Source organism: Enterobacter asburiae, assembly GCA_011754535.1.
In the GTDB taxonomy this organism is placed as follows: Bacteria; Pseudomonadota; Gammaproteobacteria; order Enterobacterales; family Enterobacteriaceae; genus Enterobacter; species Enterobacter cloacae_N.
Window position 1 is genome coordinate 1,208,312 of sequence record JAAQVN010000001.1, and the last position, 115,343, is coordinate 1,323,654.

Below are 115,343 nucleotides of genomic sequence, written 5' to 3' on the forward strand. Positions count from 1 at the left end.
TCAGGATCTGCGACTGTTTTTCCCCTTCCGCTTTGAGGATCTCCGCCTGACGGACCCCTTCGGCTTCCAGAATATAGGCGCGCTTGGTGCGCTCGGCCTTCATCTGGGCGTTCATGGAGGCGATAAGCTCAGCCGGCGGGCGCACGTCGCGGATCTCAATACGGGTAACTTTGATCCCCCACGGGTTCGTGGCCTCGTCGACAATGTGCAGCAGGCGGGTATTGATGCTGTCGCGCTGGGAGAGCATCTCGTCCAGCTCCATCGAGCCGAGCACGGTACGGATGTTGGTCATGGTCAGGTTGACGATCGCCAGCTCCAGGTTGCTCACCTCATAGGCCGCTTTCGGGGCATCAATCACCTGAATAAAGCAGACGGCATCAATGGTGACGTTGGCGTTATCTTTGGAGATCACTTCCTGAGAGGGGATATCCAGCACCTGTTCCATCATGTTGATCTTGCGACCAATTCTGTCCATGAACGGGATAATCAGGCTTAAGCCGGGCTGCAGCGTGTTGGTATAGCGGCCGAAGCGCTCTACGGTCCACTGATAACCCTGCGGGACAATTTTGACGCCTGCGCCCACAATAACCAGCGCAACGAATATTAGGACGGGAACAACGATGAGCATAAAAACCTCCTGTTTTGCATGCTTTGGTGAGAAAAAGAGCGTGTTTGCTTTTCGTAAGTATATCGGCTAATGGGCTAAAATCCGCCCCGTCCGACGGGCGGGGCGGTGTGTCAGTGGTAGCTGTAGGTAAAGTCAGCGATCAGCGCATCGTCACCCGCATCAGCGATGGCTTTCGACAGGCCGTGATAGAAGGTTTCCAGCCCAATCTCTTCTACCTGGTGCAGCTGCTCACGGATCGGTGCGCAGAACAGTTCCGCATTGCCCGCGCCAACGCGCTTGTTGTTCGGCGGAAGTTGACCGGTGATCCCTTTGAACCAGGTGCGTACCGCGCCTTTCAGAGAGTTGGGCGCGTCGTTGACGGCGTCGTGTCCCGTCAGAATTTGCAGCGTCGGGAACTGGTCTGCACACACTGCCGTTTTCATGCGCGCATAAAACTGGCTGAAGAGTTCGAAAGACTGCAGATCGGTGACTTTGGGTTTGGTCGTTTTGCCCTGAACGTTGCCTGTCTTTTTCGCTGCGGGCTGCGCGGGCGCCAGCTTATTAAGCTGCAGATCGAACAGCAGGTTCGCGTGTTCGCGTCGTTTGCTTACGTCCGGGAAGCGTTCGATAAACGCGCGGATAAATTCCGGCGTCATCAGGTCAGCAAAATCATGGTTGACCAGCCACTGGCCGCGGGCAAACTCACCGGGAGACTGGAACCAGGCCGGAACCTTGCCCGGCTCGAACTCTTTGACATTTCCTTTGCCGTCGATTTCAACGAAGCGAGTGCCGTTGTCAAACGCAAAGCGGCAATTCTTCAGCTGAATGACCGGCTTCATCTTCAGCAGGCCCTTAACAAACCGGACAAGCTCTCCCCCGAACACATAAGCCGTAACGGATTCTGAAGCAATAGCGGCAAGAAGCTGATCGATGGTTTTCACGCCAGGTTCAAGTTCAGAAAACTCATAAAAAGTGTGAATATTAGACATTCTGGTACTTCCTTATTGTGTTGCGGGCAGAGCTTAACACCACTTTAACGAATGTTCTAAACCAGGGATGCGGAAGTGTCGCTAAGGTCACGGCGTAAACTGTAAAGCGAAAGTGTAAAGCATGTCTAATGAATGCACGTTAAACACAATGGGAAGTCTTGGTGGCGAAAGGGGGCGCTAAAACGCGTTGTGACGAACGTGCGGCACGGATTATGCTAATAACGCTCGGTGGTTACTGGAAAAAATATGAACAACGAAAATGCAGTTTTGCAGATAAAGGACGTCGGCTTTCGTGTCGCGAATAACACGATCCTTCAGCACGTCGGCTTTAACCTTTCTCCCGGTGAGTTCAAGCTAATAACGGGGCCGTCAGGCTGCGGTAAAAGTACCTTACTGAAGATTGTGGCCTCACTTCTGAGCCCAACGGAGGGGACCATTCTGTTTGAAGGGCAAGATATTGCGTCCCTTTCTCCGGAAAGCTATCGCCAGCAGGTCTCTTATTGCGTACAAACGCCAACGCTTTTTGGCGACACGGTTTTTGACAACCTGATTTTTCCGTGGCAAATCCGCAATAAAACGCCGGAGCCGGAAAAATTCATCAACGATCTGGCCCGTTTTGGCCTGGCGAAGGAGACGCTGACCAAATCCGTCAGTGAGCTCTCGGGCGGAGAGAAGCAGCGCGTCTCGCTGATCCGTAATCTGCAGTTCTTACCGAAAGTATTGCTGCTGGATGAAATCACCAGCGCGCTCGATGACGCCAACAAACGCAACGTCAACGAGATTATTCATCGTTACGCCCGCGAGCAGAATATTGCCGTGCTGTGGGTGACGCATGACTCAAACGAAATTACCCATGCGGATGACGTGATTACGCTCCAGCCGCACGGCGGGAAAATGCAGGAGGCCAACCGTGGGTGAGCATAACATTACCAATGAATCTCTGGCGTTTTCGATGGTGCTGGTGCTGATTGCGATTGTGGTCAGCTACCGGGAAAAGCTGGGGCTGGAAAAAGATATTGTCTGGAGCATCTGCCGCGCGGTGATTCAGCTCATCATCGTCGGCTATGTGCTTAAGTATATTTTCAACGTCAACCACGCGGTGCTGACGCTGCTGATGGTGCTCTTTATCTGCTTTAACGCGGCGTGGAACGCGCAGAAACGCAGTAAATATATTGATAAGGCGTTTATCTCGTCGTTTATCGCGATTACCACCGGGACGGCGCTCACCCTGGCGGTGCTGGTGCTCTCCGGCTCGATTGAGTTTACGCCGATGCAGGTAATCCCTATCTCCGGGATGATTGCCGGGAACGCGATGGTGGCCGTTGGGCTTTGCTACAACAACCTCGGCCAGCGTGTCAGCAGCGAACAGCAGCAGCTACAGGAGAAGCTAAGCCTGGGGGCGACGCCAAAAGTGGCCTCGGCGCGGCTGATCCGTGAGAGCATTCGCTCATCGCTGATCCCTACCGTGGATTCAGCCAAAACGGTGGGGCTGGTGAGCCTGCCGGGCATGATGTCGGGGCTAATCTTTGCCGGTATCGATCCGGTAAAAGCGATTAAGTATCAGATCATGGTGACGTTTATGCTGCTTTCCACGGCGAGCCTGTCAACCATCATTGCCTGCTACCTGACGTATCGGAAGTTCTACAACGTGCGTCACCAACTGGTGGTGACGCAGTTGAAAAAGTCGGCGTAAACCGTCTTTTGTAGGCCCGGTAAGGCGGAGCCGCCACCGGGCTTTTTTATCAGTACAGCAGCGCATACAGCTGACGACGATACTTCGACGCCAGCGCGTCTCCGGTGCCCAGCGCGGCCAGGATCTCCTGGAACATCTTGCGCGCCTGGCCGTCTGCGGCAGCCAGATCTTTCTGCAGGTGGCTGAACAGCAGCTCCAGCGCCTCTTCGTTACGTCCTACCTGATGCAGCTGCAGCGCCAGCTGGCTTGCCAGCGCGGCATCCGCCGGGTTGTCGGCGACCTGCAGCTGCAGCTGCTGAATTTCCGGGGTGTCCGCTGCCTGCTTCAGCAGCTCAATCTGCGCTACCAGTCCCTGATAGCGGGTGTCCTGATCCTGCATTGGAACCGTCTTGAGCACGGCTTCTGCGTCTTCTGAACGGTGCAGGGCAATCTGCGTTTCCGCCAGCAGCAGACCAATCTGGCTGTTCTGGTTCGACAACTGCCACGCCTCTTTCAGCAAAGGCAGTGCTTCGTCGTATTTGCCTTCCTGCATCAGCGCCATGCCTTCCTGCGCTTTAAGCTCTTCTTCGCGCGGCAGCACCTTATCCAGCAGGGCGCGGATAGCCTCTTCCGGCTGCGGTCCCTGGAAGCCATCAACAGGCTGACCGTTCTGGAACAGGTAGACGGTTGGAATGGCGCGCAGACCAAACTGCGACGCGACCATCGGCTCGGCGTCACAGTCCAGCTTAGCGAGAATAAACTGCCCGTTGTACTGGGCGGCAAGGCTTTCCAGCACCGGCGTCAGCTGTAGACAGTGCTGGCTGCGCTCAGACCAGAAGTAGAACAGCACCGGTTTGGTCATTGACTGTTCGAGGACCTGTTGCAGGTTTGCTTCAGTAATATTGACGATATTCTGTACGGACATGCGGCTTTCTCTTTTGTCGGTTTGTTCTTTACATGGGGGATAAGCGTCGTCGCTTCAACTCAACCCTGTAAAATTTTGTCCATTATCCTGCCCGGCAGCAGGCGCTTTAACCAGCCTACGGCATGGGTGACCAGCGTCACCGGGTAGCGCATCTTCGGATGTTCACTCTCAAAAGCATGGCGCACTTTGGCAACCACCGCCTCTGGCCCGAGGGTAAAGCGTGCGGCAATGCCGGGGTTTTCGACCGGCTTATCCGCCTGCGTCTGGTTAACGTTCTCGGTAAAGCGGGTGCGGATCGGGCCGGGCTCAATCAGGCTGACCTTGATGCCGCTGTGGCGTAACTCCATGCGCAGGGCATCGGACCAGGCTTCCAGCGCATATTTACTGGCGGCGTAGGCGCCGCGCCCCGGGGTAGAAATCAGCCCCATCACTGACGATGTCATTACGATGCGCCCTTCGCCGTGCGGTAGCATGGCCGGGAGCAGACGCATGGTGAGCTGATGCACGCCAAAGAAATTGGTTGAAAACTGTTTCTCCAGCGTTTCACGCGAGAGCGTATCCAGCGGGCCATATACGCCGTAGCCGGCATTGTTAAAGAGCCCGTACAGACGATTGTTGGTCAGGGCTATCACCTCGTCGGCGGCGCGTTCAACGCTCTCCGGCGAGTCCATATCCAGCTGTACGCCGGTGAAGCCCATTGCGTTCATGCGCTCGACATCGTCAGGCTTGCGGCAGGCTGCCAGCACCCGAAATCCCTGGCGCTTTAATTCGAGCGCGCTTTCAAGACCGATTCCGCTGGAACATCCTGTAATTAAGACCGATTTTTGCATAACTTTACCTGTCAGGATCTCCGCTTAATCAGGAGTCATGTTTAACTAAAGGAGCCAGCCGCGTTGCCATCCAGTCGGCAATAAACGGCTGCGCATCGCGATTGGGGTGGATACCGTCGTCCTGCATCCACTGGGGTTTGAGATAGACCTCTTCCATGAAAAATGGCAGGAGCGGAATATCAAACTCTTTGGCAAGCTTAGGGTAGATCGCGCTAAAGGCCTCATTATACCGACGACCGTAGTTGGCGGGCAGGCGAATTTGCATCAGCAGCGGCTGGGCGTTTGCCGCCTTGATGTCCTGCAAAATGGTGCGCAGCGTTTGCTCGGTTTGCTGAGGCTGGAAGCCGCGCAGGCCGTCATTACCGCCCAGCTCAACCAGCACCCAGCGCGGCTGATGCTGCTTGAGCAGCGCAGGCAGGCGCGACAGCCCTTGCTGAGAGGTATCGCCGCTAATGCTGCCGTTGACAACGGTCGTCTTGCTTTGCCATTTGTCATTGAGCAGAGCTGGCCAGGCCGCGCTGGCCGCCATGCGGTAGCCCGCGCTCAGGCTGTCGCCAAGAATCAGTAACGTGTCCGCTGCCGCCGCGCGGAAGGTCATCAGCATCAAAAACAGGAAGGGCAAATGCCAGCGGAAAACAGTGTTGAAGTTCATCGTCTTAAGAAGTCCGTCGGTCAGGGGGAGCAGGAGCTTTCAATCCTTACCGGAGTTGAACTCGTTGTCAAACGCGCCGAAACCATCGCGCTGATTGGCGAATCCGGTTCCGGCAAGTCCACGCTGCTGGCGATTCTGGCCGGTCTGGATGACGGCAGTAGCGGCGAAGTCCACCTCGTCGGGCAGCCGCTGCACCAGCTTGATGAAGAGGCGCGAGCCGCGCTGCGCGCGCGTCATATCGGTTTTGTCTTTCAGTCCTTTATGCTGATCCCGACGCTGAACGCGCTGGAAAACGTCGAGCTCCCGGCGCTGCTGCGCGGCGAAAAGAGTCGCGAAAGCCGCACGCATGCGAAGACGCTGCTGGAACAGCTCGGTCTGGGCAAGCGCCTCGACCATCTTCCCGCCCAGCTTTCCGGCGGCGAGCAGCAGCGCGTGGCGCTGGCGCGCGCCTTTAACGGACGCCCCGAGGTGCTGTTTGCCGATGAGCCCACCGGCAACCTTGACCGTAAAACCGGCGACAAAATTGCTGACCTGCTGTTTTCGCTGAACCGTGAACATGGCACCACGCTTATTCTGGTGACGCACGATCCGCAGCTGGCCGCCCGCTGCGACCGTCGCCTGCGGCTGGTGAACGGTATCCTTCAGGAGGAAGCATGATTGCCCGCTGGTTCTGGCGCGAGTGGCGCTCGCCCTCGCTGCTGATTGTCTGGCTGGCGTTAAGCCTGGCGGTGGCCTGCGTGCTGGCGCTTGGCAGCGTCAGCGACCGCATGGAAAAAGGGCTTAGCCAGCAGAGCCGCGAATTTATGGCCGGGGACCGGGCGCTGCAAAGTTCGCGTCCTGTTCCGCCTGGCTGGATTGAGGAAGCGCGTAAAGAAGGGCTGAAGGTGGGGGAGCAAATCACCTTCCAGACCATGACCTTCGCGGGAGACACCCCGCAGCTCGCCAGCGTGAAAGCCGTGGACGACGTCTACCCGATGTACGGTGAATTACAAACCAGCCCGCCGGGGTTAAAGCCGATGCCCGGTACGGTGCTGCTGGCATCGCGCTTGATGGCGCTTCTGAACCTGAAACCCGGCGACAGTATCGACGTGGGCGACGCGACGCTGAAAATCGCCGGGGAAGTGGTCCAGGAGCCTGACTCCGGCTTTAACCCGTTCCAGCTTGCGCCGCGCCTGTTGATGAACACCGCGGATGTTCCGGCAACCCATGCCGTCCAGCCGGGAAGCCGCGTGACCTGGCGCTACAAGTTTGGCGGCACGCCTGCCCAACTTGAGGCGTATGAAAAATGGCTTCTGCCGCAGCTCAAGCCGGAGCACCGCTGGTACGGGCTGGAGCAGGACGAGGGGGCGCTCGGTAAATCCCTGGAGCGTTCTCAGCAGTTCCTGCTGCTGTCGGCATTGTTGACCCTGCTGCTGGCGGTGGCGGCGGTTGCCGTGGCGATGGGGCATTACTGCCGCAGCCGCTACGACCTGGTGGCGATCCTTAAAACCCTCGGCGCGGGGCGCAAGCAGCTGCGCAAGCTGATCGTTGGCCAGTGGCTGATGCTGCTGGTGCTGTCAGCATTCAGCGGCGGGATAATGGGGCTGCTGTTTGAAAAGCTGCTGATGGTGATGCTGAAACCGGTACTCCCGACCGCATTGCCCCCGGCCAGCCTCTGGCCGTGGCTGTGGGCGATTGGCGCGATGACGGTGATTTCGGTGCTGGTGGGGCTGCGTCCGTACAGGCTGCTGCTCGCGACGCAGCCTCTGCGCGTGCTGCGCAATGATGTGGTGGCGAACGTCTGGCCGCTGAAGTTCTATCTTCCGGTGATTATTGCCGTCGCTGTCGGGCTGCTGGCCTGGCTGATGGGCGGCAGCACGCTGCTGTGGGCGGTGCTGGCCGGGGCGGTTGTGCTGGCGCTGCTGTGCGGCGTGCTGGGCTGGATACTGCTCAACGTCCTGAAAAGGCTGACGGTAAAATCCCTGCCCGTGCGGCTTGCGGTCAACCGCCTGCTGCATCAGCCCTGGTCAACGCTAAGCCAGCTGTCGGCTTTTTCTCTGTCGTTTATGCTGCTGGCGCTGCTTTTAGTGTTGCGCGGGGATCTGCTGGATCGCTGGCAGCAGCAGCTTCCCCCGGAAAGCCCGAACTATTTCCTGATCAACATCGCGCCGGAACAGGTCGCGCCGCTGAAGGGCTTCCTGTCGGAGCATCACATTATCCCCGAGTCGTTCTACCCCATCGTTCGCGCGCGTCTGACGCAGATCAACGGCCAGTCAACCGAGGGGAACAAGGACGAGTCGCTGAACCGCGAACTGAACCTGACGTGGCAGGAGAAACGTCCAGACCATAACCCGATTACGGCCGGTAGCTGGCCGCCGAAAGCGGGGGAGGTGTCGATGGAAGAGGGGCTGGCGACGCGCCTGAAGGTGAAGCTCGGGGACAGCGTGACCTTCACCGGTGATACCCAGGATTTTACCGCGAAAGTTACCAGCCTGCGTAAAGTGGACTGGGAAAGCCTGCGACCAAACTTCTTCTTTATCTTCCCGCCGGGCGCGCTGGACGGACAGCCGCAGAGCTGGCTGACCAGCTTCCGCTGGGAAAACGGCAACGGCATGCTGACGCAGCTTAACCGGGAATTCCCGACGGTCAGCCTGCTGGATATTGGCGCGATCCTGAAACAGGTGGGGCAGGTGCTGGAGCAGGTCAGCCGCGCGCTTGAGGTCATGGTCGTGCTGGTGATGATCTGCGGCGTGCTGCTGCTGCTGGCTCAGGTGCAGGTGGGCATGCGGCAGCGTCATCAGGAGCTGATAGTTTACCGCACGCTCGGGGCGGGTAAGCGCCTGCTGCGCATGACCCTCTGGAGCGAGTTTGCGCTGCTGGGGCTGGTGGCGGGTCTGGTCGCGGCGATTGGCGCTGAGACGGCGCTGGCGGTGCTGCAGACAAAGGTCTTCGACTTCCCGTGGGAGCCTGACTGGCGCCTCTGGTTGATCCTGCCGCTCTGCGGTGCGGTGCTGCTTTCTCTTTGCGGAGGCTGGCTCGGCACGCGACTGTTAAAGGGTAAAGCGCTGTTCCGTCAGTTTGTGAGTTGATTTAGCACGGTGATAGTTGCGCGCCGGGTTTTAATGCCGGCGCGTAATGTTTAAATAGCACAAAGTGATAATACCCACTCATTTAGTAGCACAAAACATTAAAAACCCGTCCCCACAGCCCGATTATTTCCAGTTAATATTCACCAGCTAAATATTTAGCAGCGTGTCTATTAAGGAAAAATAATGACTATAAAAAAATCAGCGCTGGCGGTAACGATTGGCGCGGCAGTGGCATTAACGACGTTCGCCTCTCAGGCGGAAATCACCGTTCTTAAGCAGGATCCTCAGGCGGGTAACCCGCTAAGCCGTCTGAACTTCACCGTTGGCGGCAGTATCCGTCCTCAGTTCCAGAACATGACCGGCGACGACGGTAAAAACAGCTACAAGCGTAACGGCTTTGACGGCGGCACCCGTTTCCGTTTCGCGGCTGATTACTACCTGTTTGATGACATCAGCTGGATCAGCTACTACGAGCTGGGAGTGAACATTCCTGCCCAGTTTAACTGGGATCATCACTATGCAGACGGTGCCCACGACACCACTCGCCGTATGCTCTACACCGGCCTGAAGAGCGATACCTGGGGTACGCTGACCTTCGGTCAACAGAACAGCGTTTACTATGATGTGGTTGGCGTGAAAACCGATATCTGGGACTACGACATGATCGGTCAGGCACCGGGTAACGGGATCAACGGCGACTACGACGGATCTTACCGTTCACGCCAGATGCTGAAATACAAGAAAACCGTGGGCGATGCGGACATTTACGCATCCTACCTGTTTGAAGACAGCGAATACCTGCCGGGCAACGGCCTGCGCTACAAGCGCAAAGGCGGCGGCTCGCTGGGTATCGATTACCACCTGACTACCGATCTGACCTGGGGCGCAGCGTGGAACTACACCCGCGCCGACATGCGTAACCCGGACAACGGCGACAGCAAAACCTACGATCAGAATATCGTTGGTACCGCACTGAGCTGGACGCCGGACAACTGGACCTTCTCCGCGGGCGGCGGCTGGTACCAGAACTTCCTGACCACCAAAAAAGTGTCTGTTAACGACTACTTTGCGGGCGACGCGTGGGGTATTGAATACTTCGCAGGGTATAAATTCCCAATCGGTCAGTACGCGGTGAAATCCATCCAGCCTTACTTCATGGGTGACCGTATTGAGTACGTGAACGGCCGCAACTACCAGCGTATCGACAACGGCGTGGGTATCAGCTTCCAGCTGGATTACGGTTTCCGCGTGGATTACGAACACGTGTTCACCTCCAGCACCGACAACCTGGGCGACATGAACCTGGTGCGTCTGCGTTACGACTTCTAAGTGGTCTGTTCCCCGGTGGCGCTGCGCTTACCGGGGCTACAAAAGCACGCGTAGGCCGGGTAAGGCGCAGCCGCCACCCGGCTTTTTTTCAGCGATCAAGCCACTCAGCAATCTCTTCGTACGTCCCGCGATACACAATCTTCTCCGCCTTTTTCTCCAGCTGATAGCCGTACATCGGGTCGTAATAGTCCTTCAGCAGCGGTGCAAGCCAGCTGAAGTGCGCCTCGGTGCTGCCGGAGCGTTGCTGTTCCAGCAGCGCGGAATCTAACAGCGCGGTGAATTCTGCATACCGCTGCAGCCCCAGGCGGCGGCGGATGGCGAACAGGCCGTGGTGCAGGTACTCGCTGTACTCTTTCCAGCCCGCTTCCTCGCCGTATGCGGCAGAAAAATCCGCCCACATATGGTCGAAATACTCTTCGCGCAGGCGTTCAAGACGAATTTCAAACGGGTCTTCGACGACAACGATAGGGGCTTCAACCATGCGGTCGCGCAGGCACTCCGGCAGGTGGTTGGAGCCAATCATCCGGCCTTCATCTTCCAGCACCCAGCGCGCAGCGTCTTTTTTCAATAGCTCAACCGCAAGGTGGTTTTCAAAGCTGGCCTGGGAAAGCTGCGGCGTGAGCGTGCGGCCAAACGACGAACCGCGATGGTGTGCCAGCCCTTCCAGATCGATGCCCTGCGGGTGCTGCTTCACCAGCAGCGTTTTACCGTTTCCGGTACAGCCGCCGATTAGCACCGTCGGCTTTTGCGACTGCTCGATCGTCACCTGAATCGCCGTCTGACGCAGGGCCTTATAGCCGCCGCGGATCAGCGGGTAGTCGACGCCAGCCTCTTTAAGCCAGGCCTGCGAAATATGCGAGCGCTGGCCGCCGCGCGCACAGCAGAGAAAGCCCTCAGGATGGGCAAGACTGGCTTCCCGCCAGGCGCGGATACGCGCGTCGCGCGTTTCACCGTTCACCAGGCGATGGCCGAGCGCGAGCGCGGCTTCGGGGCCCTGGCGTTTGTAGCACGTGCCAACGGCGGCACGCTCGTCGTCGTTCATTAAGGGCAGGTTGACTGCCGCAGGCATCGCGCCCTGGGCAAATTCGATCGGCGCGCGAACGTCGATTAAAGGGGTATCAGACGCGAGGATCGCGCGATAGTCCGTTCCATCGTTCATGGTTATTCCAGAAGAAAACTCAGCAGCAATGGGCGGGGATTGTACGCCGGGGAAGGGGAAGGTCAACTCCCCGGCGTGGATGTCTTACTTAAGCTTTGACTGTGCCCAGACAATGCCGCTTGCATATTCCGGCGGCAGGAGAGGAACGATCGCTTCCAGGGTGGCGCTCAGGCGGTCCGTATCGGTATCGTTCAGGTTCAGGTGACCGACCTTACGACCCTCGCGGACCTCTTTGTCATACCAGTGCAGGTGCACCAGCGGCAGCTTTAGCCAGTCGTAGTTCAGATCGGTCCCGATCAGGTTGATCATCACCGACGGGCTGTTAACGACGGGCTTCGGCAGCGGCAGGTCGGTGATGGCGCGCAGATGCAGTTCGAACTGGCTGATGGAGGCGCCGTTTTGCGTCCAGTGGCCGCTGTTGTGCACGCGCGGAGCCAGCTCGTTGATCAGCAGACCCGATGGCGTGACGAAACACTCCATCGCCATGACGCCCACGTAGTCCAGCTCGTGCATGATGGCGGAAAGCATCTCTTCCGCTTGCGCCTGCTGGTCGGCATTGGCCTGCGGGAAGGCGACGCTGGTGCGCAGAATGCCGTCCTGATGCAGGTTATGCGTCAGCGGGTAAAACACCGTGCGGCCATCGTGCCCGCGCGCTCCAACCAGCGACACTTCGCCGCTAAAGTTGATGCCCTGCTCAACGATGCACTCGCCGTAGCAGTCGTCCGGCAACTCGGCGGTTTCATGCGCGCGCAGGCGCCACTGGCCGCGGCCGTCGTAGCCGCCCACGCGACGCTTTACAATCGCCAGTTCGCCCAGCATCGCGAACACGTCATTCCACTCGCTTTTGTCGGACAACAGCTGCCACGGTGCGGTCGGCAGACCGAGCTTGTCGAACAGCTGCTTTTGCGTCAGACGGTCGGCAATAATCGGGAACACGTCGCGGTTCACAAAGGCGTTATGGCGCGCCAGTTCGCGGGTCAGCGCGGTTTCCGGCCAGCGTTCGATTTCTGCCGTGATCACGCTCTGGTGGAACGGGACGGCCTCAGGTTCATCGTCCAGCCCGACGGGCCAGACGGCAATACCCAGCGGCTCACCGGCCTGACGCAGCATACGGCCCAGCTGGCCGTTACCGAGGACGCAAACCTGCTTCATGCTGCACCCCGCGGGTCCGGGTTATCCAGCACCTCGTCGGTCTGGGCTTTACGCCACGCCGCCAGACGCTGGCGTAAATCTTTGTCGTGCGTTGCAAGAATTTGCGCGGCCAGCAGAGCGGCATTAGCCGCGCCCGCTTTGCCAATCGCCAGCGTGCCGACAGGAATACCGCGCGGCATCTGGACGATGGAATAAAGGCTATCGACACCGCTTAATGCGGCGCTTTGAACAGGGACGCCCAGAACCGGCACCAGGGTTTTGGCGGCAATCATGCCTGGCAGATGTGCTGCGCCGCCCGCACCGGCAACGATCACCTCATAACCGTTCTCTTCAGCGCTTTCGGCGAAGCTGAACAGTTTGTCCGGCGTACGGTGCGCGGAGACCACTTCAACGTGGTGCGGTACATTCAGGATTTCAAAGATTTCGGCGGCGAACTGCATGGTAGCCCAGTCGCTTTTGGACCCCATCACGATGGCGACACGCGCCGGATTATTGCGGGAAGACATGCGTCTTAAAACTCCTGTGGTGCGAAACACACTGCTTTCGAGGGCACAGAGAATAGCATGTTATACGGGCAAGGAAAACGGTTGCGCGGTTAAATCTTGAGCCGTTGTTGCCATCAATTCATAACAAAACAGACCGCGTTCAGGCGGTCTGTTTTCGTCGAGCGGCAATCATTATTTCGTCAGTTCTGCGGTCATGTACACGCGGTTGTTGAACTGCGCGCTGGTGATTTTGTATGACGCACCTTGTTCAGCCGCCTGGGCAGCAATTTTCGCTTCTGCGCGGTCAAGTGTTGAGCCGGTTGCACTCACGCTCTGAGCGAAAGAACCGAAAGAAACCAGGGAGAGAGCAGCAACTGCAACGAAAGTTTTGATGGATTTCATGGTCGTATTCCTTAAGTATTTTGTCTGGGATAGGGCGTGTTGCCCTGATGTGATAAATAATAGGCCGACCACGGGCTGATTAAAATCGAAACAATTTGCCGATATTGTTCAAAAAAATAGAACGACTTGTGAGGGGTTAAAACGGAAACGCGATAAGCTCCACGCCCTCTGGCGTGACTTTGACCATAGAGCCTTCGCTGTGCCACGCGCCCAGTACCACGCGATGGGCCGGTTCACCGTTGGCGATAAGAGAATGCACGTCAGGACGATGGGTATGACCGTGGATCAACCACTGAACGCCATGCTTTTCCATCACGTTCACCACCGCCAGTGGATTAACGTCCATGATGGTCAGGGATTTGCTGCTGTTGGCGGCTTTACTGCCCGCGCGCATTCTGGCGGCGATGCGGTTGCGGATAAACAGCGGCAGGGCAAGGAACAGCTTTTGGATCCACGGGGTGTGGACTTTGGCGCGAAACGCCAGGTAGCCGGTATCGTCGGTGCAGAGCGTATCGCCGTGCATGATCAGCACCCTGCGGCCATAGAGGTCGAGCACCTGCTCTTCCGGCAGCAGCGTCATACCGCTTTCACGGGCGTAGCGCTTGCCGAGCAGGAAATCACGGTTGCCGTGAATGAAGTAGCAGGGGACGCCGGAATCCACCAGCGTTTTAATGGCGGCAGCCATTTCACGGTGCAGCGGGTTTGGGTCGTCGTCGCCAATCCAGGCTTCAAACAGGTCGCCCAGGATGTACAGCGCATCGGCGCTTTTCGCTTCCCCGCGTAAAAAACGCAGAAAACCGGCGGTTATCGCCGGTTCTTCTGTTTGCAGATGCAGATCCGCAATAAAGAGTGTCGCCACGAATTACTCGCTGACGGTCACGCTTGTAATCACAACGTCTTCTTTAGGAACGTCCTGGTGCATACCGCTGCGGCCGGTAGAGACGGCTTTGATCTTGTCAACCACGTCCATCCCTTCAACCACTTCTGCGAAGACGCAGTAGCCCCAACCCTGCAGGCTTTCGCCGGAGAAGTTCAGGAAGTCGTTATCCGCCACGTTGATGAAGAACTGCGCGGTGGCAGAGTGTGGTGCCTGAGTACGGGCCATTGCCAGCGTACCGCGGGTGTTTTTCAGGCCGTTGTTCGCTTCGTTTTTGATCGCTTCTTTGGTCTCTTTCTGGCGCATGCCAGGCTCGAAACCGCCGCCCTGAATCATAAAGCCGTTGATCACGCGGTGGAAAATGGTGTTGTTGTAGAAACCTTCGCGGCAGTAGTCCAGGAAGTTTTTAACTGTTTCAGGCGCTTTGTCATCAAAGGTTTTGATTACGATATCGCCATGATTAGTGTGGAAAGTAACCATTTTTGCATCCTGTTCCGTTATTGTGGTACGTCGACCCGCCTTCGGGTCATATATAGGGGCTTGTTATAGCATAACCACAGGACGCGATCACCTTGCATTGTGTGCTGATTCTATTCCGAATTATGGGTATTATAGGGAACAAACAACCCACACACGTGTTTACATGGAATCTTCGATGTTAAAAATCTTTAATACAATGACGCGCCAGAAAGAGGAATTTAAACCTATCCATGCCGGGGAAGTCGGCATGTACGTGTGTGGTATTACGGTTTACGATCTCTGTCATATCGGCCATGGCCGTACCTTTGTCGCGTTCGACGTCGTCTCTCGCTACCTGCGCTTCCTGGGCTATAACCTGAAGTACGTGCGTAACATTACCGACATCGACGATAAAATCATCAAGCGCGCTAATGAAAACGGCGAAAGCTTTGTTGCGCTGGTGGATCGCATGATCGTTGAGATGCACAAAGACTTCGACGCCTTAAATATTCTGCGTCCGGACAGCGAGCCGCGCGCGACCCACCATATTCACGAAATTATCGATATCACCGAGAAGCTGATTGAGCGCGGTCACGCGTACGTTGCTGACAACGGTGACGTGATGTTCTCGGTGCCGACGGACCCAACCTACGGTTCGCTTTCCCGTCAGGATCTGGATCAGCTCCAGGCCGGCGCGCGCGTGGACGTGGTGGACGTGAAGCGTAACCCGATGGACTTCGTGCTGTGGAAAATGTCCAAAGCGGGCGAACCAAGCTGGCCATCCCCGTGGGGCGAAGGCCGCCCGGGCTGGCACATTGAATGTTCCGCGATGAACTGCAAACAGCTGGGCAAGCACTTCGACATTCACGGCGGCGGTTCGGACCTGATGTTCCCGCACCACGAAAACGAAATCGCGCAGTCCACCTGCGCCCACGGCGGCGAGTACGTGAACTACTGGATGCACTCCGGGATGGTGATGGTTGACCGCGAGAAGATGTCGAAATCGCTGGGCAACTTCTTTACCGTGCGCGACGTGCTGAAGTATTACGACGCGGAAACCGTGCGCTACTTCCTGATGTCCGGCCACTATCGCAGCCAGCTGAACTACAGCGAAGAGAACCTGAAGCAGGCGCGCTCGGCGCTGGAGCGTTTGTACACCGCCCTGCGCGGCACCGACAAATCAGTGCCTGCGGCTGGCGGCGAAGCATTCGAAGCGCGCTTTGTTGAGGTGATGAACGACGACTTCAACACCCCGGAAGCCTACTCCGTGCTGTTCGACATGGCGCGTGAAGTGAACCGCCTGAAGTCAGAGGACATGGCCGCGGCTAATGCGCTGGCGTCCCATCTGCGCAAGCTCTCTTCCGTGCTCGGCCTGCTGGAGCAGGAGCCGGACGTGTTCCTGCAGAGCGGCGCGCAGGCGGACGACGGCGAAGTGGCGGAAATTGAGCGGCTTATCAAAGCGCGTCTGGAAGCGCGTCAGGCGAAAGACTGGGCGGCGGCAGATGCGGCGCGTAACCGTCTGACCGAGATGGGCATCATTCTGGAAGACGGCCCGCAGGGAACGACCTGGCGTCGTAAGTAATTTTCCCTTCATCCTAACCCTCTCCCACCGGGAGAGGGAATTGTTAGGTTTTCTCCCTCTCCCTGTGGGAGAGGGCCGGGGTGAGGGCATCAGCGCGCACGCTTTCTCCACCACAGCAACCCCATCAGCACTACCCCCGGCAGCCACACCCACAGCAATTCTGAAACGATCACCTGATGCCCGTACGGCGTGGTATAGCGCGACAGCGCAAACGGCGCGACCTTAATCACCTGCCACGGCGCAAAGAAGCGTTCATCCGAACACGGCCATAACCAGCCGACGCCTTTCCCGCCCGTGGTAATCGAATCCAGCAGGCTGTGCGACAGCAATGACACCGTTAAAAATAGCCAGCACCGCGTCAGGCTGGCCCGGAACCATCGTCGGCCAATCAGCACGCAAAGTATCGGCACCGCAAAGGCGAACAACAGGGAGTGGGTAAAGCCGCGATGACCGAAAACATTTCCGTAGGCAACGCCGAATTTAAACGCCAGCACGTCGGCGTCCGGCAGCATGGCGAGAACGATACCGGCAAACAGCAGGCGGGGAGGGATGACTTTGGTTCCCAGACCTAAGCCCAGGCAAAGAGGGACAGCAGCGTGAGTAATAACGGTAGGCATTACATTTATCCATGGCAAATCATGGCAATATAGCAGCGAATTCGCTGCGGCAAACCGGTGCTAAATTCTGATTTTACGCCGACTCGCGTGCGATAAGCTGCCCGGAAAGCGTAATGCGCTGGGTTTGCAGATCCGGCTCCTTAAGCTTGCGGATAATCAGCCCCGCCGCCTGTCGCCCGGTTTCATCGCTGGCCGAGGAGACGTAGGTGAAGGAAGGGGAGGTGAGGTTAACGTGCAGCATATCTTCAAAACCGATCAGCGCGACCTGCTGGGTTAAGAAGACGTCTTTCCCCACGGTGCGGCCCACCTGATGAATGCCGGAAATGGAGCCGATCATCGCATCCGGGGAGTGGCAAAGCAGGGCGGTGATGGCGTTGTTTTTTTCCAGCAACTGACGCGTCGCCATCGCGGCGGCCTGGGTGTCGTCGCTGCAGGCCGGTGAATATTCATCGCGCCAGACCAGCCCGTTTTGCGTCATCGCGCTGCGAAAGCCGAGCAGGCGCTGCTCGCGGATAAGACAACCCTCGCGCCCGCCAATGTAGGCGATCGTGCGGTGTCCGCGCTCGATAAGATAGCGCGCGGCCAGGTTCGCCGCCTGGCGGTTGTCGCGCATTACCAGATTGCATTTTTCATCGAGCAGGGACTGCGAGACCACCACCAGCGGCAGTGGGCACTGGCGGATTTGCTCCGGTAAAGCGGCGTTACAGGTGTCAGACGCCAGATAAATAACGCCCGCGACGCCCTGCTGCTTAAATGACAGCAGGGTGCGTTCCAGATGTTCACGGTCGTTCAGCGGCTGGCCGAGAAAAACCATATAACCCTGCTTCTCCAGCTCCTGAACGATGCTCGCCATCACCTTGATGGAAAAACTGTCGCTGAAGTCACGCAGGATCAGGCCGATCAGATTGGAGGTGTTGGCGCGAAGGTTGGCAGCGGCAACGTTATGAACATAGCCCAGCGTCGTGATGGCGGCATTGACCTTCTCGATCGTCGCCTCTGAGATTTTCCCTTTCTGGCGTAGCACCAGCGAGACGGTAGAGACCGACACGCCCGCGTGCTTTGCGACATCAATGATGCTGACTTTCTTCAAAACCGCTCCCTGAAATTTACCGATTATCAGCCGGATAAGACACGGCTCCCAGCGTACAGGAGACGTGTCGTTCAGGCATCTTATTATTTGCCGATCATGGTGGACATGGTCTGGGCGATAAACTGTGCTCTCGCACCGAAAATCACCTGAATCCCGTTATCGCCGACGAAGACCACGCCGCGCGCGCCGAGACCGTTCAGTCCGTCCCTGTCCACCGCATCGCTCTTCGCCACTTCCAGACGCAGGCGGGTGATGCAGGAGCCGACGGAGTCAATGTTCTGCGCGCCGCCCAGCAGGCCGATGATTTCAGTGGCAAGTTCGGAATCGGACTTGTCATTCGCGCTGGCGGTCACTTCCGTACGGCCCGGCGTTTTCACGTCGAAGCGGCGGATCACGAAGCGGAACGTAAAGTAGTAAATCAGCGCCATTGGAATGCCGATGATAATGGCGCTCAGGAAGTTGGTCTGATAGCCGTTAAACGACGGCAGGATCCCGAACGACAGGTAGTCGATAAAGCCCGCCGAGAACGATTTGGCGATATGCGCGTGCAGCAGGTACATGGTCATGTACGCCAGGCCCGCCATGATGGCGTTAAAGACGTACAGAATTGGCGCCACGAAGATAAAGGTGAACTCTACCGGCTCGGTGATCCCCGTCAGGAAGCAGGTGAGCGCCGCAGAGAACAGAATACCGGCCGCGATTTTCTTATTTTTGGTGTGCGCTTCGTGGTACATCGCCAGGCACGCCGCAGGCAGCGCGAACAGCATCAGCGGGAACTCGCCCTGCATGAACTTACCGGCGTTCTGGTAGGTATCGCTGCTGAAGGATTTCACCCCCTCTTCGAGCATCTTGAACCAGATGGTCTGGTCGCCGTGGATCACCTGGCCCGCCTGGGTGGTGTAATCCCCGAACGAATACCAGAAGGACGGGTACCAGATATGGTGCAGGCCGAGCGGGATCAGCGCGCGCTCCACCAGGCCGAAGATAAAGGTCGATGCCGCCTGGTTGTCGCCGTTCACGATCACGGAGAGCGCGTCGATACCGGCCTGAATATGCTGCCAGACGTACGGCAGCAGCAGCCCCATCAGGAAAGAGAGGAACGCCGTGGCGATTGCCACAAAGCGCTTCCCGGAGAAGAAGCCGAGGAACTCCGGCAGCTGCATGGTGTGGAAGCGGTTATAGCACCAGGCTGCGAGGATCCCGCAGATAAGACCGCCAAAGACGCCCATCTGCAGCGTCGGGATACCGACCACCATGGCGTATTTCCCGCCCTGTGAGGCCATTTCCGGCGTAATGCTCAGCACGGTGCTGATGGTGATGTTGGTGACAAACACCGAGACTGCCGCGGAGAGCGCCGCGATGCCGGACTCGGACGCCAGACCCACGGCGGAGCCTATGGCAAACAGCATCGGCAGGTTATCAAAGATAACCCCGCCGGCGTTCATCATTAGCGGCAGGTGGAACTTATCGCCGAAGGCCAGCAGCAGGCCCGCAGCGGGAAGCAGTGAAATTGGCAGCATTAAGGCGCGACCAATCATTGATAACTTAGACAGCGATTTAACAAACCCTGATATCAGACTCATGCTGATTTCCCCCGAGTAGCGCTTTTTTTGGCGCTGTTATTGTAAGTAGAACGTTTTAGTAGAACGTTCTACTTATCGTGGAGAAAGTCTGAAAAACGCGCAACATAATTTTCACGTTTCATCCAGAGGGAATCGTGATTATTTGAAGTTGATCGATAAATAACCGCGATGGGTATGGGGGGATTTTTGATCCCCTCTCCCCGTTGGGGAGAGGGTAAGGGTGAGGGGAAACTCAGGCCGTCACGGTCACGCTCTGACCTTCAAAGCTCACGGTCTGTCCCGCGACAATCTTGCAGCGCTTGCGGGTTTCCACCACGCCGTCGACTAAAACCCGCCCGTCGGCGATAACGATTTTCGCCTGAGCGCCGCTTTCGCTCCAGCCTTCGAGCTTGAGCAGATCGCACAGCTCAACGTGCGGGTGTTTGCCTAATGAAAATGTGGCCATCTTATGCTTCCTCTACATCGTGGTACTCTTCGCATGCCTGCAAAGTATTCTGAATCAGCGTTGCGACGGTCATCGGGCCAACGCCGCCCGGTACTGGCGTGATGTAAGAGGCGCGAGCCGCCGCATCTTCGTAGACCACGTCGCCGACCACCTTGCCGTTTTCCAGACGGTTAATTCCTACATCCACGACAATCGCGCCCTCTTTAATCCACTCGCCCGGAATAAAGCCCGGCTTGCCCACTGCGACGATCAGCAGGTCGGCATTCTCGACGTGGTGACGCAGGTTTTTGGTAAAGCGGTGGGTCACGGTGGTGGTGCAGCCGGCCAACAGCAGCTCCATGCTCATCGGGCGGCCCACGATGTTGGACGCACCGATGACGACGGCGTTCAGGCCGTAGGTGTCGATGTTATAACGCTCAAGCAGCGTCACGATGCCGCGCGGGGTGCACGGGCGCAGACGCGGCGCGCGCTGGCACAGGCGACCCACGTTATACGGATGGAAACCGTCAACGTCTTTATCCGGCGCGATACGCTCCAGCACCTTCACGTTATCGATACCTGCCGGCAGTGGCAGCTGAACCAGAATGCCGTCGATCTCTTTATCGGCATTCAGAGTGTCAATAAGTTCCAGTAGTTCCGCTTCGCTGGTGGTTTCCGGCAAATCGTAAGAGCGGGAGACGAACCCCACCTCTTCACACGCTTTGCGTTTGCTGCCGACATAAATCTGCGATGCCGGGTTGCTGCCAACCAGCACAACGGCCAGCCCGGGGGCGCGAAATCCTGCCGCTTTACGCGCCTTCACTTTTTCCGCGACCTCAGAGCGCACCTGCTGCGCAATCGTTTTACCGTCAATAATCTTTGCTGCCATCAGAGAGAAGATTCCGTCTGTAACGTTTGAAAGGGGGGATGGCGTGTATTTTGTCAGAAGCGAGCGCCGCTGTCAGTCACCCTTTACGAGTTTTCATCCGCGAGGCGCAAAAACCCTTCTTAAGGGATGGTCAATTTCTTAGGCGGTATTAGGATGTGACCTGGCGAAATGGCAGTGTTTTGACATATTTAAAAATCACGTCCTGAGCTACTTTGTCTTCTCCGAAATAAGCTTTCAATTAATCAATTGAACGTATTTCTTATTCCCGATTTTCGCGGGAAGGGTTATTTACATTTTAAAGGAATAGACATGAAACTCAGCAACATTGCTTCTTCTGTTATTGCAACACTGGCCCTGGTCGCGGGTGCCGCTAATGCAGCCGACCCGGTTACGCCGGTTACCGTAAATGGCGGTACCGTGCATTTTAAAGGTGAACTGGTTAATGCTGCTTGTTCAGTAAATACCGATTCTTCCGAGCAGACGGTTAATCTCGGTCAGTATCGTACCGCGAAATTCACCAAAGTGGGCGACACCACCTCTAATATTCCGTTCAACATCGAACTGAATGACTGCGATCCGCTGGTTGCTAAAACCGCTGCCGTTGCCTTCACCGGCCAGATCGACGCGACCGACAAAACTCTGCTGGCCGTGACGTCCGGTAACAACGACAACACCGCGAAAGGCGTGGGTATTGAAATCCTCGACAGCAAATCCAGCGTGCTGACCCCGGACGGTGCGACCTTCTCTGCCGCGAAAGACCTGATTAAAGGGACTAACACCCTGCAATTCACCGCGCGCTACAAATCAACGGCTGCGACCACCGAGCCAGGCCAGGCGAACGCTGACGCCACCTTCGTAATGAAATACGAATAATACCCTCGCACAGGGATGTTCAGGCCTCAGGGACGAGGCCCGTCATACGCTACTGCCAGGAACGAAGGATGACAAGGACTGGAACACTACTGCTGTTAACCCTCGCGATGGCTTGCCCGGCATCGGCACATACCGTGGTGATCGAAGGCGGCAAGGTGCATCTTCGGGGGGAGCTGGTAAACGGCGGCTGCGCCGTGGCGCCCGACAGCCAGAATATGCGCATCGACATGGGGCAGTACCGAACCAATTCATTTTCCGGTGTGGGCAGCTTTTCAACGGTTAATGTGCCTTTCACCGTGCGGCTGCTGGACTGCAGCGTGGATGTCTCGCGCACCGTGGGGATCCAGTTTCAGGGCGTGACGCCCGCGGAAGATCCGCAGGTTTTTCTGGCGACATCGCGGCCAGGTGAAACGCCTGTCAGCAGCGGCGTGGGGCTGGCGCTTTTTGATGAGCAGCAGCGTCAGATTATCCCGAATGCGACGGCCATTAGCTGGCTGCCGGTCAATACCAGCGCGCTCGCATTTCATTTTAGCGCCCGCTATCGCGCTATTTCCGAACACCTCGTGCCAGGCAATATACAGTCGGATGTCTGGTTTACGTTGATTTATCCATAACACCTGCGAACACATTATTAAAGGTACGGTTTTGATGAATATGCTAATTAAACCAGGACTGCTTTTATCGTTTATTTTAATGATGGTTTCTGCTTGCGCGAATGCTTCCGGCGGTATTGCGCTGGGGGCCACGCGCGTTATTTATCCGGCGGATGCGAAGCAAACGTCGCTGGCGATCACCAACAGCAATAAACAAGAACGCTATTTAATTAACGCGTGGATCGAAAATGCCAGCGGTCAAAAGGAAAAAACCTTTGCCGTCACGCCGCCGCTGTTCGTTAGCGAGCCGGACAGCGAAAACACGCTGCGTATTATTTACGCTGGTCCGGCGCTGCCTGCCGATCGCGAATCGCTCTTTTACATGAACGTGAAGGCGATCCCGTCAGTGAATAAAGCGAAAACAGAAAACAATAACGTGTTGCAGCTGGCGATCCTCTCACGCATCAAGCTGTTTGTGCGCCCGACTAACCTGGCGATGCAGCCGGATGAGGCGCTGTCCCAGCTGCGTTTTGAGCGCGTGGGGAACCATCTTAAAGTCAGCAACGCCTCTCCGTACTACATCACCCTGGTCAACCTGAAGCTGGGCGGCCAGACGCTGGAAAACCTGATGGTGGCGCCGAAAAACTCGGCTCAGCAGGTGCTGCCCGCCGGGGCCGGCGGTACGCTCTCCTGGCAGAGCGTGAATGACTACGGCGCCATTACACCAGCGCGCAGCGTCAACCTGTGAGCAGAGTCAGGGCGATGAAAAATCACCAGGGACGTTACTGCCCGGTTGCACTGGCGCTGATGGCCGCGCTCTGGCCGCAGGCCGGCTGGAGCGAAAGCTACTTCAACCCGGCCTTCTTGTCCGACGACACCGCCAGCGTGGCGGATTTGTCGCGTTTTGAACAGGGGCACCAGCAGGCGCCCGGCATTTATCGCGTTGATATCTGGCGTAACGATGAGTTTATCGGCACCCAGGACGTGCGTTTTGAGCAGGCCGAGAACGTGCCGCCGATGGCGGGCGGTTTGTCGCCGTGCATTACGCGCGCGATGCTCGATCGCTTTGGCGTCAACGTTGCCGCATTTCCCGAACTGGCTAACGTGCAGGGTGAAACGTGCGTTCCGTTGACCACGGCCATTCCCGGCAGCGAAACGGTATTTAACTTTGCCTCGCAGCGCCTTAACGTCAGCCTCCCGCAGGTGGCGATGCAGAACAGCGCGCGCGGCTATATTCCGCCTGAACAGTGGGATGAAGGCATTCCCGCCGCGCTGGTGAACTACAGCTTCACGGGCAACCGGGGAAGCGAAGACGACAGCTATTACCTGAACCTGCAGAGCGGGCTGAACTATGGTGCCTGGCGTTTACGTAACAACGGCGCATGGCGCTACACGCAAAATAACGGCAAGCGGCGCAGCGAGTGGCAGAATATTGGCACCTGGGCGCAGCGCACCGTTATCCCGCTGAAAAGTGAGCTGGTGCTGGGCGACAGCAACACCGGGAATGACGTTTTCGACAGCGTCGGTTTTCGCGGCGGGCGGCTTTTCTCGTCCGACAGCATGTATCCCGACAGCCTGCAGGGCTACGCGCCGACCGTGCGCGGTATTGCCCGTACGCCTGCCAAAGTGGTGGTTCGCCAGAACGGCTACGTTATCTATCAGAGCTACGTCCAGCCCGGCGCGTTCGCCATCACCGATCTTAACCCGACCTCCTCCAGCGGTGACCTGGACGTTACGGTGGAAGAGAAAGACGGCAGCCAGCAGCGCTACACCGTGCCGTACTCCACCGTGCCGCTCCTGCAGCGTGAAGGTCGCTGGAAATATGACCTCGTGGCGGGGGATTACCGCAGCGGTAACAGCGACCAGGATACACCATTCTTCGCCCAGGGCACCCTGATTACCGGCCTGGCCAACGGCATTACGCTCTATGGCGGCACCCAGCTGGCGTCACGCTATACCGCATTGGCCGTCGGTGCCGGGAAAAACCTCGGTGACTGGGGGGCAGTCTCCGTCGATATCACCCACGCCCGCAGCCAGCTCGCGGACGACAGCAAACATGAAGGGCAGTCCCTGCGTTTTCTTTATGCAAAATCGCTGAACGGATTTGGCACCAACTTCCAGCTGCTGGGTTATCGCTACTCCACAAAAGGGTTTTACACCCTGGACGATGTGGCCTGGCGCTCAATGGAGGGCTACCAGTATGCCGATAGCCAGGACGATAACGATGTGCCGGACGTGCAGAGCTATCACAACCTGACGTGGAATAAAAAAGGCCGCTTCCAGCTCAACATTTCCCAGTCGCTGGGGGACTACGGTTCGGTCTATATCTCCGGGAGCGAGCAAACATACTGGGGGACGGACGAAACGAACCTCTGGTATCAGCTGGGCTACGCGGGGGGCGTGAAGGGAATCAACTACTCCCTGTCATGGTCGTGGAACAAATCCGTCGGGATCGAGGGTACCGACCGGATCGCGTCGTTTAACGTCTCCGTGCCGTTTAGCCTCTTTACCCGTCAGGGCTATCGCCGGGACAGCGCGATCGATCGCGCCTATGCCACCGCATCCGCCAGCCGAAACAGCGATGGCGACACGAGCTGGCAAACCGGCGTCAGCGGCACGCTGCTGGAAGATCGCAACCTGAACTACAGCGTGACCCAGGGACACGCCAGCACCAATGGCTCAAGCGGAAGCGCCAGCGCCAACTGGCAGGCGACCTACGGCACGCTGGGCGTGGGCTACAACTATTCCCGCGATCAGCACGATCTCAACTGGCAGCTCTCCGGCGGGGTGGTTGGCCATGCCGACGGCGTGACCTTCAGCCAGCCGCTGGGCGATACCAACGTGCTGATTAAGGCGCCGGGGGCATCAGGCGTCAGAGTGGAAAACCAGACCGGCGTGAAGACCGACTGGCGAGGCTACGCGGTCATGCCGTATGCCACCGTCTACCGCTACAACCGCGTGGCGCTGGACACCAATACCATGAGCAACAGCACCGATATCGAAAACAACGTGAGCAGCGTGGTGCCAACCAAAGGCGCGCTGGTCCGCGCCAGCTTTGATACCCGCATTGGCGTGCGCGCTTTGCTGACGGTAACGCGTGGCAACCAGCCCGTGCCGTTCGGCGCCGTGGTGCGTGAAGTCCAGAGCGGCATGACCAGCATGGTGGGTGATGACGGGCAAATATACCTGAGTGGGCTGCCGCTGGAAGGCGAACTGCTGATCCAGTGGGGGAACGGGGCGCAATCCCAGTGCCGTGCGCCTTACAGCTTGCCTGAAAAGAGCCTGCAACAGGCGATCACACTTAAGGGGATCCGCTGTGATTAAAATCCATATCTTAGCCTTGTCGCTTCTGGCACTCCTGCCCGCGACAAACGCGTTAGCCACCGTGTGCGTCAATGAAAAGGGCGTGCCGACGGAGGTGCATTACGACCTGACGGATAAATTCAACAGCTCGAATAACCAGGTTGGGCAGGTTGTGACCCTCAGCGAGAAATCGCAGTGGGTGGGGGTCAATGCCGTCTGCCCGAAGGGCACCGTCGGGAATACGACCAAGCGCAGCTACGTCACGGATTATCCGGTCACCGGGACCAGTGATGGCTATCAGTATCTGAAGCTTAACGACTATCTGGACGGGGCGATGAAAATCACGGACAGCTATGCTGGCGCGTTTTATCCACCCAAAAATTATATCCAGATGGGGAGCCATCCGAACGTTTCAAAAAACAAACCGTTTGGCGTGCAGGATTCCAGCCTTATTTTCCGTCTTAAGGTGACCCGACGCTTTATCAATATGGTGGTGATTCCGCGTGCCACCATGTTCCGGGTTTACGTCACCACCACCTCCTCCGATCCGTTGACCACGCCGGTCTACACCATCAGCTACAGCGGAATCATTCAGGTGCCGCAGAGCTGCGCCATCAACGCCGGCAATGTGGTTGAGTTTGATTTCGGCGACATTGGCGCCTCCCTGTTCAGCAAGGCTGGCGTGGGTAACAAGCCGGAGGGCGTCTCATCGCAAAGCAAAACCATCGCGATTAAATGCACCAACGTGGAGGCAAACGCCATGCTGACGATGCGCGTCGAAGCTGAAAAGGTCTCCGATAACGTGCTGGTGTCGGATAACCCGGATGTGGGGTTCATCATTGCCAACGAGAGCGGTGCGCCGCTCACGCCTAACAACCTGACGAGCAAAATTCCGTTCCGCCTGGACGACAGCGCCCAGGCGCAGGTGGGGATCCGGGTTTGGCCGGTGAGCGTGACGGGCAACAAGCCAGCGGAAGGGCGCTTTACCTCGCGCGGATATTTGCGCGTGGATTACGACTAAGGAGCAGACATGCGAAACGGGATCCGTTTTATCACCGTGGCGCTCTTTGCGCTTTGCACCCAGGCTCAGGCGGAAACCGCATTGGGCGAAATTAATATTCGGCTCTACGGCAATATTGTCGATTTCACCTGCGTGGCAGAGGGTAACGATAGCGACAAAACGGTCACGCTGGGCACCTGGCCCACGAAGCAGCTCAACACCACGGGGAGCCGCACGCAGCCAATGCCCTTCACGCTGAAGCTGACCGGCTGCCCGCCCGGGGCGGCGTCCATTACGTTCTCCGGTAAAGCTGACGGGAGCAACAGCGGATTGCTGGCGCTGAATGATGCCAGTACAGCGAGCCACGTCGCCGTTGAGATCAGGGATGCAGATAAGACGCGCCTGGCGCTTCAGCAGGCCAGCCAGCCGGTCACGGTTGATGCGCAGGGGAATGCGACGCTGTCATTTTATGCCAATTATATTGCCACTGCCGATAACCCTCAGCCCGGACGGGCTGATGCGGATGCCACCTTCATGATTAATTATAATTAGCACTGACCGCACTCCCTGCAGCTCAGATAAACTGCAGGGAGTGAATTCAGGTTATAGTAGCTCGTGCGCTTTGGCGTAATCTATTAATTCCACGATGCTTTGCACGCCAAGCTTGGAATAAATATTGGATTTGTGCGCACTAATGGTTTTATTGCTCAACAATAGCTGCTCAGCAATCTCCTTATTGGATAATCCATTCGCCAGATAACGCAATACCGTGACCTCACGATTCGATAATGGCATATCCACAGCCATCCCTTTTCCTGAACCCATATGGTTTATAAAATTCAGCGTTTCAGACGGGAAAAAAGAATAGCCCATCAGAATCATCTCTACGGCGTTGTAGATCTCACCCAAATCTTTTCGTTTACTGACGAAGCCGTTGGCCCCGGCGCGAATCGCACGACCCGCGTAAAATAACTCTGATTTAGAGGAGAGGAACAGAACCTTGATGTCTTTGTTTAAGTTTCTGATTCTCTTCAGTAAAGCGAATGCATCTGTGCCCGTGAGTTCGATGTCAAGGATCACCAAATCGATAGGATGATTGCGAATGCAGTCAAGAACTTCATGGCTATCGCCAGACTTAAGCTTGACTATGATATTTTTATTTTTCTGTAGCAGGACCTCTATCGACATTCTGACGATAGGATGTTCGTCCATAATGATAACGGATGCCGGTTTCATTTTTAATGCCTCAGATTGTTAAAAGCGTTATGCAGAGTTTTGTAAAACTCTCGAAATGCCGGAAGGATATAAAGTGCAGATCCCTATACCGTAGTATTTCCCTGGAAAGAGCGAAAGCATCCTTGTTTACGTAATGAAAAGAACGGTGCCTCAGCGCGGTCATCTCATTTGGCTGGTGTTGGCAAAAAGGTTTTTCTTATTCAGATTTGGTACGCTTCTTATTATACAGGGTAAGTTTTTTCCGAAAACCCTGTAAATTAACCTCCGCTTATTGGTTTGTATTATCTTCTGGATCTGAATGGCTATTTTTTTAAATTTAGCGGAAATATCCTGTTATCCTATTTACCACATCTTTTCATCTTTATGTAATAACAAAAAATAACAGATGTCTCTTTATGTTGCGATATTGTTAACAAAAGAGAGCCTCAATTCGGAGGGCGAGCCAGGGAAATTGAGGCGAAAAAGTATCCCGCAGAGTGTCAAACCTTCATCTGAAAGTACTTAAGGCGTATCACCGTCGCACCATCATCGCACAGGAGAATATGCTATTCACTTTGCTTTCCGCTCCAGGAGAGTGAAGCGAAGCTGCTTGTTTTTACATCATTATCATCTTATTAACGCCTTCTCCTTTCACTTAACGGATGGAGGAAAGTGCTGCCGTTGATTCAATCTGTGACATTTCACATGGTTTCGGACCATAAATTAGGAATAGTTATAAAATCGAATATATTGTTAAAATTTAACCATTAATTAACATTGAGGGTAAGTAAATTCCTAAAGCGCTTTAGGAAATAAGAGGTTAGTGCGCAAGTTAAAACGTACAGTCTGAGAGGTTATTAAGAAGGTGTAACAATTCCTGGCGATGGCTCAACCCCAGCTTCAGCAGGATGCAGCTGAGACGGTAGATAATGCGGCTATAGGGACGATTCTGCAAAAGGGCAATCTGACGTAACGTCTTACCGCGGGCAAGCTCCTGCAGAATGGGCCATTCGTTGCGGGAAAACCAGTCTTTGTCGGAACCCTGCGGGGGGCGAGAATCCATCAGGCTGTGCTGAAGTCCTGCCGCGTTCATCTGACGTTCCAGCACGTGAAAAGGGCCTGCCGCCTTGCAGAACAGGCGGGTATCATAATTATCTGCCCGGACCAGAAGCCACGGCGTCAGGAAGGGGGGATACAGGCTATGCCTTCTTAACCGATCCAGCTGATCGATAAGCCCGGTGGAACGGCTTTCAATATCCACCACCAGACGGGCTGAAGGCCATTGGAACTGGGCGCCCAGCGCATCATCCAGTGAGGTGTAGTCACAACAGCTGCTCAGGGGAAACTGCCCATTGAGAAAACCGGTGCGCAGAAAATGATCTTCCGTAACAAGGATAATAAACGGAGCATCGGTTTTTCGGGGCTGGCTGATGGACTGGCTCAAAAATTCGAGCCGGTCGAAAAAGGGGGGAGCAAATGGTGAGCGCGTAAATCCCAGTGCATCACTTCCTGTACGCCGCCGCCGGTAACGGCGCACTGTCATTCGCATGGTCTCCCTCCTGGAAATGGCGTTTTAATCCTCCGGCCATGTCCAGGACGGCCAGTAATACCCCTGGCCGAAATCTGCGCCTGCCTGCAGTGCCCAGGTGCGATCGCGTTCAGTCTCAATACCTTCGATAAGCACGCTCCCGGCCAGTTGAAAGCAACGTGAAACCAGTTGCCTCAGCGCAGGCGTGGCGCGTAAACGCCAGAATGCGTCCTTATCAATTTTGATGCCGCTCAACGGTAACCGACAAAATAAAAACGGCTGAATGATAATTTCGTCAATATCATCCAGCCATATACTGTGCCCCTGCTGCCGGAGTGTCCGCATGTTCTGAATGGCGCTCTGCATCTGTGCGGCAGAGAACGTCAGAAAAACAGGGGGATCAACAATCTCAATATTCAGCGGCGTGTTTTTCAGTTTGATGAGCCGCTGAAAAGACGCTGGCTCTGTCAGAACGGTTATCGGCAAATTAATAAAAAGGTTATGACCGTGCGGCGTATTTTTTAGTGCGGCAAGCTGCGCTTCAAGCAGCGTCATTGACCAGCCTGCTGGCTGATGGCGGAAAAAATCCTCGCTGTAGCATGTGTCTGACAGGACGCTTAGTACCTCCACGCCAACCCGTCGTTGAGAGGTGAGGGCGACGACAGGCTCCAGTTTGATGCCGACGATGTCCTGAGAAATGTCGTGTAACCGGGGGGGCGTATCGAACGGGTTGTGCGCTGTCACTCCATTATCCTGTTGTCTGTCAGCCTCCAGGCGGCCGGGATACCTCGCTCTAGTGTGACGAGCTGACGTTCCGGAAAACAGCAGGCGTTACTTAAATGCAACTAAGCCTTTTCGCAGTGCTGAATTTTACGGTGAAACAGGGATAAATGTTGAGAAAATAGCCGTATTTACAATCGGCTAGGGGTAATTGCCCCGGAAAACGGAAAAGGCATTGACTCACCTGCCATTGACCGTATAATTCTTCGCGTTTCACCACCGCGAAGTACACTCTTCTCAGTGCGCCCTTAGCTCAGTTGGATAGAGCAACGGCCTTCTAAGCCGTAGGTCGTAGGTTCGAATCCTACAGGGCGTGCCATTCTCACTTCTACTAACGTCTCCCAAAGTCTACTAAATCCAGTAATACCAAGCCATTAAGCTAAATCTCGCTCTCCCTACGTCTACTAAATTGTATTGAAATCCACACCAAAGTGGGGGTACATTCGGGGGTATATACAGGTTCAATGGAAAGAGATACCCCCAATGAAGTTAACGGCACGCCAGATAAGCACAGCTAAGCCTCAGGACAAGCCCTACAAACTGGCGGATGGCGGTGGCCTGTACCTGCTAGTTAACCCGAATGGTTCCCGATACTGGCGCCTGAAGTACCGCCTGGCAGGAAAAGAAAAGCTCCTTTCAATTGGCGTTTTCCCTGATGTAACCCTCGCTGAGGCAAGAGATAAGCGAAATGAAGCGAAACGATTACTCGCTAATGGTGAAGATCCGTCTGAGGTTAAGCAGGCGGAGAAGCAAGCCAGAATACTCGCGGTGAATAACAGTTTTGAGTCTCTTGCACTTGAATGGCATGAACATAAGAAACCGAATTGGTCTTCCGGTTATGCTGACGACATTCTCGAATATCTGCGAAAAGATATTTTCCCTTATATCGGTAGAAAGGCGATTACCGATATCAAACCCATGGACATGCTTTCTGTTCTGAAGAAGATGGAGGAACGCGGTGTCCTGGATAAGCTGAAGAAAACGAGACAGGCTTGCCGCCAGATATTCACTTATGCTGTCATCACCGGAAGGGCCGAGTACAACCCAGTCACTGATTTGGCTGGGGCTCTGAAATCTCCCAAGCAGCAACATTTCCCTCATCTCTCACCAGATCAACTTGGTCCCTTCAGACAAGCTGTCGACGCATATAGCGGCAGTAAAATTACCCGCATCGCGACATTACTTCTCATGTACCTCAGTGTCCGAACTATCGAACTTCGTGCTGCTGAGTGGCATGAATTTGAGCTGAGCAAAGATCTCTGGCTAATCCCAAAAGAGCGCATGAAGATGCGTCGGCCACACCTCGTTCCTATTCCCAAACAAGCTAAGGATCTGTTGCTCGAACTCAAAGAGATTACTGGCAGAGGAAAGTATGTTTTCCCTGGACGTAATGACGCAGGTAAGCCGATGAGCGAAGCCAGCATTAACCAGGTGATTAAACGTATTGGCTATGGCGGTCAAGCTACTGGCCATGGCTTCAGGCATACCATGAGTACTGTGTTACATGAACAGGGATTCAATTCTGCTTGGATAGAGGCGCAGCTGGCGCATTCTGACAGAAACACGATACGTGGTACCTACAATCATGCTCAGTATATTGATGGACGGCGTGAGATGCTTCAGTGGTATGCGGACTATCTTGATGAACTTGTCGTAGTGGTTCAAAAAAAGAATGCGTGAATATTTTGCTGTATGAATATACAGCTCGATCTAGACATATATACTTCAGTAGACGATAATCCCATGAAAGAAAATGGTTATGTTTAGGTTGGAACCGAAGACCCATGCACCTCTGTGGGCTGGCATAGCCGCAAATTTAAGAAGCGCGAGGTGGCGTTATGGCGAAGAAAGTTTACCCAAAAGAAATTAAAAGTTGGTTTTCTTTAAAAAATTACGAGACTTTCCAGTCACTGACTATTGAACAAATTCTGCGTGAATTAGAGTTTAGGGTGATGTTTGCCATTGATTACACATCTGATGATGAAGAATCAAACGAAGGCTGGCTTCATACTAAAAGTCGCTTACTTGAAGAAATAATGAAGGGAGTTACTCTATCCTCAGATCTTTCTGATCTTGTATTCCCAGAGTTATCAGATAATACCTCTGTCAGAGGTAACAAAAACTCTGATCCCATCGAGTACAGAATTAATGGTATTCCTGTTATCTCCAATCAACACGCCTTAAGGCCTTACCAAGAAGAGTTAAGTGGTGACGAATCTATAACTCCTTTCAGCATGGGTGATTTAGCAAGCTACTACCGTTTTTATCTTCGTCATAAACACATTGTTCATGGCCATCGAATTTCAGAAATCAACGATGGTAGAATATTTTCATGTGTCAGTGCTGTAGAAGATGGAAGTTCAGAATTCGAAGATGAAGTAGTTATCAAGGTTAATCTTGCATCTTACACGGATGATGAGTTGATAGCCGAGTTTAAGGAACTTCTTAAAGAATGGCGATTCGAGTTGGACATTGATGAACCGCAAGCCAGTAAATCTAGAGTAGGGATCTCAACTATCAAAAAAATTATTACATATAAAGTATTCCCTTTTCTGGATCTTATACTTTGGGAGGTAATCAATGGTAGAAAAATTAGTCATGATTTAGCTTCACGTTTGTTGTTCCCAGATGATGAGGACGAGGTTATTGGTGGACAGCAGGTTAAGGATACAATCCGCCCGTTTGTTGAAAAAATAATCAATGAGGACACTTTCCCTCTAGTAAAACATTACGTTAAGAAAAACAGCTACCTCAAAACTATGAGAATTTCAGATGTTATGAAACTCTCCGAAGACTGAGCTAACAAATTTCGCTAAATGTTATGACGTCTGTTTTTACTGGATAAAGTATTTGTTTTTTTTTATGCCTTTGTGAAGATGTTAGGGTGAGATATTTGCTCCTGTAGACCCATATCAACTACAGGAGCAGTTAAAATGTCTCAAACACTTATCCGCCTCCCAGAAGTCCAACGTAGAACAGCGCTAGGGAAGGCTTGGATCTACCGTCTTATGAGCCAGGGTAAATTTCCGTCCTCCGTCAAAATTGGCTCCCGTGCCATTGCCTTCGTTGAAAGTGAAGTTGATGACTGGATTAACCAGCGCATCGAAGACTCACGTAAGGAGGTTGCCTGACTCCGCATACTTTTACGAATAACTTGCGTGAAATTGCGATCACCCTTTGGCAGGATCGTTATGTCGCGACAGCTACCAACTAATTAACGACAGGTAAATCATCATGACTGAATTTTATGCCCCTACCGGGGATGGACTCGCTCAACCTAAAATCGGCCAGCACGGCATTTCTACGCCAACCATGAGTAGTCTGGAAATGGTCGATTACATTAATGCCGAACGTCAGTTGAAAGCAGAAGAGGAGGGGATGTCATTCCCATGCAAGAAATACCGCAAGCTTCGCCACGACAGTTTTATGGCGAAAGTGCCAAAAGTCTTAGGTGAAACTCAATCTCCAAAATTTTTTGGAGATTACATTGATGGCAAAGGGCGAGCCCAATCCTGCTACAACTTCCCCAAACGCGAGGCCTGTCTGATGGCAATGAGCTATAGCTATGAGCTGCAGGCCAAGGTTTACGACTATATGGAAGAGTTAGATCGCCAGGCTCATGGCTACCTCAATTACTCAGTCCAAGAACTACAGGCAATTGTGGCTGGAGCTCGTAAGGTATCTGATGAAGACTCAAGTGATGCTGGCCGCCGTTTGCGTAAACGTCAGGACGATCTGGTACTGCTTGAAAAAGCGGAATCGCTGGTAGAAAGTCTCAGTCAGTTGAAGCTCGATTTTATCGGTAGCGATCGTGATAAGGAGATTCATTAATGTGTCAGGAGCAAAAACTTAATCCAGTTAATGAGCTTGAGAGAATCAGGGCGCTTGCAGTCGCTGCCGGCTATTTATCCACTACCGGGAAAGAAGCAACGCTGCTTTATGAGCTTGTAGATTTAGTAGGGGAAATCGCCCGTAAGGCACTCGAGCATGAAGGCGTATTATAGATTTCGTTACTATGGGTGGCTTACGCCACCCCATATTTTCATCCGTTCACCTTCCTTCCCGCGTTTCTCTACTGGCCATACATCTCAGAGGCCTTCAGGCGTATAAATCGCTTTATCGTGGCTGTATTCGCCGTTCCATGTCTTTTTCATCGGCAGTTCACCTTTCATATACAGCTGGTATAGGCGATGACAGCCTTTCTCCAGAAACACAGGTGTAAACTTTGTGAAAGCATCCTTGCCGTGCGGGGTTATCTGCGTCTGGTCTTCTGTGAGATATTTGTCGCGGGCATATGAGGCGACACGCCTGCGGGGATCTTTCTCAGAATCACGTTGCTCGTTGAACACCCAGTCACGCTCGAATACCCACCACATCATTTTGTTGATATTGACGCCATTAAGAGCCTTGCAGAATGCAGGGATCGTCATGCCTTTGGTGAAGTGTTTCTCCAGACTTTCAACGGTGGCGCTGAGCGTTTTATTTTCCAGCGAAGCGGCTTCGGCTCGTTCTTCGGCCTCGATAACCATCAGCGCCAGCTCTTTACGGCTGACTGGCAGGGCAATTGCGTCACGCTGTGTGAAGTAAAACTCCACCAGGTCTTCGTGGTAACCCCATGCCTGATCGGTTTCCAGCATTTTTGCGTGATTGGCTGCGCCACGTTCGGTCCAGAGAATCAACTGACTCGTATATTTGCTAACCAACCCTCTTAAAGAGGGGAGCCTTTTGAACTCCTGCAATTCAGCACCTTCCACTTTGAAGAAGTGGTTAACGCTATCGAACGCGATAAGGCATTAGCCTGGGTTGATCACAATATCAAAGTGCCTCTGACAGAGCCGCAGAAGGTAGGCATCGCATCTTTCTGCCCGTACAACATCGGGCCAGGTAAATGCTTCCCTTCGAAGTTCTATAAGCGCATCAATGCTGGTGACCGTAAAGGGGCTTGCGAAGCAATCCGCTGGTGGATTAAAGACGGTGGACGTGATTGCCGACTAACCAAAGGCCAGAAGAATGGCTGCTATGGTCAGCTGGAACGACGCGATCAGGAAAGCGCACTGGCATGCTGGGGAATAGAGCAGTGAAATTTAATTTTTTCCCAGTCGCGGTTTTACTCATTGCAGCCCTGTCAGTCGCGCTCGTTAAAAGTTGCTCAGACGCCAGCAGGCTACAGAGTGATAATGACATTCTGCGGAGTGACAATACTTTGCAGGGGCAGGTGATCGCCACTCAGGCATTCAACTTTAATCGGTTCAATCAGGTTGCAGAACACGCTAACAGGCTTAACTCTCTAATCGACACCAGTACCGAAGAAACCGTAATCGAATACCGGGAGATTCTCCGCCGTGACAAAACCTGTGATCTGCCTGTTCCTGCTGACATTGCTGGCGGGCTGCTCGAATACGCGTACCGTTTACGTTCCAGCGCAATGCACACCGATACCGACGGAACTGACGCAGCCGATGATAGTACCGCTGCCGCCAGCTCAATGACGTACTGCCAGGCTGTTTTGTGGATAAAGCCGCTGCTTGCCGTGATTGAGAAGGGGAACAATAATCTGGCTGGTATAAGACAGATAGAGCTGGAAAGGAAAAACTAGGGATGGCTCGTCCTTGAGCACACGGGTATTTTTGAACGACGGCTTTACCTGACATAGCAAAGCACCTTTAAATTCTAGAAAAGACTCAATATTTAACAAGCGAAGCGCATCAACCCCAAAAAAAGCCCCCACAAGGAGGGCTAGAGGAGTCTCAGTTTCACATGCTCTTTTTATCGATGTTTCCCTGGAGTTGGCATTCTCCTCATCAGAGTCATGAATAGCCTGGCAGCAACCAAGAGATCAACAAGCGCAAGCGGTTGTAATAGGAATAGCCTCAGGCTGTTGGTGACAAGTATTTTCTCGAATAGTAGATGATTATTGGTATATCCCCATAAAAAATAACTAAATATTTGACGCGGTTAATTGAGTTTTCGAACTGATGATTAACTGCGTTGAGCTATACTCTTGGTTGAGTAAAAGAATGGGAGCGTGTTATGAATATTCATCTACGTAGTACCAAAACAGGTAAAGTCATGACTCAGGAGGAATGGCTACACTCGTTAAATGAGTGGGAAGATGAAGGAGGCGCTCCTGGTCATGCTGATGAATTCATAGAAGTTTATAAGAATGATGAAGAAAATGAGGAAACTGTTCCACTTTCTGGTGGTAAAGCTCGACATATGAAGTCTTAAGAAAAAACATAACTATGGTGGTTCTTTCTTAGGACCAATTGAATGCTGTTTAGTTTAGGAGATGCGAAACTTTAGGGTGCGGCAAATATTTTACCTCCCTGAGTGGATGCTCTATTTGTAATTTATTTGTAAGTATTTTATTTAATATGCCCAGTAATTAATGATATGGTGCCGGGATGTTTTTAGTAACAGCAAATGTGTGATTTATTTTCGATATTGCTACTATAATAAATATACAGCAATTTGCTGTCATTATCACTGGAGTTACCCATGAAAGCTAAACATATGAACATCTCTAATGAGCGGTCCCAGGACAAGAATAATGGGAAAGAAAAAGGGAAGGATCGAAACAATGATGAGCAGGATAAAAAATCGGCCAAAAGAGATCAGAAATAAAAAACACATGAATTATTAAGGAGTATATATGTCCGGACGTCCTGATTTTGATGATCCTGCCCCTGATTTAGAACCTTCTCCTCAAGAGGAACCGCTTGACCTTCCTGGAGAGGGACAACCATCAAGTCCACTTGAACCCGATGATAAAAGAGATTTACAAAATTAGCATATAATAATTAAACCGCCTAAGGGCGGTTTAATATAATGATTATTTATTGGTCATCTCAGCACCTAGTTGAATGATTAAATACGTATTTAAGAAGGGTTTTGACGTTTGGGGTGAATGCTTATTATTATCTACGTCCCAATAAAAAACCTAATGCAAAAGCTGCACTGGTTAATATTGCAATGCATGTTCGAGGGTTTGATTTTATTTTTGATTTTATATCGTCAGAGTGGCTGCGTATGGCATCGTTGGTTTGTGCTGCGTATTTTTTTGCGGTTTCTATTACAGGATGTTCTGATGGATTAATTGCTCCCCCAAAACTTCCTTCCATATCACCAAGTTTCTCTTGGTTTTTATCTGCGGATTTAGTGAACATAAATACTCCTGGGATTGTGTGGTGCATTAATCATAGCAGAAATTAAATATTTAGCTGTAAAGGTGTGCAAGTAACACTTTTATAGACCTTAACATGCCTTAAATAGTGGTTTTTAGTTGCTTTTGTTATATGACGTTTTAGTGGGTCTGTACATATAGGGGAGTGGTGCATATTTGCCATAATGTCATGAATCATCTATACATAAGTATCTGATTCGCTCATTAACGATTTGTGTTTGGTTGAGTGTTAATGAGTTATTTATAGGAGGGAAAATGAATTCTGATAACATCAAGAATGAAATCGAAAAAGAAATTTCGTCTTTCATTTCAAAAAAAATGGTTGAGTTGAGAAAAAAAACAGGGAAGGAAGTCTCTGATGTTGAGTTTATTCCTATAGAAACTATGTCTGGCCTCCAGGGTTATAGTATAAAAATCAAGCTTATTTAAGGTTTGCAGTAAGTACTCGGTACCACAACAATCCTAAGTCACTGGCATCCGCTGGTGGCTTTTTTTATGCGCATCGCACGCGTACAAATAAGAAAGTCTTTCAGCTGTGAGCCTTGGCAACCCGTTAACTTTCGGCGGCTTTGCCGTGCGACAGGCTCACGCCTAAAAGGAAAATCAAATGCAGGTCACTATTGATGGTGTCCCGTATGCACCCGCCTGCGCAATTTCATCGCGGATCGGCATTGCAATATCCACACACCAGCGCGCTGACGTTCTGAAACGAGCGCTCGAACAGCACATGAAGCACCTGCCAGCTGGAGCGCTGGTGGTGGTTGTAGATGATGGTTCGAAACCGGCCGCGGTAGGACCTGACGGCGTGCAGCTGCTTCGCCATGAAACATCACTCGGCATTGTTGCTTCGAAGAATGCCAGCCTGTCAGCCCTGATGGATGCCGGGTGCGAACATCTTTTTTTATGGGATGATGACGCCTGGCCCATCGCTGACAACTGGCACCTCCCTTACATCGAATCACCAGAACCTCATCTTGCTTACCAGTTTCTCGATCTTGCTGGTCGCAATAAGCTGAATGACCTTTCGGAGCTTTACCGTGACGATCAGCATGTGGCGTATACTGGCCAGCGCGGCGTGATGCTTTATTACCACCGCAGCGCCATCGAGAAGGTGGGCGGATTCGATCCGGTTTATGGACGCGGCATGTACGAGCACAGCGACCTCGCCCTGCGGATTCATAACGCTGGCCTCACGACGTGGGCTTACGCTGATGTCGTCGGTTCAGAAATGCTGATTCATTCTCTTGATGAGCATGAGGCCGTAGAGCGTTCGGTACCGAAACCAGACCGGCAGGCGCTGGTGGAACGTAACGTTAAAATCCACAACGAACGGCGTGATACCGGGTTTACTGGTTACGTGGAGTATCGGCGGCAGCGCGACGTGGTTATAACTACTCTGCTGACCAGCCAGCCTGACCCGCAGCGCGGTACGAAAATGCTGGCCGCACCTGACATGCTGAGCAAATGGGCGGTATCGCTGCGTAACTGTCGACGTATTGCGCTGGTGGATGAACTGCAGACAGCCCCGGCAGATGTTGAGCTGTACCGCGTTCCTGACGTGAAGATGAACGTCTACTTCCGGCGCTGGCTGCACATCTGGCAGCATCTACGCGCTCACCCTGAATACCGGTTCGTCTGGTGTACCGATGGTACCGATGTCGAAATGCTTCGCGCGCCATGGGATGAAATGCAGCCAGGGTATGTTTACGTCGGTTCCGAACCGAAGACCTACGCCGACACCTGGGCAAAGCAGAATCATCCTGAGCGTATCTATCAGGAGTTCATTGAAGCGCACCGCAATAATGTGATGCTTAACGCTGGTCTGCTGGGTGGCAGCCGCACTGATGTAATGGCGTTCGCTCACGGCATCATCCGTCTTTACTACCGGATCGAAAGTTATCGCTTCTGGAAGAAAGAGCAGGCTGGCGCTGCAGTGGGTGACATGCTGGCGTTCGGTATTATCGCTCATTCATTCGCAGGAAAGGTGATTACCGGACCTCATGTGCACACCGTTTTCAAAACTGATGGGATCGGTAAGGAGGTCGCATGGTGGAAACACAAGTGAAGTATGTCGTGGTTGGTCACCATTCCCGTTATGCCTCAGCTGCATTGCTTGCTGGCGAACTTGGCGCGCACCTTCTTATCGATGAAGGGAATCACGGTGCTAACTGGAATCATCGGCGCGCTATCGAGTGGGCATCATCACCTGAGGCTTACCTAGAATTCAGCATTGAGGCACCGCCTCCGCCGTCGGGTGTTACGGTAGAGCAGGCGTTTTTTGCCGTGATGCTAATTCCTCGTCTCGCAGCCGTGACGAACGTCTCCACCCAGTTCGATTTCTGGACGTCGGGGGAGCAGCCGCTTGCCAACACAGATACGGCGACCGTGGAGGCCGGAGCCACGCGCGCGGGTATGGGTACGACATGGACCAGTCACAACCTGAAAAACGGGCATACCTATTACTGGTATATCCGAACCATCAACGCGTTTGGTGCGTCTGCCTTCGTCGAGGTGGCCGCGCTGTGCCAGACAGATACCGGTGAACTCATCGACATCATTGATGATTCTGTTCGGGATTCTGATGCCTTTAAAAATATCTCGGAAGGTGTGGACACCAATCTTGAAGCTGCCATGCAGAATGCCCTGGCAAATCACGGAACGGTTGAACATCAGTACCAGCAGTATGGGGAGGTGCGCGCAGATATTCTGGTAGTAAAAACGACTATCGCTGAAGTGGATAAAGGGCTTGCTGAGTTATCCACCTACGTGCAGGCATCAATCGGTGATATCAACGACGATCTGAATTCGCTGACCTCAGCTGTTAATCAGAAAATGACGGCTGAAGTAAACAGTGACGGAACGGCGAAAGCCTCTTACACCCTGAATCTGGGGATTATCCGTAACGGCGTGAAGTACAACACCGGTTTCGGGATGTCGATAGAACCATCCGGCGGCACCTATAAATCTACAGTGGTCTTTGCTGCAGATCAGTTTGGTATTTACTCCGGAAGTGACCCGGGAAATTACCAGGCTGCATTCTTTGTCTATAACGGCCAGGTGTTCATCCGTGATGCCTTTATCCAGGACGGCAGCATTACTAACGCGAAGATTGGAAATTACATCAGATCTTCAAACTATGTAGCTGGTCCTGGTGGCACAGGGTGGAACATTGATAAATCAGGGAACTGTGAGCTGCACGGCGAGCTGTATGCCGCCAGCGGTAATTTTGCGTTCACCGGGAATGGCAATGGCGTCACCATTGACGGAAGGGGCGTAAGAATTGATCTCGGTGGTGGGAACCTGATTGTTCTTGGAGAGTGGTGACAATGCCAAAAGGATTACGTATTACCTACGACGACGGCGGCCCGGCAATGGAAATTACGGCCGGGCTCCGCTGTCCTTCGTTTTGCCAGAACGTCAGCGAAGCATGGGATGTTAACCAGTACACGATTAATCAGCGGGTGGATGGCAGCCAGATCGTCGTTATCCCGCGTAATACCGTTTACAAACTTAACAGGGGTACAAACCTCATTCCCACGATCGGCATGCTGGATGGATTTACCGTATCAGGTAATACAATCACCATGAATACCTGGTGGAGTGATAACTGGGGGCGCGCAAAAACATTTGACGCGTCTATCTGGCAAATACTCCCGGCATCATCCGGGAGAGGGCTGCTGATTCAGGACAGCACTGATTTCCTCTCAATCACTGACGCCACAATGTCGGGCTACTGCGTCTGGCGCGGCACCATCACTTTCACCGGGAGCTGGGCGACGCCGACGACAAATATCTCACGCGATCGATATCTGGTGTTTGCGAAATGGAGCGCAGATAACGTCACCATCGAGTTTGACGGTTTAAACATTCTTGCGACGGTAGATCATTCTGGTCTCGATCAGGCTGCGACCGTCACCATGCAGATCGCGATTTTTGCCAGTGGCGTAAGTCCGACACCAGGAAGGGGACTGAATATCATCAAAGGCGGTGTTTGCGTGTTCTCCACCACGCGCAGGCCATTTGTGTACCGGAACCAGACCTATACACCATCATGGTCAAATACCGATATTGGCGAGGGCATGATTTTGCTTGGCCGCTACGGATATAACAGTGAAGTCTACACTGGCTGGGACTACATCAAATGGGCTGGTCTGATCCGCAGCGGCAATCTGGTGCGTGCCGGGAGAGGAAGAAATGCCGCTTCATGGACCTCGCAATACAGTGTTGTAGGGCGAAGGCTGACAAGCCTCACTATTCCCGTCATTGATGCAATTTACTGACAACCCGCTTCGGCGGGTTTTTTATTATCTGAATTCAGGAGTCCATTATGTCAGCAGGAACCATTACCCTGACAAACGGGTCCGCTGTTGTTGGCGGTTCCGGAACCTCATTCGCAACCGAACTCGCCGCAGGTGACTTTATTGTCTCCACTGTGGGCGGCGTTGATTATACGCTGCCCGTTAAATCAGTCGAGAGTAATACCCAACTGACGCTGGTCAGCAACTTTACCGGGCCAACTCAATCAGGCGCAGCATGGTCAGCGGTTCCCCGTGTTGCGCTCAATATGGTAACGGCTACGCTGGTGGCACAAAGCGCTGAAGCGCTGCGTGGACTGAATTACGACAAACAGAACTGGCAGCAGGTTTACAGCGCCGCCGGAAACATCACGGTAAAGCTTCCAGACGGCACTACCTTCACCGGCCCGTCATGGAAATACCTGTCTGACAATATGGCGACGAAGACTGGCGGGGCCGTACCTGTTAACCAGGGCGGGACCGGTTCGACAACTGCATCAGGCGCTCGCACAAACCTCGGTTTGGGAGATCTGGCAACTGAAAACAGTAGCGGTATCAGAAAGCAACTTTTCAAAGTTGACCCGCAACTAGGAAGCACGGTTGAACTTAATGTGTTTAACCCTGGCGCTGGTGTGAAGAATGGCTCCGGACTGATGTTCAGGCGTCCCGCATCAGATGGTTATGTCATCATGCAGTACAACACCTCAGGCGATTATGAGGTCAGTAACGTAATCATGGGTATCGATACTGCGTCACGTAACGTTTCATGGGATTTCCAGTTATCAGGTAATGCCGTTGCGAATGCCGGTTCATGGCTGAGCAATTCCGATAAAGACATCAAGACTAATATAAAGGTCATAGAAAACCCGCTTGAGAAAATGCGCATGATGCACGGATATACCTGGGACCGCCTTGATGATGCGCCGGCGGGTCAGGGATTTATTGCGCAGGAACTTATGGAAGTCATACCCACGGCAGTATTTGAGGGCGGACGTACTGAGCTTAAAGACGGAACGGTAGTTGAGAAAACCTTATCGGTCGATGTTACCGGCGCTTCAGCAGCGCTTCACCATGAAGCTATTCTGGCTTTAATGGATCAAATTGAAGATTTAAAGAAACAGGTCGAGGCGTTGCAGCCTGGAAGTTAAGGAAACCACCGCCCACCGTATGCAAGAATGGTCAGCGGCTGGTTGCTCAGTGTCCATGCCTGAGCAATTGTCGGGAATTTTACCAGAATGATTTTGGCTGAGCACAAACGTAGTGGAAAGCAAGCAGGCGGTAATAATTTAAGATGTGGCTGTGTGCACGCTTTATAAAAGATTTCCGATCTTTAAGGGGATTTGCAAAGCATAAGTTATTAAAGTTCATCAGGATTGTTCGATGTGCTGATGCCGACTTTGACCAGGCTCAATATCATCAGACCAAGAGCTACAACCACAGTTGAAGCGATTATAAATGTTGTCATGTCGAGATTTCTCACAGGAGTGTGTTAGTTAGACTGCATGAAGCCACAAACGTTCAGAACATAAAAATAAATATGAGAGTGATCATTGAGGGAGGTGCCGCCCATCGTATGCAAGAATGGGCGGTGGCTGGTTGCTCAGTGTTCATGCCTGAGCTACCGGGAATTAGTTTACTTGAGGTATCGTTCGGTGTCTCTTTTATTAATATGTCTGGCTTTCCATTCAGAATAATCTCTCAGTAACCATCTCGAACTTCTGCCTAGCTTTACCGGGGCAGGGAATTCGCCCCGATTTATAATTGAGTAAAAGTATTTAGCAGTGAACCCCGAATCGTTAGTTATGTACTTGAGGTCAATGAATGAATCATCAGAAAGGTTAGTTCTTGTCTTTGGCATCATGTATGTATTTCCTATAGTCGAGAACTCATTGAAAATGTGCGAAGATAAAAATTACCGCTACTTATACTCCCTCGATGCTCGAACTTTTTCAGTGATCCACGCTTCCACTTCCGTTGATATCCACCTAGTTGACCTACCTATTTTTATTGATTGTGGAAACTCGCCCGCATTCATCGACTTGTAAATGAATACCTTTTTGAACCCAACAGCCCTACAAACTTCTTTCAGATCCATCAAATATATGTTCAAGTTGTGCTCTCCTCATTGAATGATAAATTGACGTCTTCTTGGAAAAACTAACATTGACACGAAAGGAAGAACGAAGGAGTGAACAAAAGAAAACCCGACGCGGTTTCCATGCAAACAAATATGGGGGTACTTTAGGGGGTATGTTGTTTTATTGAATGGTATATTTATTAGCATTATCAGTGTATTATTTGAATGTATCGAATCCTACAGGGGTGCCATTATCCTTATCCTTTACTGAAATATTTGAACTGAAACATATCCCTGCTTTACTGAAAGGTGATTAATCCTGCGATGAGGGTCCACCTGTGGCATATGTCGACAAAGCACTTCGGTTTAATCCCGCCTCACCTGTCTTTCAGGAAAATCTTCATAACGTCTATCAGCATATGCGACACCACCAGCCGGTGGCGCGAATCGGTAAAACGTGGGTGCTTACCCGCTATCAGGATGTTTATCAGGCGCTAAAAGAGCGAGCGTTCGTCTCTTCGGGCATACCTGAAGATGTTCATACCGAAATGGAAAAACAGTGCTTCAATCTCTCGCCTCCTTTACGGGATCTTCTCTACGGCATTGTGCTGTTTGAAGATGGAAATGTGCATCGCGCGCACCGTCAGGCGCTGCAGGCTCTGTTTACCGGCGAATCCTGGGCGGCGCTAACCCGGCTTGTTTCTGAGGAGTCGCATTCAGTGGTGGCAGATTTAACAACCACCGGCACATTTGACGGCATAAGCCAGCTTGCTGCGCCGCTCTGGGGAAAACTGTTTACCGCCTGGCTCAACCTGCCGAAAGCGCAGCAGGAGGTGGTAGAACAAGAGAAAAATGCCATCCGGCTCTTATTAGATCCCAGCGCCATCGATCGAGAGGGACTTGAGCGGCTGGTCGTGGCGCTTTCCCGTCTGGATGACAGTTTTCGACAACTTGCGCAGGCGCACGGGCAGGGTTACGACTCGCTTTTTTATCGCAGCCTTCTGAAAGGATATGGCGGCGATCGGGATGCGCTTGCCGCACGGTTTAGCACCGACTGCGTCACGATGCTTATCGGCGGCAGTGAAACCAGCGAAGCGTTAACCGGAAACCTGGTGTATATGCTGGCACAGCATCCTGAACTACAGGAACGGGTCAGAAATAACACTCTCCGGATGAAAGAGATCGTCAGTGAAACCATGCGCTTTGAGTCTCCGCTGCAGATGGGCAGACGAAGGGTTGCAGCTCCCGTGCAGTTTCTGGGGCGCGAACTTAAAGCCGGGGATAACATCTTATTATGCCTCGGCTCTGCGAATCGGGATGAAAGCGTCTTTGAAGAGGCGTGGCGCTTTATTCCCGGCCGCAAGAACGCGCAGCGACAGCTGGGATTTGGCGCCGGTGTACACCAGTGTATTGGGCAACTGCTGGCGCAGTGTCAGGCTGAAACGTTGGCGATGGCCTTAAGCGAACGCGGGACGATCTCTCTTGTGGGAGACGCGAAATGGTCGAATCGAAGCCTGATTCTCCGTACGCTGGAGACGCTGCCTGTTAAAATTATCTAAGCGATAATGAGGGTAATGACAGGATGAGGATCCTATTCCCTCGTGATTCACAATAAAATTAACGACACCGAGAACTAGAAATAATGTCATAGCAGCCGCTCCCAACGCAGAGTGGCTGTCCTTCAGCAAGCATTAACTTTCCCGACGAGTTCATCGATCTTCATAGGCTTACCGAAATAGTAACCCTGCAAAAAATCGCTGTCCTTTAAGCGCAGATAGTCAGCCTGAGCCTTTGTTTCTACGCCCTCGGCAATAATCCTCAGGTGCATTTTTTTCGCCAATTCGATAAGACTGTCCACCAGTCGGGTATCGCCATTTTCACTAATCTGGCTGACAAACAGTTTGTCTATCTTGATGAATTCGGGGTCTAGCGCGTGAATGTAAGAGATGTTGGAACAGCCGGTCCCAAAGTCATCCAGCGCCAGGGAGATATTGGCTTGTCGGAGCGTTGCAAACCATTCGCTTAACTGAGGAGTGAAATGCAGCGGATCGCGTTCCGTAATTTCGATAACCAGCTGGACCTGACTCGACGCGAGTTTTTGCAAAAGCTCAAGCGTATCCGTCTCGAAGCGCGGATCGAGGCAGTTGCGGGCGCTCAGATTAAGGTTGATATAAAGCCGGTCAGGGAAAAGGTGAATTCGATGCTGAAGATCGGCAATGACCTGCTGAATCAGATGATGCGTTAGCGGGGCGATAAGCCGGTGTTTCTCTGCCAGCGGGATAAATGTATCTGGAGACACGGGACCGTACAGAGGATGATTCCAGCGAGCGAGTACCTCGATATCCACCCCATTGCGTACGTCATTAATGATGTTTTTCAGGTTTGCATTCATGGTCGCAACGGCCTGCATCAGCAGACCCGGCTCATCACGACGTGTGCTGGTCAGTGTGCTGGTGAGGTCGCCCTGGGCGATTTGCTCTGCAACACGCAGGGTCTCATTAAGCGGACGGGTGATGGACAGGGTGATGCCCATCGCTAAGAGGACACCAAGCGCAAGACCGATGGCAGCAACGATGCCCATCTGTATCTGAACGCTATCAACCGTATCAGACACTTTTTTCTGCTGCAGGCTAAATAATGTCTGGATGGCCTGCGTCAGCGTTATCGCTTTACCGGTTAAGGTATCGGAGAGCGTCGACTGTTGATTCCAGACGTTTTGGTAATTTATTAACTCTGCCGCGACGTTTTGCATGTCTTCCAGGCCTGACTGCAGCCAGACCTTTTGTTCCTCGGTAGCAACCGAAAGCAGTTGTTCGGTGTCCGATTTTGCGATGTCCAGACGCGCGCGGATCCCTTTCATTAACGCATCCGTAGGATGCTGTTTATAGAGGGTAACCTGAGAATCAATGTCGCTCATGACAAACGCAATCTGAGCGGCCACAAGGGCGTGCGAAGCGTCCAGCGAGCCATTGCGGCTGAGCGTGGAAGCCAGGCCGGAGTTATCGCACAGTCCCTGAGTGCTCAGTTTCTGTTCGCTGATTTTCTTCTCAGAAAGGGATTTTGTGAAAGGCAGCAGGGTGGCGACGTCGCTGTTCACCGCATTTGCCGTATCGTCCAGCGCTTTTTTTCCTTCCGGGGACCAGGACAGTTTTTCCATACTGGCGACAATGCTCTGCATGCGCTGGGAGGCGGCGTTGGTCTGATCAAGGTACTTCTGGTCGAGCGTGTACTGAAAATTCGTCCGCCCTAAGCGAACCTGCGTCAGGGCGTTAAACAGGTCGGTGGTATGGCCGTTCTTTTCGACTTTATCCTGAATGTTGCTGAGACCCAGCAAACCTGAAATCAGAATAATAATCGTCACGAGCAGCACGAGAGAAAAACCAAAGAATAACTTCTTACGAACTTTCAAGTTGGCAAAATGGTTGATTATGCTCATATATAAAATTCCAGTGTTGGTATAAACCAAACAACAGTGCTAATAAATCATTAACGAAAAAAATGCTGTGGCAGAGAGATGATAAAAAAAAGCCCCTCACACGTGAGTGCTCAGGGCAAGAACCTGAGTTGACATCACTCACTCAGGCTATCTGTCTTCTCCTCTTTTTTAACAGAATGAGCCGGGAGTTCGCTCATTCTGTAATAAACGGGGATTACATCTGAATAATTAATGATGTAACCACACCCTTTAATATTGCGAATAAAGTTTCCTGGTAACCCTAGCATACTCAGTTTGTTGTTGAGATTGCGCAGAACCTGCCACAGTCGTTGTGTGGAGGGGCTCAGATTATGCGCCTCCCAAATTTCTTCAAAGAGCTCTTCTTTAGGGATGGGCTGGGCTCTGCCATTCATCAACAAATAAAGGAAAAGCCTGAGCATCGTTTCATTAAAATAAATAGAGGCAAATGCAATACTTTTATCACTCTGGATGCCAGTAAGGCGGTAGAGTCTGCGGTTAGAAATATCAAAATGAATGTCATCACCGATCATAAACCCATATAGACGATAACCCATATCTAATACCCATATTAAATGAAGACGAACTTGCATCACTACATATAAGCGCTGAGATAATCCATACCGTTTATAGGGTGGATTATATGGCTGCAATAAATGCTTTCCAATACACATCCCTGTGCGCTATGAGAAACCGGTTGTACCTCACCCTGGCATGGAGTTTTTGTCGATATAAGTTGTATTTTTGAGATAAAATGTCACATTCTTTTCATTTTTCTTTTGTTTGTTCTGAGAATCGATATGCAATCGACCGCTCAACATAAAAATGCAAATTTTGAAAAAGATTCAGCATTTCTTTCTGTGGACACTACCAGGTAATGAGAAGCCTGATAGCGCCCTTTCGATACCGCATAGGTTACGATTCCTCTGCAGCAAAGAGGAGTGAAGATAAATGATTTATACTGATTAAGTTGATCCTTGAGCTGAGCGGAAGGTGAGAGGGAATGGGGAGTGAAAACCAATAATTCGTTGATAATAAATAACTAATTCCTGAATCAGAAAACGGATACGGATGTGAAAGTATAATAATGATGAATGTACAAAATCCCTGCGCGTTAACGGCCGGTGCGTCATGAAGCCCGTCTTTCTGATAAACGGCACCGTGCTTTTTGAGCCTGAGCTGCGTCGACTGTGCTCACTTTCGGGCTACCCTGAGCGCGCTGTGCTCCTGCATGCTCCGGTTAGCGAGTGCCTGCTACAGCTGCTTGAACACAACGGTGAGGTGCTTACGCAACGTTATCTTTTCTCAGCGGTATGGGAAAAACAGGGTGCAGTTGTCTCGACCAACGCCCTCTACCAGACTATCGCCTCTATCCGTAAGGCCCTTAAGATGGCGGGTCTGGCAGATAATGTTGTGCAAACCGTACCCAAAGCGGGGTTTAAGTCGGTTGCTCAAATTCAGACAGGTACACTCGACACCTTTATCGCGACGGACGCGGCTTCGCCAGCCGACCTGCAAACTGAAGCTTCCGTGCCGACACCGCGTGTAGCAGATAACCGTTTCCGCTTTCTCTCAGGGAAAATAGCGTATGGCGTCGCTACGGTGTTATTTATCCTTTCGTGTATGGTTCTCTATCAACAGTTGCATGAAAAACGCGCGGGATTTGAAACCTATCAACCGATAGGCAATATTGCAGGGTGCGACGTTTATTCCTCCTGGTATGACAAAATAAAAAGTCAGCGGATATATATTGGCCTGACCAAACGTTATCCCATTCAGTGCAACGCCGGTGGGGTGGCCTATATCACGCTCAACCGTTATCAAAATGGAACGTCGGTGATTGTGTGCGATAAATTGCCTGAGGTTGCTGGTGCACAATGTGATTCTATTTTGTACAGGGAGCAATACCATGAAAATGACTAGCCGGAATGTGCGCTGGTTGTTCATCCTGTTGATGATTATCGCGCCACTTTTTTATGCCTGGTATACGCATTATCAGCGGAATCATTTTACCTGTGAGAGTCATCTCATTATTGTTGATGAAAATTCGCGGCTAGATGCCCTCATGACGTTTACATTTAATAATGGTGCTGGCAGTTACGATTCCACCGGAGAATACAGTCAGGCGGGTCACGAAACGGTTGCCATCAGCAATAAAATTGCCTTCCGTTACTGGCGCGAAGAAGGGCGAATTATTATGATTTCCAGTGATACAAACGAGCGCCCGAAAAAAGACGAACCTTTTCGTCACTCTATTCCCGATTTTTTCCGTCAACGCGACCATGGCATTAGTATACAGCTCGTTCCGGTGAACGCTGCTTCCTACCTCTTCATCTTCGGAAATACTCCCGCGTTTTACTGTGCTAAAGGATGAGGGGGCCCCTTTATCACGCACTTTTTTGAGCTGGATCTTGCGCATATTTGCGCTTGCCAAAGTATGGATAATGCGTATAGTTCTCATTTGCATTGCAACTAATACATTCTAAGGCCCGCCAACGGGTCATTTTTGCGCGCACTTTCAAACGAGTTAACGATGAACAACACCAAAATGCACAAAACGCTGCTGGCACTCGCCATTGGCGCGGTTACACATTCCGCCTGGGCGGCGGAGGATAAAAAAGAAGACACCATAGTTGTGCAGTCTGCACCTGCCGACGACTTCAAACCCGGCGGCGACCAGCTGGTGCCAGCCTTCCTTGACGGGCAGGTGGCGAACGGCGGACGCATGGGGATGCTCGGACAGCAGAACGCCATGGACGTGCCGTTCAACATCATCAGCTACACCTCGAAGCTGGTGGAAGATCAGCAGGCGAAAACCATTGCTGACGTGGTCGCCAACGACGCGGGCGTGCAGTTCGTTCAGGGGTACGGCAACAGCGCTGAAACCTTCCGCATTCGCGGCCTGAAGTTTGACGGCGACGACATGACCTTTGGCGGTCTGTCCGGCGTGCTGCCGCGTCAGGTGGTGGATGCCCAGATGGTCGACCGCATCGAGATCTTCAAAGGGGCAAACTCCCTCATGAACGGCGCGGCAAGCTCCGGCGTGGGCGGGATGATCAACCTTGAGCCAAAACACGCGGGCGACACCCCCCAGGCGAAAGTGGGCGCGGACTACACCTCGGACTCCCAGATTGGCACCACGCTGGATGCAGGCCGTCGCTTTGGCGATAACGACCAGTTCGGCGCACGTGTGAACCTCGTCCATCGTGAAGGGGAAACCGGCGTACCGAACGATCGCCGCCGCACCACGCTGCTCTCCACCGGCCTGGACTACAAAGGTGACCGCTTCCGCTCCTCGCTGGACCTGGGCTATCAGAAAAAAACCTTCCACGGCAGCCCGACCAGCGTCAACATCTCGGCGGTGGATTTCGTGCCTGAACCGCCGAAAAACGATCGGAACTTCTCGCAGAAGTGGGCCTACAGCGATATCGAAAACGAGTTCGGGATGTGGCGCAGCGAGTACGACATTACCGATAACTGGACGGCCTATACCGGCCTGGGCGCGCAGCACGCGCATGAAGAAGGGATCTACAGCGCGCCGAAGCTGGTGGACAAGAGTGGCAAGGCGACGGTCAGCCGTCTGGATACCAACCGCATCAGCGATTCCGTCAGCGGCATGGCGGGTATTCGCGGTAACTTCACTACCGGCTTCGTCTCGCACAAGGTGAACGTCGGGTATTCCGCGATGACTAAAAACGAAAAAATCGCGTGGAAAATGTCGGCGGCGAAGGATAACCCGACCACCAACATCTATCACAACACCGGCGTCGATATGCCGGACAGCACTAACTTCAACGGCTCCGGCGGCAAATACAGCGATCCGCTGACCAGCGGGCGCACCCGCACCCAGGGCTGGCTGCTGAGCGATACCCTGGGCGTGCTTGACGACAAGCTGCTGTTCACCGCAGGCGCGCGCCATCAGAAAGTGGTCGTTCGCGGGTATAACAAAATCACCGGCGCAGAGAACGACGCGGACGGTTTCGACGGCAGCCGCTGGATGCCAACCTACGGCGTGGTCTACAAACCGTGGGAGGAAATTTCCCTCTACGCCAACCACACCGAAGCGCTGCAGCCGGGCAAAACCGCACCTAACACCGCCACCAACTACGGCCAGAGCACCGGCATTGTTCACTCTAAGCAGAATGAAGTGGGCGTGAAGGCGGACTTCGGCCGCGTGGGCGGCTCGCTGGCGCTGTTTGAGATCAAAATGCCGTCGGCGATCCTCGATGCTAACAATCACTACGGCCTGGACGCGGAGCAGCGTAACCGTGGCGTGGAGCTGAACGTCTTCGGCGAGCCGATGCTCGGGATGCGCCTGAACGCCAGCGCCACCTGGCTGCAGGCGGAGCTGACCAAAACCAAAAACGGCGTGAACCAGGGTAACGATGCGATCGGCATTCCGAACTTCTACGCCGTGCTGGGCGCGGAGTACGACATCAAGCCGGTTGACGGCCTGACGGCGACCGCGCGGGTGAACCACTCCGGCACGCAGTATGCCGACCTCGCGAACAGCAAAAAGCTCGACAGCTACACCACGCTGGATCTGGGCATGCGCTATCGCTTCGCGGTGAACCACAACGCAAACCAGATGACCGTGCGCGCGGGTATCGATAACGTGACCAACGAAAACTACTGGGCCAGCGTGGATGACTCCGGTACCTACATCACTCAGGGCGAACCGCGGACCTTTAAGGTCTCGGTTGGCTACGAGTTCTAAGCGTTCCACCTCGTTCTCCGGGGCACGGATGCCCCCATCCTTCCGTCACAGTGTTATAAAATTGTAATAAAAGCTTCTTACACTGGTCGCCACATCCTTACCTCTTGGCCAATGACAGGAAGCCGCTATGGGCAGACCCCTCAAATCCGTTTTTAAAAAAGAACATCGCGACGATATCGCTAATCGCAGCGCTAACCCGGTATTCTCCGAGGTGGCAGAGATGTTCCTCTCCCGCCGCCGTTTTCTCCAGATGGGCGCCGTCGCGGGCGCTGCCGTTTCATTCCCCTTTTTGATTAAACCCGAAAATGCTGTTGCCGCGGTATCGAAGCCTTCCGCGCTGGCAAAAGCGGTTTCCCTGGGTTTTACCAGTATCGACGTCTCCACGGAAGATACGGTCAGGGTGCCGGAAGGCTATATTGCCCGCCCGTTCTATCGCTGGGGTGACCCGACGGGGATCAAGAACAACATGCCGGCCTTTAAACCGGACGCCAGCAACACAACGGACGAACAGGCCGTACAGGCGGGCATGCACCACGACGGCATGGCGTGGTTTAGTCTGCCGCAGGGGGAGCAAAACCCGGATCATGGCCTGCTGGCAATGAACCATGAATACATCGACAACGGGATGCTGTTTACCGACGGTACGGCGAACTGGAGCCTCGACAAAGCCCGCAAGGGGCAGAACGCGATGGGCGTCTCGGTAGTGGAAGTGAAAAAAACGGGCAGCGACTGGCAGGTGGTACGCCCCTCTTCATATGCCCGCCGCATCACCGTCAATACGCCGATGCAGCTTACCGGCCCGGCGCGGCATCAGGACTTAATGAAAACCGCCGCCGACCCGCAGGGGGAACGCGTGCTGGGCACCATGCAAAACTGCGCCAACGGCCATACGCCGTGGGGCACCTATCTCACCTGCGAGGAGAACTGGTCGGATATTTTTGTTAAAAAAGCCGATCGTAACCCGCTGGAAAAACGCTACGGCATCAGCGACAGCGATGAATCCTACCGCTGGAACGAGGTGGATGAGCGTTTCAGCGTCGATAAAACCCCTAACGAACCTAACCGTTTCGGCTGGGTCGTGGAGATCGATCCCTACAACCCAACCTCCACCCCGCGCAAGCACACCGCGCTGGGCCGCTTCAAGCATGAAGGGGCGGCCGTCACGCTCGCCGCCGACAGCCGCGTGGTGGTCTATATGGGTGACGATCAGAAGTTCGAGTACATCTATAAGTTTGTCTCGGATAAAAAATACGATCCCGCGAACCGTGAAGCCAATATGCAGCTGCTGACGTCCGGCACGCTGTACGTCGCCAGGTTCAACGAGGACGGGAGCGGCGACTGGCTGCCGCTGATCTTCGGGCAAAACGGTCTGGATAAAAGCAAAGGGTTTGAAAGCCAGGGCGATCTGCTGATTAAAACCCGCCTGGCGGCCGACGCGGTGGGGGCAACCAAAATGGATCGTCCCGAGTGGATAGCCGTCGATCCGCACGCCAGCGGCAGCGTCTACTGTACGCTCACCAACAACAGCGATCGCGGGAAAGAGGGCAAGGCGCCAGTGGATGCCGCCAACCCGCGCGCCAACAACGTGTTTGGGCATATCATGCACTGGCACGAAGAGGGGACCGATCCTGCCGCCACGCGCTTTAAGTGGGATATTCTGGTGATGGGTGGGCGGACCGACAGCGATGATCCGAAGGCCAAAGGCTCCATGCAGGGCGCGGCATTCGGCAGCCCTGATGGACTCTCTTTCGATCATCAGGGCGTCCTGTGGATCCAGACCGACGTCTCCTCCAGCACCATTAATAAGAAAGCCTACGAGGGGATGGGCAATAACCAGATGGTGGCCACCATTCCGGGCACCAACGAGTATCGCCGTTTCCTGACCGGGCCGCGCGGGTGTGAAATTACCGGCATTGCGTTTACGCCGGACAACCGGACGCTGTTTATCAACATTCAGCATCCGGGGGAGGGCGGGGATGATATTACCGACCCGGCTAATCCGCGCGCCGTCTCTAACTGGCCGGACGCCAGCCCGAACGGACGCCCGCGTTCGTCAACGGTGGTGATTACCAAAGCGGACGGCGGGATCATCGGGTCGTGACGTTTATCCGCCGGGCGCACGCGCTGGCCCGGCGTTAAACTTGCTACCACCAGCATGAAGTGTTAAAACGTGCCCCTTCTAAAAAAGAGACAGGGGTAGGGCGTGAAAGACGCGTCATCCGCTTCAGGCCATGGTAGCGCTGAAGCTTCGTCGGATCAGAATCCGACGCTGCAACGTGGTTTGCAAAATCGACATATTCAGTTAATTGCCCTTGGCGGCGCGATCGGTACCGGGCTGTTTCTCGGCATCGGCCCCGCCATTCAGATGGCCGGCCCGGCGGTTCTGCTGGGTTACGCTATCGCCGGGATTATCGCCTTCCTGATCATGCGCCAGCTCGGCGAGATGGTCGTTGAAGAGCCGGTGTCAGGCTCCTTCGCACACTTTGCCTATAAATACTGGGGCCCGTTCGCCGGCTTCCTCTCCGGCTGGAACTACTGGGTGATGTTCGTGCTGGTGGGGATGGCGGAACTGACCGCCGCAGGCATCTACATGCAGTACTGGCTCCCGGACGTGCCAACGTGGATCTGGGCGGCGGCCTTCTTCATCATCATTAACGCCGTTAACCTCGTGAACGTGCGCCTGTATGGCGAAACCGAGTTCTGGTTTGCGCTGATCAAGGTGCTGGCGATTATCGGCATGATCGGTTTCGGCCTGTGGCTGCTGTTCTCCGGCCACGGCGGCGAGCGGGCCACTATCGACAACCTGTGGCAGCACGGGGGCTTCCTCGCGACCGGCTGGAAAGGGCTGATCCTCTCCCTGGCGGTGATTATGTTCTCCTTCGGCGGGCTGGAGCTGATTGGCATCACCGCTGCCGAAGCGCGCGACCCGCACAAAAGCATTCCGAAAGCGGTCAACCAGGTGGTGTACCGTATTCTGCTGTTCTACATCGGCTCGCTGGTGGTGCTGCTGGCGCTCTACCCGTGGGTGGAAGTGAAGTCCGACAGCAGCCCGTTCGTGATGATTTTCCACGATCTCAACAGCAATGTGGTGGCTTCGGCGCTGAACTTCGTCATTCTGGTGGCATCGCTGTCGGTCTATAACAGCGGTGTTTACTCCAACAGCCGCATGCTGTTTGGCCTCTCCGTGCAGGGCAACGCGCCGAAGTTTCTCACCCGCGTCAGCCGTCGCGGCGTGCCGGTGAATTCGCTATTCCTTTCCGGCGCGATTACCTCTCTGGTCGTGCTGATCAACTACCTGCTGCCGAAACAGGCCTTTGGCCTGCTGATGGCGCTGGTGGTCGCGACGCTGCTGCTGAACTGGATCATGATCTGCCTGGCGCACCTGCGCTTTCGCGCCGCGATGCGCCGCAAGGGACGCGAGACGCAGTTTAAGGCGTTGCTCTACCCGGCAGGGAACTACATCTGTATCGCCTTCCTGGGGCTGATCCTGGCGCTGATGTGCACCATGGATGAGATGCGTCTTTCGGCAATGCTGCTGCCGGTGTGGGTGGTGTTCCTGTTTATCGCATTTAAGCTCTCGCGCAAAAAGTAGCGCGGTTTTCTCCTCTCCCTGTGGGAGAGGGCCGGGGTGAGGGCACCAGACCGCACCTGCCTTCACGCCCGGTCAGGCGAAGCAGCCACCTGCAGTATCAAATCTGAAACGCGATCCGTTTCCCATTCGGTAACGTCACATCGATGCTCATTTCACCGCCTAGCGCGCTGACATAACGTTTGAGCGTTGAAAGCCGGGGATCGTTTCCCGGCTGTTCGATTTTTGCCACAGTTGGTTGTTTTACCCCCATTGCCTCGGCCAGCTCTGTCTGCGAAACATTGAGCTCTTCCCGCAGTTGGTTCAGGGCAACAATTCTGCGCATCACTTCAACTTTAGCCGCAATACGCTCCTGACTTTCCGCGCTCTGTTGTGCCATGAGTTCTTTTAGCGTTGCCATATGGCCTCCTTATCCGCCAGATGTCTGCTGTACTCAACGTCAGCCAGCGTAATCATTTCGTCATAAAACCGTTTTTGATTGCAACCGGTTTTGTCTCCAGCACAGAGCACAATTGCCTTACGGTCGGGATCAAAAGCAAAAAAAGCTCTGATGGGATTTCCCGCATGTTGAATCCGTAACTCTTTCATGTTCGCATAGGCTGAAGCCTTCACGGTGTCTACGTATGGCCGCCCAAGCGTCGGGCCAAATTCAGCAAGAATATGCATTGTTGCCAGCACATCTTCTTTTAATGCTGTTGTTTGTTCAAAGAACCATTCATCAAATCTTTCCGTTGTCTCGACATTCCAAATCGTTTCTCCTGTAGCTTCCTCGCTGTATTATTTTATAGCCTATTGGCTATGGCTACAATCAGAACGTCTCGTTTTGTCATACAACGAGCTTTATCGTGACCCCCCTCCCAAATCTGTTTCGATCCACAGGATTTTTAAATTGTAATCGATTACTTTTTACTTGAACTGTTTTGTAATCGATTACTTTTGAGGGTGGGGCTCATCATGGTGTCAACAACTGAAAGTAGTGGGAAGGCGATAGCACAGCACCGGCTGCTGGTTCCGCGGCTGTCGCTGATGATGTTTTTGCAGTTTTTTATCTGGGGTAGCTGGTCGGTCACGCTCGGCCTGGTGATGACTCAGCACAACATGTCTTTGCTGATTGGCGATGCGTTCTCCGCCGGGCCAATCGCCTCTATTCTCTCGCCGTTCGTGCTTGGCATGCTGGTGGATCGCTTCTTTGCCTCGCAAAAGGTAATGGCGGTGATGCATCTCGCCGGGGCGGCGATCCTGTGGTTTGTTCCGGGCGCGCTGATTGCCGAAAACGGCGCGCTGCTGATTGGCCTGCTGTTTGGCTACACGCTCTGCTACATGCCGACGCTGGCGCTGACCAACAACATCGCGTTTCACAGCCTGGCGAACGTGGATAAAACCTTCCCGGTGGTGCGCGTGTTCGGCACCATCGGCTGGATCGTGGCGGGTATTTTCATCGGCGTTACCGGCGTGTCGGCAAGCGTCACCATCTTCCAGGTGGCGGCGGCCAGCTCCGTGCTGCTGGCGCTTTACAGCCTGACGCTGCCGCACACGCCAGCCCCGGCGAAAGGCCTGCCGGTCAAGGTGCGCGATCTCTTCTGCGCGGATGCCTTTGCGCTGCTCAAAACCCGCCACTTCTTCGTCTTCTCCGTCTGCGCGATGCTGATCTCCGTTCCGCTGGGCACCTACTACGCCTACACCGCCTCGTATCTGGCGGATGCCGGAATTGCCGACGTCAGCACCGCCATGTCGTTCGGGCAGATGTCCGAGATCGTCTTCATGCTGGTCATTCCGCTGTTGTTCCGCCGCCTGGGCGTGAAGGTGATGCTGCTGATCGGCATGCTGGCGTGGTTCGTGCGTTACGCCATGTTCGCGCTGGGCGTCAGCGAAGAAGGACGCATCCTGCTGTACCTCGGCATTCTGCTTCACGGCGTCTGCTACGATTTCTTCTTTGTCGTCGGCTTTATCTACACCGACCGCGTGGCGGGCGAGAAGGTGAAAGGCCAGGCCCAGAGCATGATCGTCATGTTCACCTACGGCATCGGCATGCTGCTCGGCTCGCAGATTTCCGGCGCGCTCTATAACCGCCTGGTGGCCGGGCAGACCGTGCCGCAGGCGTGGGTGACATTCTGGTGGATTCCGGCGGTGGCTGCCGCGGCGATCGCGCTGATTTTCCTTCTCACGTTTAAGTATGACGATGACAAGGCGTAATGTTCAGGAGGTGGTATGAGGACGATAAAAGGACCCGGCATTTTTCTGTCTCAGTTTATTGGCGCAGAAGCGCCGTTTAATTCGCTCGACGGGCTGGCTGAATGGGCGGCAGGTAAAGGTTATAAAGCGGTGCAGATCCCCTGCAACCATCCGCATATTTTTGACGTCGAGAAAGCGGCTGAGAGCCAGGCCTACTGCGATGACATCACCGCTAAGCTGGCCGCGCACGGGCTGGTTATCAGCGAACTGTCGACCCATCTGGAAGGGCAGCTTGTCGCGGTAAACCCGATTTACAGCGACGCGTTTGATCACTTCGCGCCCACGTCCGTGCGCGGTAACGATGCGGCGCGCCGGGCGTGGGCCACGGAGAAGCTGAAACAGGCGGCGGTCGCCTCGGCCAGATTAGGCCTAAAAGCGCACGCCACCTTCTCCGGCTCACTGGCCTGGCCGTTTTTCTACCCGTGGCCGCCGCATAACGAACAGCGTTTTCAGGAAGCGTTCGGGGAGCTGGCAAACCGCTGGCGGCCGATTCTGGATACCTTCGACGAGCAGGGGGTGGACGTCTGCTTTGAGTTGCATCCGGGGGAAGATCTGCACGACGGCGTGACCTTCGAGCGTTTTCTGGCGCTGGTGGATAACCACCCACGCTGCAACATTCTCTTTGATCCGAGCCACATGCTGTTGCAGCAGATGGACTACCTGACCTTCATCGACATCTACCACGCGCGCATCAGGGCGTTCCATGTGAAGGATGCGGAGTTCCGCCCGAACGGGCGCAGCGGCGCGTACGGCGGCTACCAGCCGTGGATCAACCGCGCCGGACGCTTCCGGTCGCTCGGCGACGGGCAGATCGACTTTAAGGGCATTTTCAGCAAGCTGACCCAGTACGACTATGACGGCTGGGCGGTGCTGGAGTGGGAGTGCTGTCTGAAGGACGGGGATACCGGCGCGCGCGAAGGCAGCGAGTTTATCCGCCGCCACATCATTCCGGTCTCCGGGCGCGCGTTTGATGATTTCGCCGCTGGAGGCAAGCATGATTAACGTCGGAATTATCGGCAGCGGGTTTATCGGCCCGGCGCATATCGAGGCGCTGCGGCGTCTCGGATACGTGCAGGTTGTGGCCCTCTGCGACGGCACGCTTGCCAAAGCGCAGGAAAAAGCGCGTCAGCTTAACGTGCCGCACGCGTACGGCAGCGTTGAGGAACTGCTCGCACACCCCGATCTGCACGTGGTGCACAACTGCACGCCTAACCACCTGCACGCGGAGATTAACCGCCAGATCCTGCGCGCGGGCAAGCACGTGTTTTCCGAAAAGCCGCTGTGCATGACCCCGGACGAGGCGCGCGAGCTGGTGGCGCTGGCGGATCAGACGGGCGCGGTGCACGGCGTGAGCTTTGTCTATCGCCAGTTTGCGATGGTGCGCCAGGCGGAGAGCATGATGCGTGCGGGCAGCGTCGGGCGGCTGTTTGCCTCGCACGGCAGCTATCTGCAGGACTGGATGCTGCTGGAAACCGACTATAACTGGCGGGTAGATGCCGCGCTGGGCGGCGCATCACGCGCGGTGGCGGACATCGGCTCCCACTGGTGCGACACGGTGCAGTTCGTCACCGGGCGGCGCATTACCGAGGTGATGGCGGATCTCTCCATCGTCTGGCCGACGCGCAGGGCCAGCAAAGGCGGGAATCAAACTTTCTCCCACGACGAGCGGGCGGAGTATGAAGACAAACCGGTCACCACCGAAGATTTCGGCTCGGTGCTGTTCCGCTTCGACGACGGCAGCAAGGGCAGCTTTAGCGTCTCGCAGGTGAGCGCCGGGCGTAAAAACCGCCTGACGTTTGAGGTCAACGGCAGCGAGCGGTCGCTGGCGTGGGATCAGGAGGTGCCGCAGCAGCTGTGGATCGGCCATCGCGCGCAGGCCAACCAGACGCTCACCGACGATCCGGGGCTGATGAACCCTGACGTGGCCGACAGCGCCCACTTCCCCGGCGGACATATCGAAGGCTGGCCGGACGCCTTCAAAAATATGATGGCGCAGTTCTACCGCGCCGTGCAGGCGGGCGCGATGCCGGATACGCCGCAGTTTGCGACGTTTCACGATGGCGCAAATGTGATGTATATCATTGATGCTATTGTGAAAAGCCATCAACAGCAGCGCTGGGTGCGCGTGGAACAATAACGCGTTGCCCGGTTCGCCGGGCAATAAATTTATGGTAGCCTGCACAAAACGCTAACCGCAGGATGTGTCGTCGCTATGTCAATTCAGAAAATCGCTCAGCTGGCCGGGGTCTCCGTGGCGACGGTCTCCCGCGTGCTGAATAACAGCGACACCGTGAAGGCGAAAAACCGCGAGCGCGTTCTGCGGGCGATTCAGGAGAGTAACTACCAGCCAAACCTGCTCGCCCGTCAGCTGCGCACCGCCCGCAGCTATATGATCCTGGTGATGGTGTCCAACATTGCCAACCCGTTCTGCGCCGAAGTGGTGAAGGGCATCGAGGCCGAGGCCGAGAAAAACGGCTACCGCATTCTGCTGTGCAACTCTGGCTCGGACATCGAGCGCTCCCGCTCGGGCTTAAGCCTGCTCTCCGGCAAAATCGTCGACGGCATTATCACCATGGACGCCTTCTCGAAGCTGCCGGAACTGGCCGCGCTGATTGGTTCTGCACCGTGGGTGCAGTGCGCCGAATACGCCGATGCGGGCGCGGTCTCCTGCGTCGGCATCAATGATGTGGACGCTTCACAGCATGCCGTCAGCCAGCTGGCCGACGGCGGCCGCAAGCGTATCGCGATGATCAACCACGATCTCAGCTACAAATATGCCCGCCTGCGCGAGCGGGGCTACAAAAGCGTGATCCACCTGCGGGATCTGGACTATCAGGCGGTGGAGTATGCCAGCGATCTCAGCTCCGGCGCGGGCATGGCCGCGATGCAAAATCTGCTAAAAGAAAACCCGCCGGATGCGGTATTTGCCGTTTCCGACACGCTGGCGGCGGGCGCGCTGCGTGCTATTCAGCAGGCCGGGCTGCGGGTGCCGGAGGATATCGCGGTCGTGGGCTTTGACGGCACCGAGCTCGCGGAGATGATTTCGCTCACCACCATCGAACAGCCGTCGCGGGATATCGGGCGCAAGGCGGTCGAGCTGCTCTTAAATAAGATCGACAACCCGGATGCGCCCACGGAGAGGGTGATGATGGACTGGCGCTTTATTTCCCGCGCCAGCACCTGATTATTGCGCGATGACGCCCGCCAGGGAGCGAATATCGTTCCCGGTTGGCGACTGGTGAATGCGCAGACCAAATTCATCCACCACCGCAAAAATATGATCGAAGATGTCGGCCTGAATTTCCTCATATTCCGCCCAGACCACTGTGTTGGTGAAGGCATATATTTCAATCGGCAGGCCGTTGGCGTCCGGTGCGAGCTGGCGCACCATCAGCGTCATATCTTTGCGGATGCGCGGGTGGTTGCGCAGATATTCATTCAGGTAGGCGCGGAAGGTGCCGATATTGGTCATCTTGCGCAGATTTAATACTGATTCCCCTTCACCGTTCTTCTGATTCCACAGGCTAATTTCCTCATGACGCGCGGCCAGATAGGGCTTCAGCAGCTTCGCCTGAATCAGCTTCTGCTGCTCCTGCTCGTCGAGGAAATGAATGCTGGTGGTATCAATATTCAGGCTGCGCTTAATGCGTCGCCCGCCGGAGGCAGACATGCCGCTCCAGTTAATAAAGGCGTCAGAGACCAGCGCCCACGTCGGGATGGTGGTGATGGTGTTATCAAAGTTGCGCACCTTAACGGTGGTCAGGCCGATATCCGTCACCGTGCCGTTGGCGCCGTACTTCGGCATCTCCAGCCAGTCGCCGAGCTTGAGCATGTCGTTGGCGGAGAGCTGAATACCCGCCACCAGTCCGAGTATCGGGTCTTTAAACACCAGCATCAGAACGGCGGCCATGGCGCCCAGACCGCTTATCAGAATCGCCGGGGACTGGCCGATCAGCAGGGAAATAATCAATATCCCCACCAGGATGGCGCTCACCAGCTTGATGCCCTGGAAGATCCCTTTCAGCGGCAGCTGTGATGCGGTGGCCATTTTCTGCGACAGGTTAAAAATCACGTCCAGCAGCGAGAAGAAGGAGAGCAGGGCATACACCATCACCCACAGCTTCGCGCAGGTGGTGAGCATTTCCGCCGCTTCGCTGCCTTTTTGCAGCCACAGCACCGCCTGAACGTTGACGATTATCCCCTGAAGGGTAAAGGCCAGACGGTGAAATAATTTATTCTGGGTAATGATCTGCAACCATAAATGGCTGCTGGCCTGCGCGCGTTTCTCAAATGCGCGCAGCACCACTTTGTGAAGAATAAAATGAACGATGATGGCGGTAAGAAAAATAATACCAAAGATAATCACTAAAGAGGTGGTGTGATTAATTTCAATGCCTAACTCTTCAACATGAGCAATTAATTCCTGCATAACATCTCCTGTATTGTTGCAGCCCCATAATGGCGGCTGCGGATCTATTATGCAAATTCGCGGGCTTATTTGGCGGCCTGGCAGACCTTCGCCACCGGCAGGCACAGCCTGCGACGCATACGAATTGTCGCCAGCGCCAGGATAACCATCAGGCCGGTTTCTACCGCCAGGAAAAGGTTAATCGCTTGCGCGTAATTTCCGTGATAATTCTGCAGCCCGTGTAGCAAAATCGCGCCGAAAATGGCCGGGCCCAGCCCCAGCGCGGCCTGCTGCAGCGTGCTGAGAATGGCGCTCGCGGCCCCCGCGTCATCGGGCTGAATATCTCGCATCCCGATGCGGTAAAAGCTGTTTACAATCAGCGCCTGGCCGTAGCCTACCAGCCCGGTGGCAGGCGCCAGCGTCAGCGCAGTATTTTGCAATCCCCAGTAGCGGAACGTGACGATCAGCGCCAGCAGGCCGATTATCTGTATTGCCAGACCCGTCAGCAGAATCGTGCTGGTGCTGTAGCGGGCAATCAGCCTCGGCGCGAACCATGCGGAGATAAAATAGGTCACGCCAAGGGCGATAAAACTGTTCCCGGACTGCCACGGCGCCATCCCCAGCCCGGTCTGCATGGTCAGCGCCATGCAGAACATAAACCCGGACCAGACGCTGAAAAAGAGCAGCGCAATCACGATGCCAAAGCGAACGCTGCGAAGCTGAAGCAGACGCGGCGGGATCAGTGGATGGGCATTCCCACGCTCCTTTTTGCGCGCATTCTGCGCCATCAGCCAGGCCAGCGGAATAATGATAAGAAGCATAACCTTAAGCGACCACGGCCAGTGCTGCTGTGGGCCGAGCGCCATCGGGAACAGCAGACAGCAAAGAATGATCGCCAGCAGCACGGTGCCCGGCCAGTCGATGCGCGACGGCGTCTCACGGCGGGTTTCCGGCACGTAGCGGCGGCTTAACGCCAGCACCATCAGACAAATCGGTACGTTGATAAAGAAGGCGTTACGCCAGCCCAGCCCGGCGATATCCGCCGACACCAGCCAGCCGCCGCCCATCTGGCCCACGATAAACGCAATCCCGCCGATGCCGCCAAACAGGCTTATGGCTTTCGCGTGGGCGCTGCCTTTTAGCGTGACGTGCAGCGTCGCGAGAATCTGCGGCATAATCAGCGCTGCCCCCGCGCCCTGAACGATGCGCGCGGCCAGCAGCTGTTCAATGTTTCCCGCCATCCCGCACAGCAGCGAGGCCAGGCCAAAAACTGCCACGCCCCACATAAACAGGCGACGGCGGCCAAGGTTATCTCCCAGCTTGCTGCCGAGCGCGAGGCAGACGGCAAAGGCCACGCCGTAGAGGGCGACAATCAGCTCTAGCTCGGTGGCGGTAGCCTGCAGTGAATGGGTGATAGCGTCCAGCGCCACATTGGTGATTGAGGTATCAATCATGGGCAGCATCTGGCCGGTCAACAGCAGTATCAGGCCTGCGCGGCCCGGTGAAACAACTGACGTATTCATGGTAACTCCATTGCGTCATTCATCAGATGGTCGTAGCATCAACCATCTGATAAACGGGTACCAGTTCTTGCTTATACTGGTACTGGCACTACCATGCAGGGGGATTTATGGCCTTGATGTCTGAACCCGTCGCCTCACATCAGGATGACACCCGAAAACAGCTGGGGGCATTTTTACGCGCCCGGCGGGAAAGCCTCGATCCGCAGCGTCTCGGCCTGCCGCGCAGCGGTCGGCGCCGCACGCCGGGCCTGCGCCGGGAAGAGGTGGCGATGCTCGCGGATGTGGGCGTGACCTGGTACACCTGGCTTGAGCAGGGCAGGGACGTCAAACCGTCCAGCACGGTGATGGCCTCCGTGGCGAAAGCCCTGCAGTGCACCCCAACCGAAACCCGGCATCTGTTTGTGTTAGCCGGATTGCCGCCGGGTGAAGCGCCGCAGGCGGTCTGCTGCGAGGGCATCAGCGAAGGCACTCGCCGCCTGCTCGATACCCTGATGCCAAAACCCGCCAGCATTCAGAAGCCCAACTTCGACATCGTGGCGTGGAACGACAGCTTCGGGCACCTGATGGGTGTTGATTTCAATGACATCCCGCCGGAAGACCGCAACTGTATTTACCTGTTCCTCACCCATCCGGCGTGGCGCGCGCGTCTCGGCAGACGCGACGACGTGCTGCCGATTTTCGTTTCCTATTTCCGCGCGGCGATGGCCGAGCACCGGGGCGACCCGCTGTGGGAAGCCAAACTGGCGCGCTTCTTTGCGGTGTCGGAGGAGTTCAAAACCCTGTGGCACCAGCGCAACGACGTGCGCGGCGTGGAGAACCAGCTCAAGCTGTTTACCCATCCAGAACTGGGAGATTTTACGCTGCAGCAGATGTACTGGTACTCCGCACCGCGAAACGGATCGCGGCTGCTGGTCTATTTACCGGTGGATGAGGCGGGGGAACGGGCAATGGAATGGCTGGCGGAGCAGGGGAAATAAGTTTTTTGCGAGGCGCTTTCAGGGAATAAAGGCTGGTTCTGCTAAGTGGATGAGACAGGTGTAAGGTGGGGTTATCTTAAACCAATCGACTGAATCGACATCATTTCGATGAGGTGTTAAGTCGTCTATACTCACGCCATGAGAAACCACCATGTCGCCACTGATGATTGATTCCGCAGACTTCAGCCAAAAATTAGGCCTTATCTCCCGAAACGTTGAACATACTGAAGCGTTTCTTGCACGAGGCACGGTGGATTTTCATCTGCCTGGATTTATGCTGCCAGCGGGATATCGCCTGTTAAAATCGCGCTACGGCGATGAATACCGTCTCGTGACCACTGACGATGGTAAACCCTATACGGCGTATGCCGTGAAGTTGACGTTTCATAAAGAAATTACATTTCCTCACGGGGCTGCGACACAGGTTATGGTCTGGCGTACGCCACGCGCCGTGCATCAGCGAGTAATCAGTGGGTTACCACAATCCTTCTTTCAATGGGTGCTTAGCGAATACGACATTGTGGTTTCTGACAGCGAGCAAACCGGAGACGGACAGCGGTTTTGGTTACGCATGATTGACTGGGCGTTCAGCATGAATTATCAGATAAGCGTGGCGGACGGTACGGTAGGTGAGGAGTGGCACTTAACACCGGTGAGTTCTTACGCCGAGCTGGAAGAGCGCTGGATTGCGTTTGCCTGGGGAAACGATCGTGATGTTCATCCACATCGCAGGTTAGTCATCAGTAAAGCGTAACGGGCCGCACAGAGCGGCCCGTTTTGATCAGCACTCGGTCACAATCGTGCTCAGCGGCAGGCGAGACTTCGGCAGCGTGGCGTTGAAATCTTCCACGCTGTGATGCCCAACCGGCACCACCACCAGGCTGGTGAAGCCTTTCTCTTTCAGGCCAAACTCTTCGTCGAGAATAGCGGCGTCGAAGCCTTCGATTGGCACGGCGTCCAGACCCAGCGCACCCACGCCCAGCAGGAAGTTACCGACGTTCAGGTAAACCTGTTTCGCCATCCACTGGTCGTCATCTTTCAGATCCACGCGGTGCATATCGGCAAAATAGTGGCGTCCTTTGTTATTGGCCGCTTTCGCTTCCGGCGTGTTGAAACGACCATCCGCCTCTTCCTGATCGACAACGCGCTCCAGCCAGGCGTCGTCCATCGCGGTTTTCGCGCAAAATACCACCACGTGAGAAGCATCCAGCATTTTGCGTTCGTTGAACACATAGGTGCCCGCGGCGGATTTCGCCACGCGGGCTTTACCTTCCTCGGTGCTGGCCACAATGAAGTGCCACGGCTGGGAGTTGGTGCTGGATGGGCTGTACTGCAGCAGGGTTTTGATTTTTTCCGCTTCTTCAGCGGTCAGTTTTTTGGTTGGGTCGAACGCCTTGGTAGAGTGGCGTTTCAGGGCGACAGAAATGATATCCATAACTACTCCTGGTAATGAAATTCGCCCGTGCGCGGGCGCGAAAGGAGAGCAGATTACCGCGCGAAGCCGCAAAAGATAAGTGCGATTCGAGCGGTTATACTGTTCGGCACAGACGAACAGTCAGGCTGGCCGTATCCACTTCTGGTCTTTTTTCGGCAGCTTATCGACAACCAGATTCCACGAGTCCGCGATCAGGTCGGCGACCAGTTCAGGCGTGATGTCGTCGGTGCCGTAAAGCGAGATCCAGTGTTTTTTATTGAGGTGGTAGCCCGGCTCAACGCCGCGATAAATCTGCTGATTTAACAGGGATTTTTCCGGGTCGGATTTCAGGCTAACGTGGGGCCTGCCGTGCGCGGTGGCCATCAGCATAAAAATTTTCCCGCCAACCTTAAACACGTCGTACTCGGGGCCAAACGGCCAGCAGTGTTCGGTGAAAGGCATCTCCAGCGCGACGCGTTTCGCGTGCGCCTGCAGAGAGTTACTGTCCATCGCTATCCTCCTGAGCCAGCCCGCGCCACATAGCTTCAAAACCCAGCGCTTTAAAATCGACGGCACGGGACGGATCGCGGGTGGCAAACTCCATGGTGGTTTCCGCCAGCGATAAGAAAAGAGCATCGCCAAACGTTTTAAATTCATCGGACATAAACACCGGGCGCACCGAGCGGCGGCACAGCTCGTGAAGTTCCGGGAACATCTCCTTCACCGCCTGTTCCGTTTCGGTGCTCAGCTTTTCACTGACGCCAATCTGGCGGATTGCCGCATGAGAAACGGGGTTACGAATACCCCAGTCCACGTAGCTGTTCCAGATATTGCGGGTATGCTCTTTAGGAAGGGTGAGGGTGCGATCGAGGTTCGCCAGCATGGTCTGGCAGAGATCCTGCTTGAGGTGCAGGTAAAGGGCATTCAGCAGGTCGTCTTTAGTAGCAAAGTAGCGAAACAGCGTGCCTTCAGCGACGCCCGCGTTACGGGCAATTAACGCCGTTGAGGCGGCAATACCTGACTGTGCAAATGCCACCGTTGCGGCTTCCAGTAAGGCCTGTTTTTTATCTTCACTCTTCGGACGTGCCACTAAATTTTCCCCCTCTCAATGCTAAAAACCCTGATTGAAACACGTGCTTTGACACGCTGCAACGCGGAATGTCAAAGATCGAAAACGTCTTGACGACTTTATCATCATATCTATAATGAGTGCTTACTCACTCATAATCAAGTTTCCCCCGCGTAAACCATCGGATGGCGCGCGTTTTCGGGTCAGGATATGAAAAAGCCTCTCTTCATCTGCGTGGTGTTCGTCATGATTATTGCTTCAGCTGCGAGTTTACCGTTTGTTCTGAATGCCGGATTTGGCCAGCCGCCGCAGGGTGCGCAGCTTACGGAAGTGGAGGCTTCTCCGCACTATCGCGACGGGAAGTTCCACAACGCGCTTCCGACGCCTGGCTTTACCGGGCAGCAAAACATGCTGGTGGCGTGGTGGCAGTTCCTGACCCGTAAAACCGAAAACGCCCGTCCGGCGCAGCCGTTGCCACTGGTGAAAACCGATCTGGCGAGCTTGCCTCTGGAGCAGGATACGCTGGTGTGGCTCGGCCACTCTTCGTGGTATATGCAGCTGGCGGGAAAACGCATCCTGATCGACCCGGTCCTCGGCAACTATGCCGCGCCGTTCTCGTTCCTTAATAAGGCGTTTGCGGGAGAGTACCCGTGGCGTGCGGAGAGCATGCCGGAAATCGACCTGCTGATTATCTCGCACGATCACTACGACCATCTGGACTACGCCACCATCCGGGCGCTATTGCCGAAGGTGAAGCGTGTCGTGACGCCGCTCGGCGTGGGATCCCACCTGCGCTACTGGGGAATGACGCCTGAGATTATCGACGAGCGCGACTGGAACCAGTCGGTGCACATCAGCGATGCGCTGACGGTTCACGTGCTGCCCGCGCGCCACTTCTCCGGGCGCGGCATCAAGCGTGACCAGACCCTGTGGGGCAGTTTTATGTTCGTCACGCCAGAGCAGAAGGTCTACTACAGCGGCGACTCCGGTTACGGCCCGCACTTTAAGGCCATTGGCGAGCAGTTTGGCGAGGTGAATTTAGCCATCATGGAAAACGGCCAGTACGACCAGGACTGGAAGTACATCCACATGCTGCCGGATGAAACGGCGCAGGCTTCGGCGGACCTCAACGCGAAAGCGGTGGTGCCGGGGCATAACGGGCGTTTCGTGCTGGCGAAACACACCTGGAACGATCCGCTGATCCAGCTGGCGCGGGCCAGTAAGGATAAAAATTATCGGCTGCTGACGCCGGAACTGGGTGAGCCGGTTCGGGTGAGCGATAGCATGCAACAGTTTCGTGAGTGGTGGGAATAATGTTGAACCAAGAAACAGAGGGGGAGAGCAGCATGACGATTTCCGCTCAGGTCATTGATACCATAGTCGAATGGATCGATGACAACCTACACCAGCCGCTACGCATCGAAGAGATCGCCCGCCACGCGGGTTACTCCAAGTGGCATTTACAGCGGCTGTTTATGCAGTACAAAGGCGAAAGCCTGGGGCGCTACATCCGCGAACGCAAGCTGCTGCTGGCGGCGCGGGATCTGCGTGAATCTGACGAGCGCGTGTACGAAATCTGCCTGCGCTACGGTTTTGAATCGCAGCAGACGTTTACCCGCATCTTTACCCGCACCTTCCATCAACCGCCTGGGGCATATCGCAAAGAGAACCATAGTCGGGCGCATTGAAATTGACGAAACGTAGGCCGGGAAAGGCATTGCTGCCACCCGGCTTTTTTATTGGCCTACGACGCCAGTGAAAACCAGCGGCGCCAGACGAAACGCAGGATGAAGAATTCAATGGCCCCGAGCAGTAAAAACCACACGCAGAACAGTATGGTGTAAAGCTGGTTCAGATCGACCATATGAAAGGTCTGAACCAGCTTCTGCGCCAGCACCAGACCCAGCGACGGTGCGGGCAGCAGTAAGCAAGAGAGCAGGGCCAGCAATAAAATGCCCCCTGCAGTCAGCAGCGATTCCAACGGGTGTTTCATCGTAATGTTAATCGTCAGTTAAAAATGTCATTGTCCGGCATCCTTTAACGTAAAGCAATATCAACCCGCCAGGCCTTTTTTAATGAAATAATTCTCGACACCAACAAATAATGCGCGAAAGGAAATTAATTTAACCATGATGATTAAATTAATTTCGCGCTATGTAAATAAATGTCTGCATCACGAAAATAATTTTACAAACGTATAAGTGCTGTATCCAATTAACGTCGCAATAACAATGGCTGCGACAATGTATAACGCCAGGCGCCGTCCGCGATAAATACCAAACATGGTACCCCCTCGTTTAGGAATGGTTTAGAAATATTTTGTAAAAATCAGCTCGTCGAAATAATTTTAATCAATTTTGAATAACCCAGTGGTAAATATATTGCGGTAGATCAATTTTACCCGCAAGACTTTAAAATCAATTTATTTAAGCCAGAAAGGAATTCAGGCTTCTGTTCACCGGATATTGAAGGAAAAATACGATGACTGAAAAAAAATTCTCCTCAAACATGCCGCCTTCCGGCGGGCTGGCATACCAGCAGACCACAGAGCAGGTGCTTGCCTACGCGCAAAGCCAGGCGAGCGGTCTGGACCGCGCAGAGGCGCAGGCGCGTCTGCAAAAACATGGCCCGAACGCGCTTCCGGAGAAAAAGGGCAAGCCGGGCTGGCTGCGTTTTCTCGCGCACTTTAACGATGTGCTGATTTACGTTCTGCTGGCCGCTGCGGTATTAACGGCGGTAATGGGCCACTGGGTCGATACGCTGGTTATTTTGGGCGTGGCGGTTATCAACGCCTTGATTGGCCATATTCAGGAAAGCAACGCGGAAAAATCCCTGAAGAGCATTCGTAATATGCTCTCCAGCGAGGCACGCGTTATTCGCAACGGCAACCATGAAACCATCCCAACGACTGAAATAGTCCCGGGCGATATTATTGTATTACGCGCGGGGGATCGTATTCCGGCAGATATGCGTTTAATCAAAGCGCATAATTTACGCGTGGAAGAGGCGATTCTGACCGGCGAATCCACCGTGGTGGATAAACATATTAATCCGCTGAGCGGTGAACTGCCGCTGGGCGACCGCACCAATATGGTCTTCTCCGGAACGACCGTCAGCGCGGGCGGCGGCATCGGCGTGGTCACCGCGACCGGTAAGGAGACGGAGCTCGGCCACATCAACCAGATGATGGCGGGTATCGAAAAACACCGCACGCCGCTGCTGGTGCAGATGGACAAGCTGGGGAAAGCGATCTTCGCCATTATCCTCGCAATGATGGCTGCGCTGTTCGTCTTCAGCCTGGTGTTCCGCGAGATCCCGATGGGCGAGCTGCTGCTCTCCCTGATCAGCCTGGCGGTGGCCTCCGTGCCGGAAGGTCTGCCGGCGATAATCTCCATCATCCTCTCGCTGGGCGTGCAGGCGATGGCCCGCAAGCGGGCGATTATCCGCAAGCTGCCGACGGTTGAAACGCTCGGCGCGATGACCGTGGTCTGCTCGGATAAAACCGGCACCCTGACCATGAACGAGATGACGGTCAAAGCCATTATCACCGCCGACGCCTGCTACCGCGTGGACGGCAACAGCTACGAGCCGGTGGGCAACATCTACCTGGAAGGCAGCGACGAGCCGGTCCACATCCAGCCGGGCACCGTGCTGGAGCAGTACCTGCGCACCATCGACCTCTGCAACGACAGCCAGCTGATTCAGGACGAGCGCGGCCTGTGGGGCATCACCGGTGGGCCGACCGAGGGGGCGCTGAAGGTGCTGGCGGCGAAGGCCAGCCTTGAGCCGGTCGTGACTACGCTGGTTAATAAGATCCCGTTCGACTCGCAGTACAAGTACATGAGCACCCACTACCAGATTGGCGGTGAGGAGCAGATTTTGATCACCGGCGCGCCGGACGTCATTTTCGCCCTGTGCGCCGAGCAGCAGACCCGCAACGGTGCGGAAGCCTTCAACCGCGCGTACTGGGAAAGCGAGATGGAGCGCTATGCCCGTCAGGGGCTGCGCATGGTCGCCGCGGCGTTCAAGCCGGCGAACGGCGAGCAGGAACTGACGCACGACGATCTGAGCCACGGTCTGATCTTCCTCGGCATCGCCGGGATGATGGATCCGCCGCGTCCGGAAGCCATTGATGCGATTAACGCCTGCCAGCAGGCGGGGATCCGCGTGAAGATGATCACCGGGGATCACCCACAGACGGCGATGAGCATCGGTCAGATGCTGGGGATCGCCAACAGCGAGCAGGCGGTCACTGGCTACGAGCTGGAGAAAATGGACGATGCCGCGCTGGCGGAAGCCGCGGTGAAGTATGACATCTTCGCCCGCACCAGCCCGGAGCATAAGCTGCGTCTGGTGAAAGCGCTGCAGGATAAAGGCGAAATCGTCGGTATGACCGGTGACGGCGTGAACGATGCTCCGGCGCTGCGTCAGGCTGACGTGGGTATCGCGATGGGCATCAAAGGCACGGAAGTGACCAAAGAGGCGGCGGACATGGTCCTGACGGACGATAACTTCGCCACCATCGCCAGCGCGGTAAAAGAGGGGCGTCGCGTTTACGACAACCTGAAGAAGACCATTCTGTTCATCATGCCGACCAACCTCGCGCAGGGGCTGCTGATTGTGATTGCGCTGCTGGCGGGGAACATCATTCCGCTGACGCCGGTGCTGATTTTGTGGATGAACATGGCCACCTCCGCCACGCTCTCCTTCGGTCTGGCTTTTGAGGCCGCCGAGCGCAACATCATGCGTCGTCCGCCGCGTCAGACCGGGCAGCACGTGATGGACGCCTACGCCGTGTGGCGCGTGGCCTTCGTCGGCACCATGATTGCCATCGCCGCCTTTGCGCTGGAAGCCTGGCTGGCTCCGCGCGGCCACAGCGCGGAGTTCATCCGCACCGTGCTGCTGCAGATGTTGGTCTGCGCCCAGTGGGTGTACATGATTAACTGCCGCAACACCGAAGGGTTCTCCCTGAACCGCGGCCTGCTGGCGAACAAAGGGATCTGGCTGGTGACGGGCGTACTGTTCCTGCTCCAGGCGGCGATTATCTACCTGCCGTTTATGCAGATGCTGTTCGGCACCGAAGCGCTGCCGCTGCGCTACTGGTTCGTGACTCTGGCGGTGGCGGGCGTGATGTTCTTCGTCGTCGAAATCGAGAAGCGACTGACCCGCAGGTTCCGTAAGGCTGCATAACAAAGAACCCCCTCACCCTGCCCTCTCCCCAAAGGGGAGAGGGTGTTCAAGTTCCCTCTCCCCTTTGGGGAGAGGGTTAGGGTGAGGGGAGACAACGCTGAGGTACTCCCATGAAATTCCCGGTCCTGTTAGCACTTCTTGTCAGTACCCTGCAACCCGTATTCGCCTCCGCGATCCCCGTACGCGTCGCCGCCGTGGAGCAGACCGCCCACGCCGCCGAGCGCCAGATCCCGGGCCGCATCGAAGCTATCCACACCGTTGAGCTGCGCGCCCGCACGGAAGGCGTGATCACCAAAATTCACTTCCGCGACGGACAGTACGTGAAAAAAGGCGACGTGCTGTTCGAGCTGGACGACGCCGAGCCGCGCGCCGCCCTGCGCCTGGCGCAGGCCGAGGTGAGAAGCGCCGAAGCCACGCTGCGTCAGGCGCAGCAGCAGCTTTCCCGATTTGAAAGCCTGGGCAGCAGCAACGCCATCAGCCGTCACGACGTGGATAACGCCCGCATGCAGCGGGACGTCGCCAGCGCCGCGCTGGAGCAGGCCAAAGCCCGGCTCGACACCCGCAGCGTCACCCTGAACTACACCCGCATCGCCTCGCCGATTGACGGCCGCGTGGGGCACAGCCAGTTCCACGTCGGCAGCCTGGTCAACCCTGCCAGCGGCGTGCTGGTGGAGGTGGTGCAGCTTGACCCGATCCGCATCGCCTTTGCGCTGGAGGAGGGGGCATTTGCTACCAAAGCCGGACAGCATGCCGACATCAGCGCCATGAAGCAGGCCTGGCAGGCGTTAATTGACAGCAACGGCCAGCGCGTCAGCGGCGAGCTCACCTCCGTAGACAACTGCATCGACCCGCGCACCGCCAGCATGATGCTGCGCGCCGAGTTCGCCAACCCGCGCCATCAGCTCCTGCCCGGTGGCAATGTAAACGTGTATTTGCGCCCGGCAAGCGAACAGCCCGTGCTGACCCTGCCCGCTGCCGCGGTGCAGCAGAACGGCGACGGGTTCTTCGCCTGGGTGGTTAACGCCGACGGCAAGGCTGAAATGCGCCCGCTGAAGATAGCCGGACAGATCGGCCAGCAGTTTCAGATTGCCTCCGGCGTGAAGTCCGGTGAGCGAGCGATTACTAACGGCGCGCAGCGCGTGCAGCCCGGCGCTACCGTCCAGATACTCAACTAAGGAGCCATCATGCTGACGTTTTTCATCAAACGCCCGCGCTTCGCGATGGTGATTGCGCTGGTCATCACCCTGGTGGGGGCCATCGCGCTGAAGATTATTCCGGTGGAGCAGTACCCGCAGATCGCGCCGCCGGTCGTGAACGTTTCTGCCAGCTGGCCGGGCGCCAGCTCGGCCGACGTGGCGGAGGCCATTGCCACGCCGCTGGAGACCCAGCTGAACGGCGTGGACCACATGCTCTACATGGAGTCCACCAGTTCGGACGAAGGCACCTACAGTCTGAACATTACCTTTGCGGCGGGCACCGATCCGGACCTCGCCGCCATCGACGTGCAGAACCGCGTGGCGCAGGCCGTGGCGCAGCTGCCGACCGAGGCGCAGCAAAACGGCGTGCAGGTGCGCAAGCGCGCCACCAACCTGATGATGGGGGTAAGCCTTTACTCACCGAATAACACCCATACGCCGCTTTTCGTCAGCAACTACGCCAGCACCCAGGTGCGCGAGGCGCTGGCTCGCCTGCCGGGCGTCGGGCAGGTGCAGATGTTTGGCGCGCGCGACTACAGCATGCGCATCTGGCTGCGTCCGGACCGCATGAACGCCCTGAACGTCACCACCGACGATGTGGCGCAGGCGCTGCGCGAGCAGAACGTGCAGGGGGCGGCAGGCCAGGTTGGCACGCCGCCGGTATTTAACGGCCAGCAGCAGACCCTGACCATCAACGGGCTGGGGCGCTTAAGCCAGGCCGAAGACTTTGCCGACATCATCATCCGCGCGGGCGAGATGGGCCAGCTGCTGCGCCTGAAGGACGTCGCCGCCATTGAGCTTGGCTCGCGCAGCTACAGCTCGGGCGCGCAGCTGAACGGGCACGACTCCGCCTACCTCGGCATCTACCCGACGCCGTCCGCCAACGCCCTGCGCGTGGCCGACTCGGTGCGCGCGGAGCTGGAGCGCCTCTCGACGCGCTTCCCGGACGACCTGGTCTACGAGGTGAAGTTCGACACCACTTCCTTTGTGGCCGCCACCATTAAAGAGATCGGCGTCTCGCTGGCGCTCACCATGCTGGCGGTGGTTATCGTCGTTTCCCTGTTCCTGCAAAGCTGGCGCGCGACGCTGATTGTCGCGCTCGCCATTCCGGTGTCGCTGGTGGGCACCTTCGCGCTGCTCTACGCGCTCGGCTACTCCGCCAACACCCTCAGCCTGTTCGCCATCATTCTGGCGCTGACCATGGTGGTGGATGACGCCATCGTGGTGGTGGAGAGCGTCGAAACGCTGATGGCGGAAGGGCAGAGCCGCACGGCGGCGACCGCGCTGGCCCTGCGCCAGATTGCCGGGCCGGTCATCGCGACGACGCTGGTGCTGCTGGCGGTGTTTGTGCCGGTTGCGCTCCTGCCGGGGATTGTCGGCGAGCTGTACCGCCAGTTCGCGGTGACACTCTCCACCGCCGTCACGCTCTCAAGCCTGGTGGCGCTGACCCTGACGCCCGCCCTGTGCGCGCTGCTGCTGCGCCCGCGCCCGGAGAAGCCTGCTGCGGTTTATCGCGCCTTTAATCGCGGGCTGGACGCCACGCGCGGTTTCTATACCCGCATCGTGCACGTCTTAAACCTGCGCCCGTGGCTGGCACTGCTGGCCACCGCATGCGCGGCGGTGGTAGTGGTGTTCAGCTTTATGTCGATGCCAAAAGGCTTCCTGCCGCAGGAGGATCAGGGCTACTTCTTCGCCAGCGTCCAGCTGCCGGAAGCGGCCTCGCTGGAGCGTACCGAAGCGGTGATGACCACGGCGCGCGAACTCATCGCCAAAAATCCGGCGGTGGAGGACGTGATTCAGGTCTCCGGGTTTAACATCCTCAACGGCACCAGCGCCTCTAACGGCGGGTTTATCTCCATCATGCTCAAAGACTGGAGCGAGCGTCCGCCGCTGGACGAGGTGATGGGGAGCCTGCAGCGCCAGTTGCTGGCCCTACCGGAAGCGACCATCATGACCTTCGCGCCACCGACGCTGCCGGGGCTGGGCAACGCCTCCGGCTTCGACCTGCGCATTCAGGCGCATGCGGGGCAGAGCCCGGCGGAGCTGGAGCGCGTGACGCGTGAGGTGCTGGCGAAAGCTAACCAGCATCCGCAGCTGAGCCGCGTGTTCACCACCTGGAGCAGCAATGTGCCGCAGCTGACGCTAACCGTTGACCGCGAGCGCGCCGCGCGCCTCGACGTGCCGGTATCACGAATCTTCAGCAGCCTGCAGACCGCCTTTGGCGGCACCCGCGCTGGGGATTTCAGCGTCAACAACCGCGTCTACCACGTGGTGATGCAAAACGAGATGCAGTGGCGCGAGCGCGCAGAGCAAATCAGCGAGCTGTTCGTGCGTAGCAACAGCGGCGAGCGGGTGCGCCTGAGCAATCTCGTCACCATCACGCCGAGCGTCGGCGCGCCGTTCCTGCAGCAGTACAACCAGTTCCCGTCCGTGTCGGTGAGCGGCTCGGCGGCGGCTGGGGTGAGCAGCAGCACCGCGATGGCGGCGATGGGCGAGATTCTGGCGGAGAATTTGCCTGCGGGGTACAACTACGCCTGGAGCGGCATGTCATATCAGGAGCAGCAGACCGGCAATCAGGCGATATGGATCGTGCTGGCGGCGGTGGTGATGGCGTGGCTGTTCCTCGTCGCCCAGTACGAAAGCTGGACGCTCCCGGCGAGCGTGATGCTCTCGGTGCTGTTCGCCCTCGGCGGGGCGCTGGTCTGGCTGTGGTTGGCGGGCTACGCCAATGACGTGTACGTGCAGATTGGCCTGGTATTGCTGATCGCGCTAGCGGCTAAAAACGCCATTCTTATCGTGGAGTTTGCCCGCGCGCGGCGCATGGACGGGATGGCGATTGTCGATGCCGCAAAGGAAGGGGCCTCGCGCCGCTTCCGCGCGGTGATGATGACCGCCGTGTCGTTCATTATCGGCGTCCTGCCCATGATGCTGGCGACCGGAGCGGGTGCCCAGAGCCGCCGCATCATCGGCACCACGGTGTTCAGCGGCATGCTGGTGGCGACCGTGGTGGGGATTGTGTTCATCCCCGCGCTGTTCGTGCTGTTCCAGCGCCTGCGCGAGTGGGGTCACGGCCTTACGGACTCGTCGCCCACAGCTCGCAGTGTTTCTGCACCAGAGAAATAAGCGAGCCGCCGTCGGCGATAAAGTCCCGCATGCGCTGTGCCTCGCTCTTGCCCTGCTTTAACAGCAGGGCGATTTCATTGATTGCGCTGGTCGCGCCGAGCTTCTCGGCCGACGGTGCAACCTGCTCCAGCAGCCACGCAATGTCTTCCGCTACGGTTTTGTGCTCGCCGGTGTGCACGTCCGTCAGGATCCCCTCCAGCCCGTAGCGACAGGCCTGAAAACGGTTAAAGCGGTAGAGCAGAAAATCCTTCTCCTGATGCTTATAAGGTCGTGCGGTTAACAGCCAGTGCGACGTCGCCTGAATAAGCCCGGCGATGTTAATCGCGTGGCCGAGCGTCAGCGGCGTATCCATCACCCGCACCTCCACAGTGCCGAAGTGCGGGCTGGGGCGGATGTCCCAGTGCAGATCCTTAATGCTGTCGATCATGCTGGTCGAACTCAGGCGGCGGAACAGCCCTTCGAACTCCTGCCAGCTGTTAACCCACGGCATCTGGCCGTTATCCGGGAACCCCGAAAAAATGTTCAGTCGCGACGAGGCGAATTTCGTGTCCGTGCCCTGCATATACGGCGAGGCTGCCGCCAGGGCAATAAAGTGCGGCACGAAGCGCGACAGGCCGTGCAGCAGGTAAATCGCGTCGTCCCCGGTCCGGCAGCCGACGTGCACGTGCTGGCCGAACACCGTTGCCTGCAAAATCAGATAGCCAAAGCGCTCCAGCGTGACGTTATAGCGCTCGTCGTCGCACACCTCCTGACGCTGCCACTTCTGGAAGGGGTGCGTCCCGCCGCCGCAAATCTGAATATGCTGCTCCGCCGCGGCGCGCAGAATGCTCTGCTGCATCACCGAGAACTGCGCCGCCGCCTGGTCGATGTTCTGGCACACGCCGGTGGCGATTTCGAGCATGCTTTCGGTAATGTCGTGTTTGACTTCGCCGCCTTTGATGTCGTCTTTGACGGCGGCGATAAGCGCGGAGGAGTCCTGGCTCAGATCGTAGCCCGGCGGGTTAACCACCTGCAGTTCGAGTTCGATGCCGAGGGTGAACGGTTCAGAGGATTTAAAATCAGGTAAAGGCATGGCGCACTCCGTTGTCTGTGAATGTTGAGTATAGACAACGGGTGTGGCGCGCTCGTCTCAGGGTGGTATAACTGATAGCAGGCTTAGCAAAAGGGGAGTGACTTATGTCTGACCATCCAACCATTGCGCTGATTGGTCCCGGTGCGATTGGCACCACCATTGCCGCTGTGTTGCATGACGCGGGCCGCACGCCGCTGCTGTGCGGACGCACCGCACATCCGGAATTACGTCTGCGCCACGACGAGGGTGAAACCGTGGTGCCCGGCCCGGTATTAACCGATCCGGCCGACATTACGCGCCCCGTCGATCTCGTTTTCGTGGCGGTAAAAACGACGCAAAATGCCGACAGCGCAGGATGGCTGCGGGCTCTGTGTGATGAAAACACCGTGGTCTGCGCGCTGCAAAACGGCGTGGAGCAAAAAGCCCAGCTTGAGCCGTGGGTTAACGGCGCAGCGGTGCTGCCGTCGGTAGTCTGGTTCCCGGCGCAGCGCGAGCCGGATGCCTCCGTCTGGCTGCGGGCGAAGCCGCGCCTGACGCTGCCGGACGTGCCGCAGGCGCAGCGGGTGGTGGAGGCGCTTCGCGATACGCGCTGCGCGGTTGAACTCTCGGCAGATTTCGCTACCGTCGCCTGGCGCAAGCTGCTACAAAACGCGGTCGCCGGGCTGATGGTGCTGGCCAACCGCCGCGCAGGGATGTTCAGGCGCGAGGATATTAGCGAGCTTGCGCTGGCCTATCTGCGCGAGGGGCTTGCCGTCGCCCGCGCCGAGGGGGCAAAGCTGGATGATGCGGTGGCGGAGGAGATTCTGGCGAACTTCCAGCGTGCGCCAGTTGATTTGGGCACGTCGATCCTTGCCGACCGTCAGGCGGATCGCCCGATGGAGTGGGATATCCGCAACGGCGTGATCCAGCGCTACGGCCGCAAGCACGGGATTGCGGTGCCCATCAGTGACGTGGTGGTGCCGCTGCTGGCGGCGGGGAGCGAGGGGCCGGGCTAACGGCCGCTGTTTTTCCGTTCGGCAAAGTAGTGGGCGGGCGTGCTGCCCATCGCTTTACGGAACATGGTGATAAACGCATTCACGGATTCGTACCCGAGCGTTGCCGCCACGTTCTGGACGGGCACGCCGCTTGCCAGCTCCCGCAGGGCAATAATCAAATGCAGCTGCTGGCGCCATCGCCCGAAGCTCAGCCCGGTCTCGCGCTGCATCAGGCGGGCAAACGAGCGCTCGCTGAGGGCAAGCCGTTTTGCCCACTCCTTCAGAGTGCTTCTGTCCTCCGGGCGGCTGACCAGCGCGTCGGCCATGGCGCGAATTTTCGGGTCAGTCGAGACCGGCAGGCTCAGCTTCTGCTGCGGCATGCTGGCGAGCTCGTCAAGCGTGACTCTGGTCAGCCTGGCGACGTGGCTGTCGGGAGGATAATCCACGCCTTCGCGCGTCAGACGATCGACCAGCTCCTTAATCAACGGCGAGATCGCCAGGGTGCAGCATCTCTCCGGCAGCGCCGCCGCGCCGGGCTCAATAAACAAATAGTTGAGATGCGCGTTCCAGGTCGCCCTGGCGCTGTGCGGGATCCCGCCGGGGATCCAGACGGCGCAGTCCGGCGGCACGATCCAGATGTCATTCTCCGCGTAACAGCTGACCGCACCGTATCGGGTAATAATCAGCTGGCCCTTGCGGTGGGTATGTACCGGCACTTCTGCGGCGTAATCCACGAAGTCCAGATGACGCGCCACGGCAGGGGAGGCGGTGGCGTCAGGGTCATACAGCGTATGAGCGAGTTGAGGTTTCACGATTCTGGCAACATTTAGGTATTTTTTGACAGAATAGAGTATTTAAGGGCGTCTGTAAGCCGGTAATAATCCCGGCATGAAAAACATCTTCTCTCATCCCGTGCGCCTGCCTGACGCGTTGCGAAACGACGCGGGCGCGCTGATCTACGCCGCGAAGAGCTTTGCCGCGGCGATGCTGGCTTATTACATTGCGCTCTCGATAGGCCTCGAACGTCCCTCGTGGGCAATTATTACGGTTTACATCGTGTCACAGACGTCAGTTGGGGCATCGCTGAGCCGAAGCCTCTACCGGCTGGCCGGTACCGTGGCGGGGGCCAGCGCAACCGTGCTGATTGTGCCCACCTTCGCGAATACGCCAGTCCTGTGTAGCGTGGTGCTGACGGGTTGGATCACGTTCTGCCTGTGGCTCTCCCTGCTGGAGCGCACGCCCCGGGCGTACGCCTTTGTGCTGGCCGGCTATACCGCGAGCCTGATTGGTTTTCCCGCGGTGTCCGATCCCGGCGGCATTTTTAACGTCGCCATTGTCCGCGTGCAGGAGATCGCTATCGGGATTTTCTGCGCGGCGCTGATTCACCGCTACGTGCTGCCCGCGCGCGTCTCGGGGCTGTTCAACGGGAAATTATCCCAGACGCTACAGGCCGCGCGCCAGCGGGTGGCTGATACCTTATCAGGTAAACCCGATGCGGCTTCCGCCCCTCTGCATCTGGCCCTGGCGCTGCAGTTCCTGCAGGGCATAAGCCACCATATTCCGTATGATTTTGCTCTTTCAGCTCCGGTGCGGCAGGCCAGAAAGGCGATCCACGATCGGCTGGCTCGGCTGGTTATCGTCAACTGTGAGCTTCACGATCGCCTGCCAGCGATCGGAACCCTGTCCACCGACGTGCAGGTATTGCTGAGCGACGTTCAGGCCTGGCTTGCCGTTGAAGGCGCCAGCAGCACGGCAGAGGCGCTGCGGCTCCGCTGTGCGCTTCTCGTCGATCGGTATGCCGCGCAGGCGCAGACCTTTGACGACGCGTTGCAGGTCAGTTTTATTCGCTACCTCTCGGAGGCCATCGCTCTTCTGCAGCAGTGCGAACGTCTTTCCGGGGCCATCCGCCATGCCAAACCCGTCGTTGGGGAGAGGCAAACCCGCGCGGCGAAAGGCTACGTTTTTCACCGCGATCCCCTCACCGCAGCCCGCACGGCGTTGGGGGCTTTCGCTATCATCCTGAGCGGCTGTCTGGTCTGGATCTTCTCAGCGTGGCCGGATGGCGGTACGGCGGTGTCTATCCTGGGGGTCTGCTGCACGCTGTTTGGCAGCTTCGACACTCCGGCACCCCACATCGTGAAATACATCGTTGGCTCGTTCTGGGGCGTGGTCATTAGCCTGTTCTACAGCTTTGCGCTGCTGCCGCTGGTGAGCGATTTCCCGGTGCTGGTGGCGGTGCTTGCCCCGGCGTATCTGCTGGCCGGGTCGCTTCAGGCGCGTCCGCCCACCACGTTTATGGCGATGGGTATTACCCTGACGCTGCCCATTCTGTGCGAGCTGGGGGCGCACTACAGCGGAGATTTCGCCGTTGCGGCTAACACCGCCATCGCGCTCTTTGCCGCCACTGGTTATGCCGTCATCAGCATGAGCCTGCTGCAAACCGTGCAGGCGGATGGCGCCATCACGCGTCTGCTGAACCTGTGCCAGCGCGACATTTGCCGCAGCCTGAAGGGCACGCTGCGGGTTGATGAAACGCACTGGATCAACCTGATGATGGACCGAACCGCCCTGTTGCTGCCGCGCCTGCAGCGCAGCGAGCGTGCGCCAGAGCAGGCGCTCGGTCGACTGCTGCACGCGCTGCGCCTGGGGCTTTCAGTCATGCATTTACGCCGCAGTGACGCACCGCCCGGCAGGGAGGTTGACGCGCTTTTTCATCGGATAAACGCCGCAGACCGCCACGCCTTACGCGAACGCATCGTTACCCTTATCGAACGCCATCTGCCTGCGGCAGATGAACATACGCGCCAGTTGGTCTTCAGGCTGGTGGATCTGCACTGTGCATTACGGGAGCCGGACCATGGTTAACGATCTCAATATCGGCGGGGTTTTTATTCCGGGGCTGCTGATGGTCGCCCTCGCGGCGCTGGTCTGCACGCTGGGCCTCGTCGCGCTTTTCTCTCTCAGCAGGCTCTACCGGCGCTTGCCGTTTCGCCCGCTGATGGATGTTTCCACCTGGATTGTCACCTTTTTCCTGCTGATGCAGGGCCTGACTGCGTTGGGGTTATTGTCATGAAATCACTGCTTTCTTTACTGGCTCGCTATGCGCTGACGTTAAGCGTCGTCGCGGCGGCCACGCTTCTGGCGTTTCTGATGTGGAAACACTATGCACATACGCCGTGGACCCGCGACGGCCGCGTGCGGGCGGACGTGGTGCAGATAGCGCCGGACGTCTCCGGGCCGGTCATCAGCGTGGCCGTGCGGGACAACCAGTGGGTGAACCGGGGCGATGTGCTCTACACCATCGATCCGCGCTGGCTGAAGCTGGCGGTGGTCAGCGCGCAGGCTGACGTCGAGTCGAAACGCCATGAAATGCTGATGCGCCAGGACGCGGCCCATCGCCGCACGCTGATTAAAAACGCTATTTCGAGCGAGGATTTGCAGCAAACCGGCAGCGCGGCGAACGTCGCGGCGGCCAATTATCACGGCGCGCTGGCCGCGCTGGATCTGGCAGAGCTTAATCTGGCGCACGCCACCGTCCGTGCGCCAGTTTCGGGGTACGTCACGCACCTGCGGCTTCGCCCTGGCGATTATGCGACAGCGGGGGAGACGAAGGTCGCCATCGTCGATGCCCACAGCTTCTGGGTGGTGGGGTACTTTGAAGAGACCAAGCTGCGCCATATCCGCGTCGGGGATGCCGCGCAGGTGGTGCTGATGGGGTACGAGCCGGTCATCACGGGTCACGTGGAGAGCATCGGACATGGGATCGGGGACAGCAACGATGAGACGGGCGGGCTGGGGCTGCCCGACGTCGAGCCCACCTTTAGCTGGGTCCGGCTGGCGCAGCGCGTGCCGGTGCGTATTCATATCGACAGGTTGCCGGAGGGGGTTGAGTTGGTGGCGGGGCTGTCGGCGAGCGTGGCGATAGATAAGGAGTGAAGCGACTATGCTTTGTCTACGAACATATCCGCTTCAGGAGAATAATGCTGACAAACGCATGCCAGCTTATGTCCGTCAGGATCGCGCAGATAGGCAACATAAAAGTCGGGGCCGTACGCGCTTCGTGTGCCTGGCTCGCCTTCATTCGTCCCTCCTGCAAGAAGGCCCGCAGCATGGAACCGTCTGACAAGGTCCGCGTTATCTGCACTGAATGCGAACATAGTCCCATTTCCCGCCGTTGCGCGATGCCCGTCAAAAGGAGGACAAATACAGAAGCTGAACCCCTCACCTGGATTATTTTCATCCCCCCACATTGCCCAGCTTTCAGTCCAGGCAGGCAGACGCGAGAAGCCCAGAACGTTAAAAACAGCGTCATAAAAGTTCACGGAGCGCTGAAAGTCGTTTGTACCTATAGTGATATAAGCCAGCATTTTAAGACCCCCGGTCTTCAATAGTCGATTTAACAGCCTTCTGCGTCCATTTACGGATTCAGCCGTGTACAAAACCTTTTTTTGATCATTTCCCCACAAATGCACTCACTGGTAAATCAAAACGCTTCGCCAGTCTACGCATATGATCCAGCGTTAACGTACGCTGTCCGTTGAGGATCCGACTCACCAGAGACTTCTTACCAATTTCGTTCTCGAAGTCGCTCTGAGTGAGTTGGTACTGATCCATCAGCGTTCGCAATAACGCAACGCCTGACGGAATGCTGGCAACACGCGCGTTAAATTCTGCAAACTCCGGAGACTCGTTTTCGTATTTATCGATCCTGGCGGTGAGCATCTCTACCAGCGGGCTATCGGGTTCGTGTTCTATCAGATACTCCACCAGCGCTAGCGCATCCTCGTAATCCTGGCGCGACGGGCTTGAGCCCAGGAAAGGGAGTACGTTGTCAGGTTGTTAACTGCTGCATAGTTCATTCGAACATACAACAGCGAATCCTTCAGAGCTGTCATGTATTTTAAATGAGAATTATCTTAATTCATTGGATTTATGTTTTTGAAAAGGATATAAAAGAGCTTACCACCATAACTGAAGATGAAAAAAATGGCTGAATCGATAAATGTATATCCCGGTAAACATACTTCTGTTAGAGAAGACCACTTTAGTCAGCAAGAAAAAGATATTATTAATGTTCTATCAAAAGAGTTTTACGTGACAAATGGTGGTGGGATAATAACACTCACCTCAAATAGTAAATATAAATATATATTATTACGCCCCACTGATATTTACATTGAAATGTTTAATCTCGATAGGGAAGTAATAGTTCTCTTTAGTGATTATACAAACTTTCAATCACGTACACTTGATGCTTTTGAACAGGCAGCGAAACAACTTTCATCTTTAAGAGTTGATAAAACATGTTATATTTTGATAAGTAAAGATCAAAATATAGAGGAGAACATTAGTGAACTTATAAAAAAAGAGCCTGAAACAGCAAATATAGTACCTTTTACATATGATGAAACGCAAAAAGCCAATTCAGATGGTTATTTCTTTAGGAATAGAGTTCAGAAATATTTATATAATAGAGATCTTTTCTCATTTGAAGCACCATTAAAAAGTGATTGGTTATTCTTTGGCAGAAATGAAGTTATATTATCCACCATCAATCGAATGAAAGGTGGTAATAACTCTGGTATTTTCGGACTGCGAAAAACTGGGAAAACATCTCTAATTAATGCCATATCTAGAAATCTACAAAAAAATGGTGAGATTGTTACAACAATAGATTGTCAAAGTCCATCTGTTAATAAAAGGAAATGGAACGAGGCTATATATTATGTATGCAAGAAAACGAAAGATGACAATTATCTTCAATCTTATCTTCCAGAAGAAAGTGAATTCACTGAGAAAAATTCTGCGGAAATTTTGGCTAGATTTGTAAGAGATGTTAACAAAGAAAAAGGGAAGAAGTTATTTTTGATTTTCGATGAGATTGAAAATATTTCAAGAATTACATCGCCAACGGAACACTGGAGTAAAGGTTCTGATTTTCTTTATTTTTGGCAATCAATGAGAACAGTTTTTCAGACTGTTGGTATAAATTTAGCCTATCTCATTGTTGGCACCAATCCTTCATGCATAGAAACACCTAGAATAGACAGTTCTGATAACCCGCTATTCAATCATTTCACTCCCACTTATCTTCCAGGGTTTGACATTCGTTCAACAAGAGACATGATAAGAAGAATTGGAAAAAGAATGGGGGTGAATTTTGAGGAGGCAATATATACTAACATTAATGAAGAATATGGTGGGCATCCATTTCTCATTCGTCAAGTTTGTAGCATTATTGCAAGAAGGACTTTTAGTCAAAAAAAACCTGTCAGTATAGGTAGGGTTTCTTATAGGGAAGCTGTGAAAGATTTTGGGGAGAATAGTTTTAATTACTTAGAAATGATTATAGGTGTATTAAAAGAACACTATAATGAAGAATATGAACTTCTCATTACTTTAGCAAATGAAGATAATGAAACGTTCAAGGAAAACTCCAGCAAAAAACAAAACTCATTGGCACACTTGTTAGGTTATGGCATCTTAGGAAAAGATAATGATAGCTATTATTTCATCATTGATTCTATGAGAAGTTATCTGTTAGAGATAAATAAATATAGAAAAATGGAAACAAGTATAGAGCAACGATGGGCTGAAATATCTGAAAGACGGAATGCAGTGGAGAAGAGACTAAGGACGATAATAAAAACAACTTTAAAAAGTATGTATGGAGAACAAATGGCGAAAGATGCAGTTCTTGATATATTAGGTAAAAACAGAAAGTCCGAGTATGTTTCTAAATTGTTTAATGAAATTTTTGATCCGAATCTATCAACAATTTACTTCGAAGATCTCAGGAAAATAATTTCTAAAGAGTGGGGATCTTTTGAGAATATATTTGAAACATCTAAAAAAGAAACTTTCGATTCTTTAGGTTTTATAAATAAGTATAGGTCAGATGCTCATGCGAAAGACATAACGCCAGATGAGTTTACTTTATTTAGACTAAGTATAGTGAAAATTGAAAATGATATAGCCCAATACTTTTCATAAAGGCGCCCCCTTTTTTTATTATTAAAAAAGGGGCTGATAACTTGTTTATAGCTAAAGTTATTTTTCGGAGGTACATAAGATATAACCTAACGATAATTATTGCTTATTAATTCAGTATGCCCATTCCTCATTTTTTACGGACATGTAACAAAAAAACTATTTTTAGCGTAGGGCCGAAATCCTACTTCTTTCTTAGCGGAATTCCGGCCTCCCATCACCCGCCTCAGTGAGCCGCGATATACGGCTCTTTCACAAACTCCGCCAGCAGCCAGACCATATCATGCAGAAGCCCGGTGAGTTCTTTCGCCACGCTCACAGGCAACGTCCCTCCCATTACCGCAAGCGTTAACGCCACGGCATAGTCCACCTGTAGCGTCGTCTCTTGCCAGCAGTCCGGCATACACGAGGTTATCTTTTCCCCCGCAATCAACTGTTCAACCAGGTACGAAGGAAGTTCGGCATCGCAGCGTTCCCGTAGTCGCTTAAGCGCAGCCAGCAATCGCTTACAGAGTGTGGCAGACGTTACTGCGTCGTCAGTTTCCACCAGCACGCTCACATAGGCGGTGCAGGCATCGGCCAGTTCGAAGAGATCCGCAGAATCGGGAAGTTGAAGGTGAAGAAGGTGATTAACAGCACTTTCCTCAGAAAGTGCGTAAGACAAGGTAGGTATAGTTGTCATGTAGTATTCCTTTTCAAAAATAATCCAGACCACCACATAAGTTCCTACGCTCATGGGTGGTAGCGCTGACGGAGGTAGGAATACCGCACATGACAAAGCGGCCAACCTTTCGGTTGCTCCGCCAGCGCGACCGTATTTTAACGGGATGAACGCTGTCGCGACAAAAATAATTGCCGAGTCATGTTAAACGGGTTCCTACGCCCGGTTACGGATGTGCCGCAACGCAGGCACTTTACGGCGGCGAAAAAGGGAAGGAAAGAGATAACCGTGTATTACATAAGGTTACTTGAAAGTTTGCGAGGTGGCTTCCAGAAGGGCATTGCCGGGTGGCGGCTACGCCTTACCCGGCCTACAAAACAGCCAACCAACCCGCGACACGAGCCGTAGGCCCGTGCAAGCGCAGCGCCGCCGGGCACAGTTTGCACCCGGGTTACTCCTTCACGCAGACCTTTTCATTTTGAGCAACCCTTCTAATAACGCCTGCGTCGCGCGGGAGGATTTGCCCGCCTGCGAACAAACCAGCCCAAATTCCCGGCACAGTGAAGGTGCTACGGGCACGACGCACAAGCCGCGTAATTCACCCGGCAGGGCGGATTCAGGTATAAGTGCGACGCCCATGCCTTCGCGTACCAGCAGGCAGGCGCTGATCCAGTCGCGGACGGTCACGCGCACGTCAGAAAGCTGCAAGCCTGCCTGTTCCATCAGGCTTTTTCCGTTGACGGCACAACCGCCCGTTGCGAGTACGAAGGGCTGGTCTGCCAGTTCCTCAAGGGTGATGCCCCGCGAATGCGCATAGCGAGCCTGACGGTGACTGGCTGGCAACACCGCGACCCACGCATCTTGCCCCAGGATTGCATCCGCGTGTCCGGGAATAGGGTTCATGACCACGCCCACATCAACCGTATCTGCCGCCAGCCACTCTTCGACTTCCTGATCCGTCCCTTCTAGTACGACCACCTCGATTTCAGGATGCAGGCGCTTAAAATCCCGCAGCAGTCCGGGCAAAAGCGTGGATGTCACAGAAGGGAAACTGGCAAGACGAATGCGCCCGCCACTCAGCCCACGGCTCTCATCCGCCAGCGCGCGGATGGCGTCCAGTCGCGCCAGCATGCTTCTTGCCTCTTTGACAACCCGCTCACCCAGGGCAGTCACGCCGATGTGGCGCCGCTCTCGCGTAAATACCGCAAATCCTAATGAGGCCTCTAACTGAGCGATCGCCTGGCTGGCGCCCGACTGCGTCATGCCGACCTTTTCAGCAGCACGCGAAATATTACTTGCGTCCGCCACGGCAACCACCAGGCGCCAGTGCAAAAGATTCATCATGGGTATCAGTAGTTCAGCTAATAGTTAATTTATGAATCATTAATTTTACAGTGAGAGCGGCTTTAAGCACAGTGTGGGCAAACCGAATCTTTTTCACTTAGCCGCTTTAACGGAGAGATTATGAAACTCTATTACGCCCCGGACACCTGTTCACTCTCACCCCATATCGTGCTTCGCGAACTGGCGATTGAGTTTGAACTGGTTAAAGTGGACAACAGGAGCAAGCTTACCGCTGACGGGCGCGACTTCCTGACCATCAACCCTAAAGGTTATGTCGCTGCGCTTGAACTGGATGACGGGAAAATACTGACCGAAGGGCCAGCCATTTTGCAGTACCTGGCAGACCTCAAGCCAGAAAGTGGGCTGGCACCGCGAGCAGACAGCTGGGAGCGAGTGCGGCTTCAGGAATGGCTAAACTTTATCACCAGCGAAATACACGCCGGATCGGCACCTCTTTTCAACCGCGTGCTGCCCGAAGAGGTCAAAACTATTTTTCGCGAGAAGCTGTTCAGGCGGTTCGATTTTCTTCAGGAGACGCTCTCCACTAGCGCTTATCTGATGGGAGCGTCATTCAGCGTGGCAGATGCCTATCTTTTCACCGTGCTTGGGTGGGCCAGGTTCTTCGCCATTGAGCTGAGCCCTTGGCCTGCGTTGCTGGCGTACAGGGAAAAAATCAGTGCCCGTCCAGCGGTGCAGGCCGCATTAGGTGCGGAAGCGACTCAGTAAGACTCAAAAGCGGGTTTTTGCCGATCGTGAGTGAATATCTGCCATTTTATTTCCGACGTGCTCAGGGTAAAGACGGCCGTGGCCAGCGTATTCTCTTCATCCGGGTCCTGTGGCGAGAGACGATAAATCGGGAGCGCGGGATCATGCTGGTCTGAAAGAATACCCAGTGCTGCCGCGCCATCGAGGTGAGATTGCGTCTTTAGCCAGGCGTTTAGCCGCTGCTGGCGTGACCGGGAGCTGTCAGTGATTACCTGCTCAACCGCATCAAGCTGAGGGTGGATAAGGTGATTAGCATGGGCGAAAACCTCCCGCAGCGGCATAACGGAACAGCCTGTTCCCGTAGACTCCACGCTAAACAGCCGGCTGTCTCCCATTTGTCCCACCGTATGGTGAAATGCACCGGCGCGTGGCTCGGTAGTCAGTATGGAAATGGCTTCATCCAGCGTGGCGGAATTCAGCGCGGCGCGGGCTAATACCTGACGCGGTATGCCGCGTGGACGGTGCAAAGCGCGTATGTTATTCACCGTATTCACCACGCCCTTTTCGTTTACGGCGAAGGTATGTCCGCAAATCGACCCTGGGTAGGCAAAACTGGTAAACGCCAGGCCGTCATCCGGGGTAATGCTGACGATGGCGCAGTCATGCCGAAGCTGCGGGAAACCGTCTTCATTATGCGCGATAATCAGCTCTCCCTCAGCGGTGCTTCCCGCTACCGTGGTACAGCCGTCAGAGGTCGAGCGCACCAGATCGCCGCGGCAATTCCAGGCAAAGACCTCATCAAACGGTGCTTCCAGACCCTCGGCTAATCCCTCCAGTTCCTGCCAGATAAGGGGATACTGAGACTGGACCAGCGAGCGCATGCTCCGGGTCTGTTCTGCGTCTTTCATGGCGGTAACGGTTTGCCACAACGCCGTTTGTGTCAGTTTTGCATGCCAAGCTTCGCGGCCGAACGCGCCAAGCGCCTGACCTACTGCAAAAGCGGAACCACGAATGTCTATTTTTTTCATAGTGTTATCATTCACTTCTGTTCAGGATACGTGTTGCAAAAATTCTTTCAGGCGTGGATTGCGACTGCTATTCAGCAGCATATCAGGTGGACCATCTTCGGCAATGGTGCCGCCATCAATAAAGATTAGCCGCGATGCCACATCGCGGGCGAAGCCGATTTCATGGGTCACAATCACCATGGTCATGCCTTCTTCGGCCAGCGAGCGCATAACTTTCAGTACCTCATGACGTAATTCGGGGTCCAGCGCTGAGGTCGGCTCATCGAACAGCATCATTTTCGGTTTCACCGCCAGGGCTCTGGCAATGGCCACGCGTTGCTGCTGACCGCCAGAGAGCTCTGATGGGTAGTGGCTGGCGCGTTCGCGTAAGCCAACGCGCTCCAGTAACGCGAGTGCCTGTTCCCGCGCGGCGGCTTTGCTCTGTTTGCGTACGCGAACCGGACCAAACATCACATTCTCCAGCGCCGTCAGATGGGGGAACAGATGGAACTGCTGAAACACCATCCCGGCTTCACGGCGGATATCACACTCGTTAGCGTGAGGATCGGTAAGATGCATTCCCGCTACCAGCAGCGTGCCGGAGGAAATTTCCTCCAGCTTATTAATGCAGCGCAGCAGCGTCGACTTACCCGATCCGGAAGGACCGATGATCACCACCACTTCGCCGGCGTCAATTTTTAAATTGATGTCGTGCAGCACCTGAGTGGCGCCGAAATTTTTCGACACTGCGCTAAACTCAACCATGCTCATAAAATATGGATCCTTTTCTCCAGTTGCTTCAGCAGGAAACTCAGGCACAGCGTCACCAGCAGGTAGATCATTGCCACGGCGGTCCAGACTTCCAGCGCGCGAAAATTACCGGCAATAATTTCTTGTCCCTGACGAGTCAATTCCGCCACACCAATCACAATAAACAGCGAGGTGTCTTTTATACTGATAATCCACTGATTACCTAACGCCGGGATCATACGGCGCAATGCCAGCGGCATAATGACATGCCATAGCGTGCTGCGTTGGGATAATCCCATTGCCAGGCTGGCCTCTCTAAATCCTTTATTAATTGAGAGGATCGCCCCTCGGGTGATTTCTGCAATATAGGCACCCGAGTTAATCACAATGGTCGTAATGGCCGCGGTTACCGGGTCGATATGAATCGGTAGCACCATGGGGAGTGCGAAGTAAATAAACATCACTTGCACCATAATAGGCGTTCCGCGGATTAACTCGACAAAGACTAACGAGACTGTCTTTGATATTTTCCCTCCGAGCGCCCGGCAGGTTCCCGCCAGCAGGCCAATAACAAAACCACCCAATAAACCTGATAGTGAAATAACCAGCGTCAGCTGTAGTCCTTGCAACAACAGCGGCAGGGACTCCCAAATATATTTACTGTCGAAATTCATCATGTTACCCGTTAAGATGCAACGAGGTCGGATCGCTCCGACCTGGCGGGATTATTTTGGCTGTTTAGCAAACCACTTCACGTAAATCTTGCTGTAAGTTCCGTCTGCACGTAACGCCTGCAGCGCTGCGTTGATCTTCGGCGTCAGACTGCTGTTTTTCTGCATCGCAAAGCCGTAGTGCTGCGGCAGAATGCTGTCAGTTTCGCCGGTTGATTTCACTTTTCCATCACCTGCCGTTTTTACGTAATAGAGCACGTTGGGGGAATCATGCACCACGGCGTCAAGGTTACCTGCCTGCAAATCAAGATAGGCGTTATCAATATTCGGGAATTCGACATAATTCGCCTTATATTTGCTTTTCATAAAGCTGGCCGCCGCCGTTCCCTGCTTTAATCCCACTTTCTTTCCTGCTAAATCGCTGAATTTAGTAATGGTATTGTCGCTGCTTTTAATCGCCATTAATAAATCAGCATCATAATAACCGTCGCTGAAATCGACGACCTGTTTACGCGCATCGGTTATCGTAATGCCCGCCATGGCGACATCCAGATTCCGTGATTGCAACCCCGGAATTAGCCCACCGAAGTCCATCGGGCGTAATTCGTAGCTGACATTCATTTTTTTAGCGATGGCATCCCACAAATCAATATCAAAGCCGACGTATTTATCGCCTTGTTTAAATTCAAAGGGGACAAACGCGGTATCAACGCCAACCGTTAATTTATCCTGCGCTTGTGCCACAAAACTGGCGGAGCAAGCGACCAGCGCTAACGTAACTTTTAATTTAGTCAATAATCCGGACATAATAACCCTCGGCGTCAGTGAAGTAGCGTGCATGAATGTCACCCGGCGAAATACATCGGCGGGGTGGGAAAATAAAACGTTGATATGCAGGGCGCACTTTCATGCGCCAAATTTAAAGCGAAAACTTAAGCGGGAATAATCTCATCCCAGGTGTCGGGTACCGGCGTCTGTGCGCCGTTCATAATCATTGAGAGAAAACTGTAATAACCATTGATTCCGATCAGATCCACCACGCCTTTCTCACCCCACAGCGCGATAGCGTGCTGCCAGGTGGTATCGCTGACCTTCTGCTGTTCATGTAACTCCTTACAAAAGTGATAAACCACCCATTCATCCGGCTGCAGATCCTCTGGAAGACGTTTTTCATTAATCGCCTGCACCGCCGCAGCAGAAATACCCTTCTCGCGCGCTATCGGTGCATGAATCGCCCACTCTACAGGCTGCGACCAGTGCCGCGCGGTCATCAAAATCGCCAGTTCCGACAGGCGCTGTCCCAGCGCGCTGCGATAACGCAGGTATTCTCCCATGCGTTGTGCATGGGCCATCAGCTCTGGGCTGCGCAGCAGCGGCTCGAAAGGGGGCAGCAGCGCACCGCGGGGCCCGTTGATTATCTCTTCGGCCAAAGTACGCTGTTGGTCGTCCCACTCATGCTCCGCCAGCGCCGGTAAACGATTGATCATAATCTGCTCGTCTCTTCGTGAATCACGGTGTTCAGCGTATCCACCACAAAGTCGAGCTGGCCAGGCGTGACAATAAACGGTGGCGCGATCAGGATATGGTCGCCATATTGCCCGTCAATTGTTCCCCCCATTGGATAGACCATCAGCCCACGTGACATACAGTTTGCTTTGATTGCTGCATGCAGCTTCAGGGCTGGATCGAAGGGGGTTTTGCTGGCTTTATCGCGTACCAGCTCAACGCCGGCAAACAAGCCGCGTCCACGCGTATCACCGACGTGCGGTAATTCCCCCAGTACCTCACGCAATGCGTTGTGCAGGTAAGCCCCCTGTTGCTTAACCGCCTGCAGCAAATTATCGCGCGCAATCACCTGCTGCACTGCCAGGGCTGCGGAAGCGGCGGTCGCGTGACAAATGTAGGTGTGCCCGTGCTGGAACAGACCGCTACCGGCCTGCAGGGCTGAGACAATCTTCTCGCTCGCTAATACTGCGCCAATCGGCTGATAGCCGCCTCCCAGCCCCTTCGCGATGGTCACCAAATCCGGCACCACATCATCCTGTTCAAACGCATGCAATGTGCCGGTGCGTCCCATGCCACACATGACTTCATCCGCGATATAGAGGATGCCGTATTTATCACACAGGTTGCGTACACCTTTAAGATAGCCCGGGGTAGGCGGGGTGGCGCCAGTGGTGGCCCCCACCACGGTTTCTGCACAGAAACCAATAATGGTGTCGGGACCGGCCTCAATAATGGCCTGCTCTAGCTCGTTGAGCAGACGCGTGGTGTATTGCTGCTGGGTTTCGTCTGCGCGGCGGTCGCGATACTCATTGCAGGCCGAAACGCGGATCACGTCGATCAACAAGGGAGCAAACTGGCGGCGGCGCCATTCGTTGCCTCCCACCGCGAGCGCCCCAAGGGTATTGCCATGATAGCTCTGTTTACGGGCGATAAATTTGGTGCGCGACGGCTGGCCGATCTCAACAAAATACTGACGCGCCAGCTTGAGTGCGGTTTCGACCGCTTCCGAACCGCCCGAAACGAAATAAGCATAGTTAAGATCGCCTGGCGCCGTACGCGTCAACTGTTCAGCAAGCTGTTCAACGGTGTCACTGGTAAAAAAACTGGTATGGGCATAGGCCAGTTGATCGATCTGGCGATGCATCGCAGCCAGCACGTCAGGATGCGCGTGACCTAAACAGGACACGGCGGCGCCACCGCAGGCATCCAGATACTGTTTTCCCTGTGCATCGAAAATGTACGCCCCTTGGGCGCGTACCGCCACGGCGGGCGTGTTGCGTAGACTGCGGTGAATAATATGGCTCATGCTGGTCCTGCTCCTGAATACGCTTTGCTAATGAAGCGCATCTTGCAGGATCCATTTGTATCACGTCAATTTCATTTTTGATTCAAATGCATTCTGTTTTCTTATGCCAGATGCATATGAATTATTTTTCAGGGTTTTCCGGGCACCACATAGGCGCCAGAGTTATTAAGATAGCGTTCAGCATTTTCGATTTTATTCACTGCGTCCCGACCATGGCGCGCGACCAGCATCGCCAGTAAACACTCGGCGAGCCCCATGCCAGACACCACGGAAGGGAAAAACGACGGGCTGTCGATAGAGAACAGCAGCGTGCAGTCGGCGGCCTGTGCTAATGGCGAGACGGGAGAATCCGTGATGGCGACGATTGTCGCGCCCGCCTGCTGAGCCGCGCGCAGGACATCGAGTGACTCACGTGAATATGGCGCAAAGCTGGTGAGTAACAGGCAATCTTGTGCTGTTAATTCGCGGGTGAATACCTCGATATTGCTCGCCAGCCCATCAATGAGCGAGACTTGCCGATTGAACAGTCGATAGACATAAAACAGCGACCAGGCGATAGGGAAACTGGCCCGGAAGCCGCAAATATAGACATTCTCGGCCGCGTCCAACAGTGATACCGCCTGCTCCATAGCCTGATGGTTTTCATGCTGTGTAAAAGCCAAATTTCTCTGATGCGCCTGAAATACCTCTTCATACAGCTGCGGCTGAGTGCCTTTGGCGATCAGCTTCTCGGCTTTGGAGACATATGTATCATTGCGCAGCCCGAGTTCATCAATGAAAGCGTCCTTGAGTTCACCCCAGCCGTTGTAGCCCAATCGCTGCGCCAACCGCAGCAACGTGGCGGGTTTTACACCGGCTTCACTGGCGAAGGCACGCATTGATAGCACAACCAGTTGATTGGTATTCTGTAGCGAGAACTCGGCAGCACGCTGTAATTCTGCAGACAACTCGCTGAATGTACTGACAATATTTTCCCTTGGATTCATAGCAAATAGTCCCGCTCTTTAAGGTTAGCGCTGCTGTCGTTAGCGTACGTTCGATCTTCACAGACCGAACGGGTTCGCGTTGTCCCGGAAACGGATGATGAAAACACAGAGTCAATAAGTCAACGGGGAGCTGAACAGGGATTATCAGCCAGGCTATTTTTCATTCAAATAGATATCAGGCCGCGTAATCGTCCATGCATAGTTTTTTCTGTTTACGGGCTCGTAGCCAAATTTTTCATAGAGCCAGGGTGCAGTCGTGGTAAATAACATGATCCTGCGAAGCTGCTCAAACACAGGGTGATGATGTATGCATTCCATAACCCATCTTCCCAGCCCTTTGCCCTGATGTTCTTCAAGGATATAGACATCGCAAAGGTAGGCGAAGGTAGCATAATCTGTTATCAGACGCGCGAAACCAATCTGGTGTTCATTATGATAAAGGCCAAAGTTAAGACTGTTTTCTATGGAGGCAGAAACAATGTCCAGGTGAATGCCTTTTGCCCAGGTTGACCTCGTCAGATATTGATGAATAGCCTGTACATCAAGCTTTTCTCTGTCTGTACTCACCAGATAGTTATTCTTATAGCATTCGTATTTCTCTGAAACCTGATAGGGTTTTCTATGAAGCATAGCTTCGCTCCTCGCTCATTCCAGCCCTTCAATATTCAACTTAACCACTTTCAGCGTCCTTTTACGGATCCAGCCGCTCCCGGCCCGTATTGCCAGCCAGTAGGCTGCCATTTTGAGTTGAGTACGTTTGTCCGGACAATAGACGAAGGTTTCCGTACAGAGTTCATGTTGACCTGGGGCCAGTTCCGTTACCTGGTAGCGCAGCAGCAATGTCGCGCTACCCGGCGCGGCTGGCGACTGAAAAGCCATGGCGTCCAGTGCGTTTTCCAGACCGAAATTAGTCCGCCAGAATTGTCCTTTTAAGCCATAGCAGAGCTCAGATGCAGAGTTTTTCAACAGGGTAAAACTGTGCAGGCCAAAGTTGCTGATTGAGTCAGCCTGCTGATTACGTAGTAATTTTTGCGGTAATTGCCGTAAAGCCATCAGTCGACGAATCACGGCATCTTGCCGGACGTCAAAGTTTGCAATCAACGGCAGAATATTTTCAGGATGCGCGGTATGAATGACCGCTCGGTGTTTTTCATGAAACTGGAACTGGGGGAGAAAAGCGGGAACATCCTGCCACTGAGCAAGCGCTTTGCGGGTAACGAATCCGGGATTCAGCATTCCTCTTCCTTGTCATCCTTTGAGTCCTGCCAGAGTAACAGATGGTTTGCGGCAGACAATTACCAGGAAAACGTAGTACCGAAGCGTGCATCAGTAAGACCTTTACCGTTCCAGGATCCCGTCATTTGACAACAAAGGCTGACTTGCCGGGTGGCACTGCGTTTACCCGGCCAACAAAACCGTCAACCAACCCGCGACACGTAGGCCCGCGCAAGCGCAGCGCCGCCGGGCACAGTTTGCATCGCGGTTACTCCTTCACGCAGACCTTTTCATTTTGAGCAACCTGGGTGGGCCAGGTTCTTCGCCATTGAGCTGAGTCCCTGGCCTGCGTTGCTGGCGTACAGGGAAAAAATCAGTGCCCGTCCCGCAGGCCGCATTGCATGCGGAGGTGAAAGTCTAGTTCTGCGTATTCCGGCGCATGTATGAATGCCTGAAGCAGGAGGCAAGTGAGGATGTGGAATCAGGATACGTTAGCATACTGTCGCTCTGTATCTGATTATCTGGCTATTTTTACTGCATCTTGTTTCCCCGCATTGCCTGCAACAACTTTCCAAACTGCACCCGATGCGTTTATGGTGTTGCTTCACCCTCACAGGGCATCAGGTGTCATATGTCGAATGCAAAAGCCAATAAAGACTGGGTCAGACTGGCGCAACAACCCGGGAAAATAGAGCGCATAGAGGCGTATTTCAGCGGACATGGCTATGAGCCACATCGGCATGACACCTACGCGATAGGCAGAACCTTGTCCGGGGTGCAGAGCTTTCACTATCGGGGCAGTCAACAACACAGCCTTCCGGGCGGGACGATGGTTCTGCACCCGGACGAAGTGCATGACGGAGAGGCGGGGACGACTGAAGGATTTCAGTATCGGATGCTGTATATCGATCCGGCGTTAGTTCAGAAAATCCTGGGCGGAAAACCGCTGCCGTTTATTCCCGGCGGGATCTCATCCGATCCCCGGCTTTTTGCGGCGACCGAATCCTTGCTAAAAGCACCAGAAGAACCTGTCGATACGCTGGAAGAAGAGGATGCGCTTTACGATCTGGCCAACACGCTGGCCATGGTGGGAGGACAACGCTTTCGTCGATGCGCATTCGATTATCGTCGCGCAGAGCGTGCACGCGAATATATTCAAACAGAATTCAGCCAGGACATTACGCTCGACACGCTATCCGAGGTCAGCGGCAGGGATCGCTGGAGCCTGAGTCGGGATTTTCGTGCACTTTACGGAACAAGCCCGTATCGCTATGTGACGATGCGGCGTCTTGAATATTGCCGACGTTTGATTGAAAAAGGCCTGTCTCTTGCTGAAGCGGCCGTTGAGGCCGGGTTTTCTGACCAAAGTCATATGACTCGCCAGTTTATCAAAACGCTGGGGATCTCACCGGGACGCTGGCAGAAAATCATCCAAAACAGCCGCACCTGAGCTGCACAATCATTCAAGACCGGCGCAACGGCCTTACTCTATCCTGGACACTTCTCAACCATAGGGAGTGTCACCATGTATCAGCCCATTAATCTGGAAAATAAATTTTCCCTCTTCGACGCGCACTGGCAGCCGAAGGTCATCGCTCAGATGAATGACTACCAGTTTAAGATTGTGAAAATAGAGGGAGATTTTATATGGCACGCGCATCCTGAAACCGACGAAGCATTTATCGTGGTTGAGGGTGTGTTACGTATTGATTTTCGTGACGGGCACGTGCTCGTTAATCCGGGGGAATTGTACGTTGTGCCGAAAGGCGTTGAACATAAGACGTCTGCTGAAACGACGGTAAAAATGATGATGATAGAACCTTGCGGGGTTCTGAATACGGGACACGAAGGCGGGGATCGCACCGCAGAGAACGATGTCTGGATTTGACGACGAAGGCTGACTTGCCGGGTGGCGGCTGCGCCTTACCCGGCCAACAAACCCTCAAAACCCCTATAAGCCGCTATGATTCCTCGCTCATCATCGTCAAAAACCGCCTCACCGTCCGCGAGCGTTCAAAACGCCGCCAGCACAGCGCGATATCGGTATAAAGCGCCGGTGAGCTTAGCGCATGATAGGTCACATTCGGCGGTGAAATGGCCGCCATGGATTTCGGCACCAGCGCAAACCCGCCGCCGGCGGAGACCATGCTCAGGGACGACGAAAGCTGTGACGATTGCAGCGCGTGCTGCACGTCAATTCCGGCCCGCTCGCAGCAGCCGTGCACCCGGTCATACAGGCCCGGCGCGACCTCCTGCGGGAACAGCACCACCGGCGTACCCCGAAGCTGCTCTAACGCCAGCGAACCGCAAGCCGCCAGCGGATGGTCGCGATGCAGCGCCACCACCATCGGCTCCCGGTCGAGGATTTTAATTTCAAACATCTTACTGCTCTCGCACGGCAGGCGTACGAAGGCAATATCCAGTTCACCCTCCGCCAGCATCGTCGTCAGCGACGACATATTGGCCTCCACCTGGTGAACCTGCACCGCCATGTTCTGCACCTGAAACTGGCGAATCAGCGCGAAAATTTTGGGGTGAAAGGCATCTGAACTGGTGATCCCAATCGACAGATTGCCGTTCAGCCCGCGCGCGATGCCGCGGGCCTTTTCCAGCGCGGCATCGCTCAGCGCCAGGATCTTGCAGGCATCCTCATAGAACGCTTCTCCCGCCTCGGTCAGCTCCACGCCCCGCGTCAGGCGTCTGAACAGCGGCGTGCCGACTTCCTCTTCAAGCCGTTTGATCTGCTGACTCAGAGGAGGCTGTGAAATACCCAGCGCTTCGGCCGCCCGGGTGAAGTGTCGCTCGCGTGCAACCGCGACAAAATACCGCAGATAACGAAGTTCCATATCTAAAACGTCTCAAACCAGCATGGTTTCTATATTGGAACTCTCTGCTGAATCGGGTCAACATTTATTTAACCTTTCTAAATAAAGTTGAAGAGGACGAGCACGATGACGCATTCATCTGCCTGCGACTGTGAGGCCAGCCTGTGCGAGACCCTGCGCGGGTTCTCAGCCCAGCATCCTGACAGCGTGATCTACCAGACATCGCTAATGAGCGCCCTGCTAAGCGGCGTGTACGAAGGGGAGACGACGATCGCCGACCTGCTGGCACACGGTGATTTTGGTCTCGGCACCTTTAACGAGCTGGACGGTGAAATGATTGCCTTCAGCAGCCAGGTCTACCAGCTGCGCGCCGACGGCAGCGCCCGGGCCGCGAAGCCGGAGCAGAAAACGCCGTTTGCGGTAATGACCTGGTTCCAGCCGCAGTACCGCAAAACCTTCGATGCGCCGGTCAGCCGTCAGCAGATCCACGACGTGATTGACCAGCAGATCCCCTCCGACAACCTGTTCTGCGCGCTGCGCATTGACGGCAATTTCCGCCACGCCCACACCCGCACCGTACCGCGCCAGAAGCCGCCGTACCGGGCGATGACCGACGTGCTGGATGATCAGCCGGTGTTCCGCTTTAACCAGCGTGAAGGGGTGCTGGTCGGGTTCCGCACCCCGCAGCATATGCAGGGCATTAACGTGGCGGGGTATCACGAACACTTCATTACCGACGACCGTCAGGGCGGGGGCCATCTGCTGGACTACCAGCTGGAGAGCGGCGTGCTCACCTTCGGCGAAATACACAAGCTGATGATTGACCTGCCCGCCGACAGCGCGTTCTTACAGGCCAACCTTCACCCCAGCAATCTTGATGCAGCGATCCGTTCCGTCGAAAACTAACAGGAGAACTACCGTGAACAGTGAGAAACAGTCACGTCAGTGGGCGCACGGCGCCGATATGGTTGTCGGCCAGCTGGAAGCGCAGGGCGTGAAGCAGGTGTTCGGGATCCCGGGTGCGAAAATCGACAAGGTATTTGATTCCCTGCTGGACTCCTCCATTGAGATCATTCCGGTGCGTCATGAGGCCAACGCGGCGTTTATGGCGGCGGCGGTCGGGCGGCTGACCGGTAAGGCCGGGGTGGCGCTGGTCACCTCCGGGCCGGGTTGCTCTAACCTGATCACCGGCATCGCCACCGCCAACAGCGAGGGCGACCCGGTGGTGGCGCTGGGCGGGGCGGTAAAGCGGGCGGATAAAGCCAAGCTGGTACACCAGAGCATGGACACCGTCGCCATGTTCAGCCCGGTCACCAAATACGCCGTGGAGGTGAGTTCACCGGACGCGATTGCCGAAGTGGTATCGAACGCGTTTCGCGCCGCCGAGCACGGCAGGCCGGGGGGCGCGTTCGTCAGCCTGCCGCAGGATATTGTCGACCAGCCCGCGACGGGCGCGATTTTACCCGCCAGCGGTCCGGCGCTGATGGGCCCGGCACCGGAATCCGCCATTAACGACGTGGCGAAGCTTATCGAAAACGCCAAAAACCCGGTCATCTTACTCGGCCTGATGGCCAGCCAGCCCGCCAACAGCGCCGCGCTGCGCAAGCTGCTGGAGAAAAGCCGCATTCCTGTCACCAGCACCTATCAGGCCGCCGGGGCGGTAAACCAGGAGCACTTCACCCGCTTTGCCGGACGCGTCGGCCTGTTCAATAACCAGGCGGGCGACCGGCTGCTGCATCTGGCGGATTTGATTATCTGCATTGGCTACAGCCCGGTGGAGTACGAGCCGTCCATGTGGAACAGCGGCGACGCGACGCTGGTGCACATCGATGTCCTGCCCGCCTATGAAGAGCGTAACTACGTCCCGGATCTGGAGCTGGTGGGGGATATCGCCGAAACGCTGAACCTGCTCGCAAACCGGATCGACCATAAGCTGGAGCTGAGCCCGCGTGCGTCAGAAATTCTGGTCGATCGCCAGCATCAGCGGGATCTGCTCGATCGCCGTGGCGCCTCGCTCAACCAGTTTGCCCTGCACCCGCTGCGCATCGTGCGTGCCATGCAGGATATCGTGAATAACGACGTGACGCTTACCGTGGATATGGGCAGCTTCCACATCTGGATCGCCCGCTACCTCTACAGCTTCCGGGCGCGTCAGGTGATGATCTCCAACGGTCAGCAGACCATGGGCGTCGCCCTGCCGTGGGCCATTGGCGCATGGCTGGTGAACCCGGGCCGCAAGGTTGTGTCGGTCTCCGGTGACGGCGGTTTTTTACAGTCGAGCATGGAGCTGGAAACCGCAGTGCGCCTCAACGCCAATGTGCTGCACATCATCTGGGTGGATAACGGCTACAACATGGTGGCCATTCAGGAAGAGAAAAAATACCAGCGCCTTTCCGGCGTAGAGTTCGGCCCTGTCGATTTCAAAGCGTATGCCGACGCCTTCGGCGCGAAGGGCTTTGCCGTGGAGAGCGCCGAGGCGCTGGAACCCACGCTGCGTGCGGCAATGGATGTGGACGGCCCTGCCGTGGTGGCCATTCCCGTCGACTACAGCGATAACCCGCTGCTGATGGGCCAGCTCCATCTCAGCCAGATTTTGTGACTCAATATAAGGACAGAGAAATGCAAAAAGTTGCTCTCGTAACAGGCTCAGGCCAGGGGATTGGTAAAGCGATCGCGCTTCGCCTGGTGAAGGATGGCTTTGCCGTCGCCATCGCCGACTATAACGTTGAGACGGCAAAAGCCGTCGCCGATGAAATCACCCGCAACGGCGGTAAGGCCGTCGCCGTGAAGGTCGATGTCTCTGACCGCGAGCAGGTATTTGCGGCGGTGGAGAAAGCGCGCACCGCGCTGGGCGGCTTTAACGTTATCGTGAATAACGCCGGGATTGCGCCGTCCACCCCCATCGAATTCATCACGCCGGAGATTGTCGACAAGGTCTACAACATCAACGTGAAAGGAGTGATCTGGGGCATTCAGGCTGCCATCGAGGCGTTTCGCAAAGAGGGGCACGGCGGCAAAATCATCAACGCCTGCTCCCAGGCGGGCCACACCGGCAACCCTGAACTGGCGGTGTACAGCTCCAGCAAGTTCGCGGTGCGCGGCCTGACTCAGACCGCAGCGCGAGACCTTGCGCCGCTGGGCATCACCGTTAACGCCTACTGCCCGGGCATCGTTAAAACGCCGATGTGGGCGGAAATCGACCGTCAGGTCTCCGAGGCGGCGGGTAAACCGCTTGGCTACGGGACTGAAACCTTTGCCAAACGCATTACGCTTGGCCGTCTGTCCGAGCCGGAAGACGTCGCCGCCTGCGTCTCATACCTGGCCGGGCCGGATTCCGACTACATGACCGGCCAGTCGCTGTTGATTGATGGTGGGATGGTGTTCAACTAAAAACGTAATACTAATAAGCTCTGACATGAGTTTTCCCCTGCCTCCGTGCAGGGGCTTTTTTTTGTCTCCTCAGCCATTGTGCATTACACTGCGCGCTGCAAAACTTTAGTCTTGAGATCTGACAGGCGGTAACAGCGATGAACGGTACAATCACAACGTGGTTTAAAGATAAAGGCTTCGGATTTATCAAAGATGAAAACGGCGACAACCGCTATTTTCATGTGATTAAGGTCGCCAACCCCGATCTGATTAAGAAAGATGCCGCGGTGACCTTTGAGCCAACCACCAACAACAAAGGCCTTTCCGCCTATGCGGTGAAGGTGATCCCGGAAAGCAAACATCTCTTTATTGCGGGCGAGCGCGTGAAGCTCTCCTCGATCAAATCCTTCGTGGTGTTCAGCGAAGAAGAGCCGGTTGAGACTAAAATCGACAAAGAGAATGCGGTGCTGTCGGTGGGGCTGCTGATGAACAGCATCAAGCCGAAATCCGACAAGAAGCCGGGCGAAATGCGCACGGTGAAGAAGCTGGCGATCACCACCTTCCAGAACACAACGATGATCTTTACCGAAGATGAGATCGACATCGACGCTACGGTGAAGCTGCTTAAGTGATTTTATGCCGGGTAGCGGCGACGCGTTACCCGGCCTGCACGTTCTCCCTTTCCGACCGCTTTTTAACCTGCTATAACAAACTCCTTACCTTTCAGGGAGTCACCGCCGTGCCCGAAATCAATCAACATGGTCAAACCGTTAACGATATCGTCCCGGACTGGAAATGCGCTCGCGTCTTAACCCGCACCCCGCTCACCGGTCAGTATTGCCGCCTGGAGCCGCTGGACGCGGATCGCCATTCGGCTGATTTATACGAAGCTTACGCACTGGGTGATGACAGCGACTGGACGTGGCTTGCAAGTACCCAGCCAGAAAGCGTGGAAGCCACCGCGCACTGGGTGCTCGGCAAGGTGATGGATGACGATCTGGTCCCGTTTGCGGTAATCGATTTACGCACTGAAAAAGCGGTAGGGCTGGTGAGCTACATGGCGATTGAGCGGTTTCAGGGCTCGGTGGAAATCGGCCACGTCACCTGGTCGCGCAGGATGAAAGGCACCCGCATCGGCACCGAAGTGGTCTGGCTGCTGCTGAAAAATGCCTTCGAGCACAAGTACCGTCGGCTGGAGTGGAAGTGTGATTCAATGAACACCGCCTCACGCCGCGCGGCGGAGCGGCTGGGGTTCGTCTGGGAAGGACGCCTGCGCCAGAAGCTGGTGCGCAAGGGCCGCAACCGCGACAGCGATATGCTTTCGATTATTGACGGCGAATGGCCGCAAAGGGATGCGGAGCTGCGCGCCTGGCTGGCGGCGGAGAATTTTGACGCCCAGGGGCGGCAGATTAAGCGGCTGGAGGCGTTTCGTTTATAAGCTTTTTATGTAGGGTACAGCGCAAAGATGCAGTTAATCCGCGGAAATCGCGATTTCAATCATGTTGGTTTTTCCTGACTGCAGTCCGCGGGTTACCGCTTCGGCGATGTCTGCGGCATCGGTTATCCGACAACAGCGAATGCCCATGGCGGTGCCCAGCGACTGAAAATCGATGTGCGGGTTAACCAAATCCATCCCGATAAAGCGCCCCAGCTGCGTCGAGCTGTAGCCCGGCTGGCCCTTCATAAAGTTTTTAAGAACGTTGTACTCCCGGTTGTTCATGACGATAAAGGTGACCGGCAGATTTTCGTGTGCCGCCGTCCAGAGCGCCTGCGGTGAATACAGCGAAGCGCCGTCGCCCATCAGGCACACTACCGGCTCGCGGCCCAGCCCCAGCGAGTGGCCCACCGCCGCAGGCATACCCCAGCCCAGACCGCCGCCGCGCATGAAATAGTAGCGCTGGTGCTGCGGGTCGGAGATAAAACGCCGGACATGTCTGGCTGTGGCAATCGCTTCATCAACAATGGTGACGCCCGGTGGAACGGCTTTGATGACTTCATAGGCCGCCACCATCGGCGAAATAGCCGGGCGCAGCCGCTCGGCAGCCAGACGTTCTTCCTGCAGTTGCCACTCTTTTTCACGTTCAGCGCGTGCCGTTTTGAGCAGCCGCTGATGCGTCAATTTGCCTGCCACCAGGCGCTGCTCAAGCAGAGGTAAGAGCGCCTTCAGGGAGAGTTTGATATCCCCCATCACCGACAGGCGTGTAGCATAGGTGCGGCCCAGCTCGTTCATGTCGGCGGAGAGCTGGTAGACCGCGCATGAGCCCGGAATCGCGTCTCCTTCGCTGTATAATATGGTGATCAGGCTTCTGCCGCCGATGATAAACACCGCGTCGTAGGCGTTAACGATGCTGGCAATTTCACTGGCGGTGGTAGGCATATTGCCGCGCCAGAGGGCATGCTGCGTGGGAAAGGGCAAATTCAACGGCCACGATGAGCCGTAAACGTGTGCACCAAGCGCTTCTGCAAGCTGGACAATCTCCGGCGTTGAGCCGCTGGAGTGAACTTCATCCCCCGCCACAATCATGATCCTGCCGGGCGTAACCTGGCTCAGCTCCGCCGCCAGCTCGTCCAGCGAGCCCGCGACGGTGTGATAGTTCACTTTGGAGGCCGTTTGTATCCCGGCGTCGCTCAGCTCTTCCATCACGTTCATTGGCAGAGAGAGCAATACGGGACCGGCGGGGGGATAGCTGGCAGCGTGGAACGCGCGACGCACAAGAACCGGGAGCTGGTCGGCGCTGGTGACCTCCTGCGCCCATTTCACCACCGGCGATCCAATGGAGACTATGTCATCATACAGGAGCGGGTCGCGCACGTAGTGCCGCGTGTCCTGCTGCCCGACGGTGACAACCAGCGGCGTTTTCATGATCCGCGAGTTGATTAAATTTCCCATTCCATGCCCGAGACCGCTGGCGGTGTGCAAATTGATAAAACCGGTCTTGCCGGAGGCTTTCGCGTAGCCGTCAGCAATGGCGACCACGCTGCTCTCCTGGAGCGCCAGAATATAATGAATATTTTCATGCCGGAGCAGGGCGTCAATCAGCGGGAGTTCCGTCGTGCCGGGGTTGCCAAATATATATTCCACGCCTTCACTCTCAAGAACCTCAAGGAGAATGTCGGCACCTGTTCGCATATTTAAATCTGATAAGGACGTTAATGACTTAATCATAATGGCACCTCATTCAGCGTTATTTAAGTCATGCTAAAATTCTTCCTGCGTTGGCCGGACGACAATTTCATTTACATCAACATCATCAGGCTGCTCGATAGCAAATAATACGGCCCGCGCAATGGCATCTGCCGGAATAGCCTGCTTATAAAATTCATGCAGGAATTTTTTACTCTCTTCGTCAGAACTGCCGAACTGCAGTTCGCTCTCGACCGCTCCGGGGGAAATAAGCGTAGTGCGGACCGTTTTACCCACCTCCTGACGCAAGCCTTCGCTCAGCGCGCGGACGGCGAATTTCGTGGCGCTGTAGACCACGCCGCCGGGCGCAAGCACCTTAATACCGGCCACAGACGCAACGTTAATAAAATGCCCGCCACGCTGGCGCTGGAACACCGGTAACGCCGCCGCAATGCCGTATAAAACGCCTTTAAGATTGGTATCGATCATCCGATCCCACTCGTCGGTCTTGCGCTCGCTGATGGGGGCGATAGCCATAAAGCCCGCATTGTTGATCAGCACATCGACGCGTTGGTATGCGGCAACGGCAGCGTCAATCGCGTGCTGGACCTCCTCCTGACGGGTCACGTCCGCCTTCACGGCAATCGCCCGGCCGCCCTGCTGGATGATGCGATCCACCAGGGCGTTAACTCTGTCCAGGCGACGCGCCACCAGTACCAGCGAAAAGGGCTTATTCGCTAAATACAGGGCAATAGCCTGACCGATACCGCTGCTGGCGCCGGTGATAACAACAACTTGGTTTGCACTATTATTCATGATCTTATCTCGCGGTTGAGTGATGCAAAAATAAAGGCAGGGGAGAATTAAAGAATAATGACGCCTTCTTTAATTTCAGGTTTAAATATATTGTATATTTCGAATGGAAAGACATTCGATTAAACTTAGTTGAATTGCGGGAGCAGTGTCAACAGACTTTTAAATGAACAAAATAATTGCAGGGTAATATTTATTTCTTATAGGTATCGAAAAATATTATCGTAATGAAGGGATGTATTGAAAACCCTCTCGTTTTACGGAGAGGGCAGAATATTAAACGTTCTGTAATGCCTGACGAACCGGCGCGCCGTTCGCCACGTAATACGCCGCCGTGCTCTTCGCCAGCGGCTCGCGCCCGCGAATGGCATCCGCAATTTTCTCGCCGATCATAATCGTGGTGGCGTTCAGGTTGCCGGTAATAATCTGCGGCATAATCGACGCATCCACCACGCGTAGCCCTTCCAGCCCGTGAACGCGGCCTTCGCCGTCGACCACCGCCATCTCGTCGTAGCCCATCTTGCAGGTGCCGCACGGGTGGAACGCGGTTTCCGCGTGGTTACGCACGAACTCGTCCAGCTGCTCGTCGGTCTGGCACTCGACGCCCGGGCTGATTTCGCGGCCGCGGTACTTGTCCAGCGCGGGCTGGTGCATGATCTCGCGGGTGATGCGGATCGCGTCGCGGAACTCCTGCCAGTCCTGCTCGTGGGACATATAGTTGAACAGGATCGCAGGATGCTGGTGCGGATCGCGGGATTTAATCCGCACGTGCCCGCGGCTCGGCGAGCGCATCGATCCGACGTGGCACTGGAAGCCGTGCTCTTTTACCGCGTTCGAGCCGTTGTAGTTAATCGCTACCGGCAGGAAGTGGTACTGAATGTTCGGCCATTCGAACTCCTCGCGGCTGCGGATAAACCCGCCCGCTTCGAAGTGGTTGCTCGCCCCTACGCCGATGCCGCCAAACAGCCATTCGGCGCCAATCTTCGGCTGGTTCCACCACTGCAGGGCAGGGTAGAGGGAGACCGGCTCTTTGCACTCGTACTGAAGGTACATCTCCAGGTGATCCTGCAGGTTTTCGCCCACGCCGGGCAGGTCGTGCACCAGCGGAATATCAAACTGCTTCAGCAGGTCCGCGCTGCCCACGCCGGAGCGCTGGAGGATCTGCGGGGAAGCAATGGCCCCTGCGCACAGCAGCACCTCTTTGTTCGCCGTCGCGTTGGACGGAATAGTGCTTTCACCCTCCAGCCACTCGACGCCCACGGCGCGCTTGCCGTCGAACAGAATGCGATCGGTCGTGGCGTGGGTGCGGATGGTCAGGTTCGGGCGCTGTTTTGCCTGGTCCAGATAGCCGCGTGCGGTGCTGGCGCGTCGGCCCTGCGGCGTGACCGTGCGGTCCATCGGGCCGAAGCCTTCCTGCTGGTAGCCGTTGAGATCCTCGGTGCGCGGATAGCCCGCCTGCACGCCAGCCTCCACCATCGCCTCAAACAGCGGATTCACGCCCGGCTTCGAGGTGGTAACGCTCACCGGACCGTCGCCGCCGTGGTAGTCATTCGGGCCCACGTCGCGCGTCTCTGCCTTGCGGTAGTAGGGCAGGCAGTTGAGGTAGCTCCAGTGCTCCAGGCCCGGCTCTTTGGCCCAGTGGTCGAGATCCATCGCGTTACCGCGGATGTAGCACATGCCGTTGATCAGCGACGAGCCGCCCAGCCCTTTACCGCGTCCGCACTCCATACGGCGGTTGTTCATGTACGGCTCTGGCTCGGTTTCGTACGCCCAGTTGTAGCGCTTGCCCTGCAGCGGGAACGCCAGAGCGGCGGGCATCTGGGTGCGGAAGTCAAAGCGGTAATCCGGCCCGCCCGCCTCAAGCAGCAGGACGGTGGTGTTCGGATCTTCAGTCAGTCGCGTTGCCAGGACGTTGCCGGCAGAGCCGGCCCCGATAATGATGTAGTCAAATTGCAAATAAACCTCCCGGTTAAAATATGGACTGGAATTTACCCATCTCAACCTGGATGGACTTCACCTGGGTGTAGCTCTGCAGCGTCATCACGCCGTTCTCGCGGCCAATGCCGGAGTGCTTGTAGCCGCCGACCGGCATCTCCGCGGCGGATTCACCCCAGGTGTTGATCCAGCAGATGCCCGCTTCGAGCTGATGAATGGCGCCGTGGGCGCGGTTCAGGTCGGCAGTGACGATGCCCGCCGCCAGCCCGTAGTCTGTGTCGTTGGCGCGGCGAATGGCTTCTTCATCGGTTTCATAGGTGAGGATGGACATCACCGGGCCGAAGATCTCTTCGCGCACGATGGTCATCTCGTCGGTGCAGTCGGTGAACACGGTCGGGGCGACCCACGCGCCGTTGTCAAAGCCGTCGCCCTTCAGCACCTCGCCGCCGCACAGCACGTGGGCGCCTTCCTCTTTGCCTTTGGCGATGTAGCGCATCACGCTGTCGCGGTGCGGGAAGCTGACCATCGGGCCGAAGTTGGTACGTTCATCGAACAGATCGCCCGCGCGGATGCGGCCCACGCGCTCAACGATTTTCTGCTCAAACGTTGCTTTAAACTTCGCGGGCACGAACACGCGGGTGCCGTTGGTGCACACCTGGCCGGAGCTGAAAAAGTTCGCCATCATGGCGATGTCTGCCGCGAGATCCAGATCCGCATCGTCAAAAATAATCAGCGGGGATTTGCCGCCCAGCTCCATCGTCACCTCTTTCAGAGACGAGGCCGCCGAGTTGGCCATCACCTTTTTGCCGCTGGCGACGCCGCCGGTGAAGGAGACTTTCGCGATGCCCGGATGCTCGGTCAGGTACTGGCCGGTTTCCGCGCCCACGCCCGGCAGGACGTTAAACACACCGTCCGGCAGGCCCGCTTCGGTGTAGATCTCCGCAAGCTTCAGGGCGGTGAGCGGCGTCACTTCGCTTGGCTTGAAGATCATCGCGTTGCCCGCCGCCAGCGCCGGGGCCGATTTCCACAGGGCGATCTGGATCGGGTAGTTCCACGCGCCGATGCCCGCCACCACGCCCAGCGGCTCGCGGCGGGTGTAGACGAACGAGGTATCGCGCAGCGGGATCTGGCTGCCTTCCAGCGCCGGGATCAGCCCCGCGTAGTACTCCAGCACATCCGCGCCGGTGACGATATCGACGGTTGAGGTTTCGGAATACGCTTTACCGGTGTCGAGGGTTTCCAGTTTCGCCAGATCGTCGTTGCGCTCGCGCAGGATGTCGACGGCGCGTCGCAGAATGCGCGAGCGCTCCATGGCGGTCATTGCCGCCCAGATTTTTTGCCCGCGTTTTGCGCTTTCCACGGCGCGGTTGACATCTTCTCGCCCGGCGGCCTGTACGCTCGCCAGAACTTCACCGTTGGCCGGGTTGACGGTCTCGAAGGTGCGACCGCTGGTGGCGGATGTATAACCACCATTGATGTAAAGCTGCTGTTCTGCCATTCGGGACATAAATCCTCCTCGGTTATTCGGTCGGTAAATGCTGGCTGATAAAGTGGCTGGTGAGCGACTGCGCCAGGGTTTTATCCAGCGGCTTGCCGCTCAGCGCGGCGCGCAGCCACAGCCCGTCGATCAGCGCCGCGAGCCCGTAGCCCGCCTCTTCAGCCTGTTCACGCGGCAGCTCGCGGCGGAACTCGTACACCAGGTTTGAGAGCAGGCGGCGGCTGCTGACCTGCTGCAGGCGATAGAGCATCGGCTGGTGCATGCTGCTTGCCCAGAAGGCCAGCCAGGCCTTCATTGCCGCGCCGCTGACCTGGGTTTCATCGAAGTTGCCGCTGACAATCGCCTGCAGGCGCTGCTCCGCGCTGCCGCCCGGCAGGGCGTGTAAACGGCTCAATACCGCGTCGCGCAGCTGGCCGGTAATGTCGCGCATGGTCGCTTCCAGCAGGCCGTTTTTGTCTTTGAAATAGTGACTGATGATCCCCGTGGACACGCCCGCCCGACGGGCGATTTGCGCGATGGTCGCATCGTGCATGCCCACTTCATTAATTGCTTCCAGCGTGGCGTCGATAAGCTGCCTGCGCCGGATCGGCTGCATCCCCACTTTGGGCATTTTTGCCACTCCATTCATCAGCGTTGGTTATATATTAAAGCGGTTTTTGATTGGACGTTCAATATAAAATGTGTCTTAATTGTTGCGGATTTGGATTTTAATAGTTACAAAAACAGTGAGGATACTGGATGACAGACCTTTCACAGGACAGAGAAAAAGACAAAATCAACCCGGTCGTTTTTTATACTTCCGCCGGGCTGATTTTGTTGTTTTCCCTGACGACGATCTTCTTTCGCGATTTTTCTGCCGAGTGGATTGGGCGCACCCTGAACTGGGTGTCGAAGACCTTCGGCTGGTACTACCTGCTGGCGGCGACGCTTTACATTGTTTTCGTGGTTTGTATTGCCTGTTCGCGCTTTGGGTCAGTGAAGCTCGGGCCAGAGCAGTCCAAGCCCGAGTTCAGCCTGCTGAGCTGGGCCGCGATGCTGTTTGCCGCAGGCATCGGCATCGACCTGATGTTCTTCTCCGTGGCGGAACCGGTCACGCAGTATATGCAGCCGCCGGAAGGGGCAGGGCAGACGATGGAGGCCGCGCGCCAGGCAATGGTCTGGACGCTGTTCCACTACGGCCTGACGGGCTGGTCGATGTATGCCCTGATGGGCATGGCGCTCGGATACTTTAGCTATCGTTATAATTTGCCCCTCACCATTCGCTCCGCGCTGTATCCGATTTTCGGTAAAAAAATTAACGGCCCGATTGGCCACAGCGTTGATATCGCGGCGGTGATCGGCACCATCTTTGGTATCGCCACCACGCTCGGGATTGGCGTGGTGCAGCTCAACTACGGGCTGAGCGTGCTGTTTGACATCCCGGACTCGATGGCAGCCAAAGCGGCGCTGATTGCGCTCTCCGTTATTATCGCCACCATCTCGGTGACGTCGGGCGTTGATAAGGGCATTCGCGTGCTCTCCGAGCTGAACGTGGCGCTGGCGCTGGGGCTGATCCTGTTCGTGCTGTTTATGGGCGACACCTCGTTCCTGCTCAATGCCTTAGTGCTTAACGTGGGCGACTACGTAAACCGCTTTATGGGCATGACGCTGAACAGCTTCGCCTTTGACCGTCCGGTGGAGTGGATGAACAACTGGACGCTGTTCTTCTGGGCGTGGTGGGTCGCGTGGTCGCCGTTTGTCGGCCTGTTCCTGGCGCGTATTTCACGCGGCCGCACCATCCGCCAGTTTGTGATGGGCACGCTGATAATCCCGTTCACCTTCACCCTGCTGTGGCTGTCGATTTTCGGCAACAGCGCGCTGCACGAGATTATCCACGGCAATGCGACCTTCGCACAGGAAGCGATGGCGCACCCGGAGCGCGGCTTCTACAGCCTGCTGGCGCAGTACCCGGCGTTTACCTTTAGCGCCTCCGTGGCGACCATCACCGGCTTGCTGTTCTACGTCACCTCGGCGGATTCCGGCGCGCTGGTGCTGGGCAACTTCACCTCGAAGCTCAAGGACATCAACAGCGATGCGCCGAACTGGTTGCGCATCTTCTGGTCCGTCGCCATCGGCCTGCTGACGCTCGGCATGCTGATGACCAACGGCATTTCGGCGCTGCAGAACACCACGGTGATCATGGGCCTGCCGTTCAGCTTCGTCATCTTCTTCGTGATGGCCGGGCTGTATAAATCGCTCAAGGTGGAAGACTACCGCCGCGTCAGCGCGAGCCGCGACACCGCGCCGCGTCCGATGGGGGCGCAGGACAGGCTGAGCTGGAAGAAACGCCTCTCGCGCCTGATGAACTACCCTGGCACGCGCTACACCAAACAGATGATGGAGACGGTCTGCTTCCCCGCAATGGAAGAGGTGGCACAGGAACTGAAGCTGCGTGGTGCTTACGTGGAGCTGAAAAACCTGCCACCGGAGGAGGGCGAGACCCTGGGGCACCTGGATCTGCTGGTGCACATGGGCGACGAGCAGAACTTTGTCTATCAGATCTGGCCGCAGCAGTACTCGGTCCCCGGTTTTACCTACCGGGCGCGCAGCGGGAAATCGACCTACTACCGGCTGGAGACCTTCCTGCTGGAGGGGAGCCAGGGGAATGATTTGATGGATTACAGCAAGGAGCAGGTGATAACGGATATTCTGGACCAGTATGAACGGCACCTGAACTTTATCCATCTGCACAGGGAAGCGCCGGGGAATAGCGTGATGTTCCCGGATGTTTGAGCTGAATAACCTATAAAGGCATCGCCGCCTCCCTCAAGCCGGGTGGCGGCGATGCCTTACCCGGCCTACCAAACCAGTTTTCCGTAGGCTTGATAAGCGAAGCGCCATCAGGCACGCCCTTCATTGACATAACTTTAATGATAACTATTTTCATTAAAATATAGCCTGTGCTATACCTTATAGCACGGGCTAATTTTGCTTTGAATTTAAACACCTCTGGAGACTTCTGCAATGCATCCACTGCAAGGATTGAAGCGTCTGTTGCTCGGCGCGCTGCTCATGACTGCGACCACTACCGGCGCGCTGGCGGCTGAAAAGTTTCAGGTCATCACCACCTTTACCGTCATCGCCGATATGGCGAAAAACGTGGCGGGTGACGCCGCAGACGTGACCTCCATTACCAAGCCGGGCGCTGAAATCCACGAGTATCAGCCCACCCCGGGCGATATCAAACGCGCGCAGAAGGCGCAATTGATCCTGGCGAACGGCATGAATCTGGAACTGTGGTTCCAGCGTTTTTATCAGCACCTGAACGGCGTGCCGGAGGTGATTGTCACCAAAGGTATTACCCCGATGGGGATTGGCGAAGGGCCGTATAACGGCAAGCCCAACCCGCACGCGTGGATGTCGCCAGACAACGCCCTGATCTACATCGACAACATCCGCGACGCGCTGGTGAAGTACGACCCGGCGAATGCCCAGACCTATCAGCGCAACGCTGAAGCCTACAAGCAGAAGATCACTGCCACCCTCGAACCGCTGCGTAAGCAGGTGGCGGCGATCCCGGAAGACAAGCGCTGGATGGTAACCAGCGAAGGTGCCTTCTCCTATCTGGCGCGGGATCTTGGGATGAAAGAGCTTTACCTGTGGCCGATCAACGCCGATCAGCAGGGCACGCCCCAGCAGGTGCGTAAGGTGATCGACCAGGTGAAAAAACATCATATCCCGGCGGTGTTCAGCGAAAGCACGGTCTCGGATAAGCCCGCCCGTCAGGTGGCGCGTGAAACCGGCGCCCATTACGGCGGCGTGCTGTACGTTGACTCCCTGAGCGCGAAAAACGGCCCGGTGCCGACCTATATCGATCTGCTGAACGTCACCACCCGCACGCTGGTGCAGGGCATCCGTGACGGCATGAAGGAGTAACCATGCACAAGGGGATTGTTGTCACAGACGTGACCGTGACCTACCGCAACGGCCACACGGCGCTGCGCGATGCGTCGTTCAGCGTGCCGGGCGGATCGATTGCCGCGCTGGTGGGGGTGAACGGTTCAGGCAAGTCCACGCTGTTTAAGGCGGTGATGGGCTTTGTGCGGGCGGCGAGTGGTACTATCACCATTCTGGGGCTGCCGCCTCACCGGGCGCTGCGTCAGAATCTGGTCGCCTACGTGCCGCAGTCGGAAGAGGTTGACTGGTCGTTTCCGGTGCTGGTTGAAGACGTGGTGATGATGGGCCGCTACGGCCATATGGGTTTCCTGCGCCGACCTAAAGCGCGCGACAGGCAAATAGTGACCGACGCCCTGAAGCGCGTGGATATGCTCGAGCTGCGCCATCGGCAGATTGGCGAGCTCTCCGGCGGGCAGAAGAAGCGCGTGTTTCTGGCGCGGGCGATTGCCCAGCAGGGCGAGGTGATCCTGCTCGACGAGCCGTTTACCGGCGTGGACGTCAAAACCGAAGCCAGGATCATCACCCTGCTGCGGGAGCTGCGCGACGAGGGCAAAACCATGCTTGTCTCGACCCACAATTTAGGTTCGGTCACAGAGTTTTGCGATTACACGGTGATGGTCAAGGGCACCGTGCTGGCGAGTGGCCCGACGGACACCACCTTCACCGCCGAGAACCTTGAGCGCGCCTTCAGCGGCGTGCTGCGCCACGTGGTGCTCAGCGGCTCGGAAGATCGCATTATTACCGACGACGAACGGCCGTTTGTGACCCACCGACAGGAGGCCAAATGAACGCGCTTCTCGAACCCTTCGGCTACGAGTACATGCTCAACGCGATGTGGGTCTCGGCGATGGTGGGCGGGCTGTGCGCGTTTCTCTCCTGCTATCTGATGCTCAAAGGCTGGTCGCTGATCGGCGATGCGCTCTCGCACTCCATCGTGCCGGGCGTGGCGGGAGCGTACATGCTCGGGCTGCCGTTCTCGCTGGGGGCGTTCCTGTCGGGCGGGCTGGCGGCGGGGAGCATGCTGTTTCTCAACCAGCGTAGCCGCCTGAAAGAGGACGCCATCATCGGGCTGATCTTCTCCTCCTTTTTCGGGCTCGGGCTGTTTATGGTCTCACTCAACCCGACCTCGGTGAATATTCAGACCATCGTGCTCGGCAATATTCTCGCCATCGCCCCGGAAGATATCGTCCAGCTGGCGATTATCGGCGTGGTATCGATGGTTATCCTGCTGTTCAAATGGAAAGATCTGATGGTGACCTTTTTTGATGAGAACCACGCCCGCGCCATCGGCCTGCGTCCTGAACGTCTTAAGATCCTCTTCTTTACCCTGCTGGCGGTCTCCACCGTGGCGGCGCTGCAAACCGTTGGGGCGTTTCTGGTGATCTGTCTGGTGGTCACCCCCGGCGCGACCGCGTGGCTGCTTACCGACCGATTCCCGCGCCTGCTGATGATTGCCGTCGCCATTGGCAGCATCACCAGCTTCCTCGGCGCGTGGGCCAGCTATTATCTGGACGGCGCCACCGGCGGCATTATTGTCGTCGCCCAGACGCTGCTGTTCCTGCTGGCGTTCGTCTTTGCGCCGAAGCACGGTCTGCTCGCCAGCCGCCGTCGCGCGCGGGAGGCACACCCATGATGGCAATCCTCCTTGAACCTTTCCAGTTTGCGTTTATGACTAACGCGCTGCTGATTTCACTCCTGGTGGCCGTGCCCTGCGCGCTGCTGTCCGTTTTCCTGGTGCTGAAAGGCTGGGCGCTGATGGGCGACGCCATGAGCCACGCGGTGTTTCCCGGCGTCGTGCTGGCCTGGATAATGGGCCTGCCGCTGGCGCTGGGTGCGTTCGTGGCCGGTCTGTTCTGCGCGGTTGCCACCGGTTACCTGAAGGACAACAGTCGCATCAAGCAGGATACGGTCATGGGGATCGTCTTTTCCGGCATGTTCGGCGCTGGCCTGATCCTCTATATCGCCGTCAAGCCCGAGGTGCATCTCGACCACATTTTGTTCGGCGATATGCTGGGCATTAACGGGATGGACATTCTGCAAAGCGGGATCGTGGCGGGGCTGATCGCGCTGGTGATTGGCCTGAAGTGGCGGGACTTTCTGCTGTTCTGCTTTGACTATCAGCAGGC

General features: G+C 55.4%; 112 protein-coding genes, 1 tRNA gene and 2 pseudogenes (2 of these 115 running past the window's edge). 62 read left to right on the forward strand and 53 right to left on the reverse strand.

The window, feature by feature from the left end:
* Together HBM95_05555 and HBM95_05560 are read right to left on the reverse strand one after the other, a co-directional pair.
* Nucleotides 1–628, reverse strand: the 5' portion of a protein-coding gene (locus tag HBM95_05555; GenBank protein ID NIH42405.1) for an SPFH/Band 7/PHB domain protein. It extends 287 nt beyond the left edge of the window; only the first 628 of its 915 coding nucleotides appear in the window; its start codon is at nt 626–628; the stop codon falls past the left edge of the window.
* Between the two features lie 110 nt (nt 629–738).
* Nucleotides 739–1,596 (reverse strand): hypothetical protein, encoded by an 858-nt coding sequence (locus HBM95_05560; GenBank protein ID NIH42406.1) that lies wholly within the window; start codon nt 1,594–1,596, stop codon nt 739–741.
* A 246-nt stretch (nt 1,597–1,842) separates the two neighbouring features.
* Between HBM95_05560 and fetA the strand changes: the two genes are divergently transcribed.
* Nucleotides 1,843–2,514, forward strand: a complete 672-nt coding sequence (gene fetA / locus HBM95_05565) for an iron ABC transporter ATP-binding protein FetA (protein ID NIH42407.1) — start codon at nt 1,843–1,845, stop codon at nt 2,512–2,514.
* Nucleotides 2,507–3,289 (forward strand): iron export ABC transporter permease subunit FetB, encoded by a 783-nt coding sequence (gene fetB / locus HBM95_05570; protein ID NIH42408.1) that lies wholly within the window; start codon nt 2,507–2,509, stop codon nt 3,287–3,289. The genes fetA and fetB overlap by 8 nt, the downstream gene beginning before the upstream one ends.
* Before the next feature lie 49 nt (nt 3,290–3,338).
* Here the strand turns inward: fetB and HBM95_05575 are convergent, their stop codons facing one another.
* From HBM95_05575 to tesA, 3 genes are read right to left on the reverse strand one after another with little or no spacing between them, the layout of a single operon-like run.
* The gene (locus HBM95_05575) at nt 3,339–4,193 is read right to left on the reverse strand and encodes a co-chaperone YbbN (protein NIH42409.1); all 855 of its coding nucleotides are present in this window, start codon (nt 4,191–4,193) and stop codon (nt 3,339–3,341) included.
* Nucleotides 4,194–4,252: 59 nt separating this feature from the next.
* Entirely contained in the window at nt 4,253–5,023 is a 771-nt protein-coding gene (locus HBM95_05580) for an SDR family oxidoreductase (protein ID NIH42410.1), read from the reverse strand.
* A gap of 28 nt (nt 5,024–5,051) precedes the next feature.
* A complete protein-coding gene (gene tesA, locus HBM95_05585) occupies nt 5,052–5,675 on the reverse strand; it encodes a multifunctional acyl-CoA thioesterase I/protease I/lysophospholipase L1 (protein NIH42411.1) in 624 nt (207 codons plus the stop codon).
* On the opposite strand from tesA, the gene HBM95_05590 reads away from it, so the two are divergent.
* From HBM95_05590 to HBM95_05600, 3 genes are all read left to right on the forward strand, one after another.
* On the forward strand, nt 5,646–6,332 hold the full coding sequence (locus HBM95_05590; GenBank protein ID NIH42412.1) for an ABC transporter ATP-binding protein: 687 nt from the start codon (nt 5,646–5,648) through the stop codon (nt 6,330–6,332). The two genes, tesA and HBM95_05590, sit on opposite strands and share 30 nt — an antisense overlap.
* A complete protein-coding gene (locus tag HBM95_05595) occupies nt 6,329–8,743 on the forward strand; it encodes an ABC transporter permease (protein ID NIH42413.1) in 2,415 nt (804 codons plus the stop codon). The genes HBM95_05590 and HBM95_05595 overlap by 4 nt, the downstream gene beginning before the upstream one ends.
* A 183-nt stretch (nt 8,744–8,926) precedes the next feature.
* Nucleotides 8,927–10,072, forward strand: a complete 1,146-nt coding sequence (locus HBM95_05600; protein NIH42414.1) for a porin — start codon at nt 8,927–8,929, stop codon at nt 10,070–10,072.
* Nucleotides 10,073–10,160: 88 nt separating this feature from the next.
* On the opposite strand, the gene mnmH is transcribed toward HBM95_05600, so the two are convergent.
* The 6 genes from mnmH to ppiB all read right to left on the reverse strand — a co-directional run bounded on the left by mnmH (nt 10,161) and on the right by ppiB (nt 14,627).
* Nucleotides 10,161–11,231 carry a tRNA 2-selenouridine(34) synthase MnmH gene (mnmH, locus tag HBM95_05605; GenBank protein ID NIH42415.1) on the reverse strand — a complete coding sequence of 357 codons (1,071 nt, stop codon included), beginning with the start codon at nt 11,229–11,231 and terminating at the stop codon, nt 10,161–10,163.
* A gap of 84 nt (nt 11,232–11,315) precedes the next feature.
* Nucleotides 11,316–12,383, reverse strand: a complete 1,068-nt coding sequence (gene purK, locus HBM95_05610; protein NIH42416.1) for a 5-(carboxyamino)imidazole ribonucleotide synthase — start codon at nt 12,381–12,383, stop codon at nt 11,316–11,318.
* Nucleotides 12,380–12,889 carry a 5-(carboxyamino)imidazole ribonucleotide mutase gene (gene purE, locus HBM95_05615; GenBank protein ID NIH42417.1) on the reverse strand — a complete coding sequence of 170 codons (510 nt, stop codon included), beginning with the start codon at nt 12,887–12,889 and terminating at the stop codon, nt 12,380–12,382. The genes purK and purE overlap by 4 nt, the downstream gene beginning before the upstream one ends.
* 171 nt (nt 12,890–13,060) lie before the next feature.
* Complete coding sequence (locus HBM95_05620) at nt 13,061–13,270, reverse strand: DUF1471 domain-containing protein (protein ID NIH42418.1); 210 nt, start codon at nt 13,268–13,270, stop codon at nt 13,061–13,063.
* 136 nt (nt 13,271–13,406) lie between these two features.
* A complete protein-coding gene (gene lpxH / locus HBM95_05625; protein NIH42419.1) occupies nt 13,407–14,129 on the reverse strand; it encodes a UDP-2,3-diacylglucosamine diphosphatase in 723 nt (240 codons plus the stop codon).
* 3 nt (nt 14,130–14,132) lie between these two features.
* Complete coding sequence (gene ppiB, locus HBM95_05630; protein ID NIH42420.1) at nt 14,133–14,627, reverse strand: peptidylprolyl isomerase B; 495 nt, start codon at nt 14,625–14,627, stop codon at nt 14,133–14,135.
* A gap of 175 nt (nt 14,628–14,802) precedes the next feature.
* Here ppiB and cysS point away from each other — a divergent pair, with 175 nt between their 5' ends.
* The gene (gene cysS, locus HBM95_05635; protein NIH42421.1) at nt 14,803–16,188 is read left to right on the forward strand and encodes a cysteine--tRNA ligase; all 1,386 of its coding nucleotides are present in this window, start codon (nt 14,803–14,805) and stop codon (nt 16,186–16,188) included.
* An 89-nt stretch (nt 16,189–16,277) separates the two neighbouring features.
* Here cysS and HBM95_05640 read toward each other — a convergent pair whose 3' ends face one another.
* From HBM95_05640 to folD, 5 genes are all read right to left on the reverse strand, one after another.
* Complete coding sequence (locus HBM95_05640) at nt 16,278–16,805, reverse strand: metal-dependent hydrolase (protein ID NIH42422.1); 528 nt, start codon at nt 16,803–16,805, stop codon at nt 16,278–16,280.
* A 73-nt stretch (nt 16,806–16,878) separates the two neighbouring features.
* Nucleotides 16,879–17,895 (reverse strand): Mal regulon transcriptional regulator MalI, encoded by a 1,017-nt coding sequence (gene malI, locus HBM95_05645; protein NIH42423.1) that lies wholly within the window; start codon nt 17,893–17,895, stop codon nt 16,879–16,881.
* Nucleotides 17,896–17,978: 83 nt separating this feature from the next.
* The gene (locus HBM95_05650) at nt 17,979–19,478 is read right to left on the reverse strand and encodes a PTS transporter subunit EIIC (protein NIH42424.1); all 1,500 of its coding nucleotides are present in this window, start codon (nt 19,476–19,478) and stop codon (nt 17,979–17,981) included.
* A gap of 232 nt (nt 19,479–19,710) precedes the next feature.
* Entirely contained in the window at nt 19,711–19,923 is a 213-nt protein-coding gene (gene ybcJ / locus HBM95_05655; protein ID NIH42425.1) for a ribosome-associated protein YbcJ, read from the reverse strand.
* A 1-nt stretch (nt 19,924) separates the two neighbouring features.
* Entirely contained in the window at nt 19,925–20,791 is an 867-nt protein-coding gene (gene folD / locus HBM95_05660) for a bifunctional methylenetetrahydrofolate dehydrogenase/methenyltetrahydrofolate cyclohydrolase FolD (protein ID NIH42426.1), read from the reverse strand.
* A gap of 309 nt (nt 20,792–21,100) precedes the next feature.
* Here folD and fimA point away from each other — a divergent pair, with 309 nt between their 5' ends.
* The 6 genes from fimA (at nt 21,101) to sfmF (ending at nt 27,112) form a co-directional block, all read left to right on the forward strand.
* On the forward strand, nt 21,101–21,664 hold the full coding sequence (fimA, locus tag HBM95_05665; GenBank protein ID NIH42427.1) for a type 1 fimbrial protein subunit FimA: 564 nt from the start codon (nt 21,101–21,103) through the stop codon (nt 21,662–21,664).
* 68 nt (nt 21,665–21,732) lie between these two features.
* Complete coding sequence (gene fimI, locus HBM95_05670; protein NIH42428.1) at nt 21,733–22,278, forward strand: type 1 fimbrial protein subunit FimI; 546 nt, start codon at nt 21,733–21,735, stop codon at nt 22,276–22,278.
* 34 nt (nt 22,279–22,312) lie between these two features.
* Nucleotides 22,313–23,005 (forward strand): type 1 fimbria chaperone FimC, encoded by a 693-nt coding sequence (fimC, locus tag HBM95_05675; protein ID NIH42429.1) that lies wholly within the window; start codon nt 22,313–22,315, stop codon nt 23,003–23,005.
* Between the two features lie 14 nt (nt 23,006–23,019).
* Nucleotides 23,020–25,581, forward strand: coding sequence for a fimbrial biogenesis usher protein (locus HBM95_05680; GenBank protein NIH42430.1), 2,562 nt, complete (start codon nt 23,020–23,022; stop codon nt 25,579–25,581).
* A complete protein-coding gene (gene fimH, locus HBM95_05685; GenBank protein NIH42431.1) occupies nt 25,574–26,581 on the forward strand; it encodes a type 1 fimbrin D-mannose specific adhesin FimH in 1,008 nt (335 codons plus the stop codon). The genes HBM95_05680 and fimH overlap by 8 nt, the downstream gene beginning before the upstream one ends.
* A gap of 9 nt (nt 26,582–26,590) precedes the next feature.
* Nucleotides 26,591–27,112, forward strand: a complete 522-nt coding sequence (sfmF, locus tag HBM95_05690) for a fimbria assembly protein (GenBank protein ID NIH42432.1) — start codon at nt 26,591–26,593, stop codon at nt 27,110–27,112.
* Nucleotides 27,113–27,163: 51 nt separating this feature from the next.
* Here the strand turns inward: sfmF and fimZ are convergent, their stop codons facing one another.
* The 3 genes from fimZ to HBM95_05705 all read right to left on the reverse strand — a co-directional run bounded on the left by fimZ (nt 27,164) and on the right by HBM95_05705 (nt 30,047).
* Entirely contained in the window at nt 27,164–27,796 is a 633-nt protein-coding gene (fimZ, locus tag HBM95_05695) for a fimbria biosynthesis transcriptional regulator FimZ (protein ID NIH42433.1), read from the reverse strand.
* An 811-nt stretch (nt 27,797–28,607) separates the two neighbouring features.
* Entirely contained in the window at nt 28,608–29,324 is a 717-nt protein-coding gene (locus tag HBM95_05700) for a helix-turn-helix domain-containing protein (GenBank protein NIH42434.1), read from the reverse strand.
* A gap of 24 nt (nt 29,325–29,348) precedes the next feature.
* The gene (locus HBM95_05705; protein NIH42435.1) at nt 29,349–30,047 is read right to left on the reverse strand and encodes an EAL domain-containing protein; all 699 of its coding nucleotides are present in this window, start codon (nt 30,045–30,047) and stop codon (nt 29,349–29,351) included.
* A gap of 278 nt (nt 30,048–30,325) precedes the next feature.
* Here HBM95_05705 and HBM95_05710 point away from each other — a divergent pair.
* From HBM95_05710 to HBM95_05735, 6 genes are all read left to right on the forward strand, one after another.
* A tRNA-Arg gene (locus HBM95_05710) sits at nt 30,326–30,402 on the forward strand.
* Between the two features lie 164 nt (nt 30,403–30,566).
* The gene (locus tag HBM95_05715) at nt 30,567–31,763 is read left to right on the forward strand and encodes an integrase arm-type DNA-binding domain-containing protein (protein ID NIH42436.1); all 1,197 of its coding nucleotides are present in this window, start codon (nt 30,567–30,569) and stop codon (nt 31,761–31,763) included.
* A gap of 158 nt (nt 31,764–31,921) precedes the next feature.
* Nucleotides 31,922–32,881 (forward strand): hypothetical protein, encoded by a 960-nt coding sequence (locus tag HBM95_05720; protein NIH42437.1) that lies wholly within the window; start codon nt 31,922–31,924, stop codon nt 32,879–32,881.
* Between the two features lie 135 nt (nt 32,882–33,016).
* On the forward strand, nt 33,017–33,214 hold the full coding sequence (locus HBM95_05725; protein NIH42438.1) for an AlpA family transcriptional regulator: 198 nt from the start codon (nt 33,017–33,019) through the stop codon (nt 33,212–33,214).
* A 103-nt stretch (nt 33,215–33,317) separates the two neighbouring features.
* Nucleotides 33,318–33,914, forward strand: a complete 597-nt coding sequence (locus HBM95_05730; protein ID NIH42439.1) for a Rha family transcriptional regulator — start codon at nt 33,318–33,320, stop codon at nt 33,912–33,914.
* Nucleotides 33,914–34,087, forward strand: coding sequence for a hypothetical protein (locus HBM95_05735; GenBank protein ID NIH42440.1), 174 nt, complete (start codon nt 33,914–33,916; stop codon nt 34,085–34,087). The genes HBM95_05730 and HBM95_05735 overlap by 1 nt, the downstream gene beginning before the upstream one ends.
* 84 nt (nt 34,088–34,171) lie before the next feature.
* Here HBM95_05735 and HBM95_05740 read toward each other — a convergent pair.
* Nucleotides 34,172–34,762: pseudogene (locus HBM95_05740) on the reverse strand (ORF6N domain-containing protein).
* A gap of 87 nt (nt 34,763–34,849) precedes the next feature.
* Between HBM95_05740 and HBM95_05745 the strand changes: the two are divergent.
* The 4 genes and pseudogenes from HBM95_05745 (at nt 34,850) to HBM95_05760 (ending at nt 36,873) form a co-directional block, all read left to right on the forward strand.
* Nucleotides 34,850–35,164 (forward strand): annotated as a pseudogene (locus HBM95_05745) (lysozyme).
* Nucleotides 35,143–35,679, forward strand: coding sequence for a hypothetical protein (locus tag HBM95_05750; protein NIH42441.1), 537 nt, complete (start codon nt 35,143–35,145; stop codon nt 35,677–35,679). The pseudogene HBM95_05745 and the gene HBM95_05750 overlap by 22 nt, the downstream one beginning before the upstream one ends.
* Before the next feature lie 434 nt (nt 35,680–36,113).
* Nucleotides 36,114–36,311, forward strand: a complete 198-nt coding sequence (locus tag HBM95_05755) for a hypothetical protein (GenBank protein NIH42442.1) — start codon at nt 36,114–36,116, stop codon at nt 36,309–36,311.
* Between the two features lie 424 nt (nt 36,312–36,735).
* Complete coding sequence (locus HBM95_05760; protein NIH42443.1) at nt 36,736–36,873, forward strand: hypothetical protein; 138 nt, start codon at nt 36,736–36,738, stop codon at nt 36,871–36,873.
* Between the two features lie 127 nt (nt 36,874–37,000).
* Here the strand turns inward: HBM95_05760 and HBM95_05765 are convergent, their stop codons facing one another.
* Nucleotides 37,001–37,249 (reverse strand): hypothetical protein, encoded by a 249-nt coding sequence (locus HBM95_05765; GenBank protein ID NIH42444.1) that lies wholly within the window; start codon nt 37,247–37,249, stop codon nt 37,001–37,003.
* Between the two features lie 272 nt (nt 37,250–37,521).
* Between HBM95_05765 and HBM95_05770 the strand changes: the two genes are divergently transcribed.
* The 5 genes from HBM95_05770 to HBM95_05790 all read left to right on the forward strand — a co-directional run bounded on the left by HBM95_05770 (nt 37,522) and on the right by HBM95_05790 (nt 42,709).
* The gene (locus tag HBM95_05770; protein ID NIH42445.1) at nt 37,522–37,695 is read left to right on the forward strand and encodes an addiction module toxin, GnsA/GnsB family; all 174 of its coding nucleotides are present in this window, start codon (nt 37,522–37,524) and stop codon (nt 37,693–37,695) included.
* Between the two features lie 178 nt (nt 37,696–37,873).
* A complete protein-coding gene (locus HBM95_05775; GenBank protein ID NIH42446.1) occupies nt 37,874–39,331 on the forward strand; it encodes a glycosyltransferase family 2 protein in 1,458 nt (485 codons plus the stop codon).
* Entirely contained in the window at nt 39,313–40,590 is a 1,278-nt protein-coding gene (locus HBM95_05780) for a DUF1983 domain-containing protein (GenBank protein NIH42447.1), read from the forward strand. The genes HBM95_05775 and HBM95_05780 overlap by 19 nt, the downstream gene beginning before the upstream one ends.
* 2 nt (nt 40,591–40,592) lie before the next feature.
* Nucleotides 40,593–41,546, forward strand: a complete 954-nt coding sequence (locus tag HBM95_05785) for a hypothetical protein (protein ID NIH42448.1) — start codon at nt 40,593–40,595, stop codon at nt 41,544–41,546.
* A 47-nt stretch (nt 41,547–41,593) separates the two neighbouring features.
* The gene (locus tag HBM95_05790) at nt 41,594–42,709 is read left to right on the forward strand and encodes a tail fiber domain-containing protein (protein NIH42449.1); all 1,116 of its coding nucleotides are present in this window, start codon (nt 41,594–41,596) and stop codon (nt 42,707–42,709) included.
* 770 nt (nt 42,710–43,479) lie between these two features.
* Here HBM95_05790 and HBM95_05795 read toward each other — a convergent pair.
* On the reverse strand, nt 43,480–43,671 hold the full coding sequence (locus tag HBM95_05795; GenBank protein NIH42450.1) for an AlpA family phage regulatory protein: 192 nt from the start codon (nt 43,669–43,671) through the stop codon (nt 43,480–43,482).
* A gap of 305 nt (nt 43,672–43,976) precedes the next feature.
* Between HBM95_05795 and HBM95_05800 the strand changes: the two genes are divergently transcribed.
* A complete protein-coding gene (locus tag HBM95_05800) occupies nt 43,977–45,197 on the forward strand; it encodes a cytochrome P450 (protein NIH42451.1) in 1,221 nt (406 codons plus the stop codon).
* Nucleotides 45,198–45,319: 122 nt separating this feature from the next.
* Here HBM95_05800 and HBM95_05805 read toward each other — a convergent pair whose 3' ends face one another.
* Nucleotides 45,320–47,074: an EAL domain-containing protein gene (locus tag HBM95_05805; protein ID NIH42452.1), complete on the reverse strand. Its 1,755-nt coding sequence runs from the start codon at nt 47,072–47,074 to the stop codon at nt 45,320–45,322.
* A gap of 134 nt (nt 47,075–47,208) precedes the next feature.
* Nucleotides 47,209–47,649, reverse strand: a complete 441-nt coding sequence (locus HBM95_05810) for a winged helix-turn-helix domain-containing protein (protein ID NIH42453.1) — start codon at nt 47,647–47,649, stop codon at nt 47,209–47,211.
* Between the two features lie 574 nt (nt 47,650–48,223).
* Here HBM95_05810 and HBM95_05815 point away from each other — a divergent pair.
* From HBM95_05815 to pheP, 5 genes are all read left to right on the forward strand, one after another.
* Complete coding sequence (locus tag HBM95_05815; protein ID NIH42454.1) at nt 48,224–49,015, forward strand: hypothetical protein; 792 nt, start codon at nt 48,224–48,226, stop codon at nt 49,013–49,015.
* Nucleotides 49,002–49,466, forward strand: coding sequence for a hypothetical protein (locus HBM95_05820; protein NIH42455.1), 465 nt, complete (start codon nt 49,002–49,004; stop codon nt 49,464–49,466). Before HBM95_05815 ends, HBM95_05820 begins: the two co-directional genes overlap by 14 nt.
* A gap of 159 nt (nt 49,467–49,625) precedes the next feature.
* Nucleotides 49,626–51,809, forward strand: coding sequence for a TonB-dependent siderophore receptor (locus HBM95_05825; protein ID NIH42456.1), 2,184 nt, complete (start codon nt 49,626–49,628; stop codon nt 51,807–51,809).
* A gap of 127 nt (nt 51,810–51,936) precedes the next feature.
* Entirely contained in the window at nt 51,937–53,910 is a 1,974-nt protein-coding gene (locus HBM95_05830) for a PhoX family phosphatase (protein NIH42457.1), read from the forward strand.
* A gap of 102 nt (nt 53,911–54,012) precedes the next feature.
* Complete coding sequence (gene pheP, locus HBM95_05835; GenBank protein ID NIH42458.1) at nt 54,013–55,401, forward strand: phenylalanine transporter; 1,389 nt, start codon at nt 54,013–54,015, stop codon at nt 55,399–55,401.
* A 97-nt stretch (nt 55,402–55,498) separates the two neighbouring features.
* On the opposite strand, the gene HBM95_05840 is transcribed toward pheP, so the two are convergent.
* The gene (locus tag HBM95_05840) at nt 55,499–55,798 is read right to left on the reverse strand and encodes a helix-turn-helix transcriptional regulator (GenBank protein NIH42459.1); all 300 of its coding nucleotides are present in this window, start codon (nt 55,796–55,798) and stop codon (nt 55,499–55,501) included.
* On the reverse strand, nt 55,786–56,148 hold the full coding sequence (locus HBM95_05845) for a type II toxin-antitoxin system RelE/ParE family toxin (GenBank protein NIH42460.1): 363 nt from the start codon (nt 56,146–56,148) through the stop codon (nt 55,786–55,788). The genes HBM95_05840 and HBM95_05845 overlap by 13 nt, the downstream gene beginning before the upstream one ends.
* 204 nt (nt 56,149–56,352) lie before the next feature.
* Here HBM95_05845 and HBM95_05850 point away from each other — a divergent pair, with 204 nt between their 5' ends.
* From HBM95_05850 to HBM95_05865, 4 genes are all read left to right on the forward strand, one after another.
* Nucleotides 56,353–57,591, forward strand: a complete 1,239-nt coding sequence (locus tag HBM95_05850; GenBank protein NIH42461.1) for a nucleoside permease — start codon at nt 56,353–56,355, stop codon at nt 57,589–57,591.
* Between the two features lie 15 nt (nt 57,592–57,606).
* The gene (locus HBM95_05855; GenBank protein NIH42462.1) at nt 57,607–58,632 is read left to right on the forward strand and encodes a sugar phosphate isomerase/epimerase; all 1,026 of its coding nucleotides are present in this window, start codon (nt 57,607–57,609) and stop codon (nt 58,630–58,632) included.
* A complete protein-coding gene (locus HBM95_05860) occupies nt 58,625–59,767 on the forward strand; it encodes a Gfo/Idh/MocA family oxidoreductase (protein ID NIH42463.1) in 1,143 nt (380 codons plus the stop codon). The genes HBM95_05855 and HBM95_05860 overlap by 8 nt, the downstream gene beginning before the upstream one ends.
* A 75-nt stretch (nt 59,768–59,842) precedes the next feature.
* On the forward strand, nt 59,843–60,814 hold the full coding sequence (locus tag HBM95_05865; protein ID NIH42464.1) for a LacI family transcriptional regulator: 972 nt from the start codon (nt 59,843–59,845) through the stop codon (nt 60,812–60,814).
* On the opposite strand, the gene HBM95_05870 is transcribed toward HBM95_05865, so the two are convergent.
* Nucleotides 60,815–62,059: a mechanosensitive ion channel family protein gene (locus tag HBM95_05870; protein NIH42465.1), complete on the reverse strand. Its 1,245-nt coding sequence runs from the start codon at nt 62,057–62,059 to the stop codon at nt 60,815–60,817. It lies immediately after the preceding gene.
* Nucleotides 62,060–62,124: 65 nt separating this feature from the next.
* Nucleotides 62,125–63,561, reverse strand: a complete 1,437-nt coding sequence (locus HBM95_05875; GenBank protein NIH42466.1) for an MFS transporter — start codon at nt 63,559–63,561, stop codon at nt 62,125–62,127.
* A gap of 107 nt (nt 63,562–63,668) precedes the next feature.
* Here HBM95_05875 and HBM95_05880 point away from each other — a divergent pair, with 107 nt between their 5' ends.
* Together HBM95_05880 and HBM95_05885 are read left to right on the forward strand one after the other, a co-directional pair.
* Entirely contained in the window at nt 63,669–64,538 is an 870-nt protein-coding gene (locus HBM95_05880) for a helix-turn-helix domain-containing protein (GenBank protein ID NIH42467.1), read from the forward strand.
* Nucleotides 64,539–64,689: 151 nt separating this feature from the next.
* Nucleotides 64,690–65,292 (forward strand): hypothetical protein, encoded by a 603-nt coding sequence (locus tag HBM95_05885; protein NIH42468.1) that lies wholly within the window; start codon nt 64,690–64,692, stop codon nt 65,290–65,292.
* A gap of 27 nt (nt 65,293–65,319) precedes the next feature.
* On the opposite strand, the gene nfsB is transcribed toward HBM95_05885, so the two are convergent.
* From nfsB to HBM95_05900, 3 genes are all read right to left on the reverse strand, one after another.
* Entirely contained in the window at nt 65,320–65,973 is a 654-nt protein-coding gene (nfsB, locus tag HBM95_05890) for an oxygen-insensitive NAD(P)H nitroreductase (GenBank protein ID NIH42469.1), read from the reverse strand.
* A 120-nt stretch (nt 65,974–66,093) separates the two neighbouring features.
* The gene (locus HBM95_05895; GenBank protein NIH42470.1) at nt 66,094–66,462 is read right to left on the reverse strand and encodes an MmcQ/YjbR family DNA-binding protein; all 369 of its coding nucleotides are present in this window, start codon (nt 66,460–66,462) and stop codon (nt 66,094–66,096) included.
* Nucleotides 66,452–67,042, reverse strand: a complete 591-nt coding sequence (locus HBM95_05900; GenBank protein NIH42471.1) for a TetR/AcrR family transcriptional regulator — start codon at nt 67,040–67,042, stop codon at nt 66,452–66,454. The genes HBM95_05895 and HBM95_05900 overlap by 11 nt, the downstream gene beginning before the upstream one ends.
* 189 nt (nt 67,043–67,231) lie before the next feature.
* On the opposite strand from HBM95_05900, the gene romA reads away from it, so the two are divergent.
* Entirely contained in the window at nt 67,232–68,335 is a 1,104-nt protein-coding gene (gene romA / locus HBM95_05905) for a RomA family MBL fold metallo-hydrolase (GenBank protein ID NIH42472.1), read from the forward strand.
* A 32-nt stretch (nt 68,336–68,367) separates the two neighbouring features.
* Nucleotides 68,368–68,709 (forward strand): RamA family antibiotic efflux transcriptional regulator, encoded by a 342-nt coding sequence (ramA, locus tag HBM95_05910; GenBank protein ID NIH42473.1) that lies wholly within the window; start codon nt 68,368–68,370, stop codon nt 68,707–68,709.
* A 56-nt stretch (nt 68,710–68,765) separates the two neighbouring features.
* On the opposite strand, the gene HBM95_05915 is transcribed toward ramA, so the two are convergent.
* Nucleotides 68,766–69,014 carry a DUF1158 domain-containing protein gene (locus tag HBM95_05915; GenBank protein NIH42474.1) on the reverse strand — a complete coding sequence of 83 codons (249 nt, stop codon included), beginning with the start codon at nt 69,012–69,014 and terminating at the stop codon, nt 68,766–68,768.
* A 488-nt stretch (nt 69,015–69,502) separates the two neighbouring features.
* Between HBM95_05915 and HBM95_05920 the strand changes: the two genes are divergently transcribed.
* The 3 genes from HBM95_05920 (at nt 69,503) to HBM95_05930 (ending at nt 76,530) form a co-directional block, all read left to right on the forward strand.
* Nucleotides 69,503–72,211 carry a cation-transporting P-type ATPase gene (locus HBM95_05920; GenBank protein ID NIH42475.1) on the forward strand — a complete coding sequence of 903 codons (2,709 nt, stop codon included), beginning with the start codon at nt 69,503–69,505 and terminating at the stop codon, nt 72,209–72,211.
* A 110-nt stretch (nt 72,212–72,321) separates the two neighbouring features.
* Nucleotides 72,322–73,386, forward strand: coding sequence for an efflux RND transporter periplasmic adaptor subunit (locus tag HBM95_05925; GenBank protein NIH42476.1), 1,065 nt, complete (start codon nt 72,322–72,324; stop codon nt 73,384–73,386).
* A 9-nt stretch (nt 73,387–73,395) separates the two neighbouring features.
* Nucleotides 73,396–76,530 carry an efflux RND transporter permease subunit gene (locus HBM95_05930; GenBank protein ID NIH42477.1) on the forward strand — a complete coding sequence of 1,045 codons (3,135 nt, stop codon included), beginning with the start codon at nt 73,396–73,398 and terminating at the stop codon, nt 76,528–76,530.
* Here HBM95_05930 and HBM95_05935 read toward each other — a convergent pair.
* Nucleotides 76,481–77,602: a glutamate--cysteine ligase gene (locus HBM95_05935; GenBank protein ID NIH42478.1), complete on the reverse strand. Its 1,122-nt coding sequence runs from the start codon at nt 77,600–77,602 to the stop codon at nt 76,481–76,483. The two genes, HBM95_05930 and HBM95_05935, sit on opposite strands and share 50 nt — an antisense overlap.
* A 104-nt stretch (nt 77,603–77,706) precedes the next feature.
* On the opposite strand from HBM95_05935, the gene HBM95_05940 reads away from it, so the two are divergent.
* Nucleotides 77,707–78,597 carry an oxidoreductase gene (locus tag HBM95_05940; GenBank protein ID NIH42479.1) on the forward strand — a complete coding sequence of 297 codons (891 nt, stop codon included), beginning with the start codon at nt 77,707–77,709 and terminating at the stop codon, nt 78,595–78,597.
* On the opposite strand, the gene HBM95_05945 is transcribed toward HBM95_05940, so the two are convergent.
* Entirely contained in the window at nt 78,594–79,388 is a 795-nt protein-coding gene (locus HBM95_05945) for an AraC family transcriptional regulator (protein NIH42480.1), read from the reverse strand. The two genes, HBM95_05940 and HBM95_05945, sit on opposite strands and share 4 nt — an antisense overlap.
* 76 nt (nt 79,389–79,464) lie before the next feature.
* On the opposite strand from HBM95_05945, the gene HBM95_05950 reads away from it, so the two are divergent.
* From HBM95_05950 to HBM95_05960, 3 genes are read left to right on the forward strand one after another with little or no spacing between them, the layout of a single operon-like run.
* The gene (locus HBM95_05950) at nt 79,465–81,441 is read left to right on the forward strand and encodes an FUSC family protein (protein NIH42481.1); all 1,977 of its coding nucleotides are present in this window, start codon (nt 79,465–79,467) and stop codon (nt 81,439–81,441) included.
* A complete protein-coding gene (locus HBM95_05955) occupies nt 81,434–81,649 on the forward strand; it encodes a DUF1656 domain-containing protein (protein ID NIH42482.1) in 216 nt (71 codons plus the stop codon). The genes HBM95_05950 and HBM95_05955 overlap by 8 nt, the downstream gene beginning before the upstream one ends.
* Nucleotides 81,646–82,512: an HlyD family secretion protein gene (locus HBM95_05960; GenBank protein NIH42483.1), complete on the forward strand. Its 867-nt coding sequence runs from the start codon at nt 81,646–81,648 to the stop codon at nt 82,510–82,512. Before HBM95_05955 ends, HBM95_05960 begins: the two co-directional genes overlap by 4 nt.
* A 5-nt stretch (nt 82,513–82,517) precedes the next feature.
* Here HBM95_05960 and HBM95_05965 read toward each other — a convergent pair whose 3' ends face one another.
* Nucleotides 82,518–82,943, reverse strand: a complete 426-nt coding sequence (locus HBM95_05965) for a VOC family protein (GenBank protein NIH42484.1) — start codon at nt 82,941–82,943, stop codon at nt 82,518–82,520.
* Between the two features lie 85 nt (nt 82,944–83,028).
* Nucleotides 83,029–83,391, reverse strand: a complete 363-nt coding sequence (locus HBM95_05970; GenBank protein NIH42485.1) for a helix-turn-helix domain-containing protein — start codon at nt 83,389–83,391, stop codon at nt 83,029–83,031.
* Between the two features lie 171 nt (nt 83,392–83,562).
* Here HBM95_05970 and HBM95_05975 point away from each other — a divergent pair, with 171 nt between their 5' ends.
* Nucleotides 83,563–85,569, forward strand: a complete 2,007-nt coding sequence (locus HBM95_05975) for an ATP-binding protein (GenBank protein NIH42486.1) — start codon at nt 83,563–83,565, stop codon at nt 85,567–85,569.
* Nucleotides 85,570–85,792: 223 nt separating this feature from the next.
* Here HBM95_05975 and HBM95_05980 read toward each other — a convergent pair whose 3' ends face one another.
* Nucleotides 85,793–86,248 carry a hypothetical protein gene (locus HBM95_05980; GenBank protein NIH42487.1) on the reverse strand — a complete coding sequence of 152 codons (456 nt, stop codon included), beginning with the start codon at nt 86,246–86,248 and terminating at the stop codon, nt 85,793–85,795.
* 438 nt (nt 86,249–86,686) lie between these two features.
* Nucleotides 86,687–87,571 carry a LysR family transcriptional regulator gene (locus tag HBM95_05985; GenBank protein NIH42488.1) on the reverse strand — a complete coding sequence of 295 codons (885 nt, stop codon included), beginning with the start codon at nt 87,569–87,571 and terminating at the stop codon, nt 86,687–86,689.
* A 120-nt stretch (nt 87,572–87,691) separates the two neighbouring features.
* Here HBM95_05985 and gstA point away from each other — a divergent pair, with 120 nt between their 5' ends.
* A complete protein-coding gene (gstA, locus tag HBM95_05990; GenBank protein ID NIH42489.1) occupies nt 87,692–88,297 on the forward strand; it encodes a glutathione transferase GstA in 606 nt (201 codons plus the stop codon).
* On the opposite strand, the gene HBM95_05995 is transcribed toward gstA, so the two are convergent.
* The 9 genes from HBM95_05995 to HBM95_06035 form a co-directional block, all read right to left on the reverse strand.
* A complete protein-coding gene (locus HBM95_05995; GenBank protein ID NIH42490.1) occupies nt 88,291–89,304 on the reverse strand; it encodes an acyl-CoA--6-aminopenicillanic acid acyl-transferase in 1,014 nt (337 codons plus the stop codon). The two genes, gstA and HBM95_05995, sit on opposite strands and share 7 nt — an antisense overlap.
* 21 nt (nt 89,305–89,325) lie before the next feature.
* A complete protein-coding gene (gene glnQ / locus HBM95_06000) occupies nt 89,326–90,048 on the reverse strand; it encodes a glutamine ABC transporter ATP-binding protein GlnQ (GenBank protein NIH42491.1) in 723 nt (240 codons plus the stop codon).
* A 2-nt stretch (nt 90,049–90,050) separates the two neighbouring features.
* Nucleotides 90,051–90,707: a glutamine ABC transporter permease GlnP gene (gene glnP, locus HBM95_06005; GenBank protein NIH42492.1), complete on the reverse strand. Its 657-nt coding sequence runs from the start codon at nt 90,705–90,707 to the stop codon at nt 90,051–90,053.
* Between the two features lie 51 nt (nt 90,708–90,758).
* Nucleotides 90,759–91,511, reverse strand: a complete 753-nt coding sequence (glnH, locus tag HBM95_06010) for a glutamine ABC transporter substrate-binding protein GlnH (GenBank protein ID NIH42493.1) — start codon at nt 91,509–91,511, stop codon at nt 90,759–90,761.
* A gap of 125 nt (nt 91,512–91,636) precedes the next feature.
* Nucleotides 91,637–92,188 carry a carboxymuconolactone decarboxylase family protein gene (locus HBM95_06015; protein NIH42494.1) on the reverse strand — a complete coding sequence of 184 codons (552 nt, stop codon included), beginning with the start codon at nt 92,186–92,188 and terminating at the stop codon, nt 91,637–91,639.
* Entirely contained in the window at nt 92,188–93,516 is a 1,329-nt protein-coding gene (locus HBM95_06020; protein ID NIH42495.1) for an aspartate aminotransferase family protein, read from the reverse strand. Before HBM95_06020 ends, HBM95_06015 begins: the two co-directional genes overlap by 1 nt.
* Before the next feature lie 128 nt (nt 93,517–93,644).
* Nucleotides 93,645–94,502, reverse strand: a complete 858-nt coding sequence (locus HBM95_06025; protein NIH42496.1) for a MurR/RpiR family transcriptional regulator — start codon at nt 94,500–94,502, stop codon at nt 93,645–93,647.
* Nucleotides 94,503–94,655: 153 nt separating this feature from the next.
* Nucleotides 94,656–95,132 (reverse strand): GNAT family N-acetyltransferase, encoded by a 477-nt coding sequence (locus tag HBM95_06030; GenBank protein NIH42497.1) that lies wholly within the window; start codon nt 95,130–95,132, stop codon nt 94,656–94,658.
* Nucleotides 95,133–95,147: 15 nt separating this feature from the next.
* Nucleotides 95,148–95,735 (reverse strand): hypothetical protein, encoded by a 588-nt coding sequence (locus HBM95_06035; protein NIH42498.1) that lies wholly within the window; start codon nt 95,733–95,735, stop codon nt 95,148–95,150.
* Nucleotides 95,736–96,348: 613 nt separating this feature from the next.
* Between HBM95_06035 and HBM95_06040 the strand changes: the two genes are divergently transcribed.
* Complete coding sequence (locus HBM95_06040; protein NIH42499.1) at nt 96,349–97,167, forward strand: AraC family transcriptional regulator; 819 nt, start codon at nt 96,349–96,351, stop codon at nt 97,165–97,167.
* Between the two features lie 75 nt (nt 97,168–97,242).
* Nucleotides 97,243–97,605, forward strand: a complete 363-nt coding sequence (locus HBM95_06045) for a cupin domain-containing protein (GenBank protein NIH42500.1) — start codon at nt 97,243–97,245, stop codon at nt 97,603–97,605.
* A gap of 73 nt (nt 97,606–97,678) precedes the next feature.
* Here the strand turns inward: HBM95_06045 and HBM95_06050 are convergent, their stop codons facing one another.
* Nucleotides 97,679–98,563, reverse strand: a complete 885-nt coding sequence (locus HBM95_06050; protein ID NIH42501.1) for a LysR family transcriptional regulator — start codon at nt 98,561–98,563, stop codon at nt 97,679–97,681.
* Between the two features lie 105 nt (nt 98,564–98,668).
* Here HBM95_06050 and budA point away from each other — a divergent pair, with 105 nt between their 5' ends.
* The 5 genes from budA (at nt 98,669) to HBM95_06075 (ending at nt 103,349) form a co-directional block, all read left to right on the forward strand.
* Complete coding sequence (budA, locus tag HBM95_06055; protein NIH42502.1) at nt 98,669–99,448, forward strand: acetolactate decarboxylase; 780 nt, start codon at nt 98,669–98,671, stop codon at nt 99,446–99,448.
* 13 nt (nt 99,449–99,461) lie between these two features.
* Nucleotides 99,462–101,141 carry an acetolactate synthase AlsS gene (gene alsS / locus HBM95_06060; GenBank protein ID NIH42503.1) on the forward strand — a complete coding sequence of 560 codons (1,680 nt, stop codon included), beginning with the start codon at nt 99,462–99,464 and terminating at the stop codon, nt 101,139–101,141.
* A 20-nt stretch (nt 101,142–101,161) separates the two neighbouring features.
* On the forward strand, nt 101,162–101,932 hold the full coding sequence (locus tag HBM95_06065; GenBank protein NIH42504.1) for a (S)-acetoin forming diacetyl reductase: 771 nt from the start codon (nt 101,162–101,164) through the stop codon (nt 101,930–101,932).
* A gap of 137 nt (nt 101,933–102,069) precedes the next feature.
* Nucleotides 102,070–102,543 (forward strand): cold shock domain-containing protein, encoded by a 474-nt coding sequence (locus HBM95_06070; protein ID NIH42505.1) that lies wholly within the window; start codon nt 102,070–102,072, stop codon nt 102,541–102,543.
* Nucleotides 102,544–102,650: 107 nt separating this feature from the next.
* The gene (locus HBM95_06075) at nt 102,651–103,349 is read left to right on the forward strand and encodes a GNAT family N-acetyltransferase (GenBank protein NIH42506.1); all 699 of its coding nucleotides are present in this window, start codon (nt 102,651–102,653) and stop codon (nt 103,347–103,349) included.
* A 33-nt stretch (nt 103,350–103,382) separates the two neighbouring features.
* Here HBM95_06075 and HBM95_06080 read toward each other — a convergent pair whose 3' ends face one another.
* From HBM95_06080 to betI, 5 genes are all read right to left on the reverse strand, one after another.
* On the reverse strand, nt 103,383–105,077 hold the full coding sequence (locus tag HBM95_06080; protein ID NIH42507.1) for a thiamine pyrophosphate-binding protein: 1,695 nt from the start codon (nt 105,075–105,077) through the stop codon (nt 103,383–103,385).
* A gap of 33 nt (nt 105,078–105,110) precedes the next feature.
* Nucleotides 105,111–105,851, reverse strand: coding sequence for an SDR family oxidoreductase (locus HBM95_06085; protein NIH42508.1), 741 nt, complete (start codon nt 105,849–105,851; stop codon nt 105,111–105,113).
* 273 nt (nt 105,852–106,124) lie between these two features.
* Nucleotides 106,125–107,804, reverse strand: a complete 1,680-nt coding sequence (gene betA / locus HBM95_06090) for a choline dehydrogenase (protein ID NIH42509.1) — start codon at nt 107,802–107,804, stop codon at nt 106,125–106,127.
* 13 nt (nt 107,805–107,817) lie between these two features.
* On the reverse strand, nt 107,818–109,290 hold the full coding sequence (gene betB, locus HBM95_06095; protein ID NIH42510.1) for a betaine-aldehyde dehydrogenase: 1,473 nt from the start codon (nt 109,288–109,290) through the stop codon (nt 107,818–107,820).
* A gap of 13 nt (nt 109,291–109,303) precedes the next feature.
* On the reverse strand, nt 109,304–109,891 hold the full coding sequence (gene betI, locus HBM95_06100; protein NIH42511.1) for a transcriptional regulator BetI: 588 nt from the start codon (nt 109,889–109,891) through the stop codon (nt 109,304–109,306).
* A 128-nt stretch (nt 109,892–110,019) separates the two neighbouring features.
* Between betI and betT the strand changes: the two genes are divergently transcribed.
* The 5 genes from betT to HBM95_06125 form a co-directional block, all read left to right on the forward strand.
* Nucleotides 110,020–112,053 (forward strand): choline BCCT transporter BetT, encoded by a 2,034-nt coding sequence (gene betT, locus HBM95_06105; protein NIH42512.1) that lies wholly within the window; start codon nt 110,020–110,022, stop codon nt 112,051–112,053.
* A 231-nt stretch (nt 112,054–112,284) separates the two neighbouring features.
* Nucleotides 112,285–113,196, forward strand: a complete 912-nt coding sequence (locus HBM95_06110) for a metal ABC transporter substrate-binding protein (protein ID NIH42513.1) — start codon at nt 112,285–112,287, stop codon at nt 113,194–113,196.
* Nucleotides 113,197–113,198: 2 nt separating this feature from the next.
* Nucleotides 113,199–114,005 (forward strand): iron/manganese ABC transporter ATP-binding protein SitB, encoded by an 807-nt coding sequence (gene sitB / locus HBM95_06115; GenBank protein NIH42514.1) that lies wholly within the window; start codon nt 113,199–113,201, stop codon nt 114,003–114,005.
* The gene (gene sitC / locus HBM95_06120) at nt 114,002–114,850 is read left to right on the forward strand and encodes an iron/manganese ABC transporter permease subunit SitC (protein NIH42515.1); all 849 of its coding nucleotides are present in this window, start codon (nt 114,002–114,004) and stop codon (nt 114,848–114,850) included. The genes sitB and sitC overlap by 4 nt, the downstream gene beginning before the upstream one ends.
* Nucleotides 114,847–115,343 carry the 5' portion of a metal ABC transporter permease gene (locus tag HBM95_06125; GenBank protein NIH42516.1) on the forward strand. Its footprint extends 343 nt past the window's final position, so the window shows 497 of its 840 coding nt (coding positions 1–497); it begins with the start codon at nt 114,847–114,849; its stop codon lies off the right edge, out of view. Before sitC ends, HBM95_06125 begins: the two co-directional genes overlap by 4 nt.

Coding starts and splice junctions, on each gene's coding strand:
- HBM95_06065 (NIH42504.1), top strand. CDS start 101,162: ATGCAAAAAGTTGCTCTCGTAACAGGCTCAGGCCAGGGGATTGGTAAA.
- sfmF (NIH42432.1), top strand. CDS start 26,591: ATGCGAAACGGGATCCGTTTTATCACCGTGGCGCTCTTTGCGCTTTGC.
- HBM95_05650 (NIH42424.1), bottom strand. CDS start 19,478: ATGAGTCTGATATCAGGGTTTGTTAAATCGCTGTCTAAGTTATCAATG.
- romA (NIH42472.1), top strand. CDS start 67,232: ATGAAAAAGCCTCTCTTCATCTGCGTGGTGTTCGTCATGATTATTGCT.
- HBM95_05765 (NIH42444.1), bottom strand. CDS start 37,249: ATGTTCACTAAATCCGCAGATAAAAACCAAGAGAAACTTGGTGATATG.
- HBM95_05735 (NIH42440.1), top strand. CDS start 33,914: ATGTGTCAGGAGCAAAAACTTAATCCAGTTAATGAGCTTGAGAGAATC.
- HBM95_05985 (NIH42488.1), bottom strand. CDS start 87,571: ATGATGAATCTTTTGCACTGGCGCCTGGTGGTTGCCGTGGCGGACGCA.
- sitC (NIH42515.1), top strand. CDS start 114,002: ATGAACGCGCTTCTCGAACCCTTCGGCTACGAGTACATGCTCAACGCG.
- HBM95_05885 (NIH42468.1), top strand. CDS start 64,690: ATGTCGCCACTGATGATTGATTCCGCAGACTTCAGCCAAAAATTAGGC.
- betI (NIH42511.1), bottom strand. CDS start 109,891: ATGCCCAAAGTGGGGATGCAGCCGATCCGGCGCAGGCAGCTTATCGAC.
- fimI (NIH42428.1), top strand. CDS start 21,733: ATGACAAGGACTGGAACACTACTGCTGTTAACCCTCGCGATGGCTTGC.
- HBM95_05725 (NIH42438.1), top strand. CDS start 33,017: ATGTCTCAAACACTTATCCGCCTCCCAGAAGTCCAACGTAGAACAGCG.
- nfsB (NIH42469.1), bottom strand. CDS start 65,973: ATGGATATCATTTCTGTCGCCCTGAAACGCCACTCTACCAAGGCGTTC.
- HBM95_06020 (NIH42495.1), bottom strand. CDS start 93,516: ATGAGCCATATTATTCACCGCAGTCTACGCAACACGCCCGCCGTGGCG.
- HBM95_06030 (NIH42497.1), bottom strand. CDS start 95,132: ATGCTTCATAGAAAACCCTATCAGGTTTCAGAGAAATACGAATGCTAT.
- HBM95_05595 (NIH42413.1), top strand. CDS start 6,329: ATGATTGCCCGCTGGTTCTGGCGCGAGTGGCGCTCGCCCTCGCTGCTG.
- HBM95_05620 (NIH42418.1), bottom strand. CDS start 13,270: ATGAAATCCATCAAAACTTTCGTTGCAGTTGCTGCTCTCTCCCTGGTT.
- HBM95_05980 (NIH42487.1), bottom strand. CDS start 86,248: ATGACAACTATACCTACCTTGTCTTACGCACTTTCTGAGGAAAGTGCT.
- HBM95_05825 (NIH42456.1), top strand. CDS start 49,626: ATGAACAACACCAAAATGCACAAAACGCTGCTGGCACTCGCCATTGGC.
- fimA (NIH42427.1), top strand. CDS start 21,101: ATGAAACTCAGCAACATTGCTTCTTCTGTTATTGCAACACTGGCCCTG.
- HBM95_05925 (NIH42476.1), top strand. CDS start 72,322: ATGAAATTCCCGGTCCTGTTAGCACTTCTTGTCAGTACCCTGCAACCC.
- ramA (NIH42473.1), top strand. CDS start 68,368: ATGACGATTTCCGCTCAGGTCATTGATACCATAGTCGAATGGATCGAT.
- HBM95_05940 (NIH42479.1), top strand. CDS start 77,707: ATGTCTGACCATCCAACCATTGCGCTGATTGGTCCCGGTGCGATTGGC.
- HBM95_05840 (NIH42459.1), bottom strand. CDS start 55,798: ATGGCAACGCTAAAAGAACTCATGGCACAACAGAGCGCGGAAAGTCAG.
- HBM95_05955 (NIH42482.1), top strand. CDS start 81,434: ATGGTTAACGATCTCAATATCGGCGGGGTTTTTATTCCGGGGCTGCTG.
- HBM95_05930 (NIH42477.1), top strand. CDS start 73,396: ATGCTGACGTTTTTCATCAAACGCCCGCGCTTCGCGATGGTGATTGCG.
- HBM95_05960 (NIH42483.1), top strand. CDS start 81,646: ATGAAATCACTGCTTTCTTTACTGGCTCGCTATGCGCTGACGTTAAGC.
- HBM95_05700 (NIH42434.1), bottom strand. CDS start 29,324: ATGCGAATGACAGTGCGCCGTTACCGGCGGCGGCGTACAGGAAGTGAT.
- HBM95_05720 (NIH42437.1), top strand. CDS start 31,922: ATGGCGAAGAAAGTTTACCCAAAAGAAATTAAAAGTTGGTTTTCTTTA.
- purK (NIH42416.1), bottom strand. CDS start 12,383: ATGAAGCAGGTTTGCGTCCTCGGTAACGGCCAGCTGGGCCGTATGCTG.
- glnQ (NIH42491.1), bottom strand. CDS start 90,048: ATGGTTGAGTTTAGCGCAGTGTCGAAAAATTTCGGCGCCACTCAGGTG.
- HBM95_06080 (NIH42507.1), bottom strand. CDS start 105,077: ATGATTAAGTCATTAACGTCCTTATCAGATTTAAATATGCGAACAGGT.
- HBM95_05785 (NIH42448.1), top strand. CDS start 40,593: ATGCCAAAAGGATTACGTATTACCTACGACGACGGCGGCCCGGCAATG.
- HBM95_06050 (NIH42501.1), bottom strand. CDS start 98,563: ATGGAACTTCGTTATCTGCGGTATTTTGTCGCGGTTGCACGCGAGCGA.
- HBM95_05950 (NIH42481.1), top strand. CDS start 79,465: ATGAAAAACATCTTCTCTCATCCCGTGCGCCTGCCTGACGCGTTGCGA.
- glnP (NIH42492.1), bottom strand. CDS start 90,707: ATGAATTTCGACAGTAAATATATTTGGGAGTCCCTGCCGCTGTTGTTG.
- sitB (NIH42514.1), top strand. CDS start 113,199: ATGCACAAGGGGATTGTTGTCACAGACGTGACCGTGACCTACCGCAAC.
- HBM95_05760 (NIH42443.1), top strand. CDS start 36,736: ATGTCCGGACGTCCTGATTTTGATGATCCTGCCCCTGATTTAGAACCT.
- HBM95_05680 (NIH42430.1), top strand. CDS start 23,020: ATGAAAAATCACCAGGGACGTTACTGCCCGGTTGCACTGGCGCTGATG.
- HBM95_05915 (NIH42474.1), bottom strand. CDS start 69,014: ATGAAACACCCGTTGGAATCGCTGCTGACTGCAGGGGGCATTTTATTG.
- HBM95_06025 (NIH42496.1), bottom strand. CDS start 94,502: ATGAATCCAAGGGAAAATATTGTCAGTACATTCAGCGAGTTGTCTGCA.
- HBM95_05855 (NIH42462.1), top strand. CDS start 57,607: ATGAGGACGATAAAAGGACCCGGCATTTTTCTGTCTCAGTTTATTGGC.
- HBM95_05920 (NIH42475.1), top strand. CDS start 69,503: ATGACTGAAAAAAAATTCTCCTCAAACATGCCGCCTTCCGGCGGGCTG.
- HBM95_05810 (NIH42453.1), bottom strand. CDS start 47,649: ATGGGTTATCGTCTATATGGGTTTATGATCGGTGATGACATTCATTTT.
- HBM95_05815 (NIH42454.1), top strand. CDS start 48,224: ATGAAGCCCGTCTTTCTGATAAACGGCACCGTGCTTTTTGAGCCTGAG.
- tesA (NIH42411.1), bottom strand. CDS start 5,675: ATGAACTTCAACACTGTTTTCCGCTGGCATTTGCCCTTCCTGTTTTTG.
- cysS (NIH42421.1), top strand. CDS start 14,803: ATGTTAAAAATCTTTAATACAATGACGCGCCAGAAAGAGGAATTTAAA.
- budA (NIH42502.1), top strand. CDS start 98,669: ATGACGCATTCATCTGCCTGCGACTGTGAGGCCAGCCTGTGCGAGACC.
- HBM95_05870 (NIH42465.1), bottom strand. CDS start 62,059: ATGCAGGAATTAATTGCTCATGTTGAAGAGTTAGGCATTGAAATTAAT.
- betB (NIH42510.1), bottom strand. CDS start 109,290: ATGTCCCGAATGGCAGAACAGCAGCTTTACATCAATGGTGGTTATACA.
- purE (NIH42417.1), bottom strand. CDS start 12,889: ATGTCTTCCCGCAATAATCCGGCGCGTGTCGCCATCGTGATGGGGTCC.
- HBM95_05830 (NIH42457.1), top strand. CDS start 51,937: ATGGGCAGACCCCTCAAATCCGTTTTTAAAAAAGAACATCGCGACGAT.
- HBM95_06070 (NIH42505.1), top strand. CDS start 102,070: ATGAACGGTACAATCACAACGTGGTTTAAAGATAAAGGCTTCGGATTT.
- fetA (NIH42407.1), top strand. CDS start 1,843: ATGAACAACGAAAATGCAGTTTTGCAGATAAAGGACGTCGGCTTTCGT.
- HBM95_05995 (NIH42490.1), bottom strand. CDS start 89,304: ATGAAAAAAATAGACATTCGTGGTTCCGCTTTTGCAGTAGGTCAGGCG.
- HBM95_05805 (NIH42452.1), bottom strand. CDS start 47,074: ATGAGCATAATCAACCATTTTGCCAACTTGAAAGTTCGTAAGAAGTTA.
- HBM95_06040 (NIH42499.1), top strand. CDS start 96,349: ATGTCGAATGCAAAAGCCAATAAAGACTGGGTCAGACTGGCGCAACAA.
- HBM95_05600 (NIH42414.1), top strand. CDS start 8,927: ATGACTATAAAAAAATCAGCGCTGGCGGTAACGATTGGCGCGGCAGTG.
- HBM95_05715 (NIH42436.1), top strand. CDS start 30,567: ATGAAGTTAACGGCACGCCAGATAAGCACAGCTAAGCCTCAGGACAAG.
- fimC (NIH42429.1), top strand. CDS start 22,313: ATGAATATGCTAATTAAACCAGGACTGCTTTTATCGTTTATTTTAATG.
- HBM95_05820 (NIH42455.1), top strand. CDS start 49,002: ATGAAAATGACTAGCCGGAATGTGCGCTGGTTGTTCATCCTGTTGATG.
- HBM95_05730 (NIH42439.1), top strand. CDS start 33,318: ATGACTGAATTTTATGCCCCTACCGGGGATGGACTCGCTCAACCTAAA.
- mnmH (NIH42415.1), bottom strand. CDS start 11,231: ATGAACGATGGAACGGACTATCGCGCGATCCTCGCGTCTGATACCCCT.
- HBM95_05850 (NIH42461.1), top strand. CDS start 56,353: ATGGTGTCAACAACTGAAAGTAGTGGGAAGGCGATAGCACAGCACCGG.
- ybcJ (NIH42425.1), bottom strand. CDS start 19,923: ATGGCCACATTTTCATTAGGCAAACACCCGCACGTTGAGCTGTGCGAT.
- HBM95_05775 (NIH42446.1), top strand. CDS start 37,874: ATGCAGGTCACTATTGATGGTGTCCCGTATGCACCCGCCTGCGCAATT.
- HBM95_05965 (NIH42484.1), bottom strand. CDS start 82,943: ATGCTGGCTTATATCACTATAGGTACAAACGACTTTCAGCGCTCCGTG.
- HBM95_05865 (NIH42464.1), top strand. CDS start 59,843: ATGTCAATTCAGAAAATCGCTCAGCTGGCCGGGGTCTCCGTGGCGACG.
- gstA (NIH42489.1), top strand. CDS start 87,692: ATGAAACTCTATTACGCCCCGGACACCTGTTCACTCTCACCCCATATC.
- HBM95_05895 (NIH42470.1), bottom strand. CDS start 66,462: ATGGACAGTAACTCTCTGCAGGCGCACGCGAAACGCGTCGCGCTGGAG.
- HBM95_05780 (NIH42447.1), top strand. CDS start 39,313: ATGGTGGAAACACAAGTGAAGTATGTCGTGGTTGGTCACCATTCCCGT.
- HBM95_05875 (NIH42466.1), bottom strand. CDS start 63,561: ATGAATACGTCAGTTGTTTCACCGGGCCGCGCAGGCCTGATACTGCTG.
- HBM95_06045 (NIH42500.1), top strand. CDS start 97,243: ATGTATCAGCCCATTAATCTGGAAAATAAATTTTCCCTCTTCGACGCG.
- HBM95_05880 (NIH42467.1), top strand. CDS start 63,669: ATGGCCTTGATGTCTGAACCCGTCGCCTCACATCAGGATGACACCCGA.
- HBM95_05580 (NIH42410.1), bottom strand. CDS start 5,023: ATGCAAAAATCGGTCTTAATTACAGGATGTTCCAGCGGAATCGGTCTT.
- glnH (NIH42493.1), bottom strand. CDS start 91,511: ATGTCCGGATTATTGACTAAATTAAAAGTTACGTTAGCGCTGGTCGCT.
- HBM95_05590 (NIH42412.1), top strand. CDS start 5,646: ATGCCAGCGGAAAACAGTGTTGAAGTTCATCGTCTTAAGAAGTCCGTC.
- betT (NIH42512.1), top strand. CDS start 110,020: ATGACAGACCTTTCACAGGACAGAGAAAAAGACAAAATCAACCCGGTC.
- ppiB (NIH42420.1), bottom strand. CDS start 14,627: ATGGTTACTTTCCACACTAATCATGGCGATATCGTAATCAAAACCTTT.
- HBM95_05575 (NIH42409.1), bottom strand. CDS start 4,193: ATGTCCGTACAGAATATCGTCAATATTACTGAAGCAAACCTGCAACAG.
- HBM95_05790 (NIH42449.1), top strand. CDS start 41,594: ATGTCAGCAGGAACCATTACCCTGACAAACGGGTCCGCTGTTGTTGGC.
- folD (NIH42426.1), bottom strand. CDS start 20,791: ATGGCAGCAAAGATTATTGACGGTAAAACGATTGCGCAGCAGGTGCGC.
- HBM95_06085 (NIH42508.1), bottom strand. CDS start 105,851: ATGAATAATAGTGCAAACCAAGTTGTTGTTATCACCGGCGCCAGCAGC.
- fimZ (NIH42433.1), bottom strand. CDS start 27,796: ATGAAACCGGCATCCGTTATCATTATGGACGAACATCCTATCGTCAGA.
- HBM95_05975 (NIH42486.1), top strand. CDS start 83,563: ATGGCTGAATCGATAAATGTATATCCCGGTAAACATACTTCTGTTAGA.
- HBM95_05750 (NIH42441.1), top strand. CDS start 35,143: ATGCTGGGGAATAGAGCAGTGAAATTTAATTTTTTCCCAGTCGCGGTT.
- HBM95_05755 (NIH42442.1), top strand. CDS start 36,114: ATGAATATTCATCTACGTAGTACCAAAACAGGTAAAGTCATGACTCAG.
- HBM95_05935 (NIH42478.1), bottom strand. CDS start 77,602: ATGCCTTTACCTGATTTTAAATCCTCTGAACCGTTCACCCTCGGCATC.
- HBM95_05640 (NIH42422.1), bottom strand. CDS start 16,805: ATGCCTACCGTTATTACTCACGCTGCTGTCCCTCTTTGCCTGGGCTTA.
- HBM95_05770 (NIH42445.1), top strand. CDS start 37,522: ATGAATTCTGATAACATCAAGAATGAAATCGAAAAAGAAATTTCGTCT.
- HBM95_06110 (NIH42513.1), top strand. CDS start 112,285: ATGCATCCACTGCAAGGATTGAAGCGTCTGTTGCTCGGCGCGCTGCTC.
- HBM95_05560 (NIH42406.1), bottom strand. CDS start 1,596: ATGTCTAATATTCACACTTTTTATGAGTTTTCTGAACTTGAACCTGGC.
- HBM95_05860 (NIH42463.1), top strand. CDS start 58,625: ATGATTAACGTCGGAATTATCGGCAGCGGGTTTATCGGCCCGGCGCAT.